Origin of the sequence: Cryobacterium breve (assembly GCF_027594785.1) — a bacterium.
Taxonomy (GTDB): Bacteria; Actinomycetota; Actinomycetes; order Actinomycetales; family Microbacteriaceae; genus Cryobacterium; species Cryobacterium breve_A.
This window is the reverse complement of the sequence record NZ_CP075584.1, coordinates 980,416-1,093,570: the sequence shown is the minus strand read 5'-3', so window position 1 is coordinate 1,093,570 and position 113,155 is coordinate 980,416. Positions and strand designations below refer to the sequence as shown.

Annotated in this window: 104 protein-coding genes, 3 tRNA genes, 1 other RNA gene and 17 pseudogenes (2 of these 125 running past the window's edge); 79 read left to right on the top strand and 46 right to left on the bottom strand. The window is 68.0% G+C overall.

The window, feature by feature from the left end; genetic code table 11:
• Together KIV56_RS05385 and KIV56_RS19455 are read left to right on the top strand one after the other, a co-directional pair.
• A pseudogene (locus KIV56_RS05385) lies at positions 1-215 on the top strand (SDR family NAD(P)-dependent oxidoreductase); its annotated part reaches 307 nt to the left of the window's first position; the annotation flags it as partial.
• A 118-nt stretch (positions 216-333) separates the two neighbouring features.
• A complete protein-coding gene (locus tag KIV56_RS19455) occupies positions 334-429 on the top strand; it encodes a hypothetical protein (protein ID WP_348648541.1) in 96 nt (31 codons plus the stop codon).
• A gap of 94 nt (positions 430-523) precedes the next feature.
• Here the strand turns inward: KIV56_RS19455 and KIV56_RS05380 are convergent, their stop codons facing one another.
• Positions 524-1,447 carry an alpha/beta fold hydrolase gene (locus KIV56_RS05380; RefSeq protein WP_281535435.1) on the bottom strand — a complete coding sequence of 308 codons (924 nt, stop codon included), beginning with the start codon at positions 1,445-1,447 and terminating at the stop codon, positions 524-526.
• Between the two features lie 394 nt (positions 1,448-1,841).
• Between KIV56_RS05380 and KIV56_RS05375 the strand changes: the two genes are divergently transcribed.
• Positions 1,842-2,921, top strand: a complete 1,080-nt coding sequence (locus KIV56_RS05375; RefSeq protein ID WP_281535434.1) for an alkene reductase — start codon at positions 1,842-1,844, stop codon at positions 2,919-2,921.
• Positions 2,922-3,062: 141 nt separating this feature from the next.
• On the opposite strand, the gene KIV56_RS05370 is transcribed toward KIV56_RS05375, so the two are convergent.
• From KIV56_RS05370 to KIV56_RS05360, 3 genes are all read right to left on the bottom strand, one after another.
• Entirely contained in the window at positions 3,063-4,298 is a 1,236-nt protein-coding gene (locus tag KIV56_RS05370; RefSeq protein ID WP_281535433.1) for an aminotransferase class I/II-fold pyridoxal phosphate-dependent enzyme, read from the bottom strand.
• 138 nt (positions 4,299-4,436) lie between these two features.
• A complete protein-coding gene (locus tag KIV56_RS05365; RefSeq protein ID WP_281535432.1) occupies positions 4,437-4,904 on the bottom strand; it encodes a hypothetical protein in 468 nt (155 codons plus the stop codon).
• A 222-nt stretch (positions 4,905-5,126) separates the two neighbouring features.
• The gene (locus KIV56_RS05360; protein WP_281535431.1) at positions 5,127-5,276 is read right to left on the bottom strand and encodes a hypothetical protein; all 150 of its coding nucleotides are present in this window, start codon (positions 5,274-5,276) and stop codon (positions 5,127-5,129) included.
• Between KIV56_RS05360 and KIV56_RS05355 the strand changes: the two are divergent.
• The 7 genes and pseudogenes from KIV56_RS05355 to KIV56_RS05320 all read left to right on the top strand — a co-directional run.
• Positions 5,206-5,409, top strand: a pseudogene (locus KIV56_RS05355) (trypsin-like peptidase domain-containing protein); the annotation flags it as partial. The gene KIV56_RS05360 and the pseudogene KIV56_RS05355 sit on opposite strands and share 71 nt — an antisense overlap.
• Entirely contained in the window at positions 5,360-6,223 is an 864-nt protein-coding gene (locus KIV56_RS05350) for a S1C family serine protease (protein WP_281535430.1), read from the top strand. The pseudogene KIV56_RS05355 and the gene KIV56_RS05350, both read left to right, overlap by 50 nt.
• A 199-nt stretch (positions 6,224-6,422) precedes the next feature.
• Positions 6,423-7,409: a glycosyltransferase family 2 protein gene (locus KIV56_RS05345; protein ID WP_281536078.1), complete on the top strand. Its 987-nt coding sequence runs from the start codon at positions 6,423-6,425 to the stop codon at positions 7,407-7,409.
• Positions 7,406-8,233, top strand: coding sequence for a CDP-alcohol phosphatidyltransferase family protein (locus KIV56_RS05340; RefSeq protein ID WP_281535429.1), 828 nt, complete (start codon positions 7,406-7,408; stop codon positions 8,231-8,233). The genes KIV56_RS05345 and KIV56_RS05340 overlap by 4 nt, the downstream gene beginning before the upstream one ends.
• A 3-nt stretch (positions 8,234-8,236) precedes the next feature.
• A complete protein-coding gene (locus KIV56_RS05335) occupies positions 8,237-9,115 on the top strand; it encodes a glycosyltransferase family 2 protein (RefSeq protein ID WP_281535428.1) in 879 nt (292 codons plus the stop codon).
• Between the two features lie 26 nt (positions 9,116-9,141).
• Entirely contained in the window at positions 9,142-11,478 is a 2,337-nt protein-coding gene (locus tag KIV56_RS20230) for a hypothetical protein (RefSeq protein WP_432432604.1), read from the top strand.
• A 69-nt stretch (positions 11,479-11,547) separates the two neighbouring features.
• A complete protein-coding gene (locus tag KIV56_RS05320; RefSeq protein ID WP_281535427.1) occupies positions 11,548-11,823 on the top strand; it encodes a helix-turn-helix domain-containing protein in 276 nt (91 codons plus the stop codon).
• Between the two features lie 6 nt (positions 11,824-11,829).
• Here the strand turns inward: KIV56_RS05320 and KIV56_RS05315 are convergent, their stop codons facing one another.
• Genes KIV56_RS05315 through KIV56_RS05305 form a run of 3 tightly spaced genes read right to left on the bottom strand, consistent with a single transcriptional unit; the run spans position 11,830 to position 14,146 of the window.
• Positions 11,830-12,612, bottom strand: a complete 783-nt coding sequence (locus tag KIV56_RS05315; protein ID WP_281535426.1) for an ABC transporter ATP-binding protein — start codon at positions 12,610-12,612, stop codon at positions 11,830-11,832.
• Positions 12,612-13,412 (bottom strand): ABC transporter permease, encoded by an 801-nt coding sequence (locus tag KIV56_RS05310; RefSeq protein WP_281535425.1) that lies wholly within the window; start codon positions 13,410-13,412, stop codon positions 12,612-12,614. Before KIV56_RS05310 ends, KIV56_RS05315 begins: the two co-directional genes overlap by 1 nt.
• Before the next feature lie 41 nt (positions 13,413-13,453).
• Positions 13,454-14,146, bottom strand: coding sequence for a phosphocholine cytidylyltransferase family protein (locus KIV56_RS05305; RefSeq protein ID WP_281535424.1), 693 nt, complete (start codon positions 14,144-14,146; stop codon positions 13,454-13,456).
• Positions 14,147-14,636: 490 nt separating this feature from the next.
• Between KIV56_RS05305 and KIV56_RS20225 the strand changes: the two genes are divergently transcribed.
• The 4 genes from KIV56_RS20225 to KIV56_RS05285 all read left to right on the top strand — a co-directional run bounded on the left by KIV56_RS20225 (position 14,637) and on the right by KIV56_RS05285 (position 19,152).
• Positions 14,637-16,793, top strand: a complete 2,157-nt coding sequence (locus tag KIV56_RS20225; RefSeq protein WP_432432603.1) for an ATP-binding cassette domain-containing protein — start codon at positions 14,637-14,639, stop codon at positions 16,791-16,793.
• A complete protein-coding gene (locus KIV56_RS05295; RefSeq protein ID WP_281535423.1) occupies positions 16,769-18,358 on the top strand; it encodes a hypothetical protein in 1,590 nt (529 codons plus the stop codon). The genes KIV56_RS20225 and KIV56_RS05295 overlap by 25 nt, the downstream gene beginning before the upstream one ends.
• 240 nt (positions 18,359-18,598) lie before the next feature.
• A complete protein-coding gene (locus KIV56_RS05290) occupies positions 18,599-18,838 on the top strand; it encodes a DNA alkylation repair protein (RefSeq protein ID WP_281535422.1) in 240 nt (79 codons plus the stop codon).
• Between the two features lie 20 nt (positions 18,839-18,858).
• Positions 18,859-19,152: a DUF3039 domain-containing protein gene (locus KIV56_RS05285; RefSeq protein WP_134445818.1), complete on the top strand. Its 294-nt coding sequence runs from the start codon at positions 18,859-18,861 to the stop codon at positions 19,150-19,152.
• A gap of 69 nt (positions 19,153-19,221) precedes the next feature.
• Here the strand turns inward: KIV56_RS05285 and KIV56_RS05280 are convergent, their stop codons facing one another.
• Both KIV56_RS05280 and KIV56_RS05275 read right to left on the bottom strand, forming a co-directional pair.
• Positions 19,222-20,550, bottom strand: a complete 1,329-nt coding sequence (locus tag KIV56_RS05280) for a nicotinate phosphoribosyltransferase (protein ID WP_281535421.1) — start codon at positions 20,548-20,550, stop codon at positions 19,222-19,224.
• Positions 20,551-20,647: 97 nt separating this feature from the next.
• Positions 20,648-21,838 (bottom strand): annotated as a pseudogene (locus KIV56_RS05275) (beta-ketoacyl-[acyl-carrier-protein] synthase family protein); the annotation flags it as partial.
• A 208-nt stretch (positions 21,839-22,046) separates the two neighbouring features.
• On the opposite strand from KIV56_RS05275, the gene murI reads away from it, so the two are divergent.
• From murI to KIV56_RS05255, 4 genes and pseudogenes are all read left to right on the top strand, one after another.
• On the top strand, positions 22,047-22,961 hold the full coding sequence (gene murI, locus KIV56_RS05270; protein WP_281535420.1) for a glutamate racemase: 915 nt from the start codon (positions 22,047-22,049) through the stop codon (positions 22,959-22,961).
• A pseudogene (gene rph / locus KIV56_RS05265) lies at positions 22,958-23,693 on the top strand (ribonuclease PH). Before murI ends, rph begins: the two are co-directional and overlap by 4 nt.
• Before the next feature lie 103 nt (positions 23,694-23,796).
• Positions 23,797-24,300, top strand: coding sequence for a non-canonical purine NTP pyrophosphatase (locus KIV56_RS05260; RefSeq protein WP_348648468.1), 504 nt, complete (start codon positions 23,797-23,799; stop codon positions 24,298-24,300).
• Positions 24,301-24,433: 133 nt separating this feature from the next.
• Positions 24,434-25,351, top strand: a complete 918-nt coding sequence (locus KIV56_RS05255) for a cation diffusion facilitator family transporter (protein ID WP_281535419.1) — start codon at positions 24,434-24,436, stop codon at positions 25,349-25,351.
• 111 nt (positions 25,352-25,462) lie between these two features.
• On the opposite strand, the gene KIV56_RS05250 is transcribed toward KIV56_RS05255, so the two are convergent.
• The 4 genes and pseudogenes from KIV56_RS05250 to KIV56_RS05235 form a co-directional block, all read right to left on the bottom strand.
• Positions 25,463-26,218, bottom strand: coding sequence for a DedA family protein (locus tag KIV56_RS05250; RefSeq protein ID WP_281535418.1), 756 nt, complete (start codon positions 26,216-26,218; stop codon positions 25,463-25,465).
• A gap of 99 nt (positions 26,219-26,317) precedes the next feature.
• Positions 26,318-27,028: a DedA family protein gene (locus tag KIV56_RS05245; RefSeq protein WP_281535417.1), complete on the bottom strand. Its 711-nt coding sequence runs from the start codon at positions 27,026-27,028 to the stop codon at positions 26,318-26,320.
• 1 nt (position 27,029) lies between these two features.
• Positions 27,030-27,111: transfer RNA gene (locus KIV56_RS05240), tRNA-Leu, on the bottom strand.
• 32 nt (positions 27,112-27,143) lie between these two features.
• Positions 27,144-28,089, bottom strand: a pseudogene (locus KIV56_RS05235) (LysR family transcriptional regulator).
• Between the two features lie 122 nt (positions 28,090-28,211).
• Here KIV56_RS05235 and KIV56_RS05230 point away from each other — a divergent pair.
• From KIV56_RS05230 to KIV56_RS05180, 11 genes are all read left to right on the top strand, one after another.
• Complete coding sequence (locus tag KIV56_RS05230) at positions 28,212-29,615, top strand: MFS transporter (protein WP_281535416.1); 1,404 nt, start codon at positions 28,212-28,214, stop codon at positions 29,613-29,615.
• Between the two features lie 20 nt (positions 29,616-29,635).
• The gene (locus KIV56_RS05225) at positions 29,636-30,400 is read left to right on the top strand and encodes a 3-hydroxybutyrate dehydrogenase (protein ID WP_281535415.1); all 765 of its coding nucleotides are present in this window, start codon (positions 29,636-29,638) and stop codon (positions 30,398-30,400) included.
• An 89-nt stretch (positions 30,401-30,489) separates the two neighbouring features.
• Positions 30,490-31,719: a CpaF family protein gene (locus KIV56_RS05220; protein ID WP_281535414.1), complete on the top strand. Its 1,230-nt coding sequence runs from the start codon at positions 30,490-30,492 to the stop codon at positions 31,717-31,719.
• Entirely contained in the window at positions 31,716-32,624 is a 909-nt protein-coding gene (locus tag KIV56_RS05215) for a type II secretion system F family protein (RefSeq protein WP_281535413.1), read from the top strand. Before KIV56_RS05220 ends, KIV56_RS05215 begins: the two co-directional genes overlap by 4 nt.
• Entirely contained in the window at positions 32,612-33,559 is a 948-nt protein-coding gene (locus tag KIV56_RS05210; RefSeq protein WP_281535412.1) for a type II secretion system F family protein, read from the top strand. Before KIV56_RS05215 ends, KIV56_RS05210 begins: the two co-directional genes overlap by 13 nt.
• Before the next feature lie 120 nt (positions 33,560-33,679).
• Entirely contained in the window at positions 33,680-33,865 is a 186-nt protein-coding gene (locus tag KIV56_RS05205) for a hypothetical protein (RefSeq protein WP_281535411.1), read from the top strand.
• A 56-nt stretch (positions 33,866-33,921) separates the two neighbouring features.
• Positions 33,922-34,314 carry a TadE/TadG family type IV pilus assembly protein gene (locus tag KIV56_RS05200; protein ID WP_281536076.1) on the top strand — a complete coding sequence of 131 codons (393 nt, stop codon included), beginning with the start codon at positions 33,922-33,924 and terminating at the stop codon, positions 34,312-34,314.
• A gap of 109 nt (positions 34,315-34,423) precedes the next feature.
• Positions 34,424-34,882 (top strand): hypothetical protein, encoded by a 459-nt coding sequence (locus KIV56_RS05195; RefSeq protein WP_281536075.1) that lies wholly within the window; start codon positions 34,424-34,426, stop codon positions 34,880-34,882.
• Positions 34,879-35,385: a pilus assembly protein TadG-related protein gene (locus KIV56_RS05190; protein ID WP_281535410.1), complete on the top strand. Its 507-nt coding sequence runs from the start codon at positions 34,879-34,881 to the stop codon at positions 35,383-35,385. Before KIV56_RS05195 ends, KIV56_RS05190 begins: the two co-directional genes overlap by 4 nt.
• A 71-nt stretch (positions 35,386-35,456) precedes the next feature.
• Positions 35,457-36,101: a phosphoribosyltransferase gene (locus KIV56_RS05185; protein WP_281535409.1), complete on the top strand. Its 645-nt coding sequence runs from the start codon at positions 35,457-35,459 to the stop codon at positions 36,099-36,101.
• A gap of 79 nt (positions 36,102-36,180) precedes the next feature.
• Complete coding sequence (locus KIV56_RS05180; protein ID WP_281535408.1) at positions 36,181-37,065, top strand: EamA family transporter; 885 nt, start codon at positions 36,181-36,183, stop codon at positions 37,063-37,065.
• 115 nt (positions 37,066-37,180) lie between these two features.
• Here the strand turns inward: KIV56_RS05180 and KIV56_RS05175 are convergent, their stop codons facing one another.
• Genes KIV56_RS05175 through KIV56_RS05165 form a run of 3 tightly spaced genes read right to left on the bottom strand, consistent with a single transcriptional unit; the run spans position 37,181 to position 39,817 of the window.
• Positions 37,181-37,954 (bottom strand): pentapeptide repeat-containing protein, encoded by a 774-nt coding sequence (locus KIV56_RS05175; RefSeq protein WP_281535407.1) that lies wholly within the window; start codon positions 37,952-37,954, stop codon positions 37,181-37,183.
• 2 nt (positions 37,955-37,956) lie between these two features.
• On the bottom strand, positions 37,957-38,460 hold the full coding sequence (locus KIV56_RS05170; protein WP_281535406.1) for a nitroreductase family deazaflavin-dependent oxidoreductase: 504 nt from the start codon (positions 38,458-38,460) through the stop codon (positions 37,957-37,959).
• A gap of 43 nt (positions 38,461-38,503) precedes the next feature.
• Positions 38,504-39,817 (bottom strand): MFS transporter, encoded by a 1,314-nt coding sequence (locus KIV56_RS05165; protein WP_281535405.1) that lies wholly within the window; start codon positions 39,815-39,817, stop codon positions 38,504-38,506.
• An 84-nt stretch (positions 39,818-39,901) separates the two neighbouring features.
• Here KIV56_RS05165 and prfB point away from each other — a divergent pair, with 84 nt between their 5' ends.
• The 10 genes and pseudogenes from prfB to KIV56_RS05115 all read left to right on the top strand — a co-directional run bounded on the left by prfB (position 39,902) and on the right by KIV56_RS05115 (position 50,028).
• On the top strand, positions 39,902-41,014 hold the full coding sequence (gene prfB, locus KIV56_RS05160) for a peptide chain release factor 2 (protein WP_281535404.1): 1,113 nt from the start codon (positions 39,902-39,904) through the stop codon (positions 41,012-41,014).
• 108 nt (positions 41,015-41,122) lie between these two features.
• The gene (ftsE, locus tag KIV56_RS05155; protein WP_281535403.1) at positions 41,123-42,454 is read left to right on the top strand and encodes a cell division ATP-binding protein FtsE; all 1,332 of its coding nucleotides are present in this window, start codon (positions 41,123-41,125) and stop codon (positions 42,452-42,454) included.
• A pseudogene (ftsX, locus tag KIV56_RS05150) lies at positions 42,451-43,366 on the top strand (permease-like cell division protein FtsX). Before ftsE ends, ftsX begins: the two are co-directional and overlap by 4 nt.
• Positions 43,367-43,455: 89 nt before the next feature.
• Positions 43,456-43,932, top strand: a complete 477-nt coding sequence (smpB, locus tag KIV56_RS05145; RefSeq protein WP_281535402.1) for an SsrA-binding protein SmpB — start codon at positions 43,456-43,458, stop codon at positions 43,930-43,932.
• Positions 43,933-44,017: 85 nt separating this feature from the next.
• A complete protein-coding gene (locus tag KIV56_RS05140) occupies positions 44,018-45,022 on the top strand; it encodes a hypothetical protein (protein WP_281535401.1) in 1,005 nt (334 codons plus the stop codon).
• Between the two features lie 118 nt (positions 45,023-45,140).
• Positions 45,141-45,527, top strand: a transfer-messenger RNA (tmRNA) gene (ssrA, locus tag KIV56_RS05135).
• Between the two features lie 145 nt (positions 45,528-45,672).
• A complete protein-coding gene (locus KIV56_RS05130) occupies positions 45,673-46,332 on the top strand; it encodes a dihydrofolate reductase family protein (RefSeq protein WP_281535400.1) in 660 nt (219 codons plus the stop codon).
• A 46-nt stretch (positions 46,333-46,378) separates the two neighbouring features.
• Positions 46,379-48,103, top strand: coding sequence for a SulP family inorganic anion transporter (locus KIV56_RS05125; protein WP_281535399.1), 1,725 nt, complete (start codon positions 46,379-46,381; stop codon positions 48,101-48,103).
• A gap of 186 nt (positions 48,104-48,289) precedes the next feature.
• Positions 48,290-48,652, top strand: coding sequence for a YciI family protein (locus tag KIV56_RS05120; protein ID WP_281535398.1), 363 nt, complete (start codon positions 48,290-48,292; stop codon positions 48,650-48,652).
• Between the two features lie 8 nt (positions 48,653-48,660).
• Positions 48,661-50,028 (top strand): RNA polymerase sigma factor, encoded by a 1,368-nt coding sequence (locus KIV56_RS05115; RefSeq protein ID WP_281535397.1) that lies wholly within the window; start codon positions 48,661-48,663, stop codon positions 50,026-50,028.
• A gap of 118 nt (positions 50,029-50,146) precedes the next feature.
• Here KIV56_RS05115 and KIV56_RS05110 read toward each other — a convergent pair whose 3' ends face one another.
• Positions 50,147-50,632, bottom strand: coding sequence for a septum formation family protein (locus KIV56_RS05110; RefSeq protein WP_281535396.1), 486 nt, complete (start codon positions 50,630-50,632; stop codon positions 50,147-50,149).
• Positions 50,633-50,709: 77 nt separating this feature from the next.
• The gene (locus tag KIV56_RS05105) at positions 50,710-51,588 is read right to left on the bottom strand and encodes an inositol monophosphatase family protein (protein ID WP_281535395.1); all 879 of its coding nucleotides are present in this window, start codon (positions 51,586-51,588) and stop codon (positions 50,710-50,712) included.
• A 117-nt stretch (positions 51,589-51,705) separates the two neighbouring features.
• Here KIV56_RS05105 and KIV56_RS05100 point away from each other — a divergent pair.
• A tRNA-Lys gene (locus KIV56_RS05100) sits at positions 51,706-51,780 on the top strand.
• Positions 51,781-52,228: 448 nt separating this feature from the next.
• Here the strand turns inward: KIV56_RS05100 and KIV56_RS05095 are convergent.
• Entirely contained in the window at positions 52,229-53,992 is a 1,764-nt protein-coding gene (locus KIV56_RS05095) for an HNH endonuclease signature motif containing protein (protein WP_281535394.1), read from the bottom strand.
• A 741-nt stretch (positions 53,993-54,733) separates the two neighbouring features.
• On the opposite strand from KIV56_RS05095, the gene KIV56_RS05090 reads away from it, so the two are divergent.
• The 3 genes from KIV56_RS05090 to KIV56_RS05080 all read left to right on the top strand — a co-directional run bounded on the left by KIV56_RS05090 (position 54,734) and on the right by KIV56_RS05080 (position 56,083).
• Positions 54,734-54,910, top strand: coding sequence for a hypothetical protein (locus tag KIV56_RS05090; RefSeq protein ID WP_281535393.1), 177 nt, complete (start codon positions 54,734-54,736; stop codon positions 54,908-54,910).
• A 70-nt stretch (positions 54,911-54,980) separates the two neighbouring features.
• Positions 54,981-55,622, top strand: a complete 642-nt coding sequence (locus KIV56_RS05085) for a ScbR family autoregulator-binding transcription factor (protein WP_281535392.1) — start codon at positions 54,981-54,983, stop codon at positions 55,620-55,622.
• Positions 55,623-55,696: 74 nt separating this feature from the next.
• The gene (locus KIV56_RS05080) at positions 55,697-56,083 is read left to right on the top strand and encodes a DUF1622 domain-containing protein (RefSeq protein WP_281535391.1); all 387 of its coding nucleotides are present in this window, start codon (positions 55,697-55,699) and stop codon (positions 56,081-56,083) included.
• A 61-nt stretch (positions 56,084-56,144) separates the two neighbouring features.
• Here KIV56_RS05080 and KIV56_RS05075 read toward each other — a convergent pair whose 3' ends face one another.
• The 3 genes from KIV56_RS05075 to KIV56_RS05070 are packed head-to-tail and all read right to left on the bottom strand — an operon-like array spanning position 56,145 to position 57,988.
• Positions 56,145-56,597: a GAP family protein gene (locus tag KIV56_RS05075; RefSeq protein WP_432432632.1), complete on the bottom strand. Its 453-nt coding sequence runs from the start codon at positions 56,595-56,597 to the stop codon at positions 56,145-56,147.
• Positions 56,483-56,806, bottom strand: a complete 324-nt coding sequence (locus tag KIV56_RS20220) for a GAP family protein (RefSeq protein ID WP_432432602.1) — start codon at positions 56,804-56,806, stop codon at positions 56,483-56,485. Before KIV56_RS20220 ends, KIV56_RS05075 begins: the two co-directional genes overlap by 115 nt.
• Positions 56,807-56,815: 9 nt before the next feature.
• Positions 56,816-57,988 (bottom strand): AI-2E family transporter, encoded by a 1,173-nt coding sequence (locus KIV56_RS05070; RefSeq protein WP_281535389.1) that lies wholly within the window; start codon positions 57,986-57,988, stop codon positions 56,816-56,818.
• 164 nt (positions 57,989-58,152) lie between these two features.
• Here KIV56_RS05070 and KIV56_RS05065 point away from each other — a divergent pair, with 164 nt between their 5' ends.
• Both KIV56_RS05065 and KIV56_RS05060 read left to right on the top strand, forming a co-directional pair.
• Positions 58,153-58,665 carry a mycothiol transferase gene (locus tag KIV56_RS05065; RefSeq protein WP_281535388.1) on the top strand — a complete coding sequence of 171 codons (513 nt, stop codon included), beginning with the start codon at positions 58,153-58,155 and terminating at the stop codon, positions 58,663-58,665.
• A 64-nt stretch (positions 58,666-58,729) separates the two neighbouring features.
• Positions 58,730-59,728 (top strand): lysylphosphatidylglycerol synthase transmembrane domain-containing protein, encoded by a 999-nt coding sequence (locus tag KIV56_RS05060; protein ID WP_281535387.1) that lies wholly within the window; start codon positions 58,730-58,732, stop codon positions 59,726-59,728.
• A gap of 3 nt (positions 59,729-59,731) precedes the next feature.
• Here the strand turns inward: KIV56_RS05060 and KIV56_RS05055 are convergent, their stop codons facing one another.
• Positions 59,732-60,445: a response regulator gene (locus tag KIV56_RS05055; RefSeq protein WP_281535386.1), complete on the bottom strand. Its 714-nt coding sequence runs from the start codon at positions 60,443-60,445 to the stop codon at positions 59,732-59,734.
• Positions 60,438-62,105: a sensor histidine kinase gene (locus tag KIV56_RS05050; protein WP_281535385.1), complete on the bottom strand. Its 1,668-nt coding sequence runs from the start codon at positions 62,103-62,105 to the stop codon at positions 60,438-60,440. The genes KIV56_RS05055 and KIV56_RS05050 overlap by 8 nt, the downstream gene beginning before the upstream one ends.
• 134 nt (positions 62,106-62,239) lie before the next feature.
• On the opposite strand from KIV56_RS05050, the gene KIV56_RS05045 reads away from it, so the two are divergent.
• From KIV56_RS05045 to KIV56_RS05030, 4 genes and pseudogenes are all read left to right on the top strand, one after another.
• Positions 62,240-63,634 (top strand): cation:dicarboxylate symporter family transporter, encoded by a 1,395-nt coding sequence (locus KIV56_RS05045; RefSeq protein ID WP_281535384.1) that lies wholly within the window; start codon positions 62,240-62,242, stop codon positions 63,632-63,634.
• A gap of 144 nt (positions 63,635-63,778) precedes the next feature.
• Positions 63,779-64,814 (top strand): annotated as a pseudogene (locus KIV56_RS05040) (cation-transporting P-type ATPase); the annotation flags it as partial.
• Positions 64,800-65,636, top strand: coding sequence for an HAD family hydrolase (locus tag KIV56_RS05035; RefSeq protein WP_432432631.1), 837 nt, complete (start codon positions 64,800-64,802; stop codon positions 65,634-65,636). The pseudogene KIV56_RS05040 and the gene KIV56_RS05035, both read left to right, overlap by 15 nt.
• Positions 65,637-65,983: 347 nt before the next feature.
• Positions 65,984-66,502 (top strand): cation transporting ATPase C-terminal domain-containing protein, encoded by a 519-nt coding sequence (locus tag KIV56_RS05030; protein ID WP_348648464.1) that lies wholly within the window; start codon positions 65,984-65,986, stop codon positions 66,500-66,502.
• Between the two features lie 46 nt (positions 66,503-66,548).
• Here the strand turns inward: KIV56_RS05030 and KIV56_RS05025 are convergent, their stop codons facing one another.
• The 7 genes and pseudogenes from KIV56_RS05025 to KIV56_RS04995 form a co-directional block, all read right to left on the bottom strand.
• Positions 66,549-66,986: a flavodoxin family protein gene (locus KIV56_RS05025; RefSeq protein WP_281535381.1), complete on the bottom strand. Its 438-nt coding sequence runs from the start codon at positions 66,984-66,986 to the stop codon at positions 66,549-66,551.
• A gap of 119 nt (positions 66,987-67,105) precedes the next feature.
• Positions 67,106-67,474, bottom strand: a complete 369-nt coding sequence (locus tag KIV56_RS05020; RefSeq protein WP_281535380.1) for a CbiQ family ECF transporter T component — start codon at positions 67,472-67,474, stop codon at positions 67,106-67,108.
• A gap of 222 nt (positions 67,475-67,696) precedes the next feature.
• A complete protein-coding gene (locus KIV56_RS05015) occupies positions 67,697-68,377 on the bottom strand; it encodes an energy-coupling factor ABC transporter ATP-binding protein (protein WP_281535379.1) in 681 nt (226 codons plus the stop codon).
• Positions 68,378-68,383: 6 nt separating this feature from the next.
• Positions 68,384-69,007: a biotin transporter BioY gene (locus KIV56_RS05010; protein WP_281535378.1), complete on the bottom strand. Its 624-nt coding sequence runs from the start codon at positions 69,005-69,007 to the stop codon at positions 68,384-68,386.
• A gap of 67 nt (positions 69,008-69,074) precedes the next feature.
• Positions 69,075-70,917: pseudogene (locus KIV56_RS05005) on the bottom strand (glycoside hydrolase family 15 protein).
• Between the two features lie 73 nt (positions 70,918-70,990).
• On the bottom strand, positions 70,991-71,422 hold the full coding sequence (locus KIV56_RS05000; RefSeq protein ID WP_281535377.1) for a hypothetical protein: 432 nt from the start codon (positions 71,420-71,422) through the stop codon (positions 70,991-70,993).
• Between the two features lie 115 nt (positions 71,423-71,537).
• On the bottom strand, positions 71,538-71,726 hold the full coding sequence (locus KIV56_RS04995; protein ID WP_134447351.1) for a hypothetical protein: 189 nt from the start codon (positions 71,724-71,726) through the stop codon (positions 71,538-71,540).
• Between the two features lie 218 nt (positions 71,727-71,944).
• Between KIV56_RS04995 and KIV56_RS04990 the strand changes: the two genes are divergently transcribed.
• From KIV56_RS04990 to KIV56_RS04970, 4 genes and pseudogenes are all read left to right on the top strand, one after another.
• The gene (locus KIV56_RS04990; protein WP_281535376.1) at positions 71,945-72,493 is read left to right on the top strand and encodes a TetR/AcrR family transcriptional regulator; all 549 of its coding nucleotides are present in this window, start codon (positions 71,945-71,947) and stop codon (positions 72,491-72,493) included.
• 5 nt (positions 72,494-72,498) lie between these two features.
• Positions 72,499-73,466, top strand: a pseudogene (locus KIV56_RS04985) (MMPL family transporter); the annotation flags it as partial.
• 76 nt (positions 73,467-73,542) lie between these two features.
• Complete coding sequence (locus tag KIV56_RS04975; RefSeq protein ID WP_281535375.1) at positions 73,543-75,522, top strand: MMPL family transporter; 1,980 nt, start codon at positions 73,543-73,545, stop codon at positions 75,520-75,522.
• Positions 75,519-77,513: a YhgE/Pip family protein gene (locus KIV56_RS04970; protein WP_281535374.1), complete on the top strand. Its 1,995-nt coding sequence runs from the start codon at positions 75,519-75,521 to the stop codon at positions 77,511-77,513. Before KIV56_RS04975 ends, KIV56_RS04970 begins: the two co-directional genes overlap by 4 nt.
• Positions 77,514-77,635: 122 nt before the next feature.
• Here the strand turns inward: KIV56_RS04970 and KIV56_RS04965 are convergent, their stop codons facing one another.
• Positions 77,636-78,478 (bottom strand): sugar phosphate isomerase/epimerase family protein, encoded by an 843-nt coding sequence (locus KIV56_RS04965; protein ID WP_348648463.1) that lies wholly within the window; start codon positions 78,476-78,478, stop codon positions 77,636-77,638.
• A gap of 193 nt (positions 78,479-78,671) precedes the next feature.
• On the opposite strand from KIV56_RS04965, the pseudogene otsA reads away from it, so the two are divergent.
• From otsA to ilvD, 3 genes and pseudogenes are all read left to right on the top strand, one after another.
• Positions 78,672-80,070, top strand: a pseudogene (gene otsA / locus KIV56_RS04960) (alpha,alpha-trehalose-phosphate synthase (UDP-forming)); the annotation flags it as partial.
• A 3-nt stretch (positions 80,071-80,073) separates the two neighbouring features.
• Complete coding sequence (gene otsB / locus KIV56_RS04955; protein ID WP_281536074.1) at positions 80,074-80,889, top strand: trehalose-phosphatase; 816 nt, start codon at positions 80,074-80,076, stop codon at positions 80,887-80,889.
• A 43-nt stretch (positions 80,890-80,932) separates the two neighbouring features.
• Positions 80,933-82,626 (top strand): annotated as a pseudogene (gene ilvD / locus KIV56_RS04950) (dihydroxy-acid dehydratase).
• A 65-nt stretch (positions 82,627-82,691) separates the two neighbouring features.
• On the opposite strand, the gene KIV56_RS04945 reads toward ilvD, so the two are convergent.
• Complete coding sequence (locus KIV56_RS04945) at positions 82,692-82,931, bottom strand: hypothetical protein (protein WP_281536268.1); 240 nt, start codon at positions 82,929-82,931, stop codon at positions 82,692-82,694.
• Between KIV56_RS04945 and KIV56_RS04940 the strand changes: the two are divergent.
• The 3 genes and pseudogenes from KIV56_RS04940 to ilvC all read left to right on the top strand — a co-directional run bounded on the left by KIV56_RS04940 (position 82,818) and on the right by ilvC (position 86,119).
• Positions 82,818-84,510 (top strand): annotated as a pseudogene (locus tag KIV56_RS04940) (acetolactate synthase large subunit). The gene KIV56_RS04945 and the pseudogene KIV56_RS04940 sit on opposite strands and share 114 nt — an antisense overlap.
• A gap of 4 nt (positions 84,511-84,514) precedes the next feature.
• Positions 84,515-85,024: an acetolactate synthase small subunit gene (gene ilvN, locus KIV56_RS04935; protein ID WP_281535372.1), complete on the top strand. Its 510-nt coding sequence runs from the start codon at positions 84,515-84,517 to the stop codon at positions 85,022-85,024.
• 65 nt (positions 85,025-85,089) lie between these two features.
• A pseudogene (ilvC, locus tag KIV56_RS04930) lies at positions 85,090-86,119 on the top strand (ketol-acid reductoisomerase).
• An 89-nt stretch (positions 86,120-86,208) separates the two neighbouring features.
• Here ilvC and KIV56_RS04925 read toward each other — a convergent pair.
• The 3 genes and pseudogenes from KIV56_RS04925 to KIV56_RS04915 form a co-directional block, all read right to left on the bottom strand.
• Entirely contained in the window at positions 86,209-87,048 is an 840-nt protein-coding gene (locus KIV56_RS04925; RefSeq protein WP_281536073.1) for an APC family permease, read from the bottom strand.
• Positions 87,049-87,097: 49 nt separating this feature from the next.
• Positions 87,098-87,499: pseudogene (locus tag KIV56_RS04920) on the bottom strand (APC family permease); the annotation flags it as partial.
• Between the two features lie 35 nt (positions 87,500-87,534).
• A complete protein-coding gene (locus KIV56_RS04915; protein WP_281535371.1) occupies positions 87,535-88,425 on the bottom strand; it encodes a carbon-nitrogen hydrolase family protein in 891 nt (296 codons plus the stop codon).
• Positions 88,426-88,622: 197 nt separating this feature from the next.
• On the opposite strand from KIV56_RS04915, the gene KIV56_RS04910 reads away from it, so the two are divergent.
• The 3 genes from KIV56_RS04910 to KIV56_RS04900 all read left to right on the top strand — a co-directional run bounded on the left by KIV56_RS04910 (position 88,623) and on the right by KIV56_RS04900 (position 90,503).
• Positions 88,623-89,498 carry an FCD domain-containing protein gene (locus KIV56_RS04910; RefSeq protein WP_281535370.1) on the top strand — a complete coding sequence of 292 codons (876 nt, stop codon included), beginning with the start codon at positions 88,623-88,625 and terminating at the stop codon, positions 89,496-89,498.
• Between the two features lie 298 nt (positions 89,499-89,796).
• Positions 89,797-90,087, top strand: a complete 291-nt coding sequence (locus KIV56_RS04905) for a hypothetical protein (protein WP_281535369.1) — start codon at positions 89,797-89,799, stop codon at positions 90,085-90,087.
• Positions 90,084-90,503: a hypothetical protein gene (locus KIV56_RS04900; protein WP_281535368.1), complete on the top strand. Its 420-nt coding sequence runs from the start codon at positions 90,084-90,086 to the stop codon at positions 90,501-90,503. Before KIV56_RS04905 ends, KIV56_RS04900 begins: the two co-directional genes overlap by 4 nt.
• 27 nt (positions 90,504-90,530) lie before the next feature.
• Here the strand turns inward: KIV56_RS04900 and KIV56_RS04895 are convergent, their stop codons facing one another.
• Positions 90,531-90,935, bottom strand: coding sequence for a DoxX family protein (locus KIV56_RS04895; protein WP_281535367.1), 405 nt, complete (start codon positions 90,933-90,935; stop codon positions 90,531-90,533).
• A 96-nt stretch (positions 90,936-91,031) separates the two neighbouring features.
• Between KIV56_RS04895 and serA the strand changes: the two genes are divergently transcribed.
• A complete protein-coding gene (gene serA / locus KIV56_RS04890) occupies positions 91,032-92,624 on the top strand; it encodes a phosphoglycerate dehydrogenase (RefSeq protein ID WP_281535366.1) in 1,593 nt (530 codons plus the stop codon).
• Here serA and KIV56_RS04885 read toward each other — a convergent pair.
• A complete protein-coding gene (locus tag KIV56_RS04885) occupies positions 92,614-93,207 on the bottom strand; it encodes a TetR/AcrR family transcriptional regulator (RefSeq protein ID WP_281535365.1) in 594 nt (197 codons plus the stop codon). The genes serA and KIV56_RS04885 overlap by 11 nt on opposite strands.
• 4 nt (positions 93,208-93,211) lie before the next feature.
• Positions 93,212-93,490 (bottom strand): hypothetical protein, encoded by a 279-nt coding sequence (locus KIV56_RS20215; protein ID WP_432432657.1) that lies wholly within the window; start codon positions 93,488-93,490, stop codon positions 93,212-93,214.
• Between KIV56_RS20215 and KIV56_RS04880 the strand changes: the two are divergent.
• The 4 genes and pseudogenes from KIV56_RS04880 (at position 93,372) to KIV56_RS04865 (ending at position 97,918) form a co-directional block, all read left to right on the top strand.
• Positions 93,372-94,823, top strand: a pseudogene (locus KIV56_RS04880) (MFS transporter). The gene KIV56_RS20215 and the pseudogene KIV56_RS04880 overlap by 119 nt on opposite strands.
• A gap of 98 nt (positions 94,824-94,921) precedes the next feature.
• Positions 94,922-96,003 (top strand): annotated as a pseudogene (locus tag KIV56_RS04875) (3-isopropylmalate dehydrogenase).
• A pseudogene (locus tag KIV56_RS04870) lies at positions 96,000-97,157 on the top strand (branched-chain amino acid aminotransferase). The pseudogenes KIV56_RS04875 and KIV56_RS04870 overlap by 4 nt, the downstream one beginning before the upstream one ends.
• Positions 97,154-97,918, top strand: coding sequence for a fumarylacetoacetate hydrolase family protein (locus tag KIV56_RS04865; protein WP_281535364.1), 765 nt, complete (start codon positions 97,154-97,156; stop codon positions 97,916-97,918). The pseudogene KIV56_RS04870 and the gene KIV56_RS04865 overlap by 4 nt, the downstream one beginning before the upstream one ends.
• Positions 97,919-98,015: 97 nt before the next feature.
• On the opposite strand, the gene KIV56_RS04860 is transcribed toward KIV56_RS04865, so the two are convergent.
• Positions 98,016-98,612 (bottom strand): TetR/AcrR family transcriptional regulator, encoded by a 597-nt coding sequence (locus KIV56_RS04860; RefSeq protein WP_281535363.1) that lies wholly within the window; start codon positions 98,610-98,612, stop codon positions 98,016-98,018.
• Between the two features lie 128 nt (positions 98,613-98,740).
• Here KIV56_RS04860 and KIV56_RS04855 point away from each other — a divergent pair, with 128 nt between their 5' ends.
• Positions 98,741-99,757: an NADP-dependent oxidoreductase gene (locus KIV56_RS04855; protein WP_281535362.1), complete on the top strand. Its 1,017-nt coding sequence runs from the start codon at positions 98,741-98,743 to the stop codon at positions 99,755-99,757.
• A gap of 57 nt (positions 99,758-99,814) precedes the next feature.
• A complete protein-coding gene (locus KIV56_RS04850; RefSeq protein ID WP_281535361.1) occupies positions 99,815-100,522 on the top strand; it encodes a type 1 glutamine amidotransferase domain-containing protein in 708 nt (235 codons plus the stop codon).
• 122 nt (positions 100,523-100,644) lie between these two features.
• Here the strand turns inward: KIV56_RS04850 and KIV56_RS04845 are convergent, their stop codons facing one another.
• Positions 100,645-101,751, bottom strand: coding sequence for an aminotransferase class V-fold PLP-dependent enzyme (locus KIV56_RS04845; RefSeq protein WP_281535360.1), 1,107 nt, complete (start codon positions 101,749-101,751; stop codon positions 100,645-100,647).
• Between the two features lie 80 nt (positions 101,752-101,831).
• On the opposite strand from KIV56_RS04845, the gene KIV56_RS19445 reads away from it, so the two are divergent.
• From KIV56_RS19445 to KIV56_RS04830, 4 genes are all read left to right on the top strand, one after another.
• Positions 101,832-102,068: a helix-turn-helix domain-containing protein gene (locus KIV56_RS19445; RefSeq protein ID WP_348648462.1), complete on the top strand. Its 237-nt coding sequence runs from the start codon at positions 101,832-101,834 to the stop codon at positions 102,066-102,068.
• A complete protein-coding gene (locus KIV56_RS04840; RefSeq protein ID WP_281535359.1) occupies positions 101,981-102,766 on the top strand; it encodes a LysR substrate-binding domain-containing protein in 786 nt (261 codons plus the stop codon). Before KIV56_RS19445 ends, KIV56_RS04840 begins: the two co-directional genes overlap by 88 nt.
• A 77-nt stretch (positions 102,767-102,843) precedes the next feature.
• Positions 102,844-104,412 carry a glutamate--tRNA ligase gene (gene gltX, locus KIV56_RS04835; RefSeq protein ID WP_281535358.1) on the top strand — a complete coding sequence of 523 codons (1,569 nt, stop codon included), beginning with the start codon at positions 102,844-102,846 and terminating at the stop codon, positions 104,410-104,412.
• A 115-nt stretch (positions 104,413-104,527) separates the two neighbouring features.
• Positions 104,528-104,599: transfer RNA gene (locus KIV56_RS04830), tRNA-Gln, on the top strand.
• A gap of 63 nt (positions 104,600-104,662) precedes the next feature.
• Here the strand turns inward: KIV56_RS04830 and KIV56_RS04825 are convergent.
• The 3 genes from KIV56_RS04825 to KIV56_RS04815 form a co-directional block, all read right to left on the bottom strand.
• Positions 104,663-105,955 (bottom strand): tyrosine-type recombinase/integrase, encoded by a 1,293-nt coding sequence (locus KIV56_RS04825; protein WP_281535357.1) that lies wholly within the window; start codon positions 105,953-105,955, stop codon positions 104,663-104,665.
• Positions 105,952-106,125, bottom strand: a complete 174-nt coding sequence (locus tag KIV56_RS04820) for a helix-turn-helix transcriptional regulator (protein ID WP_281535356.1) — start codon at positions 106,123-106,125, stop codon at positions 105,952-105,954. The genes KIV56_RS04825 and KIV56_RS04820 overlap by 4 nt, the downstream gene beginning before the upstream one ends.
• 108 nt (positions 106,126-106,233) lie before the next feature.
• Positions 106,234-106,770 carry a hypothetical protein gene (locus tag KIV56_RS04815; protein ID WP_281535355.1) on the bottom strand — a complete coding sequence of 179 codons (537 nt, stop codon included), beginning with the start codon at positions 106,768-106,770 and terminating at the stop codon, positions 106,234-106,236.
• 572 nt (positions 106,771-107,342) lie between these two features.
• On the opposite strand from KIV56_RS04815, the gene KIV56_RS04810 reads away from it, so the two are divergent.
• Positions 107,343-108,113, top strand: coding sequence for a hypothetical protein (locus KIV56_RS04810; protein ID WP_281535354.1), 771 nt, complete (start codon positions 107,343-107,345; stop codon positions 108,111-108,113).
• 12 nt (positions 108,114-108,125) lie between these two features.
• On the opposite strand, the gene KIV56_RS04805 is transcribed toward KIV56_RS04810, so the two are convergent.
• Positions 108,126-108,326: a hypothetical protein gene (locus KIV56_RS04805; RefSeq protein ID WP_281535353.1), complete on the bottom strand. Its 201-nt coding sequence runs from the start codon at positions 108,324-108,326 to the stop codon at positions 108,126-108,128.
• A complete protein-coding gene (locus KIV56_RS04800) occupies positions 108,319-108,882 on the bottom strand; it encodes a hypothetical protein (protein ID WP_281535352.1) in 564 nt (187 codons plus the stop codon). Before KIV56_RS04800 ends, KIV56_RS04805 begins: the two co-directional genes overlap by 8 nt.
• Before the next feature lie 150 nt (positions 108,883-109,032).
• Here KIV56_RS04800 and KIV56_RS04795 point away from each other — a divergent pair, with 150 nt between their 5' ends.
• The 5 genes in view from KIV56_RS04795 to KIV56_RS04775 are tightly spaced (at most 13 nt apart) and all read left to right on the top strand, a layout consistent with a single transcriptional unit that may run on beyond the window.
• Complete coding sequence (locus KIV56_RS04795; RefSeq protein WP_281535351.1) at positions 109,033-110,514, top strand: type I restriction-modification system subunit M; 1,482 nt, start codon at positions 109,033-109,035, stop codon at positions 110,512-110,514.
• Positions 110,444-111,013, top strand: a complete 570-nt coding sequence (locus KIV56_RS04790; RefSeq protein WP_281535350.1) for a hypothetical protein — start codon at positions 110,444-110,446, stop codon at positions 111,011-111,013. The genes KIV56_RS04795 and KIV56_RS04790 overlap by 71 nt, the downstream gene beginning before the upstream one ends.
• Positions 111,013-112,320: a restriction endonuclease subunit S gene (locus tag KIV56_RS04785; protein WP_281536072.1), complete on the top strand. Its 1,308-nt coding sequence runs from the start codon at positions 111,013-111,015 to the stop codon at positions 112,318-112,320. Before KIV56_RS04790 ends, KIV56_RS04785 begins: the two co-directional genes overlap by 1 nt.
• Positions 112,320-112,829, top strand: coding sequence for a type I restriction endonuclease (locus KIV56_RS04780; RefSeq protein ID WP_281535349.1), 510 nt, complete (start codon positions 112,320-112,322; stop codon positions 112,827-112,829). Before KIV56_RS04785 ends, KIV56_RS04780 begins: the two co-directional genes overlap by 1 nt.
• Before the next feature lie 13 nt (positions 112,830-112,842).
• Positions 112,843-113,155 carry the 5' portion of a DEAD/DEAH box helicase family protein gene (locus KIV56_RS04775; protein WP_281535348.1) on the top strand. Its footprint extends 836 nt past the window's final position, so 313 of the gene's 1,149 nt are visible here — the first part of the coding sequence; the start codon lies at positions 112,843-112,845; its stop codon lies off the right edge, out of view.

Sequence of the window (113,155 nt, the reverse complement as noted above, 5' to 3'; positions counted from 1 at the left end):
TCTGGACCCGCACGATCGAGATCAACCTGACCGGGACCTTCCTTGGCATGCGGGCGGCCATCCCCGCGCTCTCACGCCGCGGCGGCGGCTCGATCATCAACGTGTCGTCGGTCGAGGGTCTCCTCGGCAGCGCCGGCCTGCACGCCTACGTCGCGTCGAAGTTCGGCGTGCGCGGCATCACGAAGTCGGTCGCCCTCGACGTGGCGCCCCTCGGCATCCGCGTGAACTCGATCCACCCCGGCTTCATCGAGACCGCCATGACGAAGTCCCTCGACGTCGACATGGTCGAGATCCCGCTGCAGCCGCGGCGCCAAGCCGGAAGAGGTCTCCAACCTGGTCCTGTACCTGGCGAGCGACGAGTCCAGCTACTCCACCGGCGCCGAGTTCGTCATCGACGGCGGCCTGACGATCGGCATTCCGCACAACTGACCGTCGGCTCTGACGACCCGCGAGAGTACATTTTTGGCCCTTTAAACCACGTGGTTAAGGGCCAAAAATGTACTCTCGCGGAGGTTGGAGCGGGTTACGGGCGCGCTTCGAGCAGCGCCAGCGCTTCGAGGGCTGCGAAGGGCTTCTCGATGTGGGCGAAGTGGCCCGTGCCCGGGATCGTTCGCGAGACGAAGCCGGGAATGACGGCGGCGAGCCGGGCGCGGTCCGAGTCGGCGACGAAGACGTCCGCGTCGCCCTGGATCGCGTGCACGGGGCAGGTGATCCGCGACCATGACCGCGCCGGGTCATGGGCTCCGGCGAGGGCGGATGCCGCGGCGAACGCCCGGGGGCGGACTTCCGTCGCGAGGGCCGAGATCACGCTCGCGTGCACAGCATGGACCCGGCTGAACAGGGGCGCGGTGAGGGTGCGGAGCACCCCTACCCGGTCGAGCCGGCGCACGAGACCGCGGCCGGCCGGCTCGACGACCGCGAGGGCGCGCATCACACCGAGCAGGGCGCTGTACCCGGGCAACAGGGTGAAGCGGGTCAGCGGATGCCGCACGCTGTCGACCACTGAGAACGTCGTCGCCGACACGAGGGAGACCGACACGGTAGCGACAGGTTCGAGTGCGGCCAGTTCGAGGGCGAGGAAACCGCCGAGGGAATGCCCGATCACGTGCCAGTGCTCGTAGCCGAGTGCACGGGCGGTTTCGGCGATCAAGGCCACCACCGACGTGATGCCCGGGGCGGGCCGGGCGGAGTGCCGGCCCGAGGCATCCGCTGCAGCGCTGTCGCCCCAGCCGGGCAGGTCGGGAATGATCAGGTCGGTGAGCGCGAGTGCGCCGGAGGGAACGGAGCCCGTGGAGCCCGGGCGTGTCGAGCCGTCGGACGCCGCCGCCGAGAGGAGCGGGGTCCAGGTGGTCCAGGAACCGGCGGCCCCGTGCAGGAGGACCGTCGCCGTGTCGCTACCCGTGCGGCGGCCGTGCCGAACCACAAGTGTGCCCGAGCCGAGGCGCATCGAGAACTCGTGGTCAGGCCGAAGGCGCGGGCGTCTGTCGAGAGCGGGAACGGGCAATACTCCTCCTGCCGCATTTCGGTCACGGGCGTCCCGGCCGGCACGAGAGGCGCCGGGGATGCGGGCCGCGCCGTTCGGTCGGGAGTTCGTGTCAGCAGGGTGGTCATGACAGGTATTCGTCGCCCCGGGGCAATCGGTTTGCCGGCGCACAAAAGGACAGGACCGATCGAAACCCGGCCCGGCCAGGCTCGGGCGAGCCGCCGGCGGACGACGGTAGGGAACGCGTGTGGAATAGGAACGGGCCCGGGCCCGTTGTCTGCAGCGCACCCTGCGTCTTTCCTGCGCCGGCCGGTTCGGCCGCGCCCGGCGCACCCTCCGTACTACGAAAAGAGCGACTGTGACCTTGTTCTCCCCGCTGACCCTCGGCGACCTCCACCTGCCGAACCGCCTCGTGATGGCGCCTCTGACCCGCACCCGGGCCGGCCTCGACGGCATCCCCGGACCGATGGTGGTCGAACACTACCGCCAGCGCGCATCCCTCGGCCTGATTGTGTCCGAGGGGGTCTACCCGAGCCACGCCGGACAGGGATACACCGGCCAGCCGGGGCTCGTGACCGCTGAGCAGGTCGACGGCTGGCGTTCCGTCGCGTCCGCCGTGCACGAGGCCGGCGGCCTCATCGTCGCCCAGGTCATGCACGCCGGCCGGGTCTCGCACGACCTCGTCAACGGCGGCTACGACATCGTCGCGCCGAGCGCGATCGCCATCGCCGGCGAGACGCACACCCCGGAGGGCAAGAAGCCCTACCCGGTGCCGCACGCGCTGACCGAGGACGAACTCCCCGGCATCGTCGCGGAATTCGTGCGGGCGTCGCAGAACGCCATCGCGGCCGGGCTCGACGGCGTCGAGATCCACAGTGCCAACGGCTACCTCCTGCACGAGTTCCTCTCACCGGCCTCGAACCAGCGCACGGATGCCCATGGCGGCTCGCCCGCGAACCGCGCCCGCTTCGTGATCGAGGTCGCGACCGCCGTTGCCGCCGCGATCGGCGCCGGCCGGGTCGGGATCCGCATCTCTCCGGAGCACAACATCCAGGACGTCCTCGAGACGGATGCCGCAGAGACGCTCGCCACCTACACCGCTCTGGTCGACGGGCTGGCCCCGCTCGGCCTCGCCTACCTCAGCGTCCTGCACCAGGACCCGACCGGCGACCTGATCCAGGGACTGCGCGCCCGCTTCGGCGGACCGCTCCTGATCAACACCGGCTTCGGCACCGTCACGACCCGGGCAGAGGCCATGGCCATCCTGGCCGACAATGTCGCTGACGCCGTCGTCGTGGGACGCGCCGTCATCGCCAACCCCGACCTCGTGCACCGCTGGCGCGACGACCTGCCGCTCAACGCCCTCGACGCACAGACCCTCTACGGCAGCACGGCCGCCGGCTACACGGACTACCCGGCCCTCGCCACCGCCGAGTAGTCACCGCCGAGTAGTCACCGCCCCGAACCGATTCGACGGATTTTTTGAGGTTGTGGGCCGGTTTTCACCGTCCCACGTACTGAAAAACCGGAATCTCCGTCGAATCGGTTCGGGCCCGAAGGGTTGCGGGCCCGAACCGAGCTAGCGGGCGGCCGGTCTCAGGGCGGCCAGCCGGGTCGCAGCCTGCTCGAGCAGGTCGACCTTCTTGCAGAAGGCGAAGCGCACGAGCGAGGCATACTGCGGCCGGTGCTCCGGGCTGCAGAACGCTCCGATCGGAACGGCCACGACGCCCGCGAGGGCGGGAAGTTCGCGGCAGAAGTCCGCACCGTCCGCGTAGCCGAGCGGGGCGGCATCCGCCACGATGAAGTACGAACCGCTCGGACGCGACACGGCGAAGCCCGCGGCGACCAGGCCACGCTCGAGGACGTCACGCTTGCCCTCCAGCGAAGTGGCGATACCGGTGAAGTACGAGTCCGGGAGATCGAGCCCCCTGGCGATCGCCGGCTGGAACGGCGCGCCGTTCACGTAGGTCAGAAACTGCTTGACCGCGAGGATTGCCGTCACGAGCGCGGGCGGTGCCGTCAGCCAGCCGATCTTCCACCCCGTCGTGTTGAACGTCTTCCCGCCGAAAGAGATCGTCACGGTGCGCTCGAATGCCCCGGGGAGGGTCGCGACGGGCAGGTGCCGCACACCGAAGGTGAGGTGTTCGTAGACCTCGTCGGTGACGATGATCGCGTTGTGCTGTTCGGCGAGCCGGACGATGAGCTCGAGCGTCTCGCGCGGGAACACGGTCCCCGTCGGGTTGTGCGGGTTGTTCAGGAGAATGAGGCGGGTGCGATCGGTGATCGCGGAACTGAGCTCGTCGAGGTCCGGCTGGAAGTCTGGCGCATGCAGGCGCACGGTGCGGTGCAGGCCGCCGCTGAGCGCGATCAGGCCGCCGTACGCGTCATAGAACGGTTCGAACGTCACGACCTCGTCGCCGGGCTCGATCAAGGCGAGGATCGTCGCGGCGAGCGCCTCTGTCGCCCCAGCGGTCACGAGGACTTCGGTCTCCGGGTCGACGGCGAGACCGTAGAAACGCTGCTGGTGACGCGCGATCGCGTCGAGAAGAACGGGGAAGCCGCGGCCAGGCGGGTACTGGTTGACCCCGTCCGTGATGGCCTGGCGGGCGGCGTCGAGTACTTCGACGGGGCCGTCCTCGTCCGGGAACCCCTGCCCGAGATTGATCGCACCGGTGCGAGCGGCGAGTGCGCTCATCTCGGCGAAGATGGTGGCGGCGATCGTGCCGTCCGCGCCCAGGAGGCCGGCGCCCCGGGCGGTGCGCCGCCAGGCACCCGGTATGGTCGCGGTGGGTACGATCTCACGGGAGCCAGGCATGAATCCAAACTACGACATCCTCCGCGCGGATGACTCAAGCCGCGGTGCTCGCCGGCGAGGATCGCCAGACCCATCCGGCCGGCCCGGACTCCCGGGGACCCACCCCAAGCAACATCACGGCTTCGTCATTGAATGCTCTCAGCTTGAGCGGAGGATTCGTTCAGGTTCGGGCGCGAAGCTGGCATCGCTTGGAAGGAGCACCTCATGACCGAACACCCGCAGGACCCAGACATTAATAGCGAGCGTCCCGCTGCCGACGTTCCCTCCGACGCCGGCCAGACCGCCGCGTCCGGACAGCCGGCCTCCGACGCCGGCGCCGCGCAGACGACCGAGTACTCGGCCCCCGCCGCGAACGCCGACAACACGACAGAGGTCGTCGGCTTCCCGCCGGCCGCGCAGCCGGTTGCCGAGCAGCCGCAGGGCGTCGTCGCCCAGCCGGCATCCGCTCCCGCCGAGGCGCAGGCCCCCCAGGCGCCGCAGTCGATCCAGGCGCCGCAGCAGCCCGTCGCGAACGCGTCGAACCAGGTCACCCAGCCGACGCTTCCCTACGCGACGGATGCCTTCGGCCGGCCCCTGGGCGGAGCAGACGGCTCCGTCCCGCCTCACTTCGCGGCCACGGCGGCACCCTTCTCCTACGCCCCCCAGGGCGGCGGCCCGAACGGGACCCACCGGTCCGTCCTCTGCCCCCCGGCCCAAGGACCCGGCCCGTCGCCGGGCCGGACTCAGCCTCGTCGCGGCGCTCGCGATCGGCGCCCTCATCGGCGGCGCATCGGGCGCCGGTGTGATGGCCCTCCTCTCCGGAGGCCAGGGCAACGGCACCCCCGTCAGTCAGGCCCAGGGCTCGAGCACCGTGGTCGTCAACAACACCGAGAGCGTCAACCAGATCACGGCGGCGACCGCGAAGGCCATGCCGAGCGTCGTCACCATCAACGCGACCAGCGGCACCTCCGGCGGCACCGGATCCGGCGTCGTCCTCACCTCCGACGGCTACGTCCTGACCAACACCCACGTCGTGACCCTCGACGGCGCGAGCGCAGACGCGACCCTCGAAGTGACCGCGAGTGACGGAAAGGTCTACAAGGCGACGATCGTCGGCACCGACCCGATCTCCGACCTCGCGGTGGTCAAGCTCACTGACGCGAGCGGTCTCACCCCCGATCAACTGGGCGGACTCGAGCAAGCTCAACGTCGGCGACACCACGATCGCCATCGGCGCCCCGCTCGGCCTCTCCGGAACCGTCACGGACGGCATCGTCAGCGCCCTCAACCGGAGCATCTCGATCGCCTCCTCTGCGGCGCCCACCAAGGACACTCCGGACGCGACGGCCCCGAGCACCGACAACCCCTACTTCTGGAACTTCGACCTCCCGAACAAGGACGGCAGCGCGCAGCCGACCACTCCGAGCACGACGAGCAGCATCTCGCTCTCCGTGATCCAGACGGATGCCGCGATCAACCCCGGCAACTCCGGTGGCGCCCTGCTCAACTCGAAGGGCGAACTGATCGGCATCAACGTCGCGATCGCCAACGCGGGCGGATCCTCCTCATCGGGAACGGCTGCCGGAAGCATCGGCGTCGGCTTCTCGATCCCGGCGAACCTCGCCAAGCGCGTCTCCGACGAGATCATCGCCAACGGCAAGGCCACCCACGGCCTGCTGGGCGCGAGCATCACGACCGCGACAAGTGACACGAGCAGCACGGTCGGCGCCCTCGTCAGCGAGGTCACGTCGGGTGGTGCCGCCGAGAAGGCAGGCCTCAAGAAGGGCGACGTCGTCACGAAGTTCAACGGAGTGCCGATCACCGACGCGAAGGACCTCACCGCCCAGGTACGGGTGCTCGCCGCCGGCGCAACGGCCGACCTCGTCTACGTGCGCGACGGCAAGTCCTTCACCGTGTCCGTCACGGTCGGGGAGCTCTCCAGCTAGCAGGTCCGCACTCCTTCCACACCCTGCGCCGCCGGTCATCGACCGGCGGCGCAGTCGTGTTTCCTGGCCTCGTCCGCACGGCTCAGGAGGCCCCCGAAGGGGGTGGGCTGGTAGTCTTTACAGTCCGCAACGGAATGGACACCCGATCGAACAGGCAGCACACACCGGCGACGCGATCCTGTCAGGCGTCTCCTACGTGATGCCCGTGCTCAACGACGTACTGCATGTCCGGGCCGCGGTCACGAGCCTCCTGGGCCAGGACTACACCGGCCCGTTCGACGTCACGCTGGCCCTCGCGCCGAGCATCGACGGCACCGAGGAACTCGTCGCCGAGCTCGCCGAACTCGACCCGCGCATCCGGGTCGTGCCGAACGAGATCGGGTCGACGCCGGCCGGACTCAACGCCGCGATCCGCGCATCCGCCTACCCGGTCGTGATCCGGGTGGACGCCCACTCCGTGCTGCCCCGCGACTACGCGCGGGTCGCCGTCGAGACCCTCGAACGCACCGGAGCGGACAACGTCGGCGGAGTCATGGACGCCCAGGGCACCGTTCCGTTCCAGCGCGCCGTCGCCCGCGCGTACGGCACCCGGATCGGTCTCGGCGGAACGCCCCTCCACGTCGGTGGCCCGGAGGGCGCCGCGGAGACGGTCTACCTCGGCTGCTTCCGCCGCGACAGCCTGCTGCGTGCCGGACTCTTCGACGAGACCATCAAGCGCGGGCAGGACTGGGAACTCAACCGGCGTCTTCGCGAGCAGGGCGGCACGGTCTGGTTCACGCCGAAGCTGCGCGTCGTCTACCGGCCGCGGCCGAGCCTGTCCCGCCTCGCCCGCCAGATGCTGTCGACCGGAATGTGGCGCGGTGAACTTGCGCGGCGCTTCCCCGCCGACAACGGCATCCGCTATTTCGCGCCGCCCGTGATGGTGCTCGGTGTCGCCGCCGGCGTGCTCCTCGGCCTCGCCGGCTTCGTCGTGCCGTGGCTGCTGCTGGGCTGGATCGCCCCGGTCGGGTACTTGCTCGTCGTCGTCCTGGCCACCGTCGTCGTGACTCGCCCGGACGGCTGGCGCCCCGGCGTCTGGTTCCTTCTAGTCTTGCCCTGTATCCACTTCTGCTGGGGTTTCGGCTTCCTGCTCGGATACCTGAAACTCACCAGCAACATCGCGGCACGGACCGGGAGACACCTATGACATCCCACTCACATTCCACCGGTCGGGTTCGCCCGTCCCGGCCGTCGTCGATCGCCGAGTTGCGGGCCGTCGCACAGCCGCCCGAGGTGCGGCTGCGGGCGAACGCCGAGCACTGGACGGCCTCGCTCTACCTGCGCGACGTGTCGCCGTATCTCACCTGGCTGCTGCTGAAGACGAGCGTGACCGCAAACGGCGTCACGGCGCTGATGATCCTCGTCGGCTGGTCGACCGCTGCGGCGCTGCTCATCCCCGGCGTCTGGGGAGCCCTGCTCGCACTGATCCTCGGGCAGCTGCAGATGCTCGTCGACTGCTGCGACGGCGAAGTCGCGCGCTGGCGAGGCGAATCGTCTCCGGCCGGCGTCTTCCTCGACAAGGTCGGCCACTACTCGACCGAGGCGCTCATCCCGATCGCCTTCGGCATCCGCGCGGCTGCGTACCCGTTCGAATCTCCCGAGGACTTCCTCTGGACGACCCTCGCGCTGCTGCTCGCCCTCGTGATCGTGCTCAACAAGGCGCTCAACGACATGGTGCATGTCGCGAGGGCCAACGCGGGCCTCACCAAACTCGCCGACACCCGTGGTGAGCAGGCTCCGACGCCCCGCAGGATCGCCCAGCTGCGCAGGCTCGCCCGGTTCGTGCCGTTCCACCGCCTCTACCATTCGGTCGAGCTGACGATCCTGATCTTCGCCTCGGCGGTGCTCGGCCGGTTCGTCGGCGAACCGCTCATGGACCGTATCGTGCTCATCGCCCTGGTGCCGCTGTCGCTCCTCGCGCTCGTCGGCCACTTCGTCGCCATCATGGCGTCTCGCCGCGTCCGGTCCTGAGCCGTGACCGATACCGTGCCGCCGAGGGTCGGTGTCGTCGTGCTCACCCAGGGCACCCGGCCGGACGACCTCGCCCGCGGCATTCGCTCGGTGCTCGCCCAGCAGGACGTCGTTCTCGACGTGGTCTGCGTGGGCAACGGCTGGGTTCCGACCGGGTTGCCGGATGCCGTCCGGGCGCTGGCCCTGCCGGAGAACCTGGGCATCCCCGCCGGTCGCAATCGCGGAGTGCCACTCGTGGCAGGCGACTACCTGTTCTTCCTCGACGACGACGCGAGCATCCCGGACCCCCGGTTCCTCAGCCGGGCCGTCGCTCTGCTTCGCGCGGACCCGTCGATCGGCCTGCTGCAGCCCCGGGTGACCGATCCGACGGGCGCGGCCGCGCCGACCCGGTGGATTCCGCGCATCCGCAAGGGTGCCGCGACCGAATCCGGGGCCGTCTTCTCGGTCTGGGAAGGCGCCGTAGTGCTGCCCCGCGCGGTCTTCACGGCCACCGGAGGCTGGGCAGAACCGTTCTTCTACGCGCACGAGGGCATCGAACTGGCCTGGCGGGTCTGGGACCAGGGGCTGCGCACCTGGTACGCGGGAGACCTCGAGGCGAACCACCCCGTCATCCAGCCGACCCGGCACGCCGACTACTACCGGCTGAACGCGCGCAACCGGGTCTGGCTCGCCCGGCGCAACCTGCCTGCCGTGCTGGTCCCGGCCTACGCCGGATCCTGGCTCGCGATCCAGCTGGTGCGGTTCCGCAGCGACCGGCCGGCGCTGCGGGCCTGGCTCGCCGGATTCCGTGAGGGCTGGCGCACGGATCCGGGGGAGCGTCGCCCGATCAGCGCCCGCACGGTCTGGCGGATGTCCAGGGCCGGCCGTCCCCCCGTCGTCTGACCTGGGGCGCTCGGTACTCTGGAGGGATGACCATTCGAAAAGACGTCGGCCTGGCCGTCAAGCTGGTCCAGGATGTCGTGGCGTCGCGCCGGGCGCAGAAACGGCTCGCCGGCCGCCTCCTCGGAGACGGTCCGCTTCCGGTCGGCCGATTCAAGATCGCGGTCTACTTCGCCGACGGGGCCGTCAATCTGTACCAGATGCGGCAGTGGTACCGGCCGCTCGCCATGCTCGCCGAGACCTGGCCCGTCATCGTGTTGAGCCGCACCGGAACCGGGGCGCTGCCGATGTCCGAGGAATGCCCGGTGCCCGTGACTTACGTGCGCAAGGTCGCCGACCTCGAACGGGTCGTCGCGGAGCAGGACATCCGCATCGTGTTCTACGTCAACCAGAACGCCCGGAACTTCCAGATGATGCGTTACCCGCGGTGCTGGCACGTCTTCATCAACCATGGCGAGAGCGACAAGATGTACATGGTCACGAACCAGATCAAGGCGTACGACTACACCTTCGTCGCCGGTGACGCGGCGCTCGCCCGCCTCGACCGGGTGCTCTGGGACTACGACTTCGACAAGCGGGCGATCAAGATCGGCCGTCCTCAGGCCGACCACTACAGCGGCGGGCTGCCCTACGTTCCCGACGAGCGGCAGGTCGTGCTCTACGCGCCGACCTGGGAGGGCGACCGGCCCACCGCGGCCTACGGCTCGATCGCGACCCACGGCGTCGCACTCGCCACCGCGCTCCTCGCTTCGCCCAGGCACCGCCTGATCTATCGGCCGCACCCCCGCAGCGGGGTCACCGACGAGGCCTACGGCGCCGCCAACCGCAGGATCGTCGCCCTGATCAAGGCGGCCAACGCCCGGGATACCTCCGCGCACCACGTCTACGACACCGGTGCGGAGCTCGGGTGGCAGCTCGCGGCGGCGGACATCGCCATCGTCGACATCTCCGCGATGGTCTACGACCGGCTCGCCGCAGGCAAGGCCCTGCTCGTGACCCGGCCCGCCGATCCGGCGGCCGAGATCGACACCGGCGGGTATCTCGCGGCGTGCGAATGGCTCGCCGCGTCCGCAGCGTCGTCGATCGTGGGCACGCTGGATGCGCTCGCACACGATCCGGACGCCGAAGCCCGGCTGGGCGTCTGGGTCGAACGCTACTTCGGCGACGCAGGCTCCCGGGGCGGCCACCGCTCGCTTCCACGCCGCCGTTCAGTTCCTGATGGACGAGTGGGAGCGCTTCGACGCCGTTCGGCGCTGAGCGGGCCGCTACGGCCGCGGAGACGAAGCCGGCTGGCGGGGAGCCTGGTCCTGCCCTGCGGAGTGCGAACCCGTCTCAGGGTGATGCGATCCCGGGTGATCCGACTCCCGGCGTTCCAAATCCTGAACGTCCGCCGTGGCAGGCCCCGACTCCACCGACCGGCCGCGGCGCAGCATCCGCGGGACCATGCGGGGGAGCACCGTGAGGGTGCCGTGCCCGAGCTGTCCGAGTTGCGTGAGGCGGTGTCCGGCAGCGACGCGCAGCGCACCGGCGCGGCCGACGCCCTCGAGGCCGCCGCCCTCCCGCACGATGGCCTCGCGGATGCGCGGGTCGAGTTCGGGACGGAAGCCGGCGGGCGCCTGGCCGAAGGCGAGGCGGGACGAGGTCAGCACGCGCTTGCCGAGGATATGGTTGCCTGCGCCGCCGACGACGGCACCGACGCCGAACGGAAGGGCCTTCCCGACGAAGCTCGCGGAGCCTCTGGTCGCGAACTGGCGGATGAACGAGCTCTTCAGGCGATCCGTGAGCGGACCCATGATGGCGCGTGGGATGCTCGCGGTGACCAGCTCGCCCCAGTACGCGGTCCGCACCGCTCCCGTGCCGCTGAATTGTCCGGCGAGCTGGCGAACGAGGTCAGAGCCTTCGCGGCCGAGCATCATCGTCATCACGAGGGCGCGGGCGCGCTCGGGATCGTCGACCGCGATTCCGTGGACCTCGCTCACCGACTGGGCGAAAAGCGCGGTCGCCTCGAGGAAGCCGGCGGTCTCGACGCCGGACAGGGCCAGGGTCACCCCGGTGCCGACCCCGGGAATGACGGCCGTCGCCCCGACTGCCGCGCCACCGGTCGTGACCATGGCGAGGTAACGGCGTTCGAGGATCGTGATGATCTGGCCGGGGGTCGCGTCCGGCGAGCGCCGGCGGATGCCGCGGATGTGGGCGAGCACGGCCGGGCGGTGAATGGCCATGACCCGGTCGAATCCCCGGACGATGCCGGTGGGAAGCTGGCCGCCCTGCGGCAGACCTCCGGTCGTCGAGATGAGGGGTTTCACTTTTCGTGCCATGTCGATGCCGTCCTTCCGATTCCTGTCGAGTTTACGTTGCCGGTATGACAAGGGGAGATCTTCACATTTTTTCCCCGGCCACTGGCGGTTTTCCCACTACGCGCCTATAGATGGAGGATGCCGGAGCCCACTTCAGAAGCGAGCCGCCTTCTCGGGGTGCGCCTGCGGCAGCGCCGCAGGGAACTCGAGCTCAACCAGGAGTCCGTCGCTCACCGGGCCGGACTCAACGTGTCCAACTACGCCAGGATCGACCGCGGCAACGGAAACCCGACATTCCACACCCTCATCCGGCTCGCGGACGTGCTGAGCCTCGAGGTCGGAGAACTCCTCAGCGGCCTGACCAAGGAGCAGTTGCCTCCCGATCGCGACGGTTTCGCCATCGTCGATTCCTGAGACGGCTCAGGCGGGCTTCACCCCGTACTCGGCGTCGTACCGGGCGAGGACCTCATCGAGTGGGCCGTCGAGGACCAGCGCGCCCTTGTCCAGGTAGAGGCCCCTGGCGCAGAAGCGACGCAGGTCGCGTTCGTTGTGCGAGACGAAGAACAGCGTGCGGCCGCCGGCGAGCAACTCCTCGATGCGGCGGTAGCACTTCTCCCGGAAGGCCTTGTCTCCGACCGCGAGCACCTCGTCGACGAGGATGATCGGCTCTTCGAGGCGGGAGATGACCGCGAAGGCGATCCGCACCTTCATGCCGCTCGAGAGGTGCTTGTACGGGGTATCGACGAAGTCGCCGATCTCGGCGAAGTCGATGATCTCGTCGAAACGCTCGCCGATCTGTTTCTTCGTCATGCCGTGCAGACCGGCCGTGAGGAAGACATTTTCGCGCACGGTCAGGTCATCGACGAAGCCGCCGGTGATCTCGATCAGCGGTGCGACGCCCTCGGTCACATGCACAGTGCCCTCGTCGGGCAGGACGACCCCGGTCACGAGCTTGAGCAGGGTCGACTTTCCCTGGCCGTTGCGGCCGACAACGCCGATGGCCTCGCCGCGTTGCACCGTGAACGACACCGCGCGCAGGGCCCAGAATTCGCCCGGACGGGTGCGCCTGGCCCCGCTCCCGAACAGGTCTTTGAAGCTGCGCCTGCCGCGGCGATTGCGACGGAAGCGGATGCCGACCCCGGCCAGGGCGATCACGGGCGACCCGGCCGCTGCTGTCCCCGGTGTCCGGACGGTTTCGGTCATCACAACTCCTTCAGGACCGCGCGCTCGGTGCGCGTGAAGACCAGCAGCCCGAGGCCGAGGAAGGCAACGGACATGGCCGCGCTGACTCCGACGGTGAACCAGTCGAGGTTGCCGGGGAAGAAGGCGGCCCGGTAGAGGCTGAAGATACCGCTGAGAGGATTGAACGCCGCCCAGAAGTGCAGTTGGTGCGGCAGGTCCTGGGTGCTGTAGATGATCGGGGATGCGTAGAACAGGAAGCGCAGGATGAGTTTGACGGCGCGTTCCAGATCGCGGAAGAACACGACGAGCGGCGCGACGATGAGGCCGACCCCCGCCGTGAGGATGGCCTGGATTGCGATGGCGAGCGGGAAGAACACGATTTCGCCGCTTGGCCGGGCGCCGGCGAAGACCGCGAACAGCACGAGCACCGGAATCGAGGCGAGGAATTCGATGCCCTTGGAGAGCACGAGCCGGTTCACCCAGATTGTCCGGGGGATCCGGGTCGACCGGATCAGTTTCGCCTCGCGGAGGAACGCCCGGGTGCAGTCGGAGACGGTCCCGTTGAACCACATCCACGGCAACAGCGCGCTGAGCAGGAAGATGATGTACGGCTCGTGCCCGACTCCCCGGTGGAACACCTGGGTGAACACGAACCAGTAAATCCCGGCCATCACGAGCGGGTCCAGGATCGACCAGAAATAGCCGAGGAACGAGGTGGAGTAGCGCACCCGCAGGTCGCGCTGGGTCAGCAGCCACAGTGAGTGGCGGTAGCGCGAGAGGGCGGTGAGCTGTTCCGGGCGCAGTTCTGCGTAGCTACTCACAGGCTCCACTCTAGATGCTCACAGAATCCGGGTGAAACGAATCAGACGAACAGGTTCGCGCGCTCGAGGTCTTCGGCGAAGTCGACCTCGACGGCGTAGAAGTCGGAGATGTCGAGGGGTTCGACCAGCAGGCCGTTCTTCTCGATCGCGAGTTCGATCCCGCGCTCGAAGTAGTCCTGGTCGTGCACCCTGGCGAGGTGACGAACGAGGATCGCCTTGTCCGCACTGGAGATGAAGTTGATGCCCACGGCTTCTCCGAGACCGCCGGCGACCGTCTTGGAGAGCTCCCTGATGTAGCCCTCGGCGTCCGTCGTGTATTTGACCTCTTCCTCCGAAACCTGTGAGGTGTTGACCGTCACGAAGGATTGGTCCCGTTCGACCATGGCGTGAGCCCGGTCGAGGACGGCGGGATCGAAGACGACGTCGCCGTTCATCCACAGCACGCCGCCGGCGCCAGAGGCCTGGAGGGCACGCAGCAGGCTCTTGGACGTGTTCGTCTGGTCGTATTCCTCGTTGTAGACGAAGGACGCCTGCGGGAACGCCTCGATGATGTGCTCGAGCTTGTAGCCGACGACGATGGTGACGCGGGCATCGGTGCCGAATGCGTGCTCGATGTTGTCGAACTGCTGCCGCATGATCGACCGGCCGTCGCTGAGTTCCGTGAGCGGCTTGGGCAGTGAACGGCCCAATCTGCTGCCCATTCCCGCTGCCAAAATGACTACCTGGGTGGCCATGTTCGTCTCCTTAACAGTCTCGGACAACCTGCGCCCGCTTCAAAAAATGTGGAGCCAGTTTGCCTGTGGTTCACCTCGTCGTTTCCGTTCAGACACACCAACATGAAAGGGTAAGTCTAACCTAAGTGCCCCTTTTGGGTGTCGGTGCACGGAAACTGTCCCTGTGAACGCGCCGGGATGAGAGCGTTTTCGGCGGGTTTCGCGTCCACTATCCAGTCTTGTCGGAGGGTCGTTGGTAGGGTTGGCGAGGTGACTCACGTGCCTCCCAACTCCGAGCCCAACGAGCCGACCACAACTGTGCCCGCGTCCGATTCGGCTCCGTCGAACGATGCAGGCATCCCGGCGCGTCCGGCCAAGACGACGCCCGACCGCGCAACTTCGGCGCGCGCCTCTTCAACCCGCACCGCGGCAGCCCGCACTCCCGTCGCCCGAACCCAGAAGCCCCGCGCGAGCCCGGTCCGCAAGGACGCTGCGGCCCCCCAGGCGCCCGTTGACGCGGCACAGCCCTCCCCCGACGCACGTCGCCCCCGCGGCAGGAGCCGCAGCCAAGACCCGTACGACCGCAGAAAAGGCTGAGACCGCAGCCCGTCAACGAGCCGCGCGGGCGAGCGCCGCGAAGTCGCGGGCCGCGAAGGCCGCTGTCGTCCGGGCAGAGGCGCTCGCCGCCGCGGAAGCCGTCGCCCAGGCCGAGGCGAAGGCCGCGGCCGAGGCTCGCGCCCACGCAGAGGCCACGGAGTACGCGGCCGCCCAGGCCCTCGAATACGCCGCGGCCGAGGCGCGCGCCCAGGCGGATGCCGCCGCTCGCGCGCAGGCCCAGGCCGACGCCCTGGCGCTTTCCGCGATCAAACCGCGTCCTGACCCGGAGGCGCTCGCTCGCGCCCAGGCGCAGGCCCGTACCGAGGCCCTCGTCAGGCGTTCACTCGGCCCCATGCCGCCGAACGTGCCCACACGCGGCGGCCTGCCGCCCGCGGTACCCGGTGCCGCGCCGGTCGTCGTGCCGTCGGTCGTCGCCGCTCCTTCCACCGTTTCCAAGGCCCCACGTTCGCGCCCGGGAGTCGGCACCTCCAGGGACTGGGTCGCAACGGCCGTCCTCGGCCTGCACCTGCCCCCCGTCGAGAACAAGCCGGACGCGGTCACGAGCGCGCCGGTAGCCGCGCAGCCGAAGGACGACGAGCCCGCGTTGGTGCGACCGGTCCCGACGCCGCCGCCCGCGACCAAGGTCATGCCGGTCCCGACGCCGCCGCCCGCGACCAAGGTCATGCCGGTGCCGGTGCCGGTGCCGGTGCCCGTGCCGGTGCCCGTTCCGGCGCCCGCGCCGAGTGCCGCGCCGGCTCCGGAACCGGGTCCCGTCGCTGCCTCTCGGCCGAGCGCCACGCCCAAGCCCGAACCCGTGGTCACCGCGGAACCCGTGCCGATCGTCACCAGCGCGGCAGAGTCCTCGGCGTCCAGCGCGCCGGCGACGATCACCGCGCCCGAAGCCGAGCCCGAGACTGAGCCCGAAACCGACCCGGAGGACCTGCACGACACCGGGCTGGAAACCGAGCCCGAAACAGAGCCCGTGACCGACCAGGAGGTCGAGCCCGAAACGGAGCCCGTGACCGCCCCGGAGGTCGAGCCCGAAACTGAGCCAGTCACCGACCCGGAGGTCGAGCCCGTCAACGGCCTCGAAACCGAGTCCACGACTGAGACCGAGACCGAGCCCAAGCCAGAGGTCACGCTCTCGAGTGCGGTTGAAAACGAAACCGAAACCGCGACCGCCCACTCGGCGCCGCCCGAGCCGCAGCCTGAAGCCGTTCCCGTTGCAGTGCCCGTCGTCGAACCGGAACCTGAGCCGGCCGTTGCACCTGCCGCGGCAATCGCGAATCCCGTCTCTCGCGGCGCCCTCGAGCCTGTCGTCCTCTCCGTCAGGGCACTGCGCAAGTCCTTCGGCAGCACGCTCGCCGTCTCCGGAATCGACCTCGAGGTCCGTACGGGCTCGTTCTACGGGATCGTCGGGCCGAACGGCGCGGGAAAGACCACGACCCTCTCCATGGTCACCGGCCTCCTCCGTCCCGACGACGGTTCGATCGAGGTCCACGGCATCGACGTCTGGAGTGACCCGGTCGCCGCAAAGCGCGTCATCGGCGTGCTGCCGGACCGGCTGCGCCTCTTCGACCGGCTGACCGGCGCCCAACTGCTCTACTACGCCGGCGTGCTCCGCGGCCTCGACGGCGCGACCGTGCGGAAACGTTCCGCCGACCTCTCTGTCGCCTTCGGACTCGAGGACGCCCTCAACCGGCTGGTCGCCGACTACTCGGCGGGCATGACCAAGAAGATCGCCCTGGCCTGCGCAATGATCCACTCGCCGCGCCTGCTCGTCCTCGACGAACCGTTCGAATCCGTCGATCCGGTCTCGGCGGTCAACGTGACCGAGATCCTGCAGAAGTACGTCGCAAGCGGCGGAACCGTCGTGCTCTCGAGCCACAGCATGGACCTGATCCAGCGGGTCTGCGACCACGTCGCGATCATCGTGAACGGCAAGGTCCTCGCGGCCGGCACCGTCGACGAGGTGCGCGGCGGGCAGACCCTCGAAGAACGATTCATCGCACTCGCCGGCGGGCGCAAAGTGGCGGAGGGGATGGAATGGCTGCACAGTTTCTCCGACTGAAACTCCGGCTCTTCGGCAATCTCTTCCGCCGGAGCCCCTGGCAGGTGGTCGGGATCGTGATCGGCCTGCTCTATGGGCTCGCGGTCGCCGCCGGAATCTTCGCCCTGCTCGTCGGCCTGCGCTTCGTCGGTGACGGCATCGGCTCGATCCGGGACGGCCTCGTGGTCGCCGGCTCGCTGGTTGTGCTCGGGTTCCTGCTGATTCCGCTCGTGACCGGCATCGACGACAGCATGGATCCCCGCAAGTTCGCGCTCATGGGCATCCCCAACCGGCAGCTGTCCCTGGGACTCGCCCTGTCCGCACTGATCGGTGTCCCCGCAATCGTGCTCACGATCGTGCTGCTCGGCACCATCGTGACCTGGTCGCGCGGACCCGGCGAGACCGTGTTCGCCATCCTGTCCGCGGCGATCCTCCTCGCCACCTGCATGCTCGGATCCCGGGTCAGCACCTCCATCGCGTCGTTCCTGCTGGCCACCCGTCGCGCGCGCGAGATCGCCGGAATCGTCGGCGTTCTCCTGCTCGTCATGTTCGCTCCCGTCACCGTACTCGTGGTCAACCTCGACTGGAGCCTCTACGGCATGGGCTTCATCGGCGGCCTCAGCAGTATCCTCGGCTGGACTCCGCTGGGGGCGGCCTGGTCGGCGCCCGGTGATGCGGCCGGTGGAGACTGGGGCGGTGCGATCCTCAAGCTCCTCGAGGCCGCGGCCTTCCTGTTCGTCCTCTGGGTCGCCTGGCAGGCCCTCGTCAGCCGGATGCTCGTCTCACCCGGACGGGAAGCCGTCGTCAAGGAGTACGGCGGCCTCGGCTGGTTCGACCGCCTGCCGAACAACGCAGCAGGCGCCATCGCCGCACGAAGCCTGACCTACTGGAGGAGAGACCCCCGCTACGGCATGTCCCTCGTGATGATCCCGGTGATCCCTGTGCTCGTCGTGCTTCCACTCGCATTCGCCGGGGTGCCGACCCAGGCCCTCGCGCTTCTGCCGGTGCCGCTGATGTGCATCTTCCTCGGCTGGGCGCTGCACAACGACGTCGCTTACGACCACACCGCGATCTGGCTGCACGTCGTGTCGGGCACCCGGGGCATGGCAGACCGGATGGGTCGTCTCGTTCCCGCCCTCCTCGTCGGCATCCCGCTGATCGGCATCGGCTCGTGCATCAGCGTCGCCGTGTACGGCGACTGGGGCGCGTTCCCCGCCGTGCTCGGCGTGAGTACGTGCATCCTGCTGACCGGACTCGGGTTCTCGAGCTACAGGCTCCGCCCGCTTCCCGTATCCGGCGTCCAAGCCGGGGGACAGCCCGTTCACGCAGCCGCAAGCCTCCGACACTGCAGCGGCCCTGATCCAGTCCCTGACCCTCGTCGGATCGGTCATCCTGTCGCTCCCTGCGATCGGGTTCGCGGTCCTCGGGCTCTTCGTCGATCCGGTCTGGCTCCTGCCCGCACTCGCGAGCGGCGTCGTCGTCGGCCTACTCACCCTCTGGGGCGGAATCTGGCTCGGGGGCCGCACATTCAACGCCCGTGGACCCGAGATGCTCGCCTCGGCGCTCCGCGCCTGACCCACCGGTGAGCGCCGCCGGCGAGTTCGTCGATGCCACCCTGCGCAACGAGGGAGACGAATATCGGGCTCACGCCGAGAAAACCAGGCTCGCAAGTGACCTCGCCTTCTACGGGGCAACGGTCGGGGCGATCCGCGGCACGATCCGCGACGCCGCCCGGCGATACCCCGGGCTGACGCACGACGAGGTCACGGCGCTCAGCACGGAGCCTCTGGTCCGTTCCCGTCTTCGAGCGCCGGCTCGCCGCCGTCGTGCTGCTGCAGTCGAACGTCGGGCTGCTGAGCAACACCGACCTCACCCGCATCGAAGGCTTCGTCCGGGACGCCCGACTGGCGGCGCTCGCGGATCCGCTCGCCCGTGACGTCACCCGCCCCGTGATCGCACGACTCTCCGGCATCCCTCGCAGCAGGGCGGATGCCGCCATCGAGCGCTGGGCGCGCGACCAGGACCCCTGGCTCCGCCGGGCGGCCGACCTCGTGAGCGGAGCCTGACGCTGCCTAGAATGGGACCCATGATCAGAATCATTCGCGCCAGCATCGCCGAACCGGGCAACCCCGGCCAGCCGGGCGGCGGTACGTCCACGCTCGACCGCGAGCTCGAGGAACTCCTCAACACCGAGCAGATCGAACCGGGCGACCACGAGCGGTTCTCGCACTACGTGCCCAAAGACAAGATCCTCGAGAGCGCCATCTCCGGCAAGCCGGTCAAGGCGTTGTGCGGCAAGATGTGGATTCCCGGCCGTGACCCGGAGAAGTTCCCGATCTGCCCGACCTGCAAAGAGATCTACGACACGATGAAGAAGTAGCGGTCCGTTAGAGCCCGTCTACCCGTGCTCCGCGCCTACCCGTGCGCGGCGCCTATCCGTGCTCAGCGTCTACCCGTGCTCGTAGAGGGTCGGGATGACGGGTTCACCGCGGCCGAGGCGGAAAGCCTCGATCGGCAGCTCACGCATCACGGACGCGTGGTGCAGCCTGGCGCGTTCCGTGCCGGCCGCCCCGAGGTAACGCTCGTCGATCACGCCCTCCGTGACGAGCGGGACGAGCAGCACCCGGTCCCTGCCGGACTCCTCCGTGGGCTCGGTCGAGTCTGCCGGGTCGTCGCCGACCAGGACCACCTCGGCGCGGGCCGTTCCGCTCGCATCGAGGCGGCGAACGGCGCGCTTGAGGCCGCCGACCGAGACCTTTGCCGCCGAGGTCTTCGCAACGGACACCCACTCGCCGGCGTCATCCCGGTGCGCGACGAGTTTATACACCATCCCGGCGGCCGGGGCCCCCGAGCCCGTGACGAGGGACGTGCCGACGCCGAACGCGTCGACCGGTGACGCCGACAGGGCTGCGATCGAATACTCGTCGAGGTCGCTCGTCACCGTGATGTGGGTGTTGACCGCGCCGAGCGCGTCGAGCTGGGCACGCGCACCGGCGACGACGGTCGGGAGATCCCCCGAGTCGATCCGGATCGACCCGAGCCCGGTCCCGGCGACGGCGACGGCGCGGTCGATTCCGGCCTGGATGTTGTAGGTGTCGACGAGCAGCGTCGTGGAGGAGCCGAACGCGGCGACCTGGGCTTCGAAGGCATCCGCTTCGCTGTCGTGCAGAAGCGTGAAGGAGTGGGCGGCCGTTCCCATCGTGGGGATGCCCCAGCTGCGCCCGGCCTCGAGATTGCTGGTGGACGCGAACCCCGCGATGTACGCCGCTCGTGCGGCGGCGACGGCGGCGTACTCGCTCGTGCGGCGGGAGCCCATCTCGGCGATCGGTCGGCCGAGGCTCACCGAGACCATGCGCGCGGCCGCGCTCGCGACGGCGCTGTCATAGTTGAGCACGCTCAGCACCACGGTTTCGAGTACGACGGCGTCGGCGAAGCTGCCCTCGACGGAGAACAGGGGAGAGCCGGGGAAGTAGGCCTCGCCCTCCTGGTAGCCCCAGATGTTGCCGTGGAAGGCGTAGTCGGCGAGCCAGTCGAGGGTAGGGGTGCGCACGACGTGGTTGTCGCGCAGCCAGGTGAGCTCAGCGTCCGTGAACCGGAAGTCCCGGATGAGCTCGAGCAGGCGCCCCGTGCCCGCGACGATGCCGTACCGGCGACCGTCCGGCAGTCGCCTGGCGAACGCCTCGAAGAGGCACTCCCGGTCGGCGGTGCCGCTCTGGATGGCGGCGTCCACCATGGTGAGCTCGTATCGGTCGGTGCGGAACGCGGAGGATTCAGTCACCCGGCCAGCCTATTCCTCCCGCGGGGCTGCCCAGGCTGAGCGGTACCGGCTACCGCTTCGGGGCCTGCTTCCGTCCTGGACCGCGTCCTGCTGTCCCTTACAGGGCGCCGAACGCGACGATGCAGTTCTGGCCGCCGAAGCCGAAGGCGTTCGCGAGGGCGTAGCGCACGGGCCTCTCACGGGCCACGAGCGGCACGTAGTCGAGCGTGCAGTCGGGATCCGGAGTCGTGTAGTTGATCGTCGGGGGGATGATGCCTGTCTTGATACTCAGCGCGCAGAGCAGCCCGGACAATGCCCCGGCGGCACCGATCATGTGGCCGGTCATCGACTTGGGCGCCGTCACAGCGATGCGGTCGGCGGCGTGCCCGAGCGCCCGCCGGATTGCAGAGGTCTCCGCACGGTCGTTCGCCTGCGTCGAGGTACCGTGTGCGCAGATCACGTCGATGTCGCTCGGGTTGAGCTTCGCCTTCGTGAGGGCCTTCGTCATCGCGGCGCTCGCGTACTGACCGGTGGGGTCCGGGGCGACGATGCTGAAGCCGTCGCTCGTGAGTGCCCCGCCGAGAACCTCGGCGTAGACCTTCGCGCCGCGCGCCCTCGCGTGGGAGAGGAGTTCCATCACGAGGATGACGGCGCCCTCGCCGAAGACGAGTCCGCTCCGGTTGGCGTCGAAGGGGCGACTCGCCTCGGCGGGCGAGTCGTTGTGGGTGGATGCCGCGTGCATCGCATTGAGGCCGGCGAACATCACCGGGGTGATCGCCGCTTCCACGCCACCGGCGATGACGACGTCCGCGTCGCCCATCATCAGCATCGTGCGCGCCTCGAGGAGGGCGTACGCGCCGCTCGCACAGGCGAGTGCGCTCGCGTTGACGGGGCCGTGCACGCCGAGGTCGATCGCGACCTCGCAGGCGGCCATGTTGAGCAGGGAGGAGGGCACGAAGCGCGGCGGGATCCGGCGTGAGCCGCCCGAGTTGACCAGTTCGGTGGCCTCCTGGATCTCGGCATATCCGGAGACGGCGCTGTTGACGACGACGGCGGTGTCGATGCCTTCCATGGAATCGCCGAATCCGGCGTCCTGCACGGCTTCGCGAGCCGCGGCGATGGCGAGTTGTGAGGCGCGTGTGGCGCGTTTGGCCTGCTTGAACGGCATCCGCTCCGAGGCGATGAAGTTCTTGACCTCGCCCGCGATGCGGGTGGGGAGTCCGGAGGGGTCGAACTGGGTGATGCGTGCGACGCCGCTGCGACCGTTCGTGAGGCCGGACCAGGTCTCCCGCCAGGAATTGCCCAGGGGGTGAGAGCGCCCAACCCGGTGATTACGACTCGGTCATTCATGACGATCATCTCCTCGACGGCGAATCTGACGCCGTCTTGCGCGGCGACCGTCGGTTGGCGGGAACCCTCTTTCGAGTGTAGTTACGGCCATATTCCCGGCGTGGTACACGCGAGTGCCCGCAGCGGCCCGGGGGCGCTGCCAGCCGGGCCGACTAAGCTCGATTGTCGTGACGGATGCACCCATAGGAATTTTCGATTCCGGCGTCGGCGGCTTGACCGTCGCGCGGGCGATCAAGGACCAGCTGCCCAACGAGTCGATCCTGTACATCGGCGACACCGCGAATTCGCCGTACGGGCCGAAGAAGATCGCCGACGTGCGCGGCTTCGCGCTGAAGGTTCTCGACGACCTCGTGGCCCAGGACGTGAAGATGCTGGTAATTGCCTGCAACACCGCGTCGGCCGCTGTGCTCCGTGACGCGCGGGAGCGATACAGCGTCCCGGTGGTCGAAGTCATCCAGCCCGCCGTCCGACGCGCGGTCGGCACGACCCGCAACCACAGGGTCGGAGTGATCGGAACGATCGGCACCGTGAATTCGCGGGCATACGAGGACGCCTTCGCAGCAGCAACCAACATCACCCTCTTCACCCAGGCCTGCCCCCGCTTCGTGGAATTCGTCGAAGCCGGCGTCACGACCGGCGACGAGGTACTCGCCGTCGCCGAGGAGTACCTCGCCCCCCTCCGCGCAGCGGGCGTCGACACCCTCGTTCTGGGCTGCACGCACTATCCGTTCCTCCGCGGAGCGATCTCCTACGTGATGGGCGACGCGGTTTCGATCGTCTCGAGCGACACCGAGACCGCGAACGACGTCTACCGGATTCTCGTCGGCCAGGGCCTCGCCCGCACCGAGAAGGCGCCGCCGAGCTACCGGTACGAGGCGACGGGCAACAGCGCGGAAGACTTCCTCGACCTCGCCCACCGCCTGGCCGGCCCGGAGGTCTCAACGGTCGACCTCGTCGAGACCGGCGTGTTCAGCCTCAGCGAGCTCGTCGAGTTCGCCGCCACCCACCCCAATTCCGAGCATCACCACGCAGCGTCCCTCGCCCACCCGAGGGATCACCGGCACACCAAGGAGACCTCATGACCGACATCGTGCGCGCAGACGGACGAGCCATCGACGAGCTACGGCCGGTCACGATCGAGCGCGGCTGGAGCGACCAGGCCGAAGGGTCCGCGCTCATCTCGTGCGGGCGCACGAAGGTGCTGTGCACCGCGTCGTTCACCAACGGGGTTCCGCGTTGGATGAGCGGAAAGGGCAAGGGCTGGGTCACGGCGGAGTATGCGATGCTCCCGCGCTCCACGAACGAGCGGATGGCCCGTGAGGCCGTCAAGGGCAAGATCGGCGGCCGGACGCACGAGATCAGCCGCCTCGTCGGCCGCAGCCTGCGCGCGGTCGTCGACATGAAAGCCCTCGGCGAGAACACCATCGTGATCGACTGCGACGTGCTCCAGGCCGACGGAGGCACCCGTACCGCCGCGATCACCGGAGCCTACGTCGCACTCTTCGACGCGCTCGAGTGGGGCCGCGAACAGAAGTTCATCGGCCAGAAGGCACAGCCCCTCACCGACAGCGTCGCCGCGATCTCCGTCGGCATCATCAAGGGCGTACCCATGCTGGACCTCGCATATACCGAGGACTCGAGTGCCCAGACCGACATGAACGTCGTCGTCACCGGCCGTGGTTCCTTCGTCGAGGTGCAGGGCACCGCCGAGGGAGCCCCCTTCGACCGCGCGGAGCCTGAACTCGCTGCTCGATCTCGCCCTCGCCGGGACCGTCACGCTCACCGAACTGCAGAACGCCGCCCTCGGGCGCTGACCGATGCCTGCTGACATCCTGAGGCTCGTACTCGCCACCCACAACGCGCACAAGGTCGACGAGCCTGCGTCGCATCCTCGCGCCCCAGCTGCCCGGAGTCGAGGTGCTGGCGTACGACGGTCCGGAACCCGTCGAAGACGGAACGACCTTCGCCGAGAACGCCCTGATCAAGGCCAGGGCGGCCGCCGCGCACACCGGCCTGCCGGCCATCGCGGACGACTCGGGCATCTGCGTGGACATCCTCGGTGGCTCGCCGGGCATCTTCTCGGCACGCTGGTCGGGCCCGGCCAGGGACTCCGGCGAGAACCTGCGGCTGCTGCTCTGGCAGCTCGCGGACGTTCCCGCCGAGCACCGTGCCGCGCACTTCACCTGCGTCGCGGCGTTGGCGTTGCCCGACGGCACCGAGCGCATCGTGACGGGGGAGTGGCCCGGTCAGATCCTGACCGAGCCGGCAGGGTCTGGCGGCTTCGGGTACGACCCGATCTTCCTGCCCGACGGCTACGCGATCTCGGCGGCCGAGCTGACGGCATCCGTCAAGAATCGCGACAGCCACCGGGCGCGCGCCTTCGACGGGCTCGTCCCGCTGCTGCGGGACCTGCTCGGCTGACCGGCGGCGATCCGGGGCGCTCCCGCTGTCTGACGACTGCCCTGCCCCCGCCTGCCCCCGCACTGATAACGGCACTCATTCCCAACTGGGCGCCGAACTGGCGACGCGCCCCGGCACCGCCTAGCGTGGAGACATGGGCCACGATCACGCGCACGGGCAGGCATCCGCCGCCAATCGCACCAGACTCTCGTTCGCGATCGGGATCGTCGCCGTCGTGCTCCTCGTCGAGGTCGCCGGGGCCTGGTTGACCGGCTCGCTCGCCCTGCTCGCGGATGCCGGGCACATGTTCTCCGATCTTGCGGGGCTGATCATCGCCCTCATCGCCACCGTCGTTGCCGCACGGCCGGCGACCGACCGGCAGACCTTCGGCTACCAGCGCGCCGAGGTGTTCGGGGCGCTCATCAACGGGCTGATCCTGCTCGGCGTCGCCGTGTCCGTCGTGATCGGCGCTGTTTCCCGGCTGCTCGGGCCCGGCGAGGGCCATGTGCAAGCCGGACCGATGCTCTGGGTCGCCGTGATCGGCCTCGTCGCGAACCTCGGAGCACTGCTCCTGTTGCGCCCGGCGGCCGGCTCCTCGATCAACATGCGCGGTGCCTACCTCGAGGTGCTCGGCGACACCGTCGGCTCCGTCGCAGTCATCGTTGCAGCCGGAGTCATCCTCATGACCGGTTTCGAGCAGGCGGACGCGATTGCGTCCCTGCTGATCGCGGCCATGATCGTGCCGCGCTGCTTCACCCTGCTCCGGGACGTCGTGCGGGTGCTCAGCGAGTCGGTACCCGTCGACACCGATGTCGCCGAGATTCGCAAACATCTCCTCGACACAACGGGGGTCGCGGCCGTGCACGACGTGCACGTCTGGGCGATCACGTCCGGCGCCCATGTATTCAGCGCGCACGTGGTCGTCGAGCCGGCCGTGCTGCAGTCCGGCGGCTCAGGGGCGCTTCTCGACGCTCTCTCGGAATGCCTCAGCACCCACTTCGACGTCGAGCACTCCACGTTCCAGCTCGAGCCGGCCGAGCATGCCGATCACGAGGACTTCCCGCACCGCTGACCCGACCGGCCGCGCTTCCGCAGCTGTGGCCGGCACGGACAGGAGTGGCCGGCGCACAGGAAACAGGTGTCCGTACCGGCACAGGTGTGCCTGCCGCGAGTGGGGCTGCGGCTAGTTGTCGTGCTTGGGGTGGCCGTTGAAGACATCCGCGTCGAGAGCGAGGCTGCCGGTGTCGGTCGTGGCGGGCGCGGCCGCGGCGAGCGCCCGGGCCTTCTTGGCCTTGCGTGTGGACTGAACGTAGTGGAACGCGGTGGGGATGAGCGTTCCGAGCACGGCAGCGATCAGGATCAGGTCGATGTAGTGCGTGACGAAGTCGGCGACCGGCGGAATGTAACCCAGGAAGTACCCGGCGAAGGTGAGGCCGGCACCCCAGATCATGGCGCCGACGAGGTTGTACAGCGAATACTTGCGATAGTTCATGTGGCCGACGCCGGCGGCGACGGGCGCGAAGGTGCGCACGATCGGCACGAAGCGGGCGATGATGACGGCCAAGGCGCCGAAGCGTTCGAAGAAGCCGTTGGTGCGCTGCACGTTCTCGACGCTGAACAGTCCGGATTCCTTGCGTTCGAAGACGCGCGGGCCGAGCTTGTGGCCGATCAGGTAGCCCGCTTCGCCGCCGAGGAACGCGGCGAAGCCGATGGCGAGGGCCACCCACCAGATGTTGATGTGGATGACGCCCGCGAAGGTGAGCAGGCCGGTGATGACGAGAAGGGTGTCGCCGGGCAGCAGGAAGCCGACGAGCAGGCCGGTTTCGGCGAAGATGATCGCGCACACCCCGAGCAGGGCCCACGGGCCGAACCCGTCGATGAGGTTTACCGGGTCAAGCCACGGGATGAGTCCAGCGTGGTTGAGAGCAGTGTTGAGCACGAAAATGACTCCAGTCGGTGGTGGCCATGGCGACCGCACGGTGATGAGCAGGGATGGTCTGTTACAGGCTAGCGCTAAACGGAGGGTGAAACCCGTGAATTACCCGGCTGCGGGGCCGTCGGCCGGGGTATCGGCCGGGCTGTCCGGGCCGTCCGGTCGGCCGCCGCCGGCCCCGTCCCGGCGGTTCTCGGCGCGGTCGGCGAGCCAGGTGCGGCCACCGAAGAAGATCGAAGCCGCGATGAAGACCCCGGCGATGACGTACGCGGCGTTCTTCACGCCGGGAAGGCTCGCCGCGAAGTACCCGGTCAGGGTCAGCCCGACGCCCCAGGCGAGTGCGCCGACGAGGTTGCTCGAGAGGAACCGGTAGTAGTTCATCCGGCCGACTCCCGCGATGACGGGCACGAAGACACGCGCCCAGGGCATGAACCGGGCGATCACGACCGACCACCAGCCGTACTTCCGGTAGAAGGTCTCGGTCCTCACGATTGCCGCGCGGGTGCGCCGGCCGCCGCGGCGGTCGAGGTACCCACGGCCGAAGTGCCTGCCGAGCAGGAATCCGACCTGGTCGCCGAGGAACGCGGCGATGCCCGTTCCGATCATCAGCACGACGATGTCCACGTTCGCCGCGGATGCCGCGACGAGCCCCGACCCGAACAGGAGTGAGTCCCCGGTGATGAAGGGGATGAACACTCCGAGGAACACCGCCGTCCCGGCGAAGACGAGCGCCCAGACGAGCAGGTAGAACACGATGGCGCCCGTATTCGCGAGTACATCGGTCAGTTGGCCGTCGAGGGCCGATGTGCTCATCATGTGCGGGAGAGGGGACTTGAACCCCCACGCTCGAAAGCACAGGAACCTAAATCCTGCGTGTCTGCCAATTTCACCACTCCCGCTTGTGCCGTTCCAGTGTAGCCAGATCGTCTGGTCAGCCGGCCCTGCCGCGGCCCTGCAGCGCCTCGGTGAAGGACGCGGTCCGGGCGCGAAGGGCGGCGACGACTGCGGCGACGGCGGGCTGGTGCAGGGACTCCGGGCGGAGCACCATCCAGTACGGCAGTTCCTCCTTGAACTTGTCCGGCAGCAGGCGCACGAGGTCCGGGTGCTGGTCGGCCATGAAACACGGCAGGAAACCGATCCCGGCTCCCGCCCTCGTGGCTTCGACGTGCACGAACACGTTGGTCGAACTCAGCGAAGGGCGCATCGAGGGCACCTGGCGCCGTGGGGCGTCGAGGTCGTCGACGAGCAGCATCGAATCGACGAAGTAGACGAGCGGATGCTCAGTGAGCTCGGCGACGCTCACGGGTGTGCCGTTCTCGGCGAGGTAGTCCCGCGACGCGTACATGCCGAGGACGTAGTGCCCGAGCAGGATCGCGTCCGCCCGGTGCACCTGCGGCTCCCCGACGACGACCTCGATGTCGAGCCCCGACCGGTGCTGGAGCGCACGCCGCGTCACTGTGACGATCTCGACCCGCAGGCCGGGATGCCGGCGCTGCAGGGCGGCGACCGCCGGTGTCGCGATATACGCGCTGAAGCCATCCGTCGCCGACAGCCGCACGACGCCGGAGAGTTGAGTGGCCTGCCCGGGCGGGCCGCCGAGCAGGGAGACGGCGGCCTCGACATTTTCCGCGGCGTTGACCGCGCGTGCGCCAAGCTCTGTCAGCTCCCAGCCGCCCACCGTGCGGGAGAGCACCCGGCCGTCGAGTGCCTTTTTCGAGGGCCGCGATGCGGCGCGAGACGGTGGTGTGATTGAGGCCGAGGCTTTCCGCCGCGGTCACGAAGCGGCCGCTGCGTGCGACCGCGAGCAGCACCAGGAGGTCGTCGGCGTTCGGCGGCACGGTCGGGCGGGATCCTGTCATGTCTGCAATTATGCACATACGGAGTTCGGAAGTGGTCATGGTCGCAGAGCCGAAGGGCGGCAATACTCAGTGGAGCCCGGGCGGCGACCCGCCCGAGGCATCCAGCGACAGTGTCAGCGAAGACACCGAAGGAGACAGACATGAGCGTCAACGAACGCATCACTGCCGACAGCCCCGGAGGCGCGCGAGGCCGCAGCACCCGGGAAGAGACCTCCGGTCTCAGGAAGATCGTGGCCGCCTCGATGGTGGGCACGGTCGTGGAATGGTACGAGTTCTTCCTCTACGCGACCGCGGCGAGCCTCGTCTTCGGCAAGTTCTTCTTCCCGAACGCGGGGAGTGAACTCGACGGGATCATCGCCGCGTTCCTCACCTACGCGGTGGGCTTCATCGCCCGGCCGCTCGGCGGAATCGTCTTCGGCCAGATCGGCGATCGCCTTGGCCGCAAGCACAGGCTGCAGGTCACGATCATCCTCGTCGGGGCCGCGACCTTCCTGATGGGCTGCCTGCCCGGTTACAACACGATCGGCTACTGGGCACCCGCCCTCCTCGTGGCGCTCCGCTTCATCCAGGGCTTCGCCGTCGGCGGGGAATGGGGCGGCGCAGTGCTTCTCGTCGCCGAGCACAGCCCGGACAAGTCCCGCGGCTTCTGGGCGAGCTGGCCGCAGGCGGCCGTCCCGGTCGGAAACCTGCTCGCGACCCTCGTGCTGCTCACCATGTCCTGGATCCTGCCCGCGGAGCAATTCCTCGGCTGGGGCTGGCGGGTCGCCTTCTGGCTGTCGGCGATCATCGTCGTGATCGGCTACTACATCCGCACCCACGTCAGTGAGGCGCCGATCTTCCTCGAGGCCCGCGCCCAGGTAGAGGCCGAGAAGGCCATCAGCTACGGCGTGATGGAGGTCGTTCGCAAGTACCCGCGCGGCATCCTCGGCGCGATGGGGCTGCGGTTCGCCGAGAACATCCTCTACTACACGATCGTGAGCTTCTCGATCGTGTACCTCGTCACAGTGCACAAGTACAACACCAGCCAGCTCCTCCTCGCCCTGCTGATCGCCCACGTCGTGCACTTCCTCGTGATCCCGCAGGTCGGCCGGCTCTCCGACCGCTTCGGCCGCAAGCCGATCTACCTCACCGGTGCGATTCTCGGTGCCAGCTGGGCGTTCTTCGCCTTCCCGATGTTCGACACCCTCAACCCGGTTGTCATCGTCGCTGCGATCACGATCGGGCTGTGTTTCCACGCCTTCATGTACGCCGGCCAGCCGGCGATCATGGCCGAGATGTTCCCGACCAGGATGCGGTACTCCGGCGTCTCCCTCGGCTACCAGGTCACGTCGATCCTCGCCGGCTCGCTCGCGCCCATCATCGCGACGGCGCTGCTCCAGCAGTACAAGTCCTGGCTGCCGGTCGCGTTCTACCTCGTGATCGCCTGCGCGATCACGGTCGTCGCCGTCGTGACGCTCAAGGAGACCAACGGCATCTCGCTCCGCGACGTCGACGCGGCGGATGCCGCCAGGCACGGCCTCGAACCGGCCCCGGCGCTGCGTTGACCGTGGAACAGCCGCTGACCGTGGAACAGCCCCTCGCCGGTCGGCGCGCCCTCGTCACCGGGGGAGCGAGCGGCATCGGCGAGGCCGTCGTGCGCTCCCTCGCCGCCCGCGGAGCCCATGTCACGGTCGCAGACATCGACGCGGCGGGCGCTTCGGCGCTCGCCGCCGAGGTGGGCGGCTCGACGTGGGCCGTCGACCTTTCCGACACGCCGGCCCTGACGGATGCCCGGCTCGCGGACGTACTCGGCGACATGGACATCCTCGTGAACAACGCGGGGATCCAGCGGATCAGCCCGATCGCGGAATTCGACCCCGCCGACTTCCGGCTGATCCTCGCGCTCATGCTCGAGGCGCCGTTCCTGCTGATCCGGGCGGCGCTCCCTGGAATGTACAAACGCGGCTTCGGACGGGTGATCAATGTCACCTCGGTGCACGGCATCCGTGCGTCGCCGTTCAAGGCAGCCTACGTCTCGGCGAAGCACGGCCTTGAGGGCCTCTCCAAGGTCACCGCCCTCGAGGGCGGTGACCACGGGGTGACGAGCAACTGTGTCAGCCCCGGCTATGTGCGCACGCCGATGGTCGAGAAGCAGATCGCCGACCAGGCCGTCGTGCACGGCATTCCGGAAGCGGAGGTGCTCAGCCGGATCATGCTCACCGAAAGTGCCGTCAAGCGCCTCGTCGAGCCGGCGGAGGTCGGCTCGCTCGTGGCCTGGCTCGCTTCTGCGGACGCTGCGATGGTGACAGGGTCGAGCTACGGCATGGACGGCGGCTGGTCCGCCCGCTGATCCGACCGCCCCGTCCGGTGTGCGGCCCGGGCGGCGGAGGCCTGTGGATAACTTCAACAGGAATCCGGCCGTCCGGGCACACTGTCCGCATGAGCGAGGCCGTCCGCATCATCACCGAGCAGGTGCGCTCGCGGGTGCGCCGTGACGGTGTCGACCTCGCCTCCGACGAGAACCTTGCCGAGCGGTACGTGCGCGCCGAACTCCAGCGCTACAGCGAGCGGGCCCTCGGCGGCGCGCACCCCCTCATCAACGACGAGCATCAGGCCGCCAGGGAGGTCGTCGCCTCGCTGACCGGGTTCGGGGCACTCCAGCCGCTCCTCGACGATCCGGAGATCGAGGAGATCTGGATCAACGGGCCGTCCCGGGTGTTCGTCGCCCGGGACGGCGTCCCCGAGCTCACTGCCATGGTGCTCACCGCGCGCGAGGTGCGCGACCTCGTCGAGCGGATGCTGCAGGCCTCCGGCCGCAGGGTCGACCTGAGCTCACCGTTCGTCGACGCCTCCCTGCCTGACGGGTCCCGACTCCACGTCGTGATTCCCGACATCACGCGGGAGTGGTCGGTCAACATCCGGAAGTTCACCCGTCGCATCCGCGACCTGAACCAGCTCGTCGGCCTCGGCTCGCTCACCCAGCAGGCATCGGAGTTCCTGCGGATGTGCGTGCTCGCCGGACAGAACATCCTCGTGTCCGGAGCCACCCAGACCGGGAAGACCACGATGTTGAACGCCCTGCTGTCGGCGACCCGGCGCAACGAGCGGATCGTGACGGTCGAGGAGACCTTCGAACTCGACCTCTCCGCCCGGGACGTCGTGGCGATGCAGTGCCGTCAGCCGAGCCTCGAGGGTCGTGGCGAGATCACCCTGAGGCGGCTGATCAAGGAGTCGTTGCGGATGCGCCCCGACCGGCTTGTCGTCGGAGAGGTGCGAGAGGCTGAGAGTCTCGACCTCCTGATCGCCCTCAACAGCGGGCTGCCTGCGATGTGCTCGATCCACGCGAACAGCGCGAGGGACGCCCTCGCCAAGCTCTGTACTCTGCCGTTGCTCGCGGGGCGCAACATCGATTCCGCGTTCGTGCTGCCGACCGTCGCCGGCTGCATCGATATCGTCGTGCACTGCGAGATCGACCGCCACGGGCGCCGGCGGGTGACCGAGATCCTCGCGGTCAGCGGACGGCTCGCCGGCACTGTGATCGAGGCGAGCCCGATCTTCCTCGCCGACCGGAGCGGGCTCTCGCCCACGGGCGGCCACCCCGGCAAGCTCGCCAAGTTCCGGGCGGTCGGGCTCGACCCGACGATCGTGCTGCGGACGGACCGCGCGTGAGGCTCGTGCTGGGCTGCCTGCTCGGCGCCGGCCTGCTGCTCATGGCCGCGCCGTTCCTCTGGCCACGACGGCGGGCGACGACGGGCGTACCGGATTCAGACCCGAGCCCGGCCGACGGCGAGACCGGCCGACCCGGTCAGCGCGGTCTCGCGACCCTGCGTGGAGTGCTCGCCCAGGCCGGCCTCGGCTCACTGCCTCTCCCGGCCTTCTCGGCGATTTCGCTCCTGCTCGGTCTGGCCTGCACCGCCGTCGCCGAGGCGCTGATCGGGGTGCGGGCCCTCGCCCTCGTCGCCGGGCTCGTCGGCGCCCTGACTCCGACGACGATCGTGCTCTGGCGGGCGCGTGAGCGGCGGCGCACGAACCGCACGGTCTGGCCGGACGTCGTCGATCACCTCGTGTCGGCCGTGCGGTCCGGCCTCGCCCTGCCCGACAGTGTCAGCACGCTCGCCGAATCCGGGCCGGTACCGACCCGGGCCGCCTTCGCAGACTTCGCCAGGGACTACCGTGCGACCGGGAGCTTCGGCTACTCCGTCGACCGGCTCAAGGCCGGCCTCGCCGATCCGGTGGCCGATCGCATTCTGGAGACCCTGCGGATGGCCAGGGAGGTCGGCGGCAGTGACCTCACCCTCGTGCTCCGTGACCTCGCCGCGTGGCTCCGGCAGGATGCAGCGATCAGGGCGGAGGTCGAAGCCCGCCAGTCCTGGGTCGTCAACGCCGCCAGGCTCGGCGTCGCGGCACCGTGGATCGTGCTCCTGCTGCTGTCTTCCCGCCCAGAGGGGGCGGTCGCGTACAACACCGGCAGCGGGGTCACCGTGATCGTCTCCGGGCTGGCAGTGTCGGTGATCGCGTACCGCCTGATGGTCTTCATCGGCCGCCTGCCCGAGGAACGCCGGTGGTTCCGGTGAGCGCCCCGCTCTCGTGGGGCGTCTTCTTCGGCGCGGTGCTCGGCCTCGGCCTCTGGTCGCTCGTGAGCGTCTTCCCCCGGCTCAGCCGGCCCCGGCTCGCCGACCGGCTGGCCCCGTACCTCCTCGACGTGTCGGCAGAGGCCCGCGCCGTCGTCGGGCGCACCACCGTCGATCCCATTCCCGTGCTCGGCACCCTGTTCGTGCCGGTCTTCGGACGGCTGAGACGCGGGCTCGCAGCCCTGCTCGGCGGTTCGGGCGCCGTCGAACGTCGGCTCCGGCAATCGGGATCCCGGCGCAGCCTCGACGAATTCCGCTCCCAGCAGCTCGTCTGCGCACTGCTGTGCCTCGCCGCCGGCGTCGTCGCCGTGGTGTTCGCCCCCGCCCTGCACGCCCTCCCCGTGCTCGCGGCGGCCGCCATCCCAGTGCTCGTCGGGCTCGGCGGCACCCTGCTCTGGGACAGACTTCTCCGCCGCGCCGCTCTCGGCCGCCTCTCCCGGATGCGCGGAGAGCTACCGACCATCCTCGAGTTCCTCACCCTGTCCCTGTCTGCCGGGGAAGGCATCCTCGACGCCCTCGCCCGGGTGTCCCGCACGAGTGCGGGGGAGCTGTCCCGCGAATTCGCCGGCGTCGTCACCGAGGTGCACTCCGGGATTCCACTCGTGGACGCCCTGCATTCACTGGCCGCCTCCCTCCAGCTGGCCGCGCTCACCCGGTTCGTCGACCAGGTCGCCGGCGCTCTCGATCGCGGTACCCCGCTCGCCGAGGTGCTGCGCGCCCAGGCCCAGGACGCCCGCGAGGAGGCCAAACGCGAACTCCTCGAGGCGGCAGGCAAAAAAGAGGTCGCGATGCTCGTGCCGCTGGTGTTCCTGATCCTTCCCATGACGGTCCTGTTCGCGATCTTCCCCGGTCTCTTCATCCTGCAGGCCGGTTTCTGACCGTGCCGGCCTCGACTCCGCCCGGAGAACACTCCCCGGCACCATCGGAGCGTGCACGACGACCACAGACACGACCATCGACACGACGACAGACACGACCATCGAAAAGAGGAGACGAAGATGAATACCCTGACGCGGCGCATCCGCAGCCAGTGGAACGCCTGGCACGACGACACCGGAGACGTGCCCGGCTGGGTGCTGATCACGCTGATGACCGCCGGGCTGGTGATCGTGATCTGGGGTCTCGCCGGGCCGGCACTGAGCGGAATCTTCCAGCAGGCGATCAACCGTGTGAGCGGACTCTGACGGGGTCCACCCGCCCGACCGCACCCGTCGGACCGTGGACCGGCGAGTGGCGACGGCTGCCGCGCCGCGCAGGAGGCGGCGACCGCGGCTCCTCGCCGGCCGAGTTCGTGCTCGTCGCGGCACTTCTCACGGTGCTGACCCTGACCGTGCTTCAACTCGCCATCGCCCTGCACGTGCGCAACACCGTGCTCGACGCCGCCGCCGAGGGCGCCCGTTACGGGTCGCTCGCCGATACCGGACTCGACGCCGGCGCCGCCCGCACTCGGGACCTGATCACGGTCGCGCTCGGTCCGGCGTTCGCGACGGACGTGACCGCGACCTATGCGAGCGACACCGGCTACCCGACCGTGCGGATGCGCGTGGTCGCCCCGCTCCCGCTTCTTGGCCTGCTCGGCCCTGATCGGAGCCTGGAGGTGGTCGGGCGTGCCGTCGTCGAAGGCTCCGGGTGACAGGGTGCGAGACGGCAGTTGCGGTGTGCCCGACGCACGCGTGGCCAGGGGTCCCGGAGTCCGGGGGCCCGGTGTCGGGGGTCTCCGCTCCGGGGGTCTCAGCCGCTTGATGCCCTTCCACCGCTTGCGCTCCGACAACGGGTCCGCATCCCTCGAGTTCATCACGACCGGCCTGATCCTTCTTGTGCCGCTCGTCTACCTCGTGCTCGCGATGTCCGCGCTGCAGGGTGGCGCGCTCGCCGTGGAGGGCGCCGCCCGGCAGGCCGCCCGCGTCTATGTGCGCGCACCGAGCGAGGCGGTCGGGGAGGAACGGGCGCAGCGGGCGGTGGACGTCGCCCTCGCCGATTACGGCCTTGCGTCCGGGGATGCCCAGGTGACGATCGACTGCGCGTCAGCGGTCGGCGGATGCCTGACCCGCCGCACCGCAGTCACTGTCACCGTGCGCCTGCGGGTGCCCCTGCCCCTCGTGCCGGACGTGCTCGGCCTGGCCGGAACCGCGAGTGTGCCCCTCGAATCGAACGCGACCCAGACAGTGTCCCGTTTCTGGCAGGCCGGTACCGGACCATGACTGTGCGACGAGACCGGTCGCATCAGGCGAGTGACCGCGCCCCTGCCGGTCACCTGACCGCTGACCTGTCGGACGACACCGGTTCCACGCTCCTGCTCACCATTTTCTACGGTTTCCTCGCGCTCGTCGTGATCCTCGTGGTCGTTGCCGCGTCATCCCTCTACCTCGAACGCAAACGCCTGCTCACCCTCGCGGACGGCGCCGCGCTCGCCGCCGCAGAGGCGTACGGCCTCGACGCGGTCACGGTCGCCCCGGATGGCGCGGCGGCCCCGCTGCGCACCGAACTCGATTCCGCAGCGATCCGCACGGCGGCGGACGCCTACCTCGCGGCGGCCCCGCACGCCACCCTCGAGGATCTCGTCGTGACCCGGGCGGCATCCACGGACGGACAGAGTGCGACGGTATCCCTGAGTGCCTACTGGCGGCCACCGGTCCTCACCCTCGTGCTGCCGGCGGGAGTGCCCCTCGAGGTCACGGCCGTCGCCCGCTCGGTCTTCCGGTGACCTCCCGTGCGGGGCTACTCTCCAAAGCGAACCGGGCGAACCGGGAGGACCGACCGGAACCGGGAGGAATCATGTTCACCGATCGTCGCGACGCCGGTCGCCTGCTCGCCGAGCTCGTCGCCGACCTGGACCTCTCCGACCCCGTCGTGTGTGCGCTGCCCCGCGGGGGAGTGCCGGTCGCCCTCGAGGTGGCCCGGCGCTTGCACGCTCCGCTCGACCTGATTCTCGTGCGCAAGCTCGGTGCACCGGGATTCCCCGAGGTCGCGATGGGTGCCGTCGTGGACGGGGACACCGCCCAGACGATCGTGAACGAGGACGTCTTCGCCGAGACCGGGGCCGACGCCGCGGGCCTCGGCCGGGCCAGGCGCCGGGAGCTCGCCGAGCTCGAGCGGCGGCGCGCGGTCTATCTCGGTGACCGTCCCCGGGTGAATCCGGAGGGGCGCGTCGTCGTGGTCGTCGACGACGGGCTCGCCACGGGAGCGACGGCCAAGGCCGCGCTGGCCGCGGTGAAGCGCCAGGGCGCCGCGCGTGTCGTCCTTGCGGTGCCCGTCGCCCCGGCCGAGGTCGTCGAGGAGATGCGCGGGCTCGCCGACGACGTGGTCGTTGTGCAGATCCCGGAGCAATTCTGGGCGATCGGTCAGTTCTACGTCGACTTCCACCAGCTGTCCGATGAGGAAACGGTCACACTCCTGACCGAGGCGTGGGCGGGGCCGTGAAGCGTCCCGCCACCCGCTAGCCTCGAATGCGAGCGCGATCCGCGCGGCACACAACGCGTACGAGACAGGGGCCACCAGCGTGACGGCGAAATCCGAACGGCTCGCCGGGGCCGGTGCGCAGCTCGTTACCGAGGTCAGCATCAACTACGGTTCCTCGCTCGCCGGACTCGCCATTCCGATCGTCGGTTCCCCCGTTGTCGTCGCGGTCAGGCAGATCGTGATGGCCTGCGCGGTGCTGCCGTTCTACCGCCCGAAACTGGCCAACCTGACCTGGCGGCTGCTCTGGCCCGCGCTCCTCCTCGGGCTCGACCTCGCCGTCATGAATCTCGCCTTCTACGAGGCGGTGCACCTGCTCGGGCTCGGCATCGCCGCGACGATCGAATTTCTCGGCCCGTTCTCCCTCGCGCTCTTCAGCTCGCGGCGACCGCTCGACTTTCTGTGCGCGACGACGGCAGCCGGGGGAGTCTTCCTGCTGACCTGGTCCTCCGGAGAGATCAACCCGCTCGGACTGTTCTACGCCCTCGTCGCCGCGGCGGCGTGGGCCGGCTACATCCTGCTCACTCGCAGGGTCGCCGTGACCTTCCCCGGCCTCGAGGGCATCTCGGTTGCGAGTGTCGTCAGCCTCACCCTGCTCGTGCCGTTCGCGCTCCTCACCGTCGACTATGCCCGCCTCAACTGGGGTGTACTCGGGCTGCTGCTCGCGATCGGGGTGCTCTCCTCGGCCTTTCCCTACGTGCTCGACACCTACATCCTGCGCCGGATCACCCCGCGCCTCTACGCGATCATCACGAGCTTCGGCCCCGTCATCGCGGCGGTCTTCGGCGTGCTCGTGCTCGGCGAGACCCTGGTGCTCCAGCAGCAGATCGCGATCGTCGTGGTGTGCGTGGCCGCGGGCGCCGCGATCGCGACCCAGCGCGACCGCCCGATCTCCGACCTGGAGGCGACCGCGGGCGCCATCCCGTAGTCCAGCACCCGCACGATTATGCGCCCTGCGGCGGGGCCTGGCCAGGCCGCCTCAGCGCGGAGCGACCGGCCGGTTGAGTCGGCATCAGTGGGGCTGAAGCGGATGCTGATCCGAGTCAGGCCGTCGCGCTCCAGTTCCGCCGTTCCGCGCCAGGCACGCCTGGCGCGGAGCGGAGCACGTGGCGCGCGGAGACAGGGACACGCCTCGATGCCGCTACTCGACGGCCTATTCGACGATGATGCCCAGATGCCCGGCCATGATCGGGGCGAGGAGGCTCAGGCTGGGAATCGTCGATCGTGGCGCCCCGGAGGCCCTCGAGGCCACGGATCACGCTGAAGTCGCTTCCGCGCAGGTCCACGTCCTTGAGAGTGGCCCGAGTCACGTCGAGGGTACCGATCCGGCAGTTCTGCAGTTCGAGGCGCTGCACGGTCGCGCTGCCGAGATCGAGCTCTTCGATGATGCAGTTGCTCAGCAGAACATCGTGCAGCTGGGCGTTCCGCAGGTTGACGAAGTCGAGCTTGCTGCCGTCGAACTGCACAGAACGGAGGCTCGACTCGTACAGTTCGACAGAGCCGAGGCGGGAGTGCTCGATCCGCACGTCACGCCAGGCCGAGCGTGGGGCGCTGAAAATGGCCGCGTGAAGTTCGCCAGCGACGCACTCCGACAGGGTTGCGCCGCGCAGATTCGCGTCGTTCAGGGAGACGGTGTGGAATTCGCACTCGCGGAAGGCGACCCCGGTGAGGTCACGTCCATCGAAGTCGCAGTCGGTGAAGCGCTGCGCATCGACGCCGGCGCCTGAGGAGATTTCCGAGCCGTCGGCATCCGTGAGGTCGTCGAGACGGATCGGGTCGAGGAGGGGAGGCTTGGTGCCGGAGCGGGCGCGCGCCACGCTCAGTCCTGTGCCGGGGCTGTGGCTGGGCGCTGAACGGCGGAGGCAGGCTCGGCGGTGACGGGCTCGGCGGCGACGGGCTCGAGGACGAAGACGGGGATGATGCGTTCGGTCTTGACCTGGTAGTCGGCATAGTCGGGGTACGCCGCGACGGCGCGCTCCCACCACGCGGCGCGTTCTTCTCCGGTGACCTCACGGGCGACCATGTCCCATTTCCGGGTGCCGTCCTGCAGCTCGACCTCGGGATGGGCGACTACGTTGGCGTACCAGACCGGGTTGCGCGGTGCGCCGCCGAGGGAGGCGATCGCCGCGTAGCTGCCGTTGTGCTCGACGCGCATCAGCGGGGCCTTGCGGATCTTGCCGGACTTCGCACCGAGCGTTGTCAGCACAATGACGGGCATGCCGCGCATCGTGGTGCCTTGCTGGCCGCCTGAACTCTCATAGAGGGCGACCTGGTCGCGGACCCACTGCTGTGGGCTGGGTTCATATTCTCCGTTGAGGGGCATGACACCATTAAACGTCACTCCACTCGGGAACATTCCGCGTCGGTCATTCCCGGCCGGGCACCGTTCCGGGCGCCGCAGACCCCGGTCCGGGCTTCGTTCCTGGCCGGGGGCGGCGGGGAACGTAGCGTGGGATGTACCGGCCGAGCAGGACGGCGCCGATGAGCCCGAAGACGCCCATCACGCCGCTCGCGAGGGAGATCGACACGATCGTGAGCCCGGCCACGGCGACGGGGGCGACGGCGCTGCCGAAGTCGCCGGTGAACCGCCACGCACCGAGGAAGGGTGCGGGGTTGTCCTTCGGGGCGAGGTCGGCGCCGAGAGTCATCAGGATTCCGCTGCCGATCCCGTTCGCGACCGACAGGAACATCGCGACGCCGATCAGCCACTGCACGTTGGTGGACAGGTCGTGCGTGAACGCGAGCACGAGCAGGCCGAGGCCGAGGCCGATCATCGAGGGGAGTGCACTCCACATCCGGCCGTACCGGTCCATGATCTGGCCGCTCGCATAAAACAGGGCGAAGTCGATTCCGCCGGCGATGCCGATGATCAGGGCGATGTCCGGCTCGCTGATGCCGATACTGACGGCCCAGAGCGGGATGAGCACGGCGCGTGCCGACCGCATCGCTCCAACGAGGCCGGCGCCGGTGCCGAGTCGGAGGAGCACGCCGCGGAAGCTCCAGATGGTCTGGAACAGGCCCTGGCTCTCCTCTTCCGCGAGTTCCTGTCCGGCGGGGCGCACGGTTCCGTCCGGGGCCGTCGCAAGTTCCGGAGTGCCGAAGGTGCTCGCCGGGTCCGGCAGGAGCAGGAGCACGAGGGCGGCGCCGAGGCAGGCGACGACGAACACCCAGAACACGGCCTGGGTACCCCCGGTGAAGCGGATGACGGCGGTCGCGATGAAGGGGCCGACGAACCAGCCGCCGCGGAAGATCCCGCCGAGGGTGGACAGCGCGCGGGCCCGGTAGGCGACCGGCACGTAGCTCGTCATGAAGGCGTGCCTGGCGAGGGAGAAGATCGCCGTCGCGAGGCCGACGACGAAGATGCCGATGCCGAGCACGAGCGGGTTCGGGGCGACCAGGCAGACGAGGATCGCGATGATCGCGAGGAACGAGGCCCAGATCATGGCGTTGCGCTCGCCGATCCGGGAGACGACCCAGCCGCTCGGGATGTCGCCGATGAGCTCGCCGACCATGATCATCGCGGCGATGAACCCGGCCATCGCGAGGGAGGCCCCGAGATTGTTGGCCATGATCGGGATCAGCGGGATGATCGCACCCTCACCGACAGAAAAGAGGAACGTCGGCAGGAACGCGGCAAGGGCCACCGAGCGCAGGCTGAAGGGGCGTTCGGTGCTTGTCATGACTCCTCGATGCTACCCGCGTGCACGGCCGCGGCCCGGCGACACAAGCCGGGGGCCTGTGACGCCGGGTAGGCTGGGCAACAAATGATTGAGCTGGACATTTCGGAGCAGATCGCCGCATTGCGGGCCACCTTCGGCGACATCCGGGCCGTGATCGACATCGATCAACTGCGCACCGACATCGCCGACCTGAACGACCAGGCCGGCGCCCCCGACCTGTGGGACGACTCGGAGCACGCCCAGAAGGTCACGAGCGACCTCAGCCACCGCCAGTCGGAGCTCGCGCGCATTGAAAGCATCGAATCGCGGCTCGACGACCTCGAGGTCCTCGTCGAGATGGCCAACGACGGCGAGGGCGACGAAGAGTCCGCCGAGGAGGCCACCATCGAGCTCGCGAGCCTGCAGAAGGTCCTCGGCGAGCTCGAGGTGCACACCCTCCTCAACGGCGAATTCGACGAACGACCCGCCGTGATGACCATCCGCTCGGGCGCCGGTGGCGTCGATGCCGCAGACTTCGCCGAGATGCTGATGCGGATGTACCTGCGCTGGGCCGAACAGCACGACTACCCGGTGACGGTGCTGGACGTCGGATACGCGGAAGAGGCCGGCATCAAGTCCGCGACCCTCCAGATCGATTCGCCGTATGCCTTCGGCACCCTGAGCGTCGAGGCCGGCACCCACCGGCTCGTGCGGATGAGCCCGTTCAACTCCGCAGGCAAGCGCCAGACCTCCTTCGCCGCCGTCGAGGTCGTTCCGCTCATCGAGCAGACCGAGTCGATCGAGATTCCCGATACGGACATCCGTGTCGACGTGTTCCGGTCGAGCGGGCCCGGCGGCCAGTCCGTCAACACGACGGACTCCGCCGTGCGGATCACCCACCTCCCGACCGGCACCGTGGTGAGCTGCCAGAACGAGAAGAGCCAGATCCAGAACCGCGCGGCCGCCATGCGGGTGCTGCAGTCCCGTCTGCTGCTCATCCAGCGCGAGCAGGAAGCCGCGACCAAGAAGGAATTCGCCGGCGTTATCACGGCGAGCTGGGGCGACCAGATGCGCAGCTACGTGCTCGCCCCGTATCAAATGGTCAAGGACCTCCGCACGAACTACGAGGTCAACAATCCGACCCAGGTCTTCGACGGCGACCTCGATGGATTCATCGCCGCCGGCATCCGCTGGCGCAAGCAGGCGCCGCAGGACTGATCCCACTCGCAGAACGGGGCCAAATTCGGGGGTTCCTGCCTGGGAGGACCGGCTCGCCGGTATGTCGCAGTGGCAAAATACAGGATGCCTGCCTAGGCTCAAGGGGCCATGATCCGTTTTGACAGCATCACTAAGAAATATCCGGGAACGACCCGACCGGCCCTCGACGACATCAACGTCGAGGTTCTGCGCGGCGAGTTCGTCTTCCTCGTCGGTGCATCCGGTTCGGGCAAATCAACCTGCCTGCGGCTGATCCTCAAGGAAGACAAACCCACGAGCGGGCGCATCCACGTGCTCGGGCAGGACTTGCGGTCGATCTCGAACCGTAAGGTGCCGTACTTCCGGCGCAACCTCGGGGTCGTCTTCCAGGACTTCCGGCTGCTGCCGAACAAGAGCGTCTTCGAGAACGTCGCGTTCAGCCTGCAGGTGATCGGCAAGTCGCGCGGCTTCATCCAGGAGGCCGTGCCCGACACGCTCAAGATGGTCGGACTCGCCGAGAAGGCGCTCCGGCTGCCCCACGAACTCTCCGGCGGTGAGCAGCAGCGGGTTGCGATCGCGCGCGCCATCGTCAACAAGCCCCAGGTGCTTCTCGCCGACGAGCCCACCGGAAACCTCGACCCCACCACGAGCGCGGGCATCATGGCCCTGCTCGAGCGCATCAACGCGGGCGGCACGACCGTGGTCATGGCCACGCACGAGGCCGGCATCGTCGACCAGATGCAGCGCCGGGTCATCGAACTCTCCGGCGGCAAGATCGTGCGCGACGAGCGCCAGGGCGGGTACGCGACCGCGGGCATCCCGATCATCCCGCTCGGAGCCGGCCTGCACCGGAAGCCGGCCATCGACCCCCAGCGCACCGTCTCTGCGCTTGCACCGAGTGCGCTGCCGTCGGTCTTCGCCCCGGCGAGCCCGACGAACCCGACGAACCAGGCGAACCCGATGGCCCCCGCGACTCCCGCCCTCACCCACCCTTCCGCACCCGTGCCCGCACCGCTTGCGCCCGCCGCCGTTCACGTTCCTGCGGCACCCATCACGCCGGTCGTCATCGTCCCCGACGCCCCGGCTCGTGCGGTCTCCCTCGCCGAGACGGGCGCAGAACCTGCGGCGCCGATCGCGCCGCCCGCCTTCATCCCGCGGCCCTTCGGAGAGCAGGCCATGGCCATCGCCGCAGATTCCGGCATGCCCCTTCCGCTGACCTCGGCGGTCTTCGTGCCCGGCCGCGAGCCGCAGGCGGATGCCGCGACCGCGACCCCGGATACCGTCACAGACGATTCCCCCGACGCCGGTGCGAACGAGCAGCCGACATACATGGCGCGTCCGATGGCGCCCACCCAGGACGACGTGCTCGACCAGCTCACCCTGGCCGAGAGGCTGGGGCTTCGTGCTCCCGGCGAGAAACCAGACCAGACCGGCGAACAGAATGTGGGACCCACCCGATGAGACTCGGACTGGTGCTCTCCGAAGCTGCCAATGGCCTGCGTCGCAACGCCTCGATGGTTGTCTCTGTCGTGCTCGTGACCTTCATCTCGCTGACCTTCGTCGGCGCTGCGATCCTGATGCAGATGCAGATCGGCCAGATGAAGAACTTCTGGTACGACCGCGCCCAGGTCGGAATCTACATGTGCACGGCAATCTCACCGGGGGAGACCTGCACCGGGGGAGAGGCGAGCCAGGACCAGATCGACGCCGTCAAAGCGCAGGCTCGAGTCGCCGACGCTCTCGCCCTTCGTGGACAAGTACTACTTCGAGACGCATGAGCAGGCGTTCGAGAACTTCAAGAAACAGTTCGCCGGCAACCCCGTCGCCGACTATGTGACTCCCGACCAGCTCAACCAGACCTTCTGGGTGAACCTCAAGGACCCGTCCCAATCGGATGTGCTCGTGGAGAGCCTGTCCGGCGTGGCCGGGGTCGAGAACGTCGCGGACCAGCGCAAGTACCTCGACCAGATCTTCTCCGTGCTCAACGCGGCCAGTTACACGGCGATCGGTATCGCCTCGCTCATGCTCGTGGCGGCTGCGCTGCTGATCGCCACCACCATCCGCCTGTCGGCGTTCTCGAGGCGGCGCGAGCTCGGCATCATGAGGCTCGTCGGCGCGTCGAACCGGTTCATCCAGACACCGTTCATCCTCGAGGGCGTCTTCGCCGCTCTCCTCGGGTCGCTCCTGGCGGGTGGTGCGGTCCTTGCCCTGGTGCAATGGTTCGTGCAGGGCTTCCTCGGTTCCCGGCTGACGGGCTTCTCGCTCGTGGGCATGCAGGATGCGCTCCTCGTCGTTCCGATCCTGCTCGTGGTGGGCGCGGTGCTCGCGGCGTTCTCCGCGAACTTCGCCATCACCCGCTACCTGAAGGTCTAGCCGTTCGTCCGAGCGGCTCGAGGCCGAGCGCTAGACTGGTGGGCTGGCCGGTCCTCGGCCTGCCCACCCACCGAGTTGAGGAGTAACCCGTGCCCAGGGAAATCGGCGAGAAGGTCGTCTCGACCAATCGCAAGGCACGCCACGACTACCTCATCGAGGAGACGTACGAGGCCGGCATGGTTCTGACGGGAACCGAGGTGAAGTCTCTTCGCGCGGGACGCGCCTCGCTCGTCGACGGCTACGCCTTCATCGAGGACGGCGAAGCCTGGCTCGACGCCGTGCACATCCAGGAATACATGGCCGGCACGTGGACCAACCACCCGCCGCGGCGCAAGCGCAAACTCCTGCTTCACAAGCAGGAGATCATCAAGATCAGCCACAAGACCAAGGAGGGCGGCTACACGCTCGTCCCCCTGCGGATCTACTTCAGCAACGGCAAGGCCAAGGTCGAGATCGCGGTCGCCAAGGGCAAGAAGGAATACGACAAGCGCCAGACACTGCGCGAACGCCAGGACAAGCGCGAGTCCGACCGCGCGATGTCCGCGCGCAAGCACCTCGGCGACTGACCGGCCTAACCGGCGAATTCGCGGAATTCTCCCGCGGATGCCCGGTGCCCCGCTCGGGGGTGGCCGGGCACCCGCAGATACAGCGATGCGGCAAATCCGGAGCGTTACGATTAAGACGATGATTACAGCCGACGCGGAATACAACGCCTTCGGCCCCTGGGTGGACGCGGTGCGGACACTGGAAGAGGTCCCGCGGCTGTTCCGCGACTTCGGTTGCGATCCCACGTCGGAGCGGCTCGTGCTCAAGGTGCCGCGGAACATCCCCCGCCGGGACGCGGATCCCACCATGGAGCTCTACGACCACCTGATCATCGCGGGGGAGGACGCCCTCACCGTGCTGAGCCGGACGGGTTCGGCATATGGCTGCTCGACTTCGCCCTACGACGCCGTCGTCGCCGTCGAGGACAGCGTCGACCTGACCGATGGGCGCCTGCGGGTGTATTCCCGGGACGGCACTGCGCTGCAGGTCGGCTACAACGGCTCCTCGCGCGAGGTCGTCAGTCGATTCGTCGACCTGCTCCGCGACATGTCCCTCGCTACGGCCGAGACACTCCGCACCCCGGACACCGCACCGGTAGCTTCGATGCTCACTTTCCCGGTCGGCCCTGCCGTCGACCGGCGGCCCAATGCCGTCCTCAACTCCGCCGCATTCCGGGCAACCGATGCGGACCTGATGGCGGACTGGACCAACCTGAGGGATCGCGAGCCTGAACTCCACCTCTACGCCGCGCATCCGCGTGAACGGGTTCGTGCAAGCGGCGGCTTCGTGGCTCGGGTGCTGAACCTGTTCCGTCCGACTGTGCTCCACGGCGCCATCGTCTGCGGGACCGACTTGGAGGTTCAAGTGCTGTCCCGCCGCGACTGGTTCGGTCTCGCCGACCGGTCCGAATTGTCGAGCTCCCGCCTGATCGTTTTCCTGGCGCGGCTGGACTCTGTCACGGTGCACCGGCATCCGCGTTACACGGAGGCAAGTGTGGTCACGATCCGGTCGGGTGCAGCGTCCATCGACGTCATCGTTCCGGGCGATTCCGAGGCCGAGCGTGTGCTTCTGGCCGTCGCCCCGCATTCCGGCAGAAGTGTTGTAGACTGAAGGGCTGCACGAGCAGTTCGAAAGAACGCGTGCAGTCTTGACAACTCAACAGCGTGTGACAGGACCCACTCATTCCACCGCAAGCCGGTGGCGCCGAATCATGGCGACGAGTGCGCATGGGGATGATCGGTTTCGACATTGCCTGCGCAATTGTGAGAAGCGGGTCGAGGATGCAGGGTTAACTCGTTAACGCTCCCTGCAAAACAATAAGTGCCAAAACAAACCGCACTGACTCTGCTTCTGCTTACGCCCTCGCGGCCTAAGTAAAGCAACTAGAGAGTCCGTCAGGCCGGGAATGCTCTCTACCCGGACCCTGACGTCATTTAGAGAGATTGCTCCTACTCTGAGCCGCGGGGTGTAGGGGGACTTAAACGAGGGCTGGGCTCGTCGGATTAGCTGACAGTGGCAAATTCCGGAGCCGAGTAGAACGACTTCACTGGATACACCCGTAGAAGGCATATGACCACAGCAGTGGACGGGGGTTCAATTCCCCCCATCTCCACCATCGGTTCCTGTCACACGCTGTTGAGGCGTTGAATCTCCGTCCGATCGTCGGTCTTGAGCCCTTGATCCCTTGAGCCTCCGCCCTTGAGAACCGCGGCCGAATCGCCATAGTGTGATCGTCACAGGCCACGACTTCAGGAGATGACATGTCCCTCGTCCGCGTGCACAACTTCTCGGTCTCCCTCGACGGCTTCGGTACCGGCGAAGGCCAGCAACTCGACGCTCCCTTCGGTCACGCCGGCTCCCGGCTTCTGGAGTGGGCGATCGCGACGCGCACGTTCCGCGCGATGGGCCTCCACGGGGAGTCGGTGGCATCCTTTGGCGTCGACGACGCGTTCGCCAGTGCCTGGGGTCCCGGGATCGGCGTCGAGATCATGGGGCGCAACAAGTTCGGCCCGGTGCGCGGTCCCTGGAAAGACGAAGAGTGGATGGGATGGTGGGGCGACAACCCGGTGTTCCACACCCCCGTCGTCGTACTGACACACCATCCTCGGCCGGTATTGGCGATGGAAGGCGGAACAACTTTCCATTTCGTCGACGCCGACCCCGTCTCGGCGCTCGAACAGGCTCGCGCCCTCGCCGGCGACCTCGACGTGCGGATCGGTGGCGGTGTCAGCACGGTCCGACAGTTCCTCGAGGCCGATCTGATCGACCACATGCACATCGTCCTCGTGCCCATCGTCCTGGGCCGGGGAGAACGACTCTGGGACGGACTCGAAGGACTCGACCAGCGATTCGACATCGAGGCGACCGCTTCACCGTCCGGAGTCGTCCACCTGGTCTTCACTCGTCGCACGGCCCGGTAGTCCGTCGGGTGCTTTCGCGGCATGATGTCTTCGGACGAGGAGCCGGGTGGCCGTCAACGGACTGCGCAAATGGGTGCCGGGTGTCGCCACGGCACTGAGCTATCAGCGCTCGTGGCTGCTGAAGGATCTGCGCGCGGGGGCGATTCTGACCGCCCTGCTCATCCCGGTCGGCATCGGTTACGCCGAGGTTGCCGGCCTTCCGCCCGAGACCGGCCTGTTCGCCACGATCGTCCCCCTCTTCGCCTATGCAGTCTTCGGGCCCTACCGGATCCTGGTGCTTGCCCCGGACTCGGCGCTGGCTCCGATCATCGCCGCGGCCATCCTGCCGCTCGCCGCGGGAGACAGCAGCCGGGCCGTCGCCCTCGCCGGGCTCCTGGGCGTCATGGTCGGCGCGGTACTCATCCTGGGCGGATTGCTGCGCCTGGGTTTCGTGACCGACCTGCTCTCCAAGCCGCTCCGGGTCGGCTACCTCAATGCGCTCGCGGTGATCGTCATCCTGTCGCAGATCCCGCCGCTCCTTGGTTTCTCCATTTCCTCGGAGTCGCCGCTGGGAGATGCGATCGCCATCGTCACGGGCATCGTCGGCGGCCAGGTGAACCCGACCGCGACGCTGTTCGGAATGGGTTCCCTTGCCGTCATCCTTGTCCTGGTCTGGACGAAGAGCCGCATCCCCGGGATCCTCGTCGCGGTCCTGGCCTCGATGGTACTGACGTGGCTCCTCGGCCTCCACGAGGGTATTCCCGTCGTCGGCGCTCTGCCCGCCGGTCTCCCGGCACCCGCCCTCACCGGCCTGCAGGGGGCGGATGTCGTCGGCCTGGCCCTCCCCGCGCTCGGGATGGCGCTCATCGCCTTCGCTGATACCGCAGTGCTCTCCCGCACGTTCGCTGCGCGCCGTGGGGACAACGTCGACGGCAGCCAGGAGATGGTGGCGGTCGGCGCCTCCAACCTCTTCGCCGGCCTGCTCGGCGGGTTCCCCATCTCGGCGTCGTCGTCGCGCACCGCTGCCGCTGAGAATGCCGGGGCGCGCTCGCAACTGGCGGGAATAGCCGGGGCAGTCCTTCTCGTGCTGTTCATGCTGTTCGCACCCGGACTCACGGACTATCTGCCCTCCGCCACGATCGCGGCCGTCGTGATGGTCGCGGCGGCGGGGCTGATCGACATCACGGGATTCGTCGCCCTCGTGCGGATGAGCAAGACCGATGCCGTCTTGTCGGTCACCGCCTTCCTGGGCGTGCTCGTCGTCGGAGTGATCGAGGGAATCATCGTGGCGGTCGCACTGTCGCTCGGGGAGTTCGTCGGCCATGCCTGGCGGCCGTATCGGGCCGAGTTAGGTCGCATCCGAGGCCTTCGCGGCTACCATGACCTGTCGCGGCACCCGGAAGGCGAACGCCTGCCCGGCATTGTCATCGTACGATTCGACGCGCCGCTCTTTTTCGCCAACGGCGGGATCTTCGACGACTATGTCCGGGCGACCGTCAACGCAGCGGGCAAAGACGTGCGCACCGTGATCCTCGCCGCCGAGCCCATCACCGATATCGACACCACCGCCGTCGACGAACTTCTCGAACTGGACGAATTCCTGACGAAGCGCGGCGCCACCCTCATCTTCGCGGAGATGAAGGGGCCGGTCAAAGACGTCTTGCGTCACTACGGACTCGGCAAGAGATTTCCTCCGGAGCGCTTCGCCGACACCGTCGGCGCCGCCGTCGACGCGGCGACGGGCACGCTGCGGGGCGACCTCGACGGCACGCAGTGGGAGGGCAATGCCTGAGCTGTGCGGGCGCCGACGGATGCCGACGGATACCGCCGGGTGCCCCTGCGGTCGTGACGCACCCGAGGGAGTGAATTCCTGGATTATTTTTCGCACAGGGCTGTCGATTTCGCTGGCGGCCTGCGTCATGGAGGAAAGAGGATAGGCAGATCGCCCGTCCGGATCGACGACCCGAAGGAGCTCCCCATGGACTACATGATTCTGATCAACAGCGACGAGACGATGTCGGCGCCCGCTCCCGGCACTCCCGGCTTCGACGAGATGATGGGCGCGTGGATGGCCTACAACCAGAAGCTCATCGAGGGTGGCCACTGGATCGCAGCGGCCAACCTGCAGCCGACCGCGACCGCGACCACCGTGCGCCTCGCAGCCGGCGCCGCTCCGATCGTCACCGACGGCCCGTACGCCGAAACCAAGGAGCAGCTCGGCGGGTTCTACCTCGTGAGTGCTGCCGACCTCGACGAAGCGCTTGCCCTGGCCACGTCCATGCCCATCCCGCACGCCGCAGTCGAAGTGCGACCGGTGGCGTTCCGTCCCGATGCCGCCTGACCGCCTCGATGCCGCCTGACGACGCGCAGGCCGGGACCGAAGCATCCGCCCGCACAGTCGCCCGTGAGGTGGTCGACGCCGCGGTGACGCGAGTGGCACGTGAGGGGAGCGGTCGGGTGATCGCTCTCCTCGCGCACCGCTTCGGCGACGTCGACCTGGCCGATGAAGCAGTGCACGAGGCCCTGATCACGGCACTCGAGGTCTGGCCTGCGCAGGGCGTTCCCGAGAAGCCCGCCGCGTGGCTGTTCTCCGTGGCACGCAATGGAGCCATCGATCGGATGCGCCGGTCCGCGAGCGCGCGCCGGCGCATCCTCGCGGCCGCTCCGGAATTGCATGCGCGCGGGTTCGTCACCCCCGATCCGGCCCTGGCATTCGACGAGGACACCGACGCAGGAGAGGAGCAGGACATGATCGTCGACCCCGGCTCCGTGCACGACGAGCACCTGCGCCTGGTGCTGCTCTGCTGCCATCCCGCCCTCGACCGCGACACCCAGGTCGCACTGACCCTGCGGCTCGTCGGCGGCCTGAGTACCCCCGAGATTGCGGCGGCATTTCTTATACCGGAGACAACTCTCGCCCAGCGGATCGTGCGTGCCAAGCGCAAGATCCGGGACGCCCGGATCCCGCTATCCCTGCCCGCGGACATCGACGAACGCATCGAAGCGGTGCTCACGGTGCTCTACCTGATCTTCAACGAGGCCTACCTGTCCCGCGGCACAGCGGATGCCGTCGTGCGCGTTGACCTCGCGGCCGAGGCTATCCGAGTGACCCGGGTCGTCCAGAGCCTGCTGCCCGATGCTGCCGAGGTGCAGGGGCTGCTCGCGCTCGAGCTGTTCCAGCACTCCCGAACCTGGGCGCGCACGGACGCGCACGGCGACCTGGTGCTGCTCGAGGAGCAGGATCGCAGCAGCTGGGACCGTGCGCAGATCGAGAGCGCGAACGAAATCGTCGCGGCCGCCCTGGTCCGGATGGATCCGGGACCCTTTCAGGTACAGGCCCTCATCGCGGCGCATCACGCCAACGCCCGCACCGCAGCCGAGACCGACTGGCCGGGCATCGCGCGCCTGTACGGCCAGCTCGAGGCGATGACCGGATCACCGATCGTGTCGCTCAATCGCGCGGTCGCCGTCGCCATGGCGGACGGGCCGCGCGCCGGCCTCGATCTGATCGACGGGCTCGATAGGCGAGACGTTTCGGGAGGTTCCCCGCGGCTGGGGGACTATCACCTCCTGCACGCGGCCCGCGGCGAGTTACTCCTGCGCGCCGATGAGCCGGCGGCCGCCGTGCTCGCCTTCGAGCGTGCGTGCGCCCTGGCGCGCAACCCAGCGGAAAAACGGCACCTGGAACGTCGCCTGCGGGAGGCCCGGACGCGCTGAGGACCGGAAGCGGCCGGAGTCGCCGGCAGTCGGCCGTGGTTGCCGGCGGTCGGCCGGGGTCGGCCGGGAGTCGGCCGGGGTCGGCGCGTGTCCGTCAGCACCGGGGGAGACGGCGGGGTCAGCGGCGCGCCTGGGCCAGAGTCCCCGTCACTGGGCCGGCCGGGTCGTCGATCAGGCACGAGACCAGATGGCTGCCGGAGATCGTCCAGCCGCTCTCGGGCGGAATGACGTAGTTGTAGTCGAGCTGGGACCCGTCATACGGGCTGCCGGTGAAGGCCTCGAATCGTGAGCCGCAACCGTCTTCGGCTGCGGCGACGACGGCGTCCTCGCCGGGATACGACCCGATCGGCAGGTCGAAGCCGGCGAAGACCTCGAACGCGTGCGGTTCGGTGCACGTCACCAGGGTCACGGTCGCAGCGGATGCGACGTCGGCGTCCCCGGGGTTGTCGAAGCAGTCCCCGACCAGCAGCTTCGCCACCTCGACCGGCGCTGCCGTCGCTGGCGCGGCAACCGAGGCCGCCCCGTCACTTGCCGAGGGAGCGAGACGGGTGACGGAGGCGCATCCGCTCGCTGCGAGCGACAGGCCGAGGGCGAGCATGACCATGGCCGCTGTGCGTAGGACGACGGCGCACCGGGCAGCGAACAAGGCAACCCGACCCGCGCCGGGACCCGAGGGTGGCATCAGCCGTGACGAGCCGTGCCGGCGGTGCCCACTGCGGCAGCACGGAGCACCTCGAGGGTCGCCTCGTGCAGCAAACCGTTCGTGGCGAGCGAGCTGCCGTGCCAGGGTCCCTCGAGCCCGTCGGCCGAGGTGAATGTGCCGCCGGCCTCCTGCACGATCGGGGCGAGCGCGGCCAGGTCGTAGGGCTTGAGGTCGAATTCGGCCACGATATCGAGCACACCCTCGGCCAGGAGCATGTACGACCACATGTCGCCGTATGCCCGGGTGCGCCAGACCGACCGGGAGAGGGCGACAAGCTCGTCGAGGTGACCGGTCTGATCCCACTGCTGGATGCTGTTGTAGCTGAGAGAAGCATCGGGGAGCGTTGCGACGCCGGAGACCTGGAGCCGGCGCGGCGCGGCATCCGGGGTGCGCTCGTCGGTCGACCAGGCGCCGGCGCCGGTGCGCGCCCACCAGCGCTTACCGAGGGCGGGGGAGCTCACCACGCCGACGACGGGGACGCCTTCGACCGCGAGGGAGATCAGGGTGCCCCAGATCGGCACGCCGCGGAGGAAACCGGCGGTGCCGTCGATCGGGTCGATGATCCACTGGCGTACGGTCGAGCCCGCGGTGCCGTATTCCTCACCCAGAATTCCGTCGTTCGGCCGTCGTACCGCGAGGAGGGCGCGGATGGCCCGTTCGACGGCCTGGTCGGCGTCCGTCACGGGAGTGCGATCCGGCTTGGTCGTGACGACGAGGTCCATCGCGGTGAAGCGATCGCGGGAGATGGCATCCGCCGCGTCGGCGAGTTCGATGGCGAGGGCCAGGTCGTCGTCGAGGCTGTAGGTCGAGGCCTCATCAGAGGCACTGTTTCGGGGAGGAATCGTCGCGTCGGTCACACTCCCAAGGATAGTAATTCCCGCGCGACTCACCGGTGCGCGGCCTCGATTGGCGCCGGGGACGTTTCCGGTGTTATTCTCTAGAGTCGCTTCGGGTCGTCCCGGAGAAACAAATACGCACCTCTAGCTCAATTGGCAGAGCAACTGACTCTTAATCAGTGGGTTCCGGGTTCAAGTCCCGGGGGTGCACCAAAAAGTCCGATCAGCAAAGGGTTCCGTTCTCACAAACGGCGCCCTTTTTTGTTGCGGTTATGATTTGGTCGGGAGCCAGGCGCAAGCCGGTCGATCTTTTCATCACGGGGGATGTCCATGACCATTCGCATCACAACGACGTCCACGAAGATCGGCTACGTCACGAGTAGTTGCGTGGTGGTGATTCTCTGCTCAGCCCTGACCATCGGCCTCCCACTCCCTGTCGCCTCCGTTGTGACGGGCGCACTCGCGCTGGTTCTGGTCGCCTTTGCTGCGCGAACCTTTCGCGGCGAGGGTGAACCCGTTGAACCGAGGCGCCCGTGGTGGCAAATGACGGCGCACCGGACATCCGGTCTCGTCTTCACACTTCTCTTCGGCGCGCAGGCAATCTACTTGCTGATCGCGGTCATCAGCCGCCCGGAGTCCGGGCTGTTGATAGTTCCACTGATCACGAACGCTGTGATCGCGGCGATGTTCGCGTTCTCGTCGATGCGGCTGGGAGTAACAGCGCGCGCGACCGCGTCGGGCCCGCAGTAGTTGCAACGACGTGCATGCGTCCCAGCCTCCAGGGTTGCGGGAGCAACGCGGCGGGTCGGGTATGCGCGAACGCAGGAGCAAACCGTCCGTCGGCGTGGCTCACGCCGTCGAGTAGTAATAGTCGCCACGTATCGCCGGGCGACCTGGAGTGCCGGGCGACCTGGAATGCCGGGCGACTTAGAATGGTGTCGGGTTGTCGGGGTTGTCGGGGTCGTCGGGTGTGGGGTCGAGGGTCCAGACGTCGACGACCGGTAGCCGGCGGTTTGGGTGCGGGTGTGGGTTTCCGGGGTGGTCTCATGTCGGCGGAGGGTTCGACGATGTAGCTGTACCCGGCCGGGGACGTCCACTCGATCCGGCCATCACCGAGGTGTCTCGGTGTCCACCTCGTGTAGCTCTTGACCGCGTGGTGGTAGGGGCAGAGGTGGGCGAGGTTCATCGCGTCGGTCTCGCCGCCGTGCTGCCACTCGACACTGTGATCCAGGTCCGAGCGTTTCGCGGAGCGGCGGCACCCAGGGAAGGTGCAGGTCTCGTCCCGCACCTCGAGCCATTTCTTGAGCGCGGCCGGGACCTTGTAGGTGTCGCGGCCCATCGAGAGCACCACCCCGGTTTCCGGGTGGGTGAGGAGCCGGGTGAAGCTCGGCGCCCCGGCCGCGAGCCGCCGCGCGGTGTCGGGGTCGATGGGTCCGTACCCGGCGAGGTACCCGGGTTCCGCGTTTTTGCCCAGCAGGGTCAGGACGGGAACGGTGACGTTGACCTGTGCGGCCACGCCGGCACCGAGTCCGTCCGGGGTGACGCCGCCGATCAGGACGTCGGTGAGCACGTCTACGGCGATCTGGGTCAGCGTGCGGGTTTCCTTGGGGCCTTGCAGGGTGAGGGCCACGTCGAGGGTGCGGTGGTAGGCGGCCTGCACTTTCTCGGCGTCCCCGGTCACACACAGGGAGGCCATGCCGTCGTTGAGGGCCTGGAACACGACGTGCCGGTCCTCGACGCTTTTCTGGTGCCTCGCGGTGATGGTTTCCGGGTGGGTGCGTTCTCGCACCCGGCGGGCCCGGTCGGCGAGTTTTGCCACGGTCAGCACTTCCGCAGCGGGCACGAGGACGCCTTCGAACACCGCGCGGGCCCGGGCGGCCTCCTCCGGATCGTCCCCCATTCGGATGCCCCAGGCCTGGTCCATGATGACTTGTGCGTGCCGGTAACTGATCGACCCGGAGGTGAGCGCTTCCCGGGTGGCGGGGAGGTCTTCGGCGAGGGTGCGGCTGGCCTCGATCAGGGTCTCCGCCGTGCGCCGCGGGAGCCGGAGCAGTGCCCCGACCTCGCAGGCGAACTCTTCCTTCGTGGCTTCTTCCGGCGACCACGGCGGGCGCCTCCCACCGGCGCGTTCTGCGGCCTCTGCCCGGGCCCGGCCGACATCGGCCAGCACCCGCTGGGCGGTATAGATCGCGTCGGCCCTCTTCGCGGTGGCCCGGTTCATTTCGCGGTCCGCGTCCCGGATCGCGTCGTAGACCTCGGCCAGCGACGGCTCCACGAGACCGAGGTGCGGTGGGTTCACATTCGGGTCGGGAGGAGTCCCGGGCGGGGGTTCCGCGGTGCTGTCGACCGGGCTGTCCACCGGGCTGTCCACCGGGCTGTCCACCGGGCTTTCCCGGTGGGGTTCTGAGGTATTTTCAGCTGTCATGCCGGTCACTCTACGGACCACCACCGACATCCCCGCGGCATCCACCACCCCACAAACCACCTGTGGATAACCCGATCAATAGGGGTTTTGTGGATAACTTTTCACCAACGGATGTGTCTCCCGTGCTGGGCCGCGACGGCGGGCCGGCACCGCGAACGAACACTCGGCCGCACGTGAGCCGCACACTCCATCGCCTGCCATCGTCAGGTCGATCGTCTTGACGATCGTCATTCGACGACAGCTGATTCCCGCGAGTTCCGTCCGGCGAGGGCGCAGGCCGTCTCCCATCTGCGTCAGGTACGTTGAGCGGTAACGGTAACGGTATCGGTGGCTGCGCCACGATCGCGCGGACCCTGACCGACGTCGCGGAATCGGTCGCACATACCCGCACCTTCCTGTTCCTGACTGTGGTTCCCCCGAGTCGATCGGGTGGCTTACCGATGCAGCGTGATGACCTGTGGTTCGCTGCCTCTTGCCGCTTCAGGGAGCCATACAGCGCGACTTTTTTGCGCGAGACCGACCTATCGTCGCCACATTCGCATACACTCATCGAGGGGAACCAAACAAACGGGGAAACCGGTTTTTTATTGGATCGATATCGGCGTTCGCCGTCAGGCGCATCGTCGGTGTCAACACTGTCGGGGGGCGGTGAGCACGGGCCCGAACTCACGTTCAGCCGGTGCCGAGCTCTCCGAACAAACATCTGGGGGAAGTTTGAAACAATCAACGCGAGCGCAGCTGGTGGACATTTCAACGGCAATCGTCATCGCCAGTCTCGTATTCGTGCCGCTCTTCTGGCTCGGCTACGACCTGGGGCCGATCCTGGGCATTTCCGTGCTCCTGGCCGTCGGCGTCCTGATGATTCGGTTGGCGCTGAGGCGGAAGCCGGACGCGGGGGAACGGCCTGAACCGGACTAGCGGCACCGGACCGGGATCTCGACACGCAGCCGCACACATTTTGGATGCGTTATCGCCCGGAGGAACACCCATGACCGCACAACAGGAGCGAGCGATCCTCACGCGCGAGAAGGTCATCGCGGGCGCCGCGGAGGTCTTCTATCGCCAGGGCTTCGGCGGCGCCACACTTTCCGACATCACGGCAGCCGCCGGTGTGACGAAAGGTGCCCTGTACTTTCACTTCCCCTCCAAGGACGACGTCGCACTCGCCATCATCGAGGCAGAGCACCGGATCGCGACCGCCGCCGCGGCGCGGATACTCGAATCGACGGCCGGACCACTCGAGTCCATGCTTCGGCTCTGCGCTGACCTCGCTGAACGACTGACCACCGATCCCATTGTTCGTGCCGGCATCCGCCTCACAACGGAGACGTCATCGTTCGACCGGTCACTGACACGTCCCTATGAGGACTGGCTCGCAACCTTCGAGGCCCTGGCGAGGGCGGCAACCGCGACGGGCGAACTCCGCGCCGGCACGGATGCCGCGAAGCTCGCGCACTTCATCATTCCCGCCTTCACGGGAGTCCAGGTGGTCTCCGACGTCTTCACGGAGCGTGCCGACCTCCGGCAGCGAGTTCGGGAGATGTGGGAGATTCTCCTGCCCGCACTCGTACCTCCCGGAGATGAGAGTTCCAGCCAGCGGATGCTGGAAGCGGCGTTCTCCCCTCGGTGATGCCGAATGCTGTCGGCGCTGGCCGAGGCGACGCGGACAGGGTAACGTCTGATCACCCGAGGAGAGGGATGTCCATGGACTTCGAGCAGGTCATTTCGGCCGGTGTGCAGGTGGTTGAGGCGGCCGGCGCGATCATCATGGTGCTTGGCGGGGCCCTCGCATTCGCGATCGCCCTGGTGCGGGTGCTGCGGTCCTCCACCCGCACCCAGGCGTACGTCGGCCTCCGTCGTGACCTGGGCCGGGCCATCCTCCTCGGCCTCGAGGTCCTCATCGTGGCAGATATCATTCGGACCATCCTCGTCGAACCGACCGTGCAGAGTGTCCTCGTCCTCGCCGTGATCGTCCTGATCCGCGTGGTGTTGAGCTTCTCTCTCGAGGTCGAAATGGACGGAGTCTGGCCGTGGTCTCGCTGGCGCGTCGATCCCGAAGCTTCCGTGACCCCGCAGTCACCCACGCACTAGTCCCGGAGCCATACCGCCGGGCCCACGCGGTCCCGTCACGCGCAGGCGGCGGGTCAGGCGGTCAGATCCGGGTCATGCCATCGCCCAGGATGAGGGCACCCAGCATGAGGGCCACGACCACGGTGACGGTCTGGGACGGGTTGACGATGCGCTTCTTGAGCGCCTCGAGCGGCTTGACCATGGTCTGCGGCGAGGCCAGGGTCATGATGACGGGAACGGCGACGCTGGACACCCCGATCACCGTGTAGACGAGGACGCAGATCACCAACTCGGCGAAGGGGAGCGCGCGTGCGCTCAGGGCGAGCCCGGCCGCCGTGCCGAGGACGAGCGCTTTCGGCCGGATATTGAGCACGAGTCCGACCCCGGCGCAGGACACCGGGCCCAGGGTCGCGATGCGGTTCAGCCAGGCCGGTTCGGCCAACCGGGGCGGCGACGGATGCACGAGCTTCCACAGGCCCGACCCGAGGAGAGCGGCGCCGAGGACGATCTCGACCCAGCCCAGGGCCGGTTGCACGACCGACATGTCCGCGGGGGAAGCCAGGTCAACGTCGCCGTGAACGCGGCCGTGACGACGATCAGCCCGACGATCCAGCCCGCGAGGAAAGCCGGGGCCGACCAGCGCTGTTTCGGAGAGAGCAACAGCAGCACCGTCACCAGGATGGGCGTCGTGCTGAGCGCGACGGCGAGTGCAAGCGGGAGCAATCGTCCGATGGTGGGGAGCATGGGGGCGTCTCACACCGTGCGCCGGGGCTCCGGCGCTGCCGCGGGTGTCGACCCGGGGGACGGGGGCGGCTTTGATTTCCGCGCATTCCGGTCCGCGACATCCGCCGCTTTGAGGAGCCGACGGGTCTCGGTCGTCGGTCCGAAGGCCGGCCTGACCCACGAGGCGTCGGGATCGGAGTCGACGAGGAACGTTCGGGCGAGCAGGGTGAGGGGGATCGCGAGGATGGCGCCGATCGGTCCGATCACGACGGCCCAGAACAGCACGGAGAAGAAGGTGATGGTCTGGTTGAGGGAGACGGCGCTGCCGACGGCCTTGGGCTGTATGATCGACTGCACGCCGCCGTTGATCACGCCGTAGACGATGATGACGGCGATCACGGTCGGCCAGCCGCCGACAAGATAGCCGAACACGACGGGCGGCGTGATGGCGAAAAAGTAGCCGATGTTGGGGATGAAACTGCAGAGGAAGGCCAGGAGTCCCCAGAGCAGGGCAGCGGGCACCTGGAGGATCCACAGCGCGATGGAGTTGAGAAAACCCTGCGCCAACCCGAGCACGGTCGTGACCACCATGTAGCGACGAACGTTCGCGGCGAAGACCTTGAGGGCATCGACGAGGCCCGGCCGGCGCTGGCTCAACTGCCCGAGAATGGTGTGCGCATAGGACGCGTCAGAGGACATCAGGATCAGCATGGTCAGGACGATGACCAGGAAGCCGACGATGCCGAAGAAACTGCCGAGGAAACCGGTGAGGTAGGGAACGAACCGGCTGGGTGTGAAGCCTTCCGTCATCGCCTGGATCTGCGCGTCGCCGATGCCGATCGTGTTGAGAAACTCGCCCAGGGAGACGCCGAGGTCGTGGATCTCCGCGGCATAGTCAGGCAGCATCGAGACGAATTGGGAGATCGCCACGATGACGACATAGAAGAAGCCGGACAGCAGTGCGAAGACGACGAGGATCACCGAGCCCGTCGCGAGGCCGTGCGGCACCCCGCGGCGTTCCAGGCGCACCCGGACCGGATGCGCGCAGATGGAGAGCACGAGAGTGAGCAGGACGGGGGCGAGAATGCCGCGGATGCCGCTCATCCCCATCGCCGTGATCGTGGCGGCGGCGAGGCCGACCAGGAGCAGCGTGCCGCGGGGATACCGGAGCAGTGGCGTGGGATCGGGTCCGACGATGCTCATGCTTGTTCCGCCATCCTCTGCGATGGGTGGTCCATCGAGTGGCTCCGCCAACGATTCACTGGGAAACGTAGTCCCATTTCGCGCGCTCAGCGTCCTTTCCGCGTTTCTCCGGCGTGGCACCTCGAAGCTAGTCTGAGAGGAACTAACCAGAGCGGGGGAGACGGATGCTGTCAGGCGAGCTGTTGAGTGAGGCCTACGGCCGGGTCGGCGGCGTGGTGCGTGCGGTCTTGCGGCAGGCCGGCCCGGCCGTGCTCGAATACCGGGCGGACCCGGAGGCGAATTCGATCGCCTGGCTGGTCTGGCACCTGACCCGGGTGCAGGACGGACACGTGTCCGAACTGCTCGGCGAGGAAGAACTCTGGACCAAGGACGGCTGGGCCGCGAGGTTCGACCTCCCCTTCTCCGACTCCGAGACCGGATACGGCCAGACCGCTGACCAGGTCGGGGGCGTCCGGGCCAGTGCCGACCTGCTCGGTGGCTATTTCGACGCCGTGCACGCCCGCACCCTCGCCTACCTTCCGACGCTGACCCCCGAGGACCTCGACCGCATCGTCGACACCTCGTGGAACCCGCCCGTGACGCTCGGAGCCCGGTTGGTGAGCGTGCTGGCCGACGACCTGCAGCACGCAGGCCAGGCCGCGTTCGTGCGTGGTCTGGCGGTCCGCTCCGGGGCCTGACCCCGCCGTGCGCCAGAGCGCCGTTCCGCCCGCTGCCGGTTCGCCGGGCGGGACGCGCGCGCGCGTGCCACTGTGGCTCAAGGTGCTCCTGTCGACGGCGCTGCTCTTCGTCATCGTCTGGTTCGTCGTCGTTCCGCAGTTCGCCGGCGTCGAGGCGGCCCTCGCCTCACTTGAAAGCGTCTCGCTGCCGCTCGTGGTCCTGGCCGCCGTCCTCCAGCTGTTCTCGCTGCTCTCGTTCAGTGCGCTGACCGCCGCGGTCCTCGGACCCGTCCGGCCGGACTACTTCACCCTGCTCCGGATCGACCTCGCGGACCTCGGGGTGAACCACGTCGTGCCCGGCGGGGGTGCGACGGCGGCCGCCGTGAGGTTCCGGCTTCTTGTCCGGGCCGGAGTGCGCTCTGGCGCCGCGATCACGGCCGCGACCATCGAGACCACCGGTTCGAACCTGGTGCTCGGGGTCGTGTTCGCCGGAGGGATCCTGCTGTCGTTCACGACCCTCGTCGTCACGGGAACGTATATCGCGGCAGGGACGGTGGTGCTGGTCCTGCTCGCCGGTTCCGGCGCAGGCGTCTGGCTCCTGACCCGCCGGACCGAGCTCGTCGTCCGGGGAGCGTGCCGGGTGGCGGCCCGCGTGCCGCTGATCTCCGCACAACGCGTCGAGGCCTTCGTCCGCTCTGTGGCGGCGCAGGTCCTCGAGCTCGTCACAGACCGGCGGCGGATGTCCGCGGCGCTCGGACTCGCCGGCGCGAACTGGCTGCTCGACGCGGCTTCGCTCGGAGTTCTGCTCGCCGCGTTCGGGCATCCACTTGCTGTAGGCCCGCTGCTTGCCGTCTATGGGCTCGCCGGGCTCCTGGCCCTCCTGCCGTTGACCCCGGGTGGCCTGGGCATCGTCGAGGGCGTGCTCGTGCCCGCTCTCGTCGCCGTCGGCACTCCGCATGCGACGGCGCTGCTCGCCGTCGTGGGCTGGCGGGCGCTCGAGTTCTGGCTGCCGATCCCGCTCGGCCTTGTGGCGTACCTGTCGTTGCGGCTCGGTGTGCTCCGGCGGCGTCCGGTCACTCCCTGAATGTCAGGGCCGCGATATTCGCTTCCAGGCATATTCATTCTCCGGGCGCCCCGGCGTCCCGTAGCGCGGAGAACGCACAACGGTTCCGGTCTCCGCGAGGTACTCCAGGTATCGGCGCGCCGTCACGCGGGAGATCCCGAGCCCGTCGGTGACCTCGCTCGAGGAGACGGCGGACTCGTGGTCCTTGAGGAACTCGATGACGGCCGTGAGGGTGCCTTCCGCGAGTCCCTTCGGCCGGGGCAGCTCGGCGGGGGCGCGCAGGCTCGCGAAGGCCAGGTCGACGTCTGACTGGTTGGTGACCCGGGATTGCGTGCCGAGCTGGAGCCGGAAGTCGCGGTACTGGCCGAGCTTCTGCGCGAAGGTCGCGTAGGTGAACGGCTTGATCAGGTATTGGACGATGCCTGCTGCCACGGCGCCGCGCACGATCGTCAGGTCGCGCACCGCCGTGATTGCGATGATGTCCGTCATCAACCCGGCCGAACGCATCCGGCGGCTGACGTCGAGGCCGTGGAGGTCGGGGAGCGTCATGTCCATCAGGACCAGGTCGATCGGGCTGCCCGTCGACTCCGCTTCCGCGAGCGACCGCAGGGCGGAGTGCCCGTCCCGCGCGGTCCCGGCGTGCACGAATCCCGCCAGGCGCCCGAGATAGACCGCGTGGGCTTCTGCCGCGATGGCCTCGTCCTCGACGACGAGCACGCGGATGTCCGAGTCAGGCATCGTGCGCATCCGTCCTTCCGGTGGGGCGCACGCTGGAAACCTCCGGGTAGGGGGTCCGGCAGGGCAGCGTGACCGTGAAGACGGCACCCGTCCTCCGGCCGATGGAGAGGGTGCCGCCGAGCCGGTTCACGGTCTGTCGGACCAGTGCGAGGCCGAGCCCGCGCCCGAACTCGCCGGGTTCCTTGGTGCTGAAGCCGCGGCGAAGCACATCGTCGATCGTGTCCGGATCGACGCCGTTTCCGCTGTCGGGGACTTCGATGACGACGGAGACCGCGCCGCTGCGCACCGAGAGGCGAACCTCACGCGGCGCCGGGGCGTCCATGGCGGCGTCGAGGGCGTTGTCGATCAGGTTGCCCACGATCGTGACGAGGTCCCTGGCCTGGAGTCCGGTGTCCGACAGGCTGCCGGTGGCCTCGACGGCGAGGTTGACGCCGAGCTCGCTGGCCTGTGCGAACTTGCCCATCAGCAGCGCGCTCAGCACGGGCTCGTCGACGGACGCAACCACCTCGTCGGTCAGCAGCTGGCCGAGTTCGAGGTCCCTGGTCGCGAACTCGAGTGCGTCTCCGGTGCGGCCGAGTTCCATCAGCGAGACGATCGTGTGCAGCCGGTTGGCATGCTCGTGGGTCTGGGCACGCAGAGCGTCGGACAGGGTCTGCATGGACTGCAGTTCGCTGCCGAGAGACTGCAGGTCGGTGTGGTCGCGGATCGTGGCCACCCACCCCATCGGCGTCGGTTTTCCGCGGCCGCTCACGGGCGGCGCGAGCGCGGGCTGTTGGTTGACGACGAGCACCCGGGTGCGGGTGAGATGGATCTCGTCCTGGACGGGCCTGCCGCTGCGGAGCAGGTCCCCGAGCCCAGCGGGGAGCTCGAGCTCGCCCAGGGTCGGGGCGGCGGCACCTCGCGGATTCGCCGGGCGGGACGGGATGCCGAGCAGCTCGGCGGCCTGGTCGTTGTAGAGCACGAGCTCGCCCTTCAGATCGACGAGGACGAGTCCTTCCCGAACGGAATGCAGCACGGAGTCGTAGTACACGAACAGCTGGGCGAGCTGTTCCGGTCCCCAACCCAGGGTGACCCTGCGCAGGTAACGCCCGATCAGGGACGTGACGAGCGCACCGGCCACCAGGAGGGCGAGCGCGAGGCCCAGGACAGCGGGCAGTCGTGCGGTCAGCGCGATCGACAGGTTGCTGGTCTTGACGCCGGCAGCGACGAGCGCGCGCACGGCTCCCTGCGCATCGACGACGGGCACGACCGCGCGGACGGACGGACCCAGGGTTCCCGTCGTGACTTCGGTGAACGGTGTTCCCACTAGGGCAGGGGCGATGGTGCCGATGTACGGCCGGCCGATCTCCGATTCGGTGGGGTGAGTCCATCTGGTTCGGTCAGGGGCCATGATCGTGATGAAGTCGAGCCCGGCCTTCTGCGTGACGCTCAGGGCATAGGGCTGCAGGAGCGCGCTCGGATCCGGGGTCCCGCTGGCCTCCAGGACGAGCGGGTTCTCCGCGATGGCCGTCGCGACCGACAGCATCCGGCTCTCGGTTTCGGCGTAGCCGCGATCGCGGGCGTCGATGAAGAGTGCGGTACCGACGAAGGCGGTCAGCGCGACGATGAAGACGAAATGGGCCAGGAAGAGCCGGCGCGCGATACTCCAGCCGCGAATCATGGCGTGCCGCCCTTCTCACCTCGATGTGACTGAAACCGTGTGTCCGTCGCCCGTGAACAATATGACCGCAACCGTGACGCCTCTCACCGAGTCGACCATTCTGAAACGCACAACACCAGACAAAGGAGTCTCTCATGGCAGCACTGCGAGCCACACGTCCGGTCCGCCCGGCGAAACGGATCGACAAGTCCCACTACCTCTACATCGCGGTCGTCGTGGCCGTCGTGCTCGGTATCACCGTCGGCTTGCTCTTCGGCGGCAAGGACGGCTTCGCCGTCTCGCTCAAGCCGCTCGGCGACGTATTCATCGCCCTGATCAAGATGATGATCTCGCCCATCATCTTCTGCACGATCGTGATCGGCATCGGCTCGATCGCCAAGGCCGCGACCGTCGGCCGGATCGGCGGACTGGCACTCGGTTACTTCCTGGTCATGTCCACGTTCGCACTCGGAATCGGGTTGCTGGTCGGGAACCTGATCCACCCCGGCGCCGGGCTCGACCTGAAGGCGGCCGCGGCGTACGTGCCACCGGCTGCCGCCGATTCACAGGGATTCTTCCTGGGCATCATCCCGACGACGCTGTTCTCCTCCGTGACGAGCGGCAACATCCTGCAGACCCTCTTCGTCGCCCTGATCGCCGGGTTCGCCCTGCAGAAGATGGGCAGGGCCGGCAAGCCGATTCTCGAAGCGATCGCGAACGTGCAGGCCCTCGTTTTCCGGATTCTGATCATGGTGATGTGGCTCGCGCCGATCGGCGCGTTCGGCGCCATCGCGGCGGTCGTGGGCGCCACGGGCTTCCAGGCGGTCGTGAGCCTCTTCACCCTGATGGGCGCCTTCTACCTCACCTGCATCCTCTTCATCGTCGTCATCCTCGGCGGGCTCCTCAAGATTTCCACCGGCGTGAGTATCTTCAAGCTGATGCGCTACCTCGGCCGGGAATACCTGCTGATCTTCTCGACCTCGTCGTCCGAGGCCGCGCTGCCGAGGCTGATCGCCAAGATGGAGCACCTCGGTGTCTCCAAGCCGGTCGTCGGCGTCACCGTGCCGACGGGCTATTCGTTCAACCTCGACGGCACCGCCATCTACCTGACCATGGCTTCCCTCTTCATCGCCACCGCGATGGGCCAGCCGCTCGCCCTCGGTGAGCAGATCGGCCTGCTCGTGTTCATGATCATCGCGTCCAAGGGAGCCGCCGGCGTGTCCGGCGCCGGCCTCGCGACCCTCGCCGCTGGACTGCAGGCCCACGCCCCGCAGCTGCTCGGCGGCGTCGGTTTCATCGTCGGCATCGACCGGTTCATGTCGGAGGCGCGTGCGCTCACGAACTTCACCGGCAATGCCGTCGCCACCGTGCTGATCGGGTCCTGGACCCGGGAGATCGACAGGGCCCAGGTCGACCGGGTCCTCGATCGCCTCGAACCGTTCGACGAGACCACCATGATGGCGCACACCGTCGACCCCACCCCCGCAGAACAATCCGTTGCGGCAGAACGGGCGGCGCAGTCCGCAGTGCTCGAAGACGCCAGGCACTGACCCCGGCTTCACCGTGAAGCGCGGCGCCGAGCCCGCACCTCGTCGAGGGCGGGCCCGCCGCCGCGCATCCGCCAGGTCACCGGGGGAGGGATAGTCTCGGAATCAGCGCGATACCAGGCGCCTGACCGGGGGACCGAGAAGAAGATGACGGAGATGCCCGACCTCACGTCGGAAGAAACCGTGAGCCAGAGTCCGAGGCCGGACGGGGCGGCGCCGCTCGCCGGTTTCGCCAGCCGGAGCACGGCGGAGGTGCTGGGCGAACTCGGGTCGACGGCCGCGGGCCTGAGCAGCGTCGAAGCCTCCCGTCGGCTCGCCGAGACCGGCCCCAACGCGGTCCGCACGCACAAGGCGGGACCCCTGTCCGTGCTCGGCAGGCAACTGCGCAGCCCGATCCTCATCCTCCTGATCGTCACCGCAGCCCTGTCGCTGCTCCTCGGGGACGTCACCAACTCGATCGTGATCGGCGTCATCCTCCTTGTCAGCGTCGGGCTCGGTTTCAGCAACGAGTACCGGGCCGAACTCGCCGCCGAGGCCCTGCATTCGCGGGTGACGCACAAGGCCGTCGCCGTCAGGGACGGCTCCCTGGTCGAGATCGATGTCGTCGACATCGTCCCCGGCGACATCCTGCACCTGTCCCTCGGCGCCGTCGTCCCCGCCGACATCCGCCTGCTCTCGTGTGAGGACCTGCTCTGTGACGAGAGCATCCTCACCGGGGAGTCCCTGCCGGTGGACAAGTCGCCGGAACCCGTCCCCGGCGGAGCGGCGCTCGGCGACCTGAGCTCCTGCGCATTGATGGGCACTGTCGTCCAGTCCGGAAGCTGCGTCGGCGTCGCCGTCTACACGGGAGTGCACGCCGAATTCGGGCGCATTGCGCTCGGTCTCGGCACCCGGCAGCCACAGACCGAGTTCGAGAACTGCCCTCCGGCGGTTCTCGCTGCTGCTGCTCGAGGTGGCCATCGGGTTGACGACGCTCATCTTCGTCGCGAACCTGCTGCTCCAGCGCCCCCTGCTCGAGTCCCTGTTGTTCTCGCTCGCGATCGCGGTCGGGATCACTCCCCAGCTCCTTCCTGCCGTCGTCTCCACGAGCCTCGCCACCGGAACCCGGGAACTCGCGAAGCGCAAGGTCCTGGTCAAGCGCCTCGTCTCGATCGAGGACCTCGGCGACATGGACGTGCTCGTCACCGACAAGACCGGAACCCTGACCGAGGGGAAGATCTCCTTCACGACGGCGCTCCCGGCAGCCCCGCACGTCGATGCGGACGACGTCCTGCGGTTCGGGCTGCTCGCGACCGAGGTCGACTACTCGACGGGCGCCGTGTCGACGGTCGGCCAGAATCCACTCGACGTCGCCGTCTGGGCCGCACCCGATGCCGCGGCGTCGCGGGTGTCCGCGTACGCCCGCCTCGACGTGATCCCGTTCGACCATGAGCGCCGGATGACCAGCGTGCTCGTGCGCGACCCCGAAGGCGCGGTCACGCTCGTCACCAAGGGCTCGCCGGAGGAGGTGCTCCAGGTCTGCCGTGACGTGGCACCGTCCGCCCGGCACCTGCTCGACGAGCAATACGCGAAGGGCAGCCGCGTCGTCGCGGTCGCGACCCGGTCTGCCGACGGGCTCACCGGCATCCGCCCGGCCGACGAAACCGACCTCACCCTCGCCGGGTTCCTCATCTTCCTCGACCGCCCGAAACAGAGCGCGCGGGTCTCGCTCAAGCGGCTCGAGACTCTGGGCATCTCCGTGAAGATCGCGACGGGAGACAACGCCCGGGTCGCGGAGAAGGTGTGCGGCGATCTCGGCCTCGAGTCGGGAGGCACGCTGACGGGCGGGGAGATCGACGCCCTCACGGATGCCGACCTCGCGGTCCGGGCGGAGGAAGCGAGCATCTTCGCGCGGGTGTCCCCGGAGCAGAAGTCCCGGCTCATCCACGTCCTGCGGGCGAACGGGCGTGCCGTCGGCTTCCTCGGCGACGGCGTCAACGACGCGCTCGCCCTGCACGGAGCCTGACATCGGGATCTCGGTGGACAGCGCAACGGACGTCGCCAAGGACGCCGCCGATGTCGTGCTCCTCGACAAAGACCTCGGCGTGCTGGCCGACGGGGTGATGGAAGGTCGACGGATCTTCGCGAACACGATCAAGTATGTGCTGATGGGGACCTCGAGCAATTTCGGCAACATGTTCAGCGCGGCAACGGCATCCGTCGTGCTCAGCTTCCTGCCGATGCTGCCCGGGCAGATTCTCCTGAACAACCTCCTGTACGACGCCGGCCAGCTCGCCATTCCCGGCGACCGGGTCGACAAGGAGCAACTGCTCGCGCCGTCACACTGGGACATCGGCTACATCCGGCGCTTCCATGTTCCTGTTCGGCCCGATCAGCTCGCTCTTCGACTTCGCGACTTTCGCGCTGATGCTCGTCGTCTTCCAGGCCGCGCCCGGGGAGTTCCGGGCCGGGTGGTTCATCGAATCGCTGGCCACGCAGACGCTCATCATCTTCGCGATCCGCACGCGCCGGGTGCCGTTCCTGCGTAGCAAGGCGTCTCGAGGGCTCACCATCTCGGCATTCTCCGTTGTCGCGATCGGCATGTACCTGCCGTTCTCTCCGCTCGCCGGCGTCCTCGGCTTCGACCCGTTGCCGTTGCCGTTCTTCCTCGCCCTGGCCGGGATGACCGTGCTGTACCTCGTCCTGGTCGAGTTCGCCAAGCAGTGGTTCTTCAGCCGCCCGGCACAACAGCCGCCGGCCATCCGGCAGCGGGTCTCGAGCCACCACCTCGCCCGGCGCGCGGCACGCTTCAGCGTCGTGGAACCGGGGGCGGTCGTCGCCAGGCGACGGTCGGCCGCCCGGCGCCGGCGGGCCAGGGCCGGCCGGAAATAGCCGCACGACGGAGGCGGATCCTGGCGGAGGCTGATCAGAGCGCGGCTCAGGAGGCGAGGGCGGTCACGATCGAACCGGCCCACTCCCGTGCCCTGTCGGAGCTCACCGGCGGCGAGCGGTCCGGTCTTGCCGTCGACGAGGAACCCTGTCGGCCTGGCCAGGATGTGAGCACCGGCGGCCCTGAGACTGCGGGCCACCCTCCCGGCGGCGTCCCCGTGCAGGGGGAGTGGATCCGGGTGTCGAATGCGGCCGCCTGGATGCCGCGCAGGGAGCCTGGGTGCAACTGGTCGAGGAAGGCCTGCATCCGCGGGGAGGGACGCCAACCGTTGATGGGGCAGCCGACGACGAGGAGATCCACTTCGGACAGGCTGTCCGGTCTGACGGTCGCGACCGACACCGCACTGCCGCCGATCGCATCCGCGATGGCCCCCGCGACGGATTCGGTGGTGCCGTAGTTGGAATCGAAGACAACGAGCGCGCTCACGAGCGGCCTCCACTAGGAAACGATGGTTCAGATGCTCCCAGTGTGGTCCCGGCCGGTGGGGCTGTCGAGGTTCGTTCGTGCCGGAGAAGTACCCAGAACGGGTGTCACACGGCTGCCGGTCAGTCGTCGAGACCGCGCGCGACCAGGGCCTCGCCGATCGCATCCGCCGCGTACAGCGACCGCACGACGACCGGCACCGCGAGCGCGAGCAGGGAACCCTGGGTGCCGCGGGCCCTGCGGGCCTCGAGCACCTCGGTGACGATCTCGGCGACGAGGGGGATGCAGCGCAGCGTGATCGCCACGAGCAGGCCGACCCGGTCGGCATCGACCCAGCGACCGAAGGGGCGGAGCAGCCGCTGGAACCCCTCGAGTACCGCTGTCACGGTGGTCGTGAGCGTGAAGAGCGCGGCGAGGGCGACGGCCACGAGCAGCCGGCCGGCCATGAGCGCCGCCGGGGCCCAGCCCGCGAGGAGCGCCTGGATCGGCACGGCGATCAGGAGGATCCACAGGATCGGGCCGATCTGCTGCCAGGCCGCGCGCGCGGGGCACGCCGGCCACGAGGTACAGGCCGGCGACGACGCCGAGCGCGACCAGGAGATGCCACGGTTCGCCGAGAATGCCGACCCAGAGCACCCCGGCCGACAGGACGGCCAGTTTGAGAAGGGTCGGCGCCCGGTGGAGGAGTGAGTGCCCCGGCGAGTAGAGGCCGATCATGCGAGCAGTGCCCGGTACGCGTCGATGGCCACGGCCGGTGCGCCGTCCGCGACGATGGCGCCGTCCTCGATGCAGATCACCCTGTCGAAGTCTTCGAGGAGATCGAGCTGGTGGGTGACGACGATCACCTGCTGGGTCATGGCCCGGAACAGGTCGGCGATGCGCCGGGAATTGCGGGCGTCCAGGAGTGTCGTCGGTTCGTCGGCCACGACGACCCGCGGCTCTCCGACGAGGACGGCGGCGAGGGCGAGAAGTTGCTTCTGGCCGCCGGAGAGCCGATGCGCCGGGTGGGCGGCGTGGGCGCTGAGCCCGAAACGGTCGAGTGCCTCCCGGGTGCGCCCGGCGATCTCGGCCGCGCTCAGTCCGCGTTTGCGGAGGCTGAACGCGACGTCTTCCTCGACGGTCGGCATCACGATCTGGTTGTCGGGATTGGTGAAGATGAAGCCGACCCGGCGTCGTACTTCGCGCGCGTTCTTCGCGACGAGGAGTCCGTCGACGGTGACGGTGCCGGCATCCGGTGTCACGAGCCCGTTGATCAGCCGGACGAGGGTGGATTTGCCCGAGCCGTTCGCTCCGACGATCCCGATGCGGCGTTCGGTGAGGGTGAGGCTCAGGTCGCGGAGCACGCGCCGGTCGCCGAAGGAGTGCGACACCCCGTCGAAGACGATCGTGCTCACGTCGGCCTACTCGTCCGAGGCCTGGGCCGGGGTGGTGGCCGCGGTGGTGGCCGCGGCGACCGTGCGGCGGCGGGGGATGAGGCCCGGGTACGCGCGGTGCACCTGGCTGGCGACGAGGACTGTGACGACGGCCTTGATCGCGTCTCCTGGCAGGAACTTCGAGGCGTCGACCAGGGCGCCCCAGATGGGGAGGTGCAGGGTGAACGCCGTGACGGGAACGCCGATGGCGTAGATCACGACGATGCCGCCGAGCACGGTCGCACCGAGCGCGGGCCAGAACGGGTATTTCGGGAGCAGCCGGCCGGTGAGGTACCCGATCACGAGCGCGCCGAGGAGCCAGCCGTACAGGTAGCCCGCCGACGGCGAGGTCGTGAACCAGGCGAGGCCGCCACGGCCGCCGGCGAGCAACGGCAGCCCGGCCGCCGTGAGGGCGAGAAAGAGGAACACGGCGAAGAAGCCCTTGCGGGCCCCGAGGATCGCGCCCGCGAGCATCACGCCCAGGGTCTGCAGGGTGATCGGCACCGCGATCACGCCGAGGGAGAGGGGGCCGGGGGCGCCGAGGGCCGCAATCAGCGCGGCGAAGATGGCGATCTGCGCGAGGTCGCGCACGGTCAGGATTCTGGCGGTCATGGTTTTCAATGTACGAGCAGTCCGGGGGTGCTTTCCAGAGGAGACCTACAAAGAATCCGGTGGATCTCTATCGGTCGGCACCCGAAACGGCCGCGGCGGCGATCTCGCTTCCCGTCCGGGCGGGCCGGGCGGCCCGCTCCTCCATCGCCGTGATCGCGTCGGCCGCGCGAACGAGGGCGAGGTGGGTGAGCGCCTGCGGCGTGTTGCCGGCCTGGCGGCCCGCGCCGACGTCGTATTCCTCGCTCAACAGCCCCACGTCGTTGGCGAATCCGACGAGCCGGTCCATCAGCGCCCGGGCGTCTTCGCCCCGCCCCGAGCTCGCATACTGCTCAACGAGCCAGAAGGAACAGGCGAGAAACGGATGCTCGCCGCCGGCCAGACCGTCGACGGGCACCTCCGTGCGGTAGCGCAGCACCAGGCCGTCCCGCATCAGGTCGGCCTCGATCGCGGCGACCGTGCCGAGCATCCGGGCATCCGTCGGTTCATGGAAGCCCACCTGCGGAAGCACAAGCAGGGAGGCGTCGACCTCGGTGCCGCCGAAGTACTGGGTGTATGTGCCGAGTTCGGCGTTGAAGCCCCGCTGCTCGATGTCCCTGCGGATCTCGTCCCTCAGGGCCGTCCAGCGTTCGACGGGGCCGTCGAGTCCGAACTCGGTGCAGCCACGTACCATCCGGTCGAAGGCCGCCCAGACCATCACCCGGGAGTGGGTGAATTCGCGGGCAGGCCCCCGCACCTCCCAGATGCCCTGATCCGGCCGGGACCAGGCTCCGCTCGAGGGACCCGATCAGTGCGCGCTGCAGCGGCCAGGAGAACTCGCCCTCCGTGAGACCGCTGTGGCGCGCGGCGTGCAGTGCCACCAGGACTTCGCCGATCACGTCGGCCTGGAACTGGTCGACGGCGCCGTTGCCGACCCGCACGGGGCTGGACCCGCGGTATCCGGGCAGGCTGGGGAGCTCACGCTCCGGCAGGTACCGCTCGCCGGCGAGCCCGTACATGATCTGCACGTCGTCGGGGTCGCCGGCGATCGCGCGCAGCAGCCAGCCGCGCCAGTCGTGGGCCTCCGCTTCATATCCGTGCGCGAGCAGCACGGTCAGGGTGAGCGCCGCGTCGCGGAGCCAGACATAGCGGTAGTCCCAGTTGCGGTGGCCGCCGCGGAATTCCGGGAGTGACGTCGTCGCCGCCGCGACGATGCCGCCGGTGTCCTCGTGAGTGAGCGCCCGCAGTACGAGCATGGAGCGCACGACTTCGTCCCGGTACGGGCCGTCGTGCGTGCAGGACCTGGCCCAGTCGGTCCACCAGGCGGTCGTCGCAGCCAGCGCTGCGTCGACGTCGACGGCGGCGGGCGGGGTTCGGTGCGAGGGATGCCAGGCGAGCTGCAGGTCGACGACCTCACCCGCCGCAACCGTGAATGTGGCCGTGTGCCGGTGGTCGGCGGCGGTCAGCTCCGGGCCGCGCACGGCGATGGCGTCGGGACCCGCGACGGCGAGCAACACCGTCTCGCCGTCCTGGTGCACCTGGCGCACCCAGGGAATGCTCACGGCGTAGCCGAAGCGGATGCGCAGTTCCTCTGCCATCTCGACGGAACCGGACACGCCGCGCACCCGGCGGAGCACGTCAGGGCGACCGTCACCGTGCGGCATGAAGTCGAGGACCTCGACACTCCCCGTCGGGGTGGTCCAGGTCTGGGACAGGATGAAGGTGCCGTCGAGATAGCTGCGCGTGCTCGTGGCGGCGGGGTCTGCCGGGGCGAGCAGCCAGCGCCCGTGGTCCTCGGTGCCGAGGAGCGCGCCGAACATCGACGCGGAGTCGAAGCGCGGCAGACAGAGCCAGTCGATGCTGCCGTCACTGCCGACCAGGGCACCCGAGTGGCAGTCGCCGATCAGGGCATAGTCCTCGATGTTCAGGGGCATGCAGACATCCTGCCATCGCGCGGGTGTCGGGCCGCTGTGAGCGGATGCCCGGGTCGGGACCGGGAGCGAATGCTCAGGCGACGAGGCGGGCGCGTTCTGCGGGTTCGACGGCGGTGTGGCCTGCGTGCGGCACGGCGGAGACAAGACGTTGTGGCTGCGGGGCGGCCGGCTTGCGCGCAGCGGCATCCGGTTCGGCCCAGACGGTGATCGGAGCGGGGGTGAACGACAGCGCCGCCGGTTCGCCGACGGACTCGCCGCGCAACTTCGAGGTCGCGCTGCGGAGCGCCGTCGTCAGGGAGGCGGCCACCTGGCGGGCCTTGAGGCCGTGGAAGATCACGTCGGTGTCTGCCGGGCTGCGCGGCACAAGGGTCCAGAGGCCCTGCTCGCCGATCAGCCGCGACAACTCGCCGTGGAAGAGGTCGAAGACCTCGTCGTCGCTGAGTTCGGGGGTGGGTATCACCGGGACCGGAATGGCAGGTGCGGCACGACGTCGTCGACCAAACATCGGGAGCCCCTTTCGCTTGAAAGCTCTTTCTGCTATCAGTGTGACGGCCCCGGGCGCGATTGAGCGACGGACACGCCGGTCGCTCACGAGTCCGAGTCAGAAACAGCAGGGATACCTAGCTGTCGATTTGACGCTCATCGGCATCTTTGACAATGGTGCCAATGGCGACGGCCGCGCTCAGGGCCCAGCCGATCCACATGAGCAGCAATCGCCAGTCGCGTGGTCCGCGCCGGGTCGCCTGCAGGATGTTCCAACCGCCGGCGACGACGCCGAGCATCGCGCTGCTGAAGATGAATTTTCGCATGGGTCCTCCGGGAACCACGGTACCCGGAACCGGACGGGGGCGGGTGCCGTCCGGCGGCCGGCTTCCGCCACGTTACGAGTGGGTGAACAAACTGACCGACCGTGCAGGAACTGACCGATCGGTCAGCTAAGGTGGTCCAGTGCCGATCGAACCGGAAGACCTCGTCCCCGCCGCTGTCGCGACTGTCCGCCCCGGTGCGGGAGCCGAGCCTGCGGGTCATGGCGCTGCAGCAGTTCGCAGCCGTCGGGTTCGCCGGTACCTCCCTGCAACAGATCGCGGCGTCCGCCGGGTACTCGAAATCGAGCGTGCTCTACCATTTCGCCTCGAAGGACGCCCTCCTCGGTGAAGTGCTCACCCCGGCCATTGAGCGCCTCGAGGACATCCTCGGCGGGTTCACGTCCACCTCGGAGGACGCTGCCTCGCGTCGTCAGTTCATCGAGGACTTCGTCGACTTCCTGCTCCAGTACCGGCTCGAAGTACACGTGCTGATCAACCAGGCCCAGTCCCTCAAGGGCATCGCCGTGATCGACAGGGCCAGGGCCCTGATCGTTCGCCTCGGCGACGCCCTCTGCCAGGAGCACGCCACGACCATCGACCGGATGCGCTTCGGTGTCGCGCTCGGCGGCGCGGCCTATTCGCTCGTCGCCGGCCTGACGTTCTTCGACGAGGACATCACGCCGACGGACGATCTCCGGCCCGCCCTCATCACCCTCCTCTCCGAACTCCTCGCCCCCGTCGCCGTCCGCACCACCCAGCCCAGGAAGTAATCACAATGGCAACCCTTCTGTATCGGATCGGCCACTTCGCTTACAAGCGCGCCTGGCTCGTCATCGGCGTGTGGGCGCTCCTCCTCATCGGAATCCTCGGCGGCGGCATCGCCCTGGGCGGCAAGACCGCCGAATCCTTCGCGATCCCCGGCACCGAATCGCAGGACGCGATCGACCAGCTCGCCGCCGTGTTCCCCCAGGCGGCCGGCGCCTCTGTGCAGGTCGTCTACAAGACGCCGGACGGGGCATCCGTCAACACGGAGCCGTACAAGACCGCCACCACCGACATGGCGACCGAACTCGAGGCCGTGCCCGGCGTCGTGTCCGTGATCACCCCCTATTCCGACTACGCTTCGAGCGCCATCTCGACGGACGAAGGGACCGCGCGCAGCGTCGTGCAACTCGACGGGCCATCCGCGGACGTGACGGACGCGACCCTCAACGCCGTCACGGCGACGGCGGCGATCGCCGAGAAGGCGGGTCTCGAGGTCGCCTTCGGTGGCCAGGTCTTCTCGTCCAACACCTTCGGCATCACCATCACCGAGGTGTTCGGCCTCCTCTTCGCCGGCGTCGTGCTGCTGATCACCTTCGGCTCGCTCGCCTCGGCCGGGATGCCGCTGCTGATGGCGCTCATCGGCGTCGGCGTGGCCATCGGCGGTATCACCGCGATCTCCGCGTTCGTGCCCGTCTCGAGCACCGCCCCGATGCTTGCGATGATGCTCGGGCTCGCCGTCGGGATCGACTACTCGCTCTTCATCCTGTCCCGGCACCGGACCCAGCTCGCGAGGGGGTCGAACCGCACGAATCGGCCTCGACGAGCGTGGCCACCGCCGGGAGCGCGGTCGTCTTCGCCGGGCTCACCGTCATCATCGCCCTGCTCGGACTGCTCGTCGTCGGAATTCCCTTCCTGAGCGTGATGGGGGTGGGAGCCGCGGTCGCCGTCTTCATCGCCATCCTCGTCGCCATCACCCTCCTGCCCGCCATTCTCGGCCTGGCCAAGGGCCGCCTCACCCCCGAAACCCGGCGGGCGCGCCCACAACCGGGCGACCATGCCGGACACCGGCCGGCCCACGATGGGCCGCCGCTGGGTCGGCCTCGTGATGAAGGCACCGATCGTCGCCGTGATCCTCGTCGTCGGAATCCTCGGCACCCTCGCGATCCCCGCCCTCAGCCTCGACCTCAACCTGCCGGACGGCGCCTCCGAGCCGGTCGACTCGACCCAGCACAAGGCATTCACCATGATCGAGGAGGGCTTCGGCCCCGGCTACAACGGCCCGCTCATCGTGGTGGTCGACATCACCCAGACCACGAACATCTTCCCGGACCTCGAGACGATCAGCGCCAAGCTGCGCACCCTGCCCGACGTCGCCTTCGTCGGCAAGGGCACCCCGAACGCCACGGTCGACACCGCGATCATCCAGGTGATGCCGAACAGCGCACCGAACGACCCGAAGACCAAGGACCTCGTCCAGGCCATTCGGGACCTCGCGCCGGGAATCGACTCCGAACTCGGGACTCCCGTCACGGTGACGGGAGCGACGGCCGTGTCGATCGATATCTCGAACCGGCTGAGCAACGCGCTCATCCCGTTCGCGCTCATTGTCGTCGGGCTCTCCATCATCCTGCTGACGATGGTGTTCCGTTCCGTCTTCGTGCCGGTCAAGGCAGCGATCGGGTTCCTGCTCTCCGTCTTCGCGTCGATCGGCGCGACCGTCGCGATCTTCCAGTGGGGCTGGTTCGCCGACCTGCTCGGGGTGAGCACGCCAGGCCCGATCCTGAGCTTCCTGCCGATCCTGCTGATGGCCGTGCTCTTCGGACTCGCCATGGACTACGAGGTCTTCCTCGTGTCCGGGATGCGTGAGGAGTACGTCAAGAGCAACGACGCGCGCCAGGCCGTCGTCTACGGCTTCGCACACGCCGCCCGCGTCGTCACCGCAGCGGCGCTCATCATGTTCTTCGTCTTCTTCGCCTTCGTGCCAGACGGCACCGGAGCGATCAAGGGCATTGCGTTCGCCCTCGCCGTCGGCGTGTTCCTCGACGCCTTCCTGGTGCGGATGACGCTCGTGCCCGCCGCGATGGCCCTCGCGGGCCGTGCCGCCTGGTGGCTGCCGCGCTGGCTCGACCGCCTGCTCCCCAACGTCGACATCGAAGGCGAAGGACTCCGCCACCACATGCTCGACAGTCACTGGGCGAAGGCGCAGGACGGCGCCATCACCGCGGACCAGGCCGTCTTCGGCCTGCCGGGCAGCACGATCGGCCCGCTCACCGTTTCCGTGCCGACCGGATCTGTGCTCGTCCTCACCGGGACCACCGCCCATCGCCGGGTGGTCGCCGCGACGCTCGCCGGCCGCCTCGACCCGGTCTCCGGTCGACTCCAGGTCCTCAGCTATCCGTTGCCCTCCGAACGCGGTCGCGCATTACGCGTCGTCGCGCTCGCCGACGTCGGCGACAGCCGGGACAACGGTATGACCGTGGGCGAACTGCTCGCCGAGCGGCTCGACCTCACCCAGCCACGGTTCCGCTCCCGCAGCCGCCGCAGCCAGCTCGACAGCTGGATCGGACGCGTCAACCGTGCCCTCGCCGACGACCGCGCCCCGCTCGCGCCCCTCACCGCGGCCACCCCCGTCTCCTCCCTGTCTGCCGTTTCCCGTGCCGCGGTCCTCGTCGCGGCGGCGCTCGCCGAACGTCCCGGCGTGGTCGTCATCGACCTCGGCGAAGGGCTCCCCGCCGATTCCGCGGGACGCAGCGTCGGTGCCGTGGTGGCGACCCTCGCTCCCGCCGACACCACGCTGATCTTCGCGGCGGCGGCGCAGCATCCGCTGACCGCAGCGGGCCGGTCCGTGCAGGTCGTCGACCTCGAAGCGCTCGAGCCCGTCGAACCGGCAGAGCTCGCCCTCGCCGGAGCTCGCGGCGGATATCCGCCGCTCGACCCTGACCCGCGTCATGCGACCCGGCCAACCGACACCCCCGACCCCCGCGACGCCGTCTTCGGCGCCGACTCCCTGGATGGAAAGGCTGCACTGCGATGAGCACCAGGCTCGAACGACTCTTCAGCCGCACGCCGGGACAGCGCCGCTGGACCTTCGGCGCCGTACTCGCCGGACTGATCGTGGTACCGCTCGCGGTCGCAGGCGTCTTCGCCGGCGCGCTCGCGACCGCAGACCAGCGGCTCGACACCCTGCCCGCGATCGTCGTCAACAACGACACCTTCGTCACGACGACGGCCGCAGACGGCACAAAGCAGACCGTGCTCGCCGGGCGCCTGCTCGTGACCGAGCTGACCGCGCCGGCCTCGTCGAGGACTGCGTCGACCGGGTTCGCCTGGACGATCTCCAATTCCGCGGATGCGGCGGCCGCCCTCGCCTCCGGCAAGGCGTACGCGGTGCTCACCATCCCCGCCGATTTCTCCAAATCGATCACCTCGATCGGCACCGCAGCACCGACCCAGGCCGAACTCGCCATCCGCACCGACGACGCGCATTCCTACCTCGCCGGAACCGTCGCAGGGACCGTCGGGTCCGCGATGACGGGCGTCTTCGGCCGTCAGATCACCACCCAGTACCTGAGCGGCCTGTACAAAGGCCTGACCACGCTCGGCGGCTCGCTGACCACGGCAGCGGATGGCGCCGGCCAGGTCTCCACGGGAGTCACCGGAGTGGCCACCGGCCTGGATTCCCTCTCCGGGGGCGCGTCCTCCGCGGCCACCGGAGCGGCGTCCGCCGCGACCGGAGCGTCGAGCTTCGCGACCGGAGTGACGGCGTACACGAACGGGGTGGATGCGCTCAGCGCGGGCCTCGGCAAGCTCGACTCCGGCACGGCGGGGCTCAGCGCCCTCAGCAGTGGCGTCGCCCAGTACACCGGGGGAGTCACGCAGGCGGCGACCGGGTTGTCGAGCCTGTCTGCGGCGATACCCCTCGTCCCCACCTATGACGCGATGGCGCAGGCAGTCGCCGCCGATCCCACCCACGCCTCGGAGATCATCGCGAAGTACCGCGCGTACTTCACCCAGTATTCCGGTGGCATCACGGGCGTTCAGGGCGGGCTCGACACCCTGTCCACCCAGGGCACCGGACTCAGCCAGCAGACGACATCCGCTCTCACGGGCGTCCAGGGCGGCGTCGCGCAGAGCGCGGCAGGGGCCGCGAAGCTCGCAGCGGGATCCGCATCGCTCCGAACCGGCGCGACCGGCCTCGCCTCGGGCGTCTCGAGCCTCTCGAGCGGCGTCTCCCAGCTCGCGACCGGGACCGCCGGCGCGGCCACCGGGGTGCACCAGCTCGAGACGGGCGCGAGCCAGCTCGCGACCGGGCTCGCGTCCGGAGCCGAGAGCGCGAAGAAACTGAACCAGGACGACCCTGCGCAGTCGGCTTCGGTCGTTTCGGAGCCCGTCGCCATCACCACGAGCCGCGACAATCCGATCACGACGATCGGCCCGCTCCTCGGCATGGTCTTCGTTCCCGTCGGGCTCTGGATCGGCGCGCTCGCGATCTTCCTCGTGATGCGCCCGGTGACGAGCACCGCGCTCGCGTCGACGGCCTCGACCGGGCGCCTCGTCTCGCGTGGCTTCGGCCGGGCATTCGGCCTCGCCGCCGTCCAGGCGGTCGTCGTCGTCGCCCTGCTGCACGCGTCGCTCGGCGTGACCTGGACCCTGCTCCCCGCGACACTGGGCTTCGCGGTGTTCCTCGCGTTCGTGTTCGTCGCGGTGCACCAGTTCCTTACCGTGGCGTTCGGCAGGGTCGGCATCGTCATCTCCCTCGTGCTCCTCGCCCTGCAACTCACGGCGGTCGGCGGCCTGTACCCGATCGAGCTCGTCTCGGCGCCGTTCCAGGCGATCAGCCCGTTCCTGCCGCTCACCTGGGCCGTGCGCGGCATGCAGGGGATCGTGTCGGGTGGGGGAGCCGGCGCGCTCAATGCCGTGGGCATCCTGCTGCTCTTCGCGGTGGTGAGCATCGGCCTGACCTTCTGGGCCGTTGCCGCCAAGCGTGGCCCGCGTTCCTTCGCCCTGGCCCTCGCCCGCGGCTGACCCCGCCCCGCATCCGCCCTTGCCCTGCCCCTAACGAATTCGACGGAGATTCTGTCCGGAAAGATCTTAAACCGCGCTCTCACGTACTCAAAACGCAAAAACTCCGTCGAATTCGTTGGGGGCTAGTGCTGCTGGCCGGGACGCAGGGACTCGCGGGCGCGAGGCGAGCGCGGGGCGCGGCGCACCCGGCGCTGATTCGTGTGCAGGCGCGCGAACGCGAGGGTCTCCACGAGAAGCACGAGGCGTTCCTGCTCGGTACGCGCCTTGCGGGTGTTGACCTCCGCGACGATCCGGCCGTCCCAGTCCGTGCGCGCGAGCAGGTTGAGCACCTCGGCGACCGGCTCGCTGCCCCGGCCGGGCAGCAGGTGCTCGTCGAAGACCTTGCCCTCGTCAAGGGAGCCTGACCCGTCGCACAGGTGCACGTGCCTGAGGCGGGCGCCGAGCTCCGTCGCCATCGCGAGGCTGTCGAGCCCGCTCAGGGCGCAGTGCGAGAAGTCGAGCGTGACCGCGTCGCAGTCCATCCGGGTGGTGTCCCAGCCGGGGGAGTACGCCTTCATGCTCCGGCCGCCGAACTTCCACGGGAACATGTTCTCGACCGCGATCTCGATGCCGCTCTGCGCGCTGATCTCGCGCACGGAGTCGAGGAACGTGACGGCGAAGTCGGCCTGCCAGCGAAACGGCGGATGCACGACGACGGTTCGCGCCCCGACCTCGGCCGCGAGGGCTGCCGATCGTTCGAGCTTCACGAGCGGGTCCCTGCCCCAGACGAAATGCGTGAGCAGGAGCACGGGCGCGTGGATCGAGAAGATCGGCAGCTTGTATTTCCGCGAGAGGGCCAGGAGCGCAGCGGCATCCTGGGTGACCTCGTCGCGGGAGACCATGATTTCGATGCCGTCGTATCCCGCGAGCTTCGCAAGCCGGAAGGCATGCTCTGTCGAGAGCGGATAGGCGCACGTCGTGCTCATGCCGATGCGAATCATTGGCGCCAGAGTAAACCCGACGGTTGAACGGTGGGTGTCGCGCGGCCCAATAATCAGGGAGCTCGGCACGGGCTGCTGGTATCCTTGGAAGTCCACCAAGGTGCGTGCGCCGTGCAGGTACCGGAACGGACCAGCCATTTCGATCGAAGCCGTCACCACGCCCGCTGCCGAGCCGAAGGTGACCTACGCCCTCGTCGCCGTCTCGAACCGGCTGCCCGTGGACTTCGTCGTCGCCGAAGACGGCACCGAGAGCTGGAAGACCTCACCGGGCGGACTCGTCACCGCCCTGGAACCGCTGATGCGCTCGTCCGATGGCGCCTGGGTCGGCTGGCCCGGCGTCGCAGACCGCGAGTTCGCCCCCTTCGAGAACGACGGCATCAACATCGTTCCCGTCTCGCTGACCGACGCCGACCTCGAGGACTACTACGAGGGCTTCTCCAACGACACCCTCTGGCCGCTCTACCACGACGTGATCTCCCCGCCGAGCTTCCACCGCGAATGGTGGGAGGCATACGTGCGCGTGAACCGGCGGTTCGCCGAAGCGGCCGCCGCGGCCGCGGCATCCGGTGCCACCGTCTGGGTACACGACTACCAGCTGCAACTCGTGCCGCGGATGCTGCGCGACATGCGCCCCGACCTCGTCATCGGCTTCTTCAACCACATACCGTTCCCGCCGTACGGCATCTACGCGCAGGCTCCCGTGGCGCAAACAGATCCTCGACGGCCTGCTCGGCGCCGACCTGATCGGCTTCCAGCGGCTGGCGGATGCCGGTAACTTCTCCCGCGCGGTCCGTCGCCTCTTCGGCTACTCCACCCGCGGTGTCGCGATCGACGTTCCGGGCGCCGGGGGACACCACCGCCGCGTGATCGCCAAGCACTTCCCGATCTCCATCGACGCCATCGCATACGCCGACCTCGCGAAGCAGCCGGAGATCCAGGCCCGCGCGCGCCGCATCCGCGAAGACCTCGGCAACCCGAAGACGATCATCCTCGGCGTCGACAGGCTCGACTACACGAAGGGCATCGGCCACCGTCTGAAGGCCTTCGGCGAGCTCCTCGAGGACGGGTCGATTTCCGTCGAGGACGTCACCCTCGTGCAGGTCGCGAGCCCCTCCCGGGAGCGCGTCGGCGCATACATGGCCCTCCGCGACGAGATCGAACTCGCCGTCGGCCGCATCAACGGCGACTACTCGACGATCAGCCACACCGCGATCAGCTACCACCACCACGGCTACCCGCGCGAAGAGATGGTCGCCCTGTACCTCGCCGCAGACGTCATGCTCGTCACCGCCCTCCGCGACGGGATGAACCTCGTCGCCAAGGAATACGTCGCCGTCCGCGACGACAAGGACGGCGTGCTCGTGCTGAGCGAATTCGCCGGGGCCGCCGACGAACTCAAGCAGGCCGTACTGATCAACCCGCACGACATCGACGGAATGAAGGCGGCGATCCTCCGGGCGATCGCGATGCCGCGCCCCGAACGGCAGCGGCGGATGCGGGCTCTTCGCCGGAAGGTGTTCGACAACGACGTCGCCGCCTGGTCGTCGTCGTTCCTGCGCACACTCCGGGAGGGCGCCGCCGTGCAGCCCGGCGTACCCGACGACCTCGTCCACGCCGTCCGCGACTTCAGTGCGGCGGGCTCGCTGCTCATCGCGCTTGACTTCGACGGCACCGTCGCCCCGATCGTTGACAACCCCCAGGACTCGCGTGCCGTTGCCGGCACCCGCGAGGCCGTCGAACGCCTGATCGGGCTCGACGGCGTGCGTGTCGCCCTCGTCTCCGGCCGATCGCTCGCGAGCCTGCGCCAGGTCGCCGAACCGCAGATCGAGGTGCTCCTGACCGGTTCACACGGCATCGAGGTGCAACTGGACAACCCGGGCGAAGAGCTCGGGCTCGACCAGGACGAACTCGACCAGCTCGACACGCTCACCCGGGTGCTCGAGCGGGTCTCGGCATCCGTGACGGGCGTGTGGATCGAACGCAAGCCCGCCGGGCTCGCCCTGCACACGCGCAAGGCGACCGTGCAGGCCGCCCAGGCCGTGCAACGCGACGCCCGCGCACAGCTCGGCGCCGTCCTTCCGGATCTCACCGTGCGCGAGGGCAAGAACGTGCTCGAATTCGCCGTGCGTTCGAGTTCGAAGGGCGACGCTCTCGAACGGCTCCGTGCATACACGGGCGCCGACCGGGTGTTCTACGCCGGTGACGACGTGACAGACGAAGACGCCTTCACCGCGCTGCACCCCAGCGACCTCGGACTCAAGATCGGCGCGGGCACGACCATCGCGGGCTACCGGGTGCGCGGACCGGAGGAAGTGCCGATCGTGCTCCAGCTGATCGCCGACCTCCGGGAGGCCGCCGAAGCTTCAGGAACCCCCGGAACTCCCAGCGAACGGTAACCCTGCGGCAAAGTTCCCGAAACACAGGTTCTAGAATCACTACATGCCTGAGATCGATCTGAAACCGCGTAGTCGCGACGTCACCGACGGAATCGAAGCCACGACCTCCCGCGGAATGCTCCGCGCGGTCGGGATGGGCGACGCCGACTGGGACAAACCCCAGATCGGCATCGCGAGTTCCTGGAACGAGATCACCCCGTGCAACCTGTCCCTCGACCGCCTCGCGCAGGCGGCCAAGGAGGGTGTGCACTCCGGCGGCGGCTACCCGCTGCAGTTCGGCACCATCTCCGTCTCCGACGGCATCTCGATGGGCCACGAGGGCATGCACTTCTCCCTCGTCTCCCGGGAGGTCATCGCGGACTCCGTCGAGGTCGTCATGCAGGCCGAGCGCCTCGACGGCTCCGTCCTGCTCGCCGGCTGCGACAAGTCCCTGCCCGGCATGCTGATGGCTGCCGCCCGCCTCGATCTCGCAAGCGTCTTCCTCTATGCCGGCTCGATCGCGCCCGGCTGGGTCAAGCTCTCCGACGGCACCGAAAAAGACATCACCATCATCGACTCGTTCGAGGCCGTCGGCGCCGTCAAGGCCGGGCGGATGTCCGTGGCCGACGCCAAGCGGATCGAGTGCGCCTTCGCCCCCGGCGAGGGCCTGCGGCGGCATGTACACGGCCAACACCATGGCGAGCGTCGCAGAAGCCCTCGGCATGAGCCTGCCGGGATCCGCGTCCCCCGCCTCGGCCGACCGCCGCCGCGACTACTACGCGCACCGCTCCGGCGAGGCCGTCGTCAACCTGCTGCGCCTCGGTATCACGGCCAGGGACATCCTCACCCGCAAGGCCTTCGAGAATGCAATCGCCGTGGCCATGGCCTTCGGGGGATCCACGAACGTGGTGCTGCACCTCCTCGCCATCGCCCGGGAGGCCGAGGTCGAGCCTGAGCCTCGACGACTTCAACGTGATCGGCGACAAGGTTCCGCACATCGGCGACCTGAAGCCGTTCGGCAAGTACGTCATGAACGACGTCGACCGCCACGGCGGGGTGCCCGCCGTGATGCGCGCCCTGCTCGAGGCCGGCCTCATCCACGGGGACGCGCTCACCGTGACCGGCAAGACCGTCGCAGAGAACCTCGCGGAGATCGACCCGCCCGACCTCGACGGCGAGGTGCTCCGCACGCTCGACAACCCGATCCACAAGAGCGGCGGCATCACCATCCTCAAGGGCTCGATGGCTCCGGAGGGCGCCGTCGTCAAGACCGCCGGCTTCGACAGCGACGTGTTCACCGGCCCTGCCCGCGTCTTCGAACGCGAGCGCGCTGCGATGGACGCCCTCACCGAGGGTGCCATCGAGAAGGGCGTCGTCGTCGTCATCCGTTACGAAGGCCCGAAGGGCGGCCCCGGCATGCGGGAGATGCTCTCGATCACCGCCGCCATCAAGGGCGCCGGGCTCGGTGCCGATGTACTACTGTTAACGGACGGCAGATTCTCAGGCGGCACAACCGGACTGTGTATCGGCCACATAGCACCCGAAGCGGTGGACGCAGGTCCGATCGCCTTCGTGCGCGATGGTGATCTCATACGGGTCGATATCGCAGCTCGCACGCTCGACCTACTGGTCGACCCTGAAGAGCTCGACGCCCGACGAGTCGGCTGGGCGCCTCTCCCTCCGCGCTACACCCGCGGCGTGCTCGCCAAGTACACGAAGCTCGTGCAATCGGCCGCCGTCGGCGCCGTCACGGGGTAGCGCTCACCATTCGAACTCGACCTTAGGGACCTGACTCAATGACCGCGGAACAGAACCCCGTGCCATCACCCACGCCCTCGCCGACCTCGGCCGCCACTCCGTCCGCCGCAGCGCCGGCCGCGGCGGCATCCGGTGAACCCGAACTCCTCACCGGTTCCGGTGCGATCATCCGCACCCTCGAACTGCTGGGCGTGACGGATGTCTTCGGCCTGCCCGGCGGCGCCGTCATCCCGCTCTACGACGAGCTGATGACCCAGGACGCCATCCGGCACATCCTGGTGCGCCACGAGCAGGGCGCCGGCCACGCTGCCGAGGGCTACGCCTCGGCGAGCAACCGCGTCGGCGTCGCCATCGCGACGTCCGGCCCTGGGGCGACGAACCTCGTCACGGCAATCGCCGATGCCTACATGGACTCGGTGCCCATCCTGTGCATCACCGGCCAGGTCTTCTCGACGCTGATGGGCACGGATGCCTTCCAGGAGGCCGACATCGTCGGGATCACGATGCCGATCACGAAGCACTCGTTCCTCGTCAAGCGCCCGGAAGACGTTCCCGGTGCGATCGCATCCGCGTACCTGATCGCCTCGACCGGCCGGCCGGGTCCCGTGCTCGTCGACATCACCAAGGACGCCCAGCAGAAGACGGCGCCCTTCATCTGGCCGCCGAAGATCGACCTGCCCGGCTACCGTCCGATCACCAAGGCCCATGGCAAGCAGGTGCAGGCGGCAGCCCAGCTGCTCGCCGATGCGAAGAAGCCCGTGCTGTACGTCGGCGGCGGTGTCATCCGCGCCCGCGCATCCGCCGAGCTCCCTCGCCTTCGCCGAACTCACCGGCACGCCGGTCGTCACCACGCTGATGGCCCGTGGAGCGTTCCCGGACTCGCACGACCAGCACCTCGGGATGCCGGGCATGCACGGGACCGTTTCCGCCGTGCTGTCGCTGCAGGAGGCCGACCTGATCATCGCGCTCGGCGCCCGCTTCGACGACCGGGTCACCGGGAAGGTCAGCGAGTTCGCGCCGCACGCCACGATCGTTCACGTCGACGTCGACCCCGCAGAGATCTCCAAGATCCGCACCGCCGACGTGCCCATCGTCGGAGACGCCAAGGACGTGCTCGCCGACCTGGCCGTCGCGTTCTCCGCTGTGCTCAAGACGACCACCCCGGACTTCACCGAGTGGTGGACCTACCTGAACGGCCTCCGCGAGGAGTTCCCGCTCGGCTACTCCGAGCCGACGGACGGCCTGCTCGCCCCGCAGTACGTGATCAAGCGCATCGGCGAGCTCACCGGTCCGGAAGGCGTCTACGCCGCCGGCGTCGGCCAGCACCAGATGTGGGCGGCCCAGTACATCAAGTACGAGCGCCCCAACTCCTGGCTGAACTCGGGTGGCGCGGGCACGATGGGCTACTCCGTTCCCGCCGCGATGGGCGCCAAGGTCGCAGAACCCGACCGGGTGGTCTGGTCGATCGACGGCGACGGATGCTTCCAGATGACCAACCAGGAACTCGCGACCTGCACCATCAACAACATCCCGATCAAGGTCGCGATCATCAACAACTCCTCGCTCGGCATGGTGCGCCAGTGGCAGACCCTGTTCTATGACGGGCGGCACTCCTTCACCGACCTGAACACCGGCCACGGCTCGGCGATGGTGCCCGACTTCGTGAAGCTCGCCGAGGCTTATGGCGCGCTCGGTATCCGTGTCACGAGCGCGGACCAGGTCGACGACGCGATCAAGCTCGCCCTTGCGACGAACGACCGGCCCGTCGTGATCGACTTCGTGGTCAGCCGCGACGCGATGGTGTGGCCGATGGTGCCGCAGGGCGTCAGCAACAGCTACGTGCAGTACGCGAAAGACCACGCACCGACCTGGGGAGAGGAGTAAGCCCATGAGTTCCCATGTCCTGAGCCTCCTCGTCGAGGACAAGCCCGGCCTGTTGACCCGCGTCGCCGGCCTCTTTGCCCGCCGCGGCTTCAACATCGAAAGCCTCGCGGTCGGTCACACCGAGATCCCCGGCCTGTCGCGGATCACCATCCTCGTCGACGTCGAGGACCTCCCGCTCGAGCAGGTCACGAAGCAGCTCAACAAGCTGATCAACGTGATCAAGATCGTCGAGCTCGACCCCGCGCAGTCCGTGCACCGCGAGCACCTGCTCGTCAAGGTGCGTGCGGACAACACGACGAGGTCCCAGGTGCTCGAGGCGGTGACGCTGTTCCGTGCGCGGGTCGTCGACGTCGCCCCTGACTCCGTCGTGATCGAGGTCACCGGGGATTCCGGCAAGACCCAGGCGCTGCTGCGCGTGCTCGAGCCCTACGGGATCAAGGAGATCGCACAATCCGGACTGCTCGCCATCGGCCGCGGGTCCAAATCGATCACCGAACGCGTGTTCAAGAGCTAGCGTCCGCCCCGCACCCCCTTTCTTCACCGACCTTTCTTCACCAAACAACTAGGAGATAACCACTCGTGTCTGAGATTTACTACGACAAAGACGCTGACCTGTCGATCATCCAGGGCAAGAAGGTAGCCGTCATCGGCTACGGCTCGCAGGGACACGCGCATGCCCAGAACCTCCGCGACTCGGGTGTCGAGGTCGTCATCGGTCTCAAGGACGGCTCGAAGTCGAAGGCCAAGGCCGAAGAGGTCGGCTTCACCGTCCTCAGCACCGCCGAGGCGGCCAAGTGGGCCGACGTCATCGTCATCCTCGCACCCGACCAGGTGCAGCGTCACCTGTACGCCGCTGACGTGCTTCCGAACCTCGCCGCCGGGAAGGCGCTCGTCTTCGGACACGGCTTCAACATCCGCTTCGGCTACATCACCGCGCCGGAGGGCGTCGACGTCGTCATGGTCGCCCCCAAGGGACCGGGCCACACCGTGCGCCGCGAATTCGAGGCCGGCCGTGGCGTTCCCGTCATCGTCGCCGTCGAGAAGGATGCGACCGGCAATGCCTGGCCGCTGACCCTCAGCTACGCGAAGGCGATCGGCGGGCTCCGTGCCGCCGGCATCAAGACCACCTTCACCGAAGAGACCGAGACCGACCTGTTCGGCGAGCAGGCCGTGCTCTGCGGCGGCGTCTCGCAGCTGATCCAGTACGGCTTCGAGACCCTGACCGAAGCCGGCTACCAGCCGCAGGTCGCCTACTTCGAGGTGCTGCACGAGCTCAAGCTCATCGTCGACCTGATGTGGGAGGGCGGCATCGCCAAGCAGCGCTGGAGTGTCTCCGACACCGCGGAATACGGCGACTACGTCTCCGGCCCCCGCGTGATCGACCCGCACGTCAAGGAGAACATGAAGGCCGTTCTCGCCGACATCCAGAGCGGCGCGTTCGCCGAACGCTTCATCGCCGACCAGGACGCCGGAGCACCCGAGTTCCTGGCTCTCCGCAAGAAGGGCGAAGAGCACCCGATCGAGGCCACCGGTCGCGAGCCTGCGCAAGCTCTTCGCGTGGAACGCCTCGAACGACGACGACTACGTCGACGGCGAAGCCGCCCGCTAAGCACCGCGCGCAGCGCACGCCGCGCATCGCATAAGAAAGGCGGGGCCCCTCTATCCGAGGGGCCCCGCCTTTCTTGCTGTGGCCAGGGGTCAGGGGGTGGCGAGGACGGCCTCTTCTGCCTCCTCGAAGGCGAGTTCCGGCGGAGCCTTGCGGAATCCCTTCGTCAGGAAGGCGAGCACAACCACTCCCACAGCGAGCCAGACCAGGCCGAGCGTGACGGCGTTCACGTCGAGTTGGGTGAGCAGCCACGCGTCAACGACGGCGCCGATCGCGGGAATGACGACGTAGAGCCAGACGTTGTGACGAATCCCGGCCTTCCGTTCACGGACGAAGAAAGCAATCACGGCGAGGTTCACGAACGTGAACGCCGTGAAGGCGCCGAAGTTGATGAACGACGTGGACGTGGCCACGTCGAGGAACAGTGCGATCAGCCCGACAACGCCGGTGATGACGATGCTGATCACCGGGGTGCGGTAGCGCTCGCTGATCGCACCGAAGATCCGGCGCGGGAGCACGCCGTCGCGGCCCATCGCGTAGAGCAGTCTGGCGCCGCCGGCCTGGGCGGCGAGCCCTGAGGCGAACTGGCCGAGTACGAGGCCGGCGATGAAGATCGCGCCGAAGACGTTGCCGCCGATCGTGAGTGCGATGTCGAAGGCGGCGGACGAGGAGTTCTCGAACACGCCGCCGGGGTGCACGAGAGTGGTCGTGTACGCGACGAGCACGAAGATGGCCCCGCCGATCAGTGCGATCAGCATGATGGCCCGCGGCATCGTCTTACGCGGGTTGATCGTCTCCTCCGTGAGTGTCGTCACCGCGTCGAAGCCGAGGAACGAATATGCGGCGATCGCGGCCCCCGCCGAGATCCCGCTGATGCCTGCGGTGTCGCTGAAGAACGGTGCAGAGCCTGAACAGGGCCATCGGGCCGGAATTCGTGACGACGGAGCCGATCGAGAGGGCGACGAAGAGCAGGATGACGAGGACCTGGAAGGCCATCAGAAGGTAGTTCGCCTTCTGCGCCACCCGGATGCCGATGATGTTGAGCGCGGTCGTCGTGAGGATGAAGCCGAGGATCCAGATCCACCCGGGCACGCCGGGGAACTGCGCCCCGAGATAGGCCCCGCCGATCAGCCAGATCACCATGGGCAGGAAGAGGTAGTCGAGGAGCACGGCCCAGCCGACGAGGAACCCGACCCGGGAGTCGATCGCGCGGCGCACGTAGCTGTACGCCGAGCCGGCGACGGGATACGCGGCGGCCATCCGTCCGTAGCTCGAGGCGGTGAAGAGCATCGCGACGAGGGCGACCAGGTATGCGGCGGGGGTGGCGCCGCCGGTGACCTCTGCGACGATGCCGAAGATCCCGAGGACGATGATCGGCGTCATGTATGCCAGGCCGAAGATCACGACCGAGGACAGCGTCAGGGAGCGAGTGAGGGTGGGACTGGGGAGCGCGGGAGAGGCCATGGGTCGTCGTCCTTACTGGGTGAGGGGTGCTGCGGAATCGGTCGGGGAATCGGGAGAAGCGGGAGAGCTGGCCAGGGGCCGCCACGTGAGGGGGAGATCCGCCCGCCGTACAGGGGCAACGCGAGCGCGGCATCCGTGTCTGCGAACTGCGCCCAGGGCCGGTTGGTGCCCGCGGTGCCGTGGTCACGCACCAGGGTCACATGTTCGAGGTCGAGGGTCGTGACGAGGGTCTCGGCGTGTGCGCCTGCGCTCTCAGCGAGCACGAGGCCCTCCGGGTCGACGATGATGCTCCGGCCCCGGCCGGCGGGACCCGCGCAATTGACGCTGACGGTGAAGACCTGGTTCACGATCGAATTAGCCCGGGCGAGCACGAGTTCCTGGGCGCGGTCATCCGTCGTCGTCTTCACGAGATTGAGCACGACCTCGGCGCCGAGCCAGGCGAGGTGCCTGGTCACCTCGGGGAACCAGGCGTCGTAGCAGATGGAGAGGCCGAGGCGGCCGACGCCCGGCATGTCGAAGACGACGAAACGGTCCCCGGGGTCGTATGGCTCGAACGGCCGCCACGGAAACATCTTCCGGTACGAGGCGACCCGTTCCCCGGTCGGCGCGTAGACCAGGGCGGTGTTGAACAGTTCCCCCTCAGGTCCGAGCTCGCACACGCTGCCCGGAACCAGCCAGACACCGGCCTCGCGGGCCAGGGCTCCGAGGGCGTCGCTGAGCGGTCCATCGAGCGGGCGGGCGGATGCTCGCAAGGTCGCGTTGCGCTCCTCGCCGGTGACCGGCTCAGGGGCGGTTTCCCCTCGATCGGCGGCGGAGCCGAAGAGATGAAGCTCGGGGAAGACCACCAGGTCGATGGACGGAACCGCGGCCAGGACGGCCCGAAATTCGGCGGCGAACAGCTCGACGGATGCCCCGATGAGCCTGCGGTGGTACCTGTACGGCTGCGATCGTGAGACGTCGTGTCATGGTGTCCTCTCGGGTTCCCCCAAATTAGATCATTTTGAACATTACGAGCGCGTTTCGGTTCGATTACTGTTGTGCCGTGACCATATCGATACCCGGAGACGGCGACGACGCGCCGTCGGGGCGTGCACAGTCCGGGAGCGCACCGACCGGCCTCGCGGCCCTGACCGCGCCTTCGGTCACCGGGATCACCCGCCTCGCGGCGATCGACACCGTGCGGGCACGGCTTGCCCTCGCCGTCGACCTCGGCCTGCTGCTGCCGGGCGAACGAGTGCCGCCCGTCGAGGACGTCGCTGATGCGCTCGCCGTCAGCCCGATCACGGCCCGGCGGGCGCTCGAGAGCCTCGCGGAGGAGGGCGTGCTCGTGCGCCGCAGGGGACGCGGCGGCGGCACCTTCGTCGCAGATGTTCCCGCGCACTCGGCCGTCGCCGAGATCCGCAGCTACCTCGCTGACGCCGCCGAGGTCCATGAACTCATCGACCGCCGGGTGCTCCTCGAGTGCGCCATCGCGCACCACGCCGCGCTCGCCGCGACCGACGCCGACCTGGCCGCCCTCGACCTGCAGATCGCCCGGATGCGCACGGCGGCAAGCTGGACCGAGTACCACCTGGCCGACGAGAGCTTCCACGTCGGCATCGCCACCGCGAGCGGTCTCGATTTCGCCCTTCCGCTCTATCGCGCAGCGCTCGCCGCGCTGTACCGGTACTTCCTGCCCTATCCGATCGCGTTCCTGCACGGGGTCAACGATGACCACGCCGACCTCGTTGCCGCGCTCCGCCGCTCCGACCCTGTGGATGCCGTGCGCATCGCCCGCGCGCACGTCGAGGCCCTGCACCACACCATGTTCGTGGGGCTGCCGCAGCCACCGAACGCTGCCCCGACAGCGGTGACCACCACGCCCCCCTCCAGGCATCCTGACCCGCTGCCTGACGCGGCGCCGCACTCCGACGGCTAATCTGGCCCTATGACTTCAGCACCACGTGGCGGAAATCCGCGCGACGACGACGACGCGCTCGGCTGGGCCGGCGACGACGATCCGACCCTGCAAACCCGGTCAGAGGACGCCGACGCCCGCGAGAACTCGCGCACGCCGGTCGAGTCAGACCCCGGTTTCTCAGGCTCCGGCCTCAACTCGGGCCTCTGCACCGGTATCCGAACCGGTCTATGCCCCGCTGCCGGACGGCTGGAGCGTCAAGGGACCGACCGCCGCAATCGAAGCGGATGCCGCGGCCCGAGGCGCAGAACGCTCGCCGATGAGCTCATTCACCCTGATCTCCCTCGGAGTGTTCGGGGGCATCTACCTGCTCTTCACGATCGGCTGGTTCATCGGCGTGAGCCGGATCGACAACCCGCTCGGCGACGCGCTCGCGAGCTTCATGTTCAGCCTGGGTACCTGGCTCGCCATCGCGGCCCCCGTCGCATGGTTCGCGGTGACGCTCTGGCTGACCCCGACCCGGCCGCGCGGACGGATCCTCTGGCTGCTCCTCGGCGTCGTGCTGCTCGCACCCCTGCCGCTGCTCGTGAGCGGAGGGGCCGTCGCATGAGCGAGCCCATCGCACACCCGAACCCGTCCGGCGCCGATGCGTCCGGTACCGCTACGTCCGGCACCGGCTCGACCGGTTCCGACGCTGCGGCCACCCGCCGCCGGCCCTCCTGGCCGTTCCTGGTCGTCGCCGTGTTCTTCGGCCTGTTCTACGCCTGGGACGTCTGGGCGGCCCTCGGGAACCTGATCGGCCTCAACCTCGCCGCCGGGTCACTCGATACCCGGCTCAGCGGGTTCGGCTGGGGAATCCTGATCGCCGGGGTGCTCCTGCCGATCCTCGTCTTCCTCCTCGCCGCCCGGATCGGGCGGGGCAGGCCGCTCTACGCGCAGGCCGCCCTGTTCCTCGTGGGCCTGGCCCTCGCATCCGCCCTCGCCCTCGACATCTACCAGTTCGGGCTCGGCAGCCTGATCGTCTGATCGAAGGGGCGGACCGGCTTCGCAGGCTCAAAGAATCGCGAGCACGACGAGGGCGATGAGAGCGACCTGCTCGATGACGCGGGTCCGGAGCGGGATCGCGGCCCGACCGAAGCGCTGCGGGTCGCGGGCGGCGAAGGCGTTGGCCGGGAAGACCGCGATCAGGAAGACCACGAGCATGAGCCCGGTCAGTCCAATGGTCGGCGGCCAGAGCAGGCCGAGGCCGCCCAGCATCTCGCAGACGCCCGTGAAGACGACGAGGACCACGGGGCCGCGCGCACCGAACAGTCCCGTGAAGCGGAGTCCCGGCGGGATCATCGCCGCCATCGTGCGCTGGACCACCGGGATGAAATGGGTGACCCCCGCGCCGAAGAAGAACACCGCCAGAAGGCAGCGCAGGACGAACTGGAGGGTGTCCAACGTAACAGTGCTCATTGGGGAATATTACGGCCGATAGACTCGACGCAATACTGGCGCCCCACGGTCGCGGCGCGAGCCACAATTGCTGCTGCTATCGGAGGTTCTGTTTTCGTGTCAAAACCAGTCGTTCTTATCGCTGAAGAGTTATCACCCGCAACCGTCGATGCACTCGGACCCGACTTCGAGGTCCGCACAGTCGACGGAACGGACCGGCCGGCCCTGCTCGCCGCGCTCGCAACGGCGGACGCCGTGCTCGTGCGCTCCGCGACGAAGGTCGATGCCGAGGCCATCGCGGCAGCGCCCCTGCTCAAGGTGATCGCCCGCGCCGGAGTCGGACTCGACAACGTGGACATTAAAGCAGCGACGGCGGCCGGCGTGATGGTCGTCAACGCGCCCACCTCGAACATTATCTCCGCCGCCGAACTGACCGTCGGCCACATCATTAGCCTGGCCCGTCATATCCCCGCCGCGAGCGGCGCCCTCGCCGAAGGGCAGTGGAAGCGCTCCAAGTACACCGGGGTCGAACTGTACGAAAAGACCGTCGGTATCATCGGCCTCGGCCGGATCGGCGCCCTCATCGCCGCTCGAATGCAGGCCTTCGGCACGAAGATCATCGCGTTCGATCCGTACATCACGTCCGCCCGCGCGCAGCAGCTCGGCGTCGTGCCCGTGACGCTCGAGGAACTCCTCGCCCAGTCCGACTTCGTCACCATCCACATGCCGAAGACCGCGGAGACGACCGGCATGATCGGCGCCGAGCAGTTCAAGCTCATGAAGCCGACCGCATTCGTGATCAACGTCGCCCGCGGTGGCCTCATCGACGAGGACGACCTCTACGACGCCCTGACCGCCGGCACCATCGCCGGGGCCGGTCTCGACGTGTTCGTGTCTGAGCCCCCGACCGGGTCGAAGCTTCTCGGCCTGGAAAACCTGATCACCACCCCGCACCTCGGTGCATCGACCGACGAAGCCCAGGAGAAGGCCGGCGTCTCCGTCGCGAAGTCGGTGCGCCTCGCGCTCTCCGGCGAACTCGTGCCCGACGCGGTCAACGTCGCCGGCGGCGTCATCGACCCCTACGTGCGTCCCGGCATCCCGCTCGTCGAGAAGCTCGGCCAGGTCTTCTCCGGCCTCACCGCGCAGCGCCCGCTCACGAGCGTGGACATCGACGTGCGCGGCGAGCTCGCCGACTACGACGTGAGCGTGCTGCGCCTTGCGGCACTCAAGGGCATCTTCACGAACGTCGTGAGCGAGACCGTCTCCTACGTGAACGCGCCGCTGCTCGCCGAGCAGCGGGGCATCGCGGTCCGCCTGCTCACCGACAAGGAATCGCCGGAATACCGCAACGTCATCCAGATTCGCGGCGCCCTCGCCGACGGCTCACAGGTTTCCGTCTCCGGCACCCTGACCGGAACAAAGCAGATCGAGAAGATCGTCGAGGTCAACGGGTACGACGTCGAGGTCACCTTCGCCGAGCACCTGATCGTGATGGTCTACACCGACCGCCCCGGAATCGTCGCCGTCTACGGCCGCGAGTTCGGCGACGCCCAGATCAACATCGCGGGCATGCAGATCGCCCGCCACGAGGCCGGCGGCAAGGCGCTGAGCGTGCTGACCGTCGACTCACCCGTCTCGGCAAGCCTGCTCGCCACCGTGCGCGACGCGATCTCGGCCGACGTGATGGTGGAAATCGCCATCACGGAGTAGACGTTCGCTCGGTCATCCGACCGATCACAGCGAGCAACCGGTCCAGTCTCGCCGCCGACACCACGTCGGCGGCGGGATGGGCGGCGCTCGTGATGGTGGAACCGAAGTACAGCCCGTCACTGATCAACAGGATCGCCTCTGCGACGTCCGGATCCCCGACGGTCTCCTCGATCACGGCCAGCCACTGGCGCCGCATCGAGACCACTGCCGTGTTGGCGAGCGGATGAGATCCCTGCGCCAGGCGCACGGCTCCCGCGATCGTTCGGTCCAGGGGCGTGCCCTCGCTCATCGAGGTGCGGATCAGGTAGTCGACGGGGCCGGCCACCGCTGAGCGGATCTGCAGGATGTCCTCGGCGACGAGCTCCTCCAGCCGGGTGAGCAGTCCCTGGACCAGGGCTTCCTTCGATCCGAAATGGTAGAGCAGCCCGCCCTTCGAGAGGCCGGCCGCAGCGGCGACGTTCTCGAGGGTGGCCGAACGTTCGCCCTGGTCGATCAGGAGCCCGGTGAACGCGTCGAGGATCCGGGTCCGGGTCGGGGAATGCTCGGCTGACCGGAGCGGTGGCTGAACGGGCGAGGGTGTCATGGTGCTACTGTACCGTCTGGACGGTATATTTTGTGCCGTTCCCCTCCTGCGGCGGGTCCACCCGTCCCCTCCCGGAAAGTTGTTGCACCGTGTCAACCCCGACCCGCCCCCGGATCCTCCTCCAGCCCGGCACCGCGCCTGTGCGACGCTGGTGGGCCCTTGCGGTGCTGATGCTGCCGGTGCTGCTCGTGTCGATCGACAACACCGTGCTCAACCTGGCCCTGCCGCAGATCTCCGAGGCGCTCAGGCCGAGCGGCACCCAGCTGCTCTGGGTGATCGACATCTACCCCCTCGTGCTCGCGGGGCTGCTGGTTTCGATGGGCAGCCTCGGCGACCGGATCGGCCGCCGCCGCCTGCTCTTGATCGGCTCCGCGGGCTTCGGAGTCATGTCGGTGATCGCCTCCTTCGCGCCGAGCATCGAATGGCTCATCCTCGACCGTGCGGCTCTCGGCATCTTCGGGGCGATGTTGATGCCGCCCACGCTCGCGCTGCTGCGCTCCGTCTTCACCGAGCGCAACGAGCGCCGCCTCGCCATCGCCGTCTGGGCCAGCGGCTTCGCGGCCGGAAGCGCACTCGGCCCCGTGGTCGGCGGCCTCATCCTCGAGAACGGGGAATGGGGATCCGTCTTCCTGCTCGCCGTCCCGCTGCTGCTGCCCCTGCTCGTGGTGGCGCCGCTGATCGTGCCGGAATCCCGGGACCCGAACCCGGGCGCGATCGACGTGCCCAGCATCCTGCTGTCACTCGTGACGATGTTCCCGATCGTGTTCGGCATCAAGACGCTCGCCGACACCGGGTTCGGTCTCGCCGGAATCGCGTCAATCGCGGTGGGGCTTCGTGGCCGGCCTGCTCTTCACCCGGCGGCAGCGGCGTCTCCGCGCGCCGATGCTCGACCTGGCGCTCTTCCGTCGCGGCTCGTTCAGCGGGGCCGTCGCGGTCAACTTCCTGAGCGTCGTAGCGCTCGTCGGCGGACTGTTCTTCGTCTCGCAGTACCTCCAGCTCGTCCTCGGGCTGGAACCGCTCGCTGCCGGCCTGGTGCTTGTTCCCGGCCTGCTGGCGATGATCCTGGCCGGATTGATCGTCGTCCCGATCGCCAAGCGGATCCGGCCGTCGATCGTGGTCCCGTTCGGGCTGGTGGTCTCTGCGGCCGGGTACGCGGCATTCGCGGTTGGCGGCGCCGGATTCGGCGCCGCCGGTGTGGCCGTCGCCTTCGTCGCCCTCGGGATCGGAATCGGGGCCGCCGAGACGGTGTCGAACGAACTGATCGTGGCGAGCGCGCCGCCCGAGAAGATGGGTGCGGCATCCGCTGTCGGGGAAACCGCGTACGAACTGGGCGCTGTTCTCGGCACCACGGTGCTGGGCAGCATCCTCACCTCGGCATACCGCTCTGCGGTGGTGCTGCCCGACGGGCTCGGCGCCGCACAGCGGGCCGCCGCGGGGGAGACCCTCGGCGGGGCCGTCGCCGTTGCGGCCGAGCTGCCGGGGGAGCCGGCCGGATGCTGCTGGAATCTGCGCGGGAGGCCTTCCTGACCGGGATCGGTCCGACCGCCTGGATCGGTGCCGGTCTCGTGGTCGTGGCGGCCGTGGTCGCCCTCGTCGCGTTGCGCTCGGCACGCTGAACCGGCGCCGAGCCGGGGCCGGCGGCGATGCGGGGATCACCCGACCTGACGCGTCGCAGTAGGGTTTGGGTACAGCATTCCGAGCCCCCAGGAGTCCCATGCCCCGTCACATCAAGCTCGCCGTCATTCCCGGAGACGGGATCGGGCCCGAAGTCGTCGCGGAAGCCGTCAAGGTGCTCAGCGCCGCGACAGCGACCGACGACGTCGAGTTCGCGCTGACCTGGTTCTCGCTCGGCGCGACCCGGTTCCTCGAGACGGGCGACGTACTCACCGACGAGGACCTCGGGTCGATCGCCGCCCACGACGCCATCCTGCTCGGCGCCGTCGGGGAGTGCCCGGGGACCCGCGCCTCGCGAACGCGAACATCGAGCGGGGACTCCTGCTCAAGCTGCGCTTCTCCCTCGACCACTACGTCAACCTGCGACCGAGCGTGCTCTTCCCCGGTGTGCCGAGCCCGCTCGCGGCCCCAGGCAACGTCGACTTCGTCGTCGTGCGGGAGGGCACGGAAGGGCCGTACGTCGGCAACGGCGGCGCCATCCGCCAGGGCACCGCGCACGAAGTCGCCAATGAGGTCTCGGTCAACACCGCCTTCGGCGTCGAACGCGTCGTGCGCTACGCCTTCGAGGTCGCCCAGGGCCGCGCCGCCCGGCACCTGACCCTCGTGCACAAGACCAACGTGCTCGTTTTCGCCGGCGGCCTGTGGCAGCGGATCGTGACGACCGTCGCCGCCGAATACCCGGACGTGACCGTCGACTACCTGCACGTGGATGCCGCGACGATTTTCCTCGTCTCAAATCCGAGTAGATTTGATGTCATCGTCACGGACAACCTCTTCGGCGACATCCTCACCGACCTGGCGGCCGCAATCAGCGGCGGCATCGGCCTGGCAGCATCCGGGAACATCAACCCGGACGGCCGGTTCCCGAGCATGTTCGAACCGGTGCACGGTTCGGCCCCCGACATCGCGGGCAAGCAGCTTGCGGATCCGACGGCCGCCATCCTTTCCGTCGCCCTTCTGCTCGATCACCTGGGCTTGACGGATGCCGCGGCCCGGGTTCGGGACGCGGTGGTCGCCGATATCGCGGCCCGTACGGAAAATGGGGCATTCACGGCGTCGCGCGGTACCACCGAGGTGGGCGACGCCATCGTGACTCGAATGACAGACAAGGGACTCCAATGAGCCAGGCAGCACTGAGCGACACCACCACCACGACAACGGGCGCTTTCCCGCTGACCTTCAGCCTGACGCCGTCCACGATGGCGCGCACGAGGGCCGAGCGCGAGGAGATCCTCGCCGACCCCGGTTTCGGCAAGAAGTTCACCGACCACATGGTCTCGATCGACTGGACCGTCGAGGAGGGCTGGCACGACGCCCGGGTCATCCCGTACGGCCCGTTGCAGGCTCGACCCGGCCTCATCGGTGCTGCACTACGGCCAGGAGATCTTCGAGGGCCTCAAGGCCTACCGCCACGCGGACGGCTCGATCTGGACTTTCCGCCCGGAGAAGAACGCCGACCGGCTGCAGCGTTCGGCACGCAGGCTCGCCCTGCCGGAGCTCTCCGAGAGCGATTTCATCGAATCCATCCGGCAGATGATCGCCGTCGACGGCGACTGGGTGCCGTCGGACCACGAGACGAGCCTGTACCTGCGGCCGTTCATGATCGCGAACGAGAGCTTCCTCGGCGTGCGCGCCGCCCACAAGGTCGGCTACTACGTCATCGCGAGCCCCGCCGGCGCCTACTTCGCCAACGGCGTGGCCCCGATCAAGATCTGGCTCTCGACCGAATACGCCCGCGCCGGCCGCGGCGGCACCGGAGCCGCGAAGTGCGGCGGCAACTACGCAGCCTCGCTCCTGCCGCAGATGCAGGCCTACGACAACGATTGCGCCCAGGTGCTCTTCCTCGACGGGGAGACCGGTTCGCACATCGACGAACTCGGCGGCATGAACGTTTTCTTCGTCTACGGCACCGACACGCTCGTCACCCCGCGGCTGACCGGCACCATCCTCGAGGGTGTCACACGCGACAGCATCATCCAGCTCGCCCGCGACCGCGGACTGACCGTCGAGGAGCGCGACGTGACCCTGGACGACTGGCGCGACGGAATCGCATCCGGTGCCATCACCGAGGTGTTCGCGTGCGGCACCGCCGCTGTGGTCACCCCGATCTCGCAGGCTCAAGGGCCCTGACGGCCTGGCCATCGGCGACGCGGATGCCCCGGCCGGCACGCTCACGATGGCCCTCCGCCAGGAGCCTGACCGACATCCAGTACGGGCGGCTGCCCGACCGGCACGGCTGGCTCACCCGCCTCGACGTGCCCGCGGACCAGGCGTGAAGGTCGCGCGGTTCAGCCAGGAGGGCGTGATCGCCTTCGGCATCGTCGACGACGATGAACTCGTCGTGCTCAAGGGCGACCCGATGTTCGCCGGGTACGATCCCACCGGCGACCGGGTCGCCCTGCGCGACGTGAAACTGCTCGCACCCGTGATCCCGCGGTCCAAGATCGTCGGCATGGCGCACGCGTTCTACTCCGACGACGAGGAACGCGAGCACGCCGAACCGCGGGAGCCGCTGTTCTTCCTCAAGCCGAACACCGCGGTCATCGGCCCGGACGACCCGATCTTCCTGCCCGCGCAGTCCCACGACGTGCGCGTCGAAGGCGAGCTTGCCATCGTGATCGGCAAGATCGCGAAGAACGTGACGGTCGAGAACGCCGAGGACGTCATCTTCGGGTACACCATCGCGAACGACGTCACAGCGCGGGATCTCCTCGAGCGCGACGGCCAGCTCGCCCGCGCCAAGAGCTTCGACTCGTTCTGCCCGCTCGGCCCCGTCATCGACACCGAGTACGACTGGAACAGCCTGCACCTGACCGGCCGGGTCAACGGCGAGAAGTTCCAGAAGGGGACGGCTGCGCTCTACAAGCACTCCATCGCCGAGGTCGTCGCGTTCGTGTCGAGCGTCTTCACGCTCCTGCCGGGCGACGTGATCCTCACGGGCGCCCCTGACCGGGCCGAAAAGGTCCACGACGGCGACGCGGTGCAGATCGAGATCCCGGGCATCGGCATCCTGACGAACCCGGTCAAGCGCCTCTAGCCCCACCTGCCCCGAACGAATTCGACGGAGATTTTGGGTTTTCGGCACGTGGGAACGCGATTTAAGCGCTTTCCGGGCAAAAACTCCGTCGAATTCGTCAGGGGTGCCAGGAGCGGACCTGGGCGGCGGCCGTGGCGAGGAGCGCGAGCGACTCGTCCCGGTTCACCCGGGCGAGCAACATGACGCTCATCGACAGCGAGGCGAGGGTGCGGGCGCGTTCTTCGAGGACCGCGGTCGCGGCATCCGTGCCCGGTGTGGTCTCGGCCGCGGCTCCCGCGAGGGCATGGCGCAGCGCCGCCGTGAGCTCTGAGCGGTAATCGTCGACGACCTTCCTGGCCAGGTCGTCGTGCCCGGCGAGTCCCGCGGCACAGTTGACCAGCAGGCAGCCCCGGCGGGGTGAATCCGCCGGAAGCGAGGCAACGGCCAGGCTCAGGCCGCCGTAGTACTCGAGCAGGGCCGCACGGCCCGCCGACTCGGCGAGAAGTGGGCGCAGGCGCGGGCGGATGACCGTCTCCAGGTAGTCCGCGACCGCAGCGTCGAAGAGCCCGCGTTTGCTCCCGAACGCGTGGTACAGGCTCGAGCGGCCCAGCCCGGTGACCCGCTCGAGGTCGGCCAGGGACGCCGCCTCGAAGCCGCGGTCCCAGAAGAGGTCGCGCGCCGCGGTCACGACGACGGGAGCATCAAAGCTCGGCATGCGGCCCATTTCGGTCTCCAGTCAGTGGACGGTTTTTGTGTACCGTTCGATCCAGCATATAGTAAACCAGTCGGTACAAAAACGTTCCGAGCCCCACGTTCGGCACATCAGAAGTTCAGGAGTCATCCATGACCGCGAATACCAGCACCCAGATCCAGCTCGCCGCCCGCCCCGTCGGATGGCCGACGGCGGACGACTTCCGCACGGTCCACGTCGACCTTCCCGACCTCGCGCCCGGAGAGATCCGCGTCGCCAACGAGTTCGTGTCGGTCGACCCGTACATGCGCGGCCGGATGAACGACGTGAAGAGCTACTCGCCTCCCTACGCGCTCGACGAGACCATGTCCGGCGGCGCGGTCGGCCGGGTCGTCGCATCCGCTGCCGACGGAGTGGCCGTCGGCGACGTCGTCGTGCACCAGTTCGGTTGGCGCGACCTCGTGCAGGCACCCGCCGAGGGGTTCCGCGTCGTGCCCGAACTGCCCGGCGTTCCGCTCTCCGCCTACCTCGGCGTGCTCGGGATGACCGCGCTCACCGCCTATGTCGGCCTCCTCGACATCGCAGGCATGAAGCCCGGCGACACCGTCTTCGTTTCCGGCGCGGCCGGCGCGGTCGGCAGCATGGTCGGTCAGATCGCCCGCCTCAAGGGCGCCGGCCGCGTCGTCGGCTCGGCGGGAACGCCCGAGAAGGTCGCGCTGCTCACGAGCAAGTACGGCTTCGACGCCGCCTTCAACTACAAGGACGGCGACATCGCCGGCCAGCTCGCCCTCGCAGCGCCCGACGGCATCGACGTCTACTTCGACAACGTCGGGGGAGAGCACCTCGAGGCCGCCCTCGGCGCCTTCAACGACGGCGGCCGCGCGGCCCTCTGCGGCGCGATCTCCCTCTACAACACGACGGAGGCATCCGCCGGGCCTCGCAACATGTCGAACATCGTGACCCGCGGACTCACCCTGAAGGGCTTCACCGTGGGCAACTACCTGCAGCACTTCGGTGCGTTCTCGGCCGAGATGTCCGGCTGGCTGACCAGTGGGGCCGTCGTCTTCGACGAGACCGTCGTCGACGGGATCGACAACGCCGTCGAAGCGTTCCTCGGCCTCATGCGCGGCGAGAACACCGGCAAAATGGTCGTGCGCACGACCGCCTGAGTCGGCTCGCAACCGCTCCACGACCCGCATCCACCCATTTTTGAACATTGGAGAATCATGGCCCACGTACTCTTCGTCGTCAGCGCCGCTGACCACTGGACTCTCAACGACGGCACCCTGCACCCGACCGGATACTGGGCTGAGGAGCTCGCGGAACCGCACCGCCTGTTCAGCGAGGCCGGATGGTCCATCACCATCGCGACTCCGGGCGGGGTTCCGCCCACGATCGACCGCGGCAGCCTCACGGCGCAGTCGGCCGGCGGCGAGGAACGCGCCGCCGAGATCGTGGCGTACCTCGGGTCGATCGGCGAGGAGCTCGACGCTCCGCGCAGCATCGACGACATCGTCGTCGCCGACTACGACGTCGTCTTCTACCCGGGCGGCCACGGACCGATGGAGGACCTCGCGGTCGACGCGACCTCCGGCGCACTCATGACCGAGGCGCTCGACACCGACCGGATCCTGGCCGTGTTGTGCCACGCCCCGGCTGCGCTCCTCGCCGCGAAGCGCGCGGACGGCAGCTGGCCGTTCACGGGATATCGCATGACCGGCTTCACCAACGAGGAAGAGGTCATCGGAGGCCTGGCACCCAAGGCACCGTGGCTGGTCCAGACCCGCCTGGTCGCGCTCGGCGCGGACTTCGTCGAGGCGGCCCCGTTCACGGCGCACATCGAGGTCGACCGCAACCTCTACACCGGCCAGAACCCGGCATCCTCCGGCGAGCTCGCGGCCCGCATCATCTCGGTCGTCGCTGCCAAGAAGTAGGACCGCGCGCGCCTGAGGTGTCGCAGATCGAGGTTCCGCGGGCGCGCGAACCTCGATCTGCGACACCTCACGCGGTTTTGGTGGCTGGGGCGTCAGCGGCTGCGGCGTCAGTTGCTGTCGCGTCAGCGGCCGAGGGCGCGGAGGGCGTCCTGAACGTCGTCGGCATCGTTCCAGAGGTGGAAGGCCACGCGGGCGCGGCCCGCCCGACCGGATGCCGTGAGTCCGGCCGCCGTGAGGCGCGCGAGGTCGGTGCCCGCGGCATCCGCCCACGTCACGGTGGCCTGGCCGGTCTGTTCGGTCGAGTCGATGCCGAGTCCGGCGCGGAAGGCGTCCGCGAGGCCCACGTCGTACCGTCGCACCTCGGCCAGGTCGAGTGTGCCGAAGAACTCGAGGGCGGGTTCCGCGCCGACCCAGGCTTGCCACGCCGGCGACACGTCGAAACGACGGGCGTCGGCCGCGAGCCGCATTCCCGGCCCGTAACAGGAGCCCCAGACGTCCTCGCCGGCGTACCAGCCGGCCTGGGCCGGGCGCACGACGGAGCCGAACCCCTCGGCAATCGTGAGGAAAGCCACGCCGCGCGGCGCGCACAACCACTTGTACGCGTGGCAGATCGTGGCGTCGAAGACCGAGGCGTCCACCGGCATCCACCCGGCTGCCTGTGAGGTGTCGCACAGGGTGAAGGTCCCGTGACGGCGCGCAGCGGCGATGATCGCCGTCGTCTCGGCGACAGCGCCCGTCGCGGACTGGACGAGTGACCAGGAGACCAACCAGGTGTTACCCGTGATGCTCTCGGCCAGGTGCGCGAGCGGAACGTGTCGCACAGTGACGCCGCGGTGGGCCTGGTTCAGGAACGGGAAGACCATCGAGCTGAAGTCGCCGTCGACGCAGAGCACCTCCGCCCCGTCCGGAACGCTCGCGGCCACGAGGCCCGCGAGCACGGAAGCCTGCGAACCGATTGCCACCCGGCTCACCGGTACCGACACGAGCCGCGCGTAGACGGCACGCACCCGTTCGACGAGCGCGGCGTACCCTGCGGCCGAGGCAGAGCCGCTCGCCCAGGCGTCGAGGTCTGCGCGAAGGGCCGCGACCGTTCCGGCCGTCGGCAGCCCGAGCGTGCAGGCTGCGAGGTACCCGCGCCCGCCGGGGAACTGCGCCCGGGCTGCGGGGATGCCCAGTGGCGGGCCGTCGATTCGCGAGCGGGTCGTGTCGGGGGAGGCTGGGCTGGTCATTCCTCCAGCATCCGCCGCTCGCACTCATTCGACAATCGCCAGTGAGTGATAGAAACCATAACCCGGCGTTATCCTTGAGGATGCCTCTCGCCGATTCCGCCCTCGACTCCCATTCGCTGCGCATCGTTCAGGCTCTCGCCGAGCACGGTTCGATCACGGCAGCGGCCCGCGCCCTCGGCTACAGCCAGCCCGCGGTCAGCCAGCAGGCTCAAACGCCTCGAGCCTGCGGGTGGGACTCGCCCTGGTGGAGCGGGTCGGCCGGGGTGTGCGCCTCACCGAGGCCGGCCGGTTGCTCGCCCGGCACGCCCGCACCGTGACCGGAGCCCTCGACGCCGCCGCAGGCGACCTCGCCGAACTCCAGGGTCTCCGGGCCGGCCGGGTGCGGGTTGCGGCCTTTCCCTCTGCGTCCGCGACGATCGTGCCGCGCCTGCTCGCCGACCTGGGGAGGCGGCATCCGGGGCTGTCGATCACCTATGTCGAGGCCGAACCGCCCGAGGCCGTCGCCCTCGTGCGCGAGAACCGCGTCGACCTCGCGATCACGTTCAGCTACCCGGGCGACCTCGTCGATCCGCACCGGGACAGCGCGGAGGGGCTCTCGGTCACGACGCTCGGACGGGACGAGGTGCTGCTCGTGGTTCCGGCCGGCCACCGGTTCGGCGAAGCGGAGTCGATCGACCTCGGCGATCTCGCGGGTGAGCGCTGGATCGGCGGCTGCCCGCGCTGCCGCGGGCACCTGCTCGAGCTCTGCGAACGGCGCGGGTTCGTTCCGGACATCTCCTACGAGACCGACAATGTCGCCGCGGTCTTCGGCATGGTCGGCGCCGGCATCGGCGTCGCCGTGCTGCCGACGCTCGCGATCGACTCCGTCGGCGCTCGGTCGGGAGTGCTGATCCGTCCGACCCGGCCGGGGGAGTACCGCACGCTCCATGCCGTCACCGCTGACGGGGCCATTGGCGTGCCGGCGCTGGGGGAGACCCTCCGCGCACTCGCATCGCTCACGGTATCCGCCCGATAGCGCCCCGCACGCAGGCACGCACCTGTCCCCGCGTGCGCCCACTCGTGTGATCTACGCGCCAAGTAGACTCGATACCGATGTCTGAGACCACTGTGTACCCATTTTCCACCGCGACCGGCACGGATGTTCGTGTGCGGTTCTGCCCCTCACCGACCGGAACCCCGCACGTGGGCCTCGTTCGCACGGCCATGTTCAACTGGGCCTACGCACGCCACACCGGCGGCACCTTCATCTTCCGGATCGAGGACACCGATCCCGCCCGCGACAGCGAGGAAAGCTACCTCCAGCTCAAGGACGCACTGCGCTGGCTGAAGCTCGACTGGGACGAGGGCGTCGACGTCGGGGGACCGCACGGACCGTACCGCCAGTCCGAGCGCTACGACATCTACCGCGACGTCGTCGAGCAGCTCAAGGCCTCCGGCCACATCTACGAGAGCTTCGCGACCGGTGAGGAAATCGAGGCGCGCAACGTGTCCCTCGGCCGCGACCCCAAGCAGGGCTACGACAACTTCGAGCGCGACCTCACCGAAGACCAGCGCGCCGCGTACCGCGCCGAGGGCCGTGCCCCCGCGCTGCGGCTCAAGGTACCGGACACCGAGATCAGCTTCGACGACCTCGTCCGCGGCGAGATCACCTTCCCGGCCGGATCGTTCAGCGACTTCGTCGTGGTGCGTCCCAACGGGCATCCGCTCTACCCCTTCGTCAACCCCGTCGACGACGCGCTGATGGGCGTCACCCACGTGCTCCGCGGCGAAGACCTGCTCTCATCGACGCCGCGCCAGATCGCGCTCTACCAGGCGCTGATCGAGATCGGCCTGACGACGTTCGTGCCGCGCTTCGGCCACCTGCCCTACGTGATGGGCGACAAGAACAAGAAGCTCTCCAAGCGCGACCCCGAGTCGAACCTGTTCCTGCACCGCGAGCGCGGGTTCATCCCCGAGGGACTGCTCAACTACCTCTCGCTGCTCGGCTGGTCGCTCTCCAAGGACCAGGACGTCTTCAGCGTCGACGAGCTCGTGGCCGCGTTCGACGTGGAGAACGTCAACCCGAACCCGGCGCGCTTCGACCTCAAGAAGGCCGAGTCGATCAACGGCGACCACATCCGCCTGCTCGAGCCTGCGGACTTCGCCGTCCGGATCGTGCCCTACCTCGTCTCCGCCGGAGTCGTCGACCTGCCGCTCGGTGACGCCCGCCAGGCCGTGCTCACGGCCGCCGCTCCGCTGATCCAGGAGCGCATCGCCCTGCTCGGCGAGGCGCCCGGCATGCTCGGCTTCCTGTTCGTCACAAGCGAGGCGCTCGTGCACGAAGCGGATGCCCTCGCGAGCCTCCCGAAGAACGCCGCCGAGATCCTCGCCGCCTCCGCGACGACTCTCGAGAGCATTCCCGAGGCCGAGTGGACCCACGACCGCGTGCACGAGGCGCTCACCACCGCGCTCATCGACGGCCTCGGGCTCAAGCCGCGGGTCGCCTTCGGGCCGCTGCGCGTCGCGATCTCGGGCCGCAAGGTGTCTCCGCCGCTCTTCGAGTCGATGGAGATCCTTGGCCGCACGGAGTCGCTCGCACGGCTCGGGGCGCTCTCTGCGGTCGTGGCCGCGGACGCGGCGAGCTCGCCGGTGGTCTTGAGCCTGACTGGCGTGAACCGATGATTCGGGGCTCGCAACCCGCCGATGTGGCGCTCAGTTTGGCCAGCATCCGCTCTGTGGGTTAGAGTTACGAGTCGGCCAATCCGCGGAGTAACTCCACGGAGAGGCCAACGGCCAATGGGGTATGGTGTAATTGGCAACACGACTGATTCTGGTTCAGTTGTTCTTGGTTCGAGTCCAGGTACCCCAGCAGTAGCGGGCGCTCACAGCCCCGCATGGGACTAAAACGAGACAAGAAGTGTTGCTTGACACCCTAACGGGGGTCCCTGAGTATCACAAAAAATAGCCCAGCACGGCCAGCCTCTCGGCCGCAATGCTGGGCTTTCCTTTGTTTTTGCCTGGCGTCTCTCAGGCTCCGGTCCTCACGTGGAGCGAGGGTATCGAGAGCGCGGCGTGAGTCCGGTACATGCCGGTCGCGTTCGATGTATGTCGTACCAGCGAGAGTTTCTCCTTCGTGCCCAAGCGCTCGAGCAGCAGCTTTCCGACTTTCGCCTTCAGCGAGACGGTCGATGGTTGTTGCGCTCGTCTTACGGAGGGCGTGAGAGGTAATCCACTCGAGGTCGGTGCCGGCGACTATCGCACGAAGGGACCTGCCTAGGTTTTGCTGCAAAAACGGATTCCCATTTTTGGTTGCAAAGACCAGGTTCCACTTGCCCTCATGTGCGCGGCGGCGGAGGATGTCGGCAGCGAAGTCAGGCGGAGTAATGAATCGCCAGCTGGGGTCATTTTTCGGGCTGGGCTTTCGGTACGTCCCAATGCCTTTTTCCCAGATGATGGTCCCGCAGATTTCCACTGTCAAAACGCCGGAGTCGTCGATGCGCACGTCCTCCGCTCGAATAGCTAGAGCTTCACCGATTCGCGTGGTCGTCCCGAGCATGATGTCGACCAGGTCAAGAAGGTCGGTCGAGGGCCGCGGGCCCTTGACGTCCGGGCCGGTCCGCCACGCTGCGATTGCCCCGCGGAGCCGATGAAGGTCGTTAATAGACACTGCGTGCGGTCGGCTCTTTGGAACCGCTAGTCGAACTGAGGCGTCAGTAACCGGGTTTCGTGTCAGAATTCCTCCACGGAGCGCCTGCTGCATGATGGCTTTGAGCACGACGCGGCAGGTGCGAGCCTCTGAGAGGTGCTCGACCGCTAGGTCCTCGATGAATACGAGCGCCATGTTTGGGGTCAGCTCTACGGCGGCAAGACCTGCAAAGGCAGGCCGGATGTGGTTATTTGCAGATTGGGTGTACCGGGCTTTTGTCTGGGCTGCAAGCTTGGTTTTTGCGAGACCTAGAACGTAGAGGTCGACGAGAGCCCCGATGGTAGCGCCGTCCGTGACCCCGCCGTTCGCATTTTCCTTGCGGATGCGCGCCACGTCTACCAGGGCTTCCTTCGCCTGTGTTTCCGTGTGCCCCTTAGCCGAGATTTTCCGGGCCACACCGTCACGGTCGCGGACGCGCGCCCTAGCGGTGTATTCGGTCTTACCTGCGCTGCTGCGAGAGGTGACCACGACCTTGCCGATGTGGCCGATTCCAGTGCGAGGGCGGCCGGTGCCGCTCATGCTGCAACCGGCTCACGAAGCGCGAGCGCCCAGGTGCGTACATCCGTGGGCACGAAGCGCACCGACCTTCCGATGACGATGGCTGCTGGGAAGGTGCCGGCGTTGCGGAGCTTCTCAACGGTCTTCGGACTGATGCCCAGGTAGAGCGCGCTGTCGGCAATGGTCCACATGGGTTCGAACAGGTTTTGGGTTGGATTGATGGGGGCTGAGGTGGTGCTGTGGGGTTTCATAGGTAATACATGCGCGGCCTCGTGTTTAAAATACGAGTTGCAAATATTTTAAAGCCCCAGAGGATGCGTTAGTCGAGATCTTGCTGTGAGGGATCCGGTCGAACTGAGTGCACCCACTCGCCGGAGACTTAGAAGCAGGCTGACCTCCGTCCGCGGGTCGATGACGATCAGCGACCGGCTCGCCTTCGGAGCATCCCAGTCCAGAGCTTTGATCACAGGATGGACCACTATGAGGAGCATCCGGCCGCCCATCCACGGCTCCGATGACGGGACGATGCATCGAGGCTCTGTGAGCCTTTCTAGCGCGGCATCGTCCTCCGCCCACTGCGACCAAGTGCCGGCAGCCGTTCCTTTGACCAGCGCGCGAGCCTGGAAATCTTCGGCGATCTCGCAGGCGTAGGCGTAGCGGTTCTGCCTGCGCAGGTCCGCCCAGGAGCCGCCCTCGACGATGGTTTCAGCACGCCCTAGCTCTCCGTAGCCGTCAATAAACGATGCCAGTAACCCGCCAGTGCTCACACTCAGCCGAAGCTCGCCGCCAGTGATTTCACCGCAGGCCCAGAATGATCCGCGCACCTTTTCGCTCATGCATATTGCATGCGCGGTGTCCTAGTACCGCAGACGCTGCCGCACAAAGCCTGCCCCAAGCTCACCATCGGCCAGCCAGTCAACCATCACTATCAGCGCTACGCGCGTCTCCAGCGCTTGTTTCGGCTCAACGAGTAGACGCAGGTCCGGGTCAGAGTGGATATTAAAGCGCGGTGAGGACCTGCCACCAGCCAGCCCGATCCGCCATAAGTTTTCGACCCCCTCGGCCGGATGCCATCCGAGCTCCACAGCTAGCCCTCGGCTCGAGCCCAGGCACTGCGCGAACCGCGAGGGGTACGGCCGCCCCGGTTCGCGAATCCGCTCCACGATAAGAAAATTCCACCCGACCCCGGTACCTACCATCGATACTAGGCTTTCTAGCTGTATCCATGAGCCCATAGGCGACCAACCGCCGCCGCTCGAATTCTTCCACTGGTACTCGGCCGGCTCGGGCTCCTCCCAGGTCAGCAGATCGAGGCTGAGACTGAGGTCCTGGTCGCGCAGAGGCTGGGGCATAACGGGTTCATGCGCGGGTGCGTCGCTCGTTGAACAAGCCCGCGCATGTACTGGCTATGACCCCCGAATACCACGACATCATGGATGGCCCCGGCCACTGGCGAGTGACAACGCTGAGTGGCACGGTTCACGAATTCAGGACCGAGCCCAGTCTCTACTGGCGCAGGATGCCCGCGCCGGGGTCTTTCGATGCCGCTTACGACGGCCGGTGGGCACGGCTGCGCCGGCTCGGCAGGGTTGAGGTGGGCGCTCGTGTCTCACTCGAGGTAAGCGACGGGAGCTATTTGTACGGAAATACGTGGCACAAGACCGCTCTCGTCGTCTCCATTCAGCGCCTGCCCGGCTTCTGCGTCGAGTGCGGCAGCCGCCTGCCGCTGCGCGTGCCCTGCTGGCGCTGCACCATCCAGCCGAAGTGGTTCGACGGCGACGAGGGCGCAGACCCGCGCCGGATCGAACTCCGCCGCCGCATCGAACGTCGGCTTGGTCGCATCCGCTCCTGGCGCCATAACACCTGGGCGTCAGTCAGAAAAGCCGCCTGCAACGCGAGAGACTGGCGCTGGTGGGTAGACACGATCAGGCCGCTCACCGCCGAGGATCTCGAGCCGGCCTACTGCCGGAACTGTCGGTACCTGCTCGTCGGTGATACTTATCCGAGCCTCACCGGATGCCTGATGTGCCGGATCAGCCCGGGATGGGTTTGGCGCACTCACAGATTTTCGGACGCTCCGAACCGCTACCCTGACGCAGCCCGCCTCCGCCGACGCATCCGCTGGGTGGAGCTCATCGCCCGTCTCCGCGGCGTCCCAGCTACCGAGCCACGACTCTAAGCCACCGCCCGATCAGTTGTCCGAGGTGGGCGCCTGGCGGTATTTCGCATCGATCTCGGCGCGTGAACCTTCCAGGGTGAGCTCGCCCAGCAGGATCCTCCGGCACCGGTCGACGTTGCCGGTGTTGGGTTCGTGGCCGGCAAGCTCGGCGCTCTTCTCGATCTCGATTAGGCGTGCGTCGACCTCGTCTGGGGTGAGAGTGCGGCTACTCACTTGCTTCGGCCGGGCTTCCACTGGGAGCCTTCCGGACGTAAATTTCGTCGCATTTAAGACCGCCCTTCATCAGGCGGGTTTGCAAGGCTACTGCTTCGGCAGCCTCGGCGGCGTCAAGCTCACCGTCGGCCTGCCGAGTATACAAATCTCGCAAGTATTTTTCGTAGCGAGTCACCTTGTATTGAGGGTCGGCAAATTTTATGTCGTAGCCGGCCACTATGAATTCAAGCTGGCTTATCTCCTCGCGGATCCTCCGCTCACGCAGGGCGTTGTACTCTCGTGCTCCGGAGCCCGTAAAAACCTGCTGTTTTGTGCCGGAGCCCAGCGCACCGAAGAGCAAACCCAGGCTCAGGAACGCAAGTACGGCTAGAAATATATGCCACCAGCTATTATGATCACACTCGAAAATCAACCACTCGAACGCACAAAAAAGCCCGGTCCGTACCCCTATTGGGGGGTGCAGATCGGGCTTCTTGTTGGTGGTTACGAAGCCCGCTGAGAACCAGGAGGGAACGAGTAGATCTGATTCCTTGGGCTGAAACGAGCACATTCTCACGAATTGCTTTGAGCGTGAGGTCAGCGGCCACGAGCAATATTTCTCCCCGTCGCGTTCAGTTTGAGTGCCCTCGGCTCACGAGCGCCAACTTCAGTGCAATGACGCCAATAGGCTGGAGTCACGTATTACGAGGGGAAGCGCGGCAACACCATGGCCGAAGAAAATAACGGGGCATTCATCTGGTCGATCGCTAACCTGTTGCGCGGAACATACAAACAGTCGGACTATGGCAAGATCGTCCTTCCTTTTACGATCTTGCGTCGCCTTGACGCGGTCCTCGAACCGACAAAGGACGGTGTACTCGCGGAGTTCAAGAAGCGCAAAGACGGAGCCATCCCCGTGGAAAAGCTCCTGCCGGCCGTCTCGCAGCAAGACTTTTACAACACGAGCCTCTACACAATCGAGAAGCTCAGCGGCGACCCGGCGAACGTGAAGGAGAACCTCCTCAACTACGTCGACGGGTTCTCCGCGAACGTGCGGGATATCTTCGATCGCTACGACTTCGCCGCACAAGTCACCAAGCTCGATGAGAACGACCTGCTCTATCTGGTGGTGCAAAAGTTCGCCGGCGTCGACCTGCACCCCGACCGGGTCAGTAACACCGAGATGGGCCTCATCTTCGAAGAACTTATCCGGCGCTTCGCAGAAGCCTCCAACGAGACCGCCGGTGAGCACTTCACCCCGCGTGAGGTAGTGCGCCTGATCGTCAGCCTGCTCTTCACCGAGCACCCAGACGACGATCCAGCCCGGTCCCTCTCGGTCCCCGGAGCGGTCCGCACTGTCTATGACCCCACTGCCGGCACCGGCGGCATGCTCAGCGTCGCCGATGACTACGTGCACACCCACTACCCGAACGCTTCCCTCACCTTGGTCGGCCAGGAACTCAACGCCGAATCCTTCGCCATTGCCAAAGCCGACATGGTGATCAAGGGGCAGGCGATCGAGAACATTATCTGGGGCGACACCCTCACCCACGACGGCCACCTCGGCAAGACCTTCGACTACGGCATCTCCAACCCACCATTCGGCGTGGAATGGAAGAAGCAACAAGACTTTGTGCAGAAGGAATTCGCCCAAAGAGGCTTCGACGGCCGCTTCGGTCCAGGACTTCCCCGCGTATCCGACGGCTCGCTCCTGTTCCTGCTGCACCTAGTGAAGAAAATGCGCCCAAAATCGCAGGGCGGTGGCCGGGTCGGCATCGTGCTCAACGGCAGCCCGCTGTTCACCGGCGGTGCAGGCTCCGGCGAGAGCAACATCCGCAAATACGTCATCGAAAACGACCTGCTCGATGCCGTCATCGCGTTGCCCACCGACTTGTTCTACAACACAGGTATCGCCACGTACATTTGGATTCTTGACAACGACAAGCCCGCAAGCCGCAAGGGTCACGTACAACTCGTGGACGCCACCGATCAGTGGGTAAAGATGCGAAAGGGTCTCGGCTCCAAGCGCCGCCAGATCAGCGCCGCCCAGATCGCCCACATCGTGAAGCTCTACGGCAACAACACCGACGCTGGTACCGACACGGATGGCGCGTCCAAGATCTTCGCCAACGACGAGTTTGGCTACACCACGATCACCGTCGAACGTCCCCTTCAGGCTCACCTGGGCGCTCACCCCCGAGCGACTTGAAGTAGCCGTCGCCTCCAAGCCGCTCGCCAAGGTCGCCGAGCAGGTTCGCACGGCCCTCGCCCCGGCCCTTAGTGCCGCTGGACCCGCCACTTCGGACGCAAAAGCTTTCACGACCAGCATCAAGAAGATCCTCGCCGCCGAAAACCTCGTTGTTCCCGCCGCGCAGCTCAAGACACTGATCGCCGGTCTCTCGGAGCGCGACGAAACCGCTCCCATCGTAAGAGACGCCAAGGGTATTGCTATCCCGGATACAGACCTCCGCGACACTGAAAACGTGCCCCTGAAGGACGACATAGATGCCTACATCCGGAGAGAGATCGCTCCACATGTCGAGCACTTCTGGGTCGACCGCAGCAAGGACAAGATCGGCTACGAAATCCCTTTCACCCGCCACTTCTATACTTGCGTTCCGCCGCGTTCCCTGGAAGACATTGATGCCGACCTCAATGAGCTCGTGCAGGAAATCACGACTCTCCTCGCCAAGGTCGAGCGCGCGTGATGGGCCTTAGCGCATACCCTGCGTACGTCGAGTCTGAAGTCGAGTGGCTTGGAACCATTCCAAAGGGATGGCGCGTCGGGAAGTTTCGTCATCTTTTCATTGAAAGCGCCGAAACGAATGGAACAATTCCAGTCGGTGACATGCTCTCAGTATCGGGGTACCGAGGAATAGAGACCAAAGAGTACGACGACGAGAACCGCAAGCGCTCCGACGCCGATCTCGAAACCTATCGAGTCGTGCGCGTAGGGCAGCTCGCAGTAAACACAATGTGGCTCAACTATGCGGGACTGGGCGTGTCCACGTTTGAAGGACACATGAGTCCCGCTTATCGGGCTTACTGGATAAGGCCGCAACTATTTGGGCGTTACGCGCACCACCTACTTCGCTCAAGTATCTACGTCAACGCGTACACCGGCCACCTCACCGGAGTTCGTCCAAACTCACTACAGATGAACAGAAATACTCTTATGGGGTGGCCGATTGTCGTGCCGCCGCTGGTCGAGCAAGCACAGATATCGGATTATCTGGATCGTGAGACGGGGCAGATTGACGCGCTCATCGCCCAGCAGGAGCAACTGGTCGAGACTCTGACCGAGCGCCGCCAAGCTGTGATCGCTCAAGCCGTCACACGTGGCCTCGACCCCACCGTCGAATTCAAAGAGTCTGAAGTGCCGTGGTTTGGTCGAATCCCTACTCATTGGCTGACGCCAAAGGTGAGCCTTCACTTTGACGTGACTCTTGGGAAGATGCTCGACGTGAAGAGGCCTCATCATTCGGATGATGTCTTGCTTCCATACGTTCGCGCGGGGAATGTCCACGAGGCCGGGTTGGACCTTGACGATCTCAATGAGATGCCCTTTTCACCAGAGGAAGCGTCGTCGCTCACTCTTCGTCGGGGCGACCTCCTGGTTGTCGAGGGTGGTGCAGTCGGAGTTAACCAATATCTCGAGGATGACCTATCAGGGGTCAGCTTCCAGAAAACCGTCAACCGAGTTCGACCCCTCGACCAGGCCTCCGCTCGCTTCCTAGGGTTCGTGCTGGATGTCATCCGATATCGCGGTGTGATCGACATGCTCTGCAACAAGTCGACGATCGCGCACCTCACGGCCGACAAGCTGGAACGAATTGTGTTCCCACAGCCGCCAGTTGACGAGCAGGAAAAAATCGTGGCTCACCTGCGCGAGGCGACAGCCCGCACCGATGCATTGATCGACAAGGCCGGTGAGGTTGTTGAGGTACTCAGAGAGCGCCGGCAAGCGCTGATCAATTCTGCAGTGACCGGGAAGATTGATGTGAGGGGGCTCTGATGGGGGAACACAACGAGAAGCCGTTCGAAAAGGAACTGGCGCTCTATCTGGAGTCGCAGGGCTGGCTCTATTCGCCAACGGGCGCCGGGTACGACAAGGAACGCGCTCTGTTCCCCGAGGATGTCTTCGGTTGGTTGGCGGACACACAGCCCAAGGCGCTGGCGAAGGTTGTGAAGCCGGGCGACGCAGCTTCCGTTCAAGCAAAGGCCCGCGAGGCGCTCCTCGACCGTCTAGTAAAGGCTCTGGACGCGCCGTTCGAAGGCATTGCCGGGGTTTATGGCGGCACCTTGTCGGTGTTGCGGCGTGGGTTCAAGTTCACGCCAGTGTCGTTGCGGATGGCGCAGTTCAAGCCGGCGGACGCTTTGAACCCGTCGACGACGGCCGATTACGGCAAGATGCGGCTGCGGGTGATGCGGCAGGTGTTTTACTCGACGACGAGCAAGAAGAGCATCGACCTCGTTTTCTTCGTCAACGGGCTCCCGGTGGCGACGTTGGAGCCTGAAGACTGACTTCACGCAGAACGTGCAGGACGCGATCATGCAGTACCGTTCTGACCGCAATCCTAAGGGCGAGCCCTTGCTGTCGTTCGGGCATCGGGCGTTGGTGTATTTCGCAGTGTCGAACTCCGAAGTGTTCATGACCACGCACCTGCGCGGACCGGACACGTTCTTCCTGCCGTTCAACCAGGGCAACGACGGCAAGGCAGGCAACCCCGTGAACCCAAACGGGTCGGCGACGGCGTACTTGTGGGAGCGGGTGTTTCAGAAAGATGCGTGGCTGGGTATCCTCGGGAAGTTCATGCACCTGCAGGTCGAGACGAGCATCGACCCAGTCA

Bases quoted from the DNA above. Each gene is read 5' to 3' on its own strand.
- KIV56_RS05380 (WP_281535435.1), bottom strand. From the start codon at position 1,447: ATGCGCCTCGGCTCGGGCACACTTGTGGTTCGGCACGGCCGCCGCACG.
- KIV56_RS05370 (WP_281535433.1), bottom strand. From the start codon at position 4,298: ATGCCTGGCTCCCGTGAGATCGTACCCACCGCGACCATACCGGGTGCC.
- KIV56_RS05345 (WP_281536078.1), top strand. From the start codon at position 6,423: ATGCCCGTGCTCAACGACGTACTGCATGTCCGGGCCGCGGTCACGAGC.
- KIV56_RS05340 (WP_281535429.1), top strand. From the start codon at position 7,406: ATGACATCCCACTCACATTCCACCGGTCGGGTTCGCCCGTCCCGGCCG.
- KIV56_RS20230 (WP_432432604.1), top strand. From the start codon at position 9,142: ATGACCATTCGAAAAGACGTCGGCCTGGCCGTCAAGCTGGTCCAGGAT.
- KIV56_RS05320 (WP_281535427.1), top strand. From the start codon at position 11,548: ATGCCGGAGCCCACTTCAGAAGCGAGCCGCCTTCTCGGGGTGCGCCTG.
- KIV56_RS05315 (WP_281535426.1), bottom strand. From the start codon at position 12,612: ATGACCGAAACCGTCCGGACACCGGGGACAGCAGCGGCCGGGTCGCCC.
- KIV56_RS05305 (WP_281535424.1), bottom strand. From the start codon at position 14,146: ATGGCCACCCAGGTAGTCATTTTGGCAGCGGGAATGGGCAGCAGATTG.
- KIV56_RS05295 (WP_281535423.1), top strand. From the start codon at position 16,769: ATGGCTGCACAGTTTCTCCGACTGAAACTCCGGCTCTTCGGCAATCTC.
- KIV56_RS05285 (WP_134445818.1), top strand. From the start codon at position 18,859: ATGATCAGAATCATTCGCGCCAGCATCGCCGAACCGGGCAACCCCGGC.
- KIV56_RS05255 (WP_281535419.1), top strand. From the start codon at position 24,434: ATGGGCCACGATCACGCGCACGGGCAGGCATCCGCCGCCAATCGCACC.
- KIV56_RS05245 (WP_281535417.1), bottom strand. From the start codon at position 27,028: ATGATGAGCACATCGGCCCTCGACGGCCAACTGACCGATGTACTCGCG.
- KIV56_RS05230 (WP_281535416.1), top strand. From the start codon at position 28,212: ATGAGCGTCAACGAACGCATCACTGCCGACAGCCCCGGAGGCGCGCGA.
- KIV56_RS05220 (WP_281535414.1), top strand. From the start codon at position 30,490: ATGAGCGAGGCCGTCCGCATCATCACCGAGCAGGTGCGCTCGCGGGTG.
- KIV56_RS05205 (WP_281535411.1), top strand. From the start codon at position 33,680: ATGAATACCCTGACGCGGCGCATCCGCAGCCAGTGGAACGCCTGGCAC.
- KIV56_RS05195 (WP_281536075.1), top strand. From the start codon at position 34,424: ATGCCCTTCCACCGCTTGCGCTCCGACAACGGGTCCGCATCCCTCGAG.
- KIV56_RS05190 (WP_281535410.1), top strand. From the start codon at position 34,879: ATGACTGTGCGACGAGACCGGTCGCATCAGGCGAGTGACCGCGCCCCT.
- KIV56_RS05185 (WP_281535409.1), top strand. From the start codon at position 35,457: ATGTTCACCGATCGTCGCGACGCCGGTCGCCTGCTCGCCGAGCTCGTC.
- KIV56_RS05170 (WP_281535406.1), bottom strand. From the start codon at position 38,460: ATGCCCCTCAACGGAGAATATGAACCCAGCCCACAGCAGTGGGTCCGC.
- KIV56_RS05165 (WP_281535405.1), bottom strand. From the start codon at position 39,817: ATGACAAGCACCGAACGCCCCTTCAGCCTGCGCTCGGTGGCCCTTGCC.
- prfB (WP_281535404.1), top strand. From the start codon at position 39,902: ATGATTGAGCTGGACATTTCGGAGCAGATCGCCGCATTGCGGGCCACC.
- ftsE (WP_281535403.1), top strand. From the start codon at position 41,123: ATGATCCGTTTTGACAGCATCACTAAGAAATATCCGGGAACGACCCGA.
- KIV56_RS05140 (WP_281535401.1), top strand. From the start codon at position 44,018: ATGCGGCAAATCCGGAGCGTTACGATTAAGACGATGATTACAGCCGAC.
- KIV56_RS05130 (WP_281535400.1), top strand. From the start codon at position 45,673: ATGTCCCTCGTCCGCGTGCACAACTTCTCGGTCTCCCTCGACGGCTTC.
- KIV56_RS05120 (WP_281535398.1), top strand. From the start codon at position 48,290: ATGGACTACATGATTCTGATCAACAGCGACGAGACGATGTCGGCGCCC.
- KIV56_RS05115 (WP_281535397.1), top strand. From the start codon at position 48,661: ATGCCGCCTGACGACGCGCAGGCCGGGACCGAAGCATCCGCCCGCACA.
- KIV56_RS05110 (WP_281535396.1), bottom strand. From the start codon at position 50,632: ATGGTCATGCTCGCCCTCGGCCTGTCGCTCGCAGCGAGCGGATGCGCC.
- KIV56_RS05095 (WP_281535394.1), bottom strand. From the start codon at position 53,992: ATGACAGCTGAAAATACCTCAGAACCCCACCGGGAAAGCCCGGTGGAC.
- KIV56_RS05085 (WP_281535392.1), top strand. From the start codon at position 54,981: ATGACCGCACAACAGGAGCGAGCGATCCTCACGCGCGAGAAGGTCATC.
- KIV56_RS05080 (WP_281535391.1), top strand. From the start codon at position 55,697: ATGGACTTCGAGCAGGTCATTTCGGCCGGTGTGCAGGTGGTTGAGGCG.
- KIV56_RS20220 (WP_432432602.1), bottom strand. From the start codon at position 56,806: ATGCTCCCCACCATCGGACGATTGCTCCCGCTTGCACTCGCCGTCGCG.
- KIV56_RS05070 (WP_281535389.1), bottom strand. From the start codon at position 57,988: ATGAGCATCGTCGGACCCGATCCCACGCCACTGCTCCGGTATCCCCGC.
- KIV56_RS05065 (WP_281535388.1), top strand. From the start codon at position 58,153: ATGCTGTCAGGCGAGCTGTTGAGTGAGGCCTACGGCCGGGTCGGCGGC.
- KIV56_RS05055 (WP_281535386.1), bottom strand. From the start codon at position 60,445: ATGCCTGACTCGGACATCCGCGTGCTCGTCGTCGAGGACGAGGCCATC.
- KIV56_RS05050 (WP_281535385.1), bottom strand. From the start codon at position 62,105: ATGATTCGCGGCTGGAGTATCGCGCGCCGGCTCTTCCTGGCCCATTTC.
- KIV56_RS05045 (WP_281535384.1), top strand. From the start codon at position 62,240: ATGGCAGCACTGCGAGCCACACGTCCGGTCCGCCCGGCGAAACGGATC.
- KIV56_RS05035 (WP_432432631.1), top strand. From the start codon at position 64,800: ATGGACGTGCTCGTCACCGACAAGACCGGAACCCTGACCGAGGGGAAG.
- KIV56_RS05030 (WP_348648464.1), top strand. From the start codon at position 65,984: ATGTTCCTGTTCGGCCCGATCAGCTCGCTCTTCGACTTCGCGACTTTC.
- KIV56_RS05010 (WP_281535378.1), bottom strand. From the start codon at position 69,007: ATGACCGCCAGAATCCTGACCGTGCGCGACCTCGCGCAGATCGCCATC.
- KIV56_RS05000 (WP_281535377.1), bottom strand. From the start codon at position 71,422: ATGTTTGGTCGACGACGTCGTGCCGCACCTGCCATTCCGGTCCCGGTG.
- KIV56_RS04995 (WP_134447351.1), bottom strand. From the start codon at position 71,726: ATGCGAAAATTCATCTTCAGCAGCGCGATGCTCGGCGTCGTCGCCGGC.
- KIV56_RS04990 (WP_281535376.1), top strand. From the start codon at position 71,945: ATGGCGCTGCAGCAGTTCGCAGCCGTCGGGTTCGCCGGTACCTCCCTG.
- KIV56_RS04975 (WP_281535375.1), top strand. From the start codon at position 73,543: ATGCCGGACACCGGCCGGCCCACGATGGGCCGCCGCTGGGTCGGCCTC.
- KIV56_RS04970 (WP_281535374.1), top strand. From the start codon at position 75,519: ATGAGCACCAGGCTCGAACGACTCTTCAGCCGCACGCCGGGACAGCGC.
- KIV56_RS04965 (WP_348648463.1), bottom strand. From the start codon at position 78,478: ATGAGCACGACGTGCGCCTATCCGCTCTCGACAGAGCATGCCTTCCGG.
- ilvN (WP_281535372.1), top strand. From the start codon at position 84,515: ATGAGTTCCCATGTCCTGAGCCTCCTCGTCGAGGACAAGCCCGGCCTG.
- KIV56_RS04905 (WP_281535369.1), top strand. From the start codon at position 89,797: ATGAGCTCATTCACCCTGATCTCCCTCGGAGTGTTCGGGGGCATCTAC.
- KIV56_RS04900 (WP_281535368.1), top strand. From the start codon at position 90,084: ATGAGCGAGCCCATCGCACACCCGAACCCGTCCGGCGCCGATGCGTCC.
- KIV56_RS04895 (WP_281535367.1), bottom strand. From the start codon at position 90,935: ATGAGCACTGTTACGTTGGACACCCTCCAGTTCGTCCTGCGCTGCCTT.
- KIV56_RS04885 (WP_281535365.1), bottom strand. From the start codon at position 93,207: ATGACACCCTCGCCCGTTCAGCCACCGCTCCGGTCAGCCGAGCATTCC.
- KIV56_RS20215 (WP_432432657.1), bottom strand. From the start codon at position 93,490: ATGTCGATCACCCAGAGCAGCTGGGTGCCGCTCGGCCTGAGCGCCTCG.
- KIV56_RS04860 (WP_281535363.1), bottom strand. From the start codon at position 98,612: ATGCCGAGCTTTGATGCTCCCGTCGTCGTGACCGCGGCGCGCGACCTC.
- KIV56_RS04855 (WP_281535362.1), top strand. From the start codon at position 98,741: ATGACCGCGAATACCAGCACCCAGATCCAGCTCGCCGCCCGCCCCGTC.
- KIV56_RS04850 (WP_281535361.1), top strand. From the start codon at position 99,815: ATGGCCCACGTACTCTTCGTCGTCAGCGCCGCTGACCACTGGACTCTC.
- KIV56_RS04845 (WP_281535360.1), bottom strand. From the start codon at position 101,751: ATGACCAGCCCAGCCTCCCCCGACACGACCCGCTCGCGAATCGACGGC.
- KIV56_RS19445 (WP_348648462.1), top strand. From the start codon at position 101,832: ATGCCTCTCGCCGATTCCGCCCTCGACTCCCATTCGCTGCGCATCGTT.
- gltX (WP_281535358.1), top strand. From the start codon at position 102,844: ATGTCTGAGACCACTGTGTACCCATTTTCCACCGCGACCGGCACGGAT.
- KIV56_RS04825 (WP_281535357.1), bottom strand. From the start codon at position 105,955: ATGAGCGGCACCGGCCGCCCTCGCACTGGAATCGGCCACATCGGCAAG.
- KIV56_RS04820 (WP_281535356.1), bottom strand. From the start codon at position 106,125: ATGTGGACCATTGCCGACAGCGCGCTCTACCTGGGCATCAGTCCGAAG.
- KIV56_RS04815 (WP_281535355.1), bottom strand. From the start codon at position 106,770: ATGAGCGAAAAGGTGCGCGGATCATTCTGGGCCTGCGGTGAAATCACT.
- KIV56_RS04810 (WP_281535354.1), top strand. From the start codon at position 107,343: ATGACCCCCGAATACCACGACATCATGGATGGCCCCGGCCACTGGCGA.
- KIV56_RS04795 (WP_281535351.1), top strand. From the start codon at position 109,033: ATGGCCGAAGAAAATAACGGGGCATTCATCTGGTCGATCGCTAACCTG.
- KIV56_RS04785 (WP_281536072.1), top strand. From the start codon at position 111,013: ATGGGCCTTAGCGCATACCCTGCGTACGTCGAGTCTGAAGTCGAGTGG.
- KIV56_RS04780 (WP_281535349.1), top strand. From the start codon at position 112,320: ATGGGGGAACACAACGAGAAGCCGTTCGAAAAGGAACTGGCGCTCTAT.